The following is a 106,893-nucleotide window of genomic DNA, read 5'->3' as shown; positions in this document are numbered from 1 at the left end:
CCATATATCCGGGAAGAACATAGGGTTTGCTTCAAGGGTGGGGGAAGGTTTGCAAAAAGTTACAGGGTTCTGCGCACTATGAAAGGATTCCACGGACTGGGTGAAGGTTTGCATGAAACTTGACTAACCTGCTACAGTAAGTGTAATATCTGAGTAAAGGAGTTTGATATGGATACTACAGTTCTGCTTTGGTTGGCAGGCTTTGTTCTATTGCTTGTCGGTCTGGGTTTGTTAAAACGATTTACATCCCTCTCTTTTTCTGTTCGGGTCTTCATTGCCATGCTGGCAGGTATGGCCCTGGGATTGGGAGTTTTTGCAGGAGTGAGTGAGGAGACCGGGGGAGAACTACGTCGATGGTTTAGCCTTGTGGGCTACGGGTATGTGGATCTTTTACGGATGCTTATCATTCCCCTGGTGCCCACCAGCATCATTGCCGGGTTCCTGAAGCTTGAAAATACCCGAGAACTCAAACAGCTGGGAACACGAACCCTGGGTCTGTTCCTCATTACAGCGACCATCGCGAGTCTCATTGGTATAATCCTTGCGTCTATCTTGGGAATCGGTGCAGGAGCCGTTACCGAGGGCTTGGCACCCCGGGAGGAAACGAGTATCGGCAGCATTTTTCAACAGTTCCGTAGCTTTATTCCTTCCAATCCGGTGGAGGCAGCGGCGGAAACCAGGTTAATTCCTTTGGTTGTATTCTCAGTCCTCCTGGGGGTAGCTGCGGTGATTGAACAGGGACGGAAACCTGAACGGGTGGCTGCTTTCCGAGAGGTGATCAGCTCGGTTCTTCATGTGGTGATTCGCCTTACCAAGCTCGTAATCAGCCTGACGCCCTTCGGTGTCCTGGGGCTCATGGCATACTGGATGAGCAATACCGGGCTATCAGCGTTACCGGATTTGGGGCTCTTTGTACTGGGGATTGTCATCGCCTGTGCCCTACAGATCGGCCTTGTTTACGGTGGGCTGTTAGGGGGGGTAGCACGGATAAATCCTTGGAGATTTTACCGGGCGGCATCCCCGGCCATGCTGTTGGCCTTTACAAGCCGCTCCAGTGCAGGGACCTTGACCCTAACCATCAACACCATGATTAACCGGCTTAAGGTATCTTCCCGGGTATCAAACTTTGTGGGGCCTATTGGTGCGGTAATGAATATGGATGCCTGCGGTGGGATTTATCCTGCTATGGTTTCGATTTTTGCGGCGAATGCCTTCGGGATTGATCTGAGCCTGATTCAGTATGTTCTGATTGTAGTGGTATCAATCTTAGCCAGTATCGGGAGCGCAGCGGTTCCCATGGGGGCCACTGCGTTCACGGTAATCACCCTCTCCGCGGTTGGACTACCCGTGGAGGCCATCGGGTTGGTTGCCGGGGTAGATTTCCTGGTTGACATGTTCCGAACCGCTACGAACGTGACCGGTGACCTGACAACCTCTGTTATCGTCGGGAATTCCCTCGGGGAGTTCGACCGGGAGGCTTTCAACAGTCAGGTTTTTACCGATTCTTCGGAAGAGCCTCAGACAGCAGAATCACCCTAAAAACCGAAGTATTGTGTCGAAGAACCCTCCCGCACCGGGAGGGTTTTTTTATGCTATCATGGGAGGGTACCTTGTTGCATTGCAAACGGCGATGCGTGCAGCCTTCATGGCCCTGGGTTGGGCTCGGGAGGAGGATACCATGAAACCAGGAGACGTTGAAAATGCATACGAAAATGACACTGAAGGGCGAAATTTCTAAGCTGGGTATCGACCCTGAAGACCGGCTGTTGATCCATTCCTCGATGAAGGCTCTGGGCGAGGTAGAGGGGGGTGCAGACACCGTACTGGATGCGTTTATTGAGTATCTGGCTGCGGGATTGCTCATGTTCCCCACCCATACATGGAAGCAGGTAGGTGAAACCAACCCCGTGTTTGATCCGAAAACCGATGCGTCATGTGTGGGTATTCTGACCAACCTCTTTATGAAGCGGCCAGGGGTGTTCCGGAGTCTGCACCCTACCCATTCGGTGGCTGCCATCGGTCGGGATGCTGAATCCTATACGAAGGGTGAAGAATTAACCCGTACAGCCTGCCCGCGTTCGGGATGTTGGGGGCGCTTGGTGGATATCGAGGCGAAGATTCTGTTTTTAGGCTGTTCTATGAGGAGTAATACCTTGATTCACGGGGTGGAGGAATGGATGGATATTCCCGACCGGCTTTCCCCGGTACCCCAGCCACTGAAGGTTCGGACTGAACACGGCTTGGTTAACTGCCCGCAGTATCGGCATCAGAGCAGATTCGGTGATGTCTCTCAGACCTACGGGAAACTTGAGAAGCCCCTGCTCAATCTGGGAGCGGCTACCGAGGGGTATATCGGGGATGCACGGTGTATTTTGGTTCAGGTGACCCCGATGGTGGATTTTGTACAATTCCTCCTGGAACAGAACCCAAGGTTGTTTCAATCCTACGATTCAGTGCCTGAAGCGGATGTGCGCAGGTGGCGGGAGAGATCTGCAGGACGATACAATCTGACCTAATTACGGGGTTGCAGTGAACGGCCCTGCACAGCAGTACTGGGGTCCCTTGGCAGATCGTCTTGAAGTAGTCCGGTAAGCATGATCCCATGAATAAATACGGGGGTCAGGGGTACTGCACAGTACGGAACAGCTGGATGGGGAAAACACATGGGCTTGACCCATGAAATAGATATATAGTGCGCAAAAGGTTGTAACTTTTCACCTTGGGCACACTACCAGTGGATAAAAAATAAGATGGTTCCGCTATATCTGGGGTAGTTTACAACCTTTTGCGCACTAAGAAATAGATAATGAGGAGAGAAGAATGAACCTAGTGATTGTGTATGATTCAGTATTTGGAAACACCAAGGAACTTGCCCAGACCATGGGGGCTGCTGCTGCCTCCCATTCAACAGTGGTGGTTAAACACCGGGGGGAGGTGACATCCCAGGACATCTCCCAGGCGGATATGGTGGTTGTTGCCTCTCCGACCAGAGCATTTAACCCGACTCCGGAGCTAAAGGAGTTTCTGAAAGATATGGCTCCGGGTAGTCTTACCGGTAAACGGGTGGCTGCCTGGGATACCCGGGTTGATGTGGCTAAGGTTAACTCAAAACTCCTTAGCGGTATGGTTTCCCTATTCGGCTATGCTGCCCCCAAGCTTCTGACCATCCTCAAGAAAAAGGGCGGAACAGCGGCTGCTGAGGCTGAAGGATTTTTTGTCGAAGACAAGGAGGGCCCTGTGATGCCCGGGGAAGCTCAACGGGCAGAAGCGTGGATCAGTACCCTGGTAAAGAGCTCAGGAGAACGATCATGAGTACTATTTCCAGGGGGGATATCAAGCCGGGAACAAGGGTTGGTATCGTCCAAAAGCAGGATCAGCCTACCGGAGCCATAACCGAGGGTGTTGTTCAGGATATCCTAACCAAGTCCTCCAGCCATCCTCATGGTATAAAGGTCCGGTTGAGGGACGGTACTGTAGGGCGAGTGAAGGTATTATTAGATTAGCACCCGGGTTGCCGGGTTGGTACTCAGGCAAATCTCCCTGAGCCTGAAGCCCCTTTGCGTGGGGGGCAGGGATTACTCTCCCTGCCCCCAAGTGACGGCTCCAGGGGTAGACAAGGCGGCCTTTCAGGTATTCAAGTGCTATGGGGCCCGCGCTATAGGACAAGACGGTGTTCCGGTCTGATATTACACCGTCGTGGGCCATGGTGCCCGCGTTATAGGCCCATCACCCCTGGTGACGGTGCGTCGAAGCTATGCTACTATCCTGTTGAGAGAACACGGGTATGAGGAGCTACTCATGTACTAGATGCCGTAACACTGGATGAAACGGCATCAACCCTCAAACTCTTATATAGTGCGCAAAAGGTTGTAAACGACACCCAAAATAGCGGAATAACCACTAATTGCACCCATGGGTGGTGTCGCCAGGATGTACTGTTATAGGCGTTTACGCACTACAAAACTCTTAGGGTTGACCGCCTGGGCAGTTCTGCTGCCCCGGATTTTCCTACCCTGTATACCATACCAAGGAGTACAAGATGGCAGCGCCCAGTAACGGCGAAGATAAAAAAATTATTTACTCAATGTACAAGGTGAGTAAATATCATGGGACCAAACAGGTTCTCAAGGATATAAGTCTGTCCTATTTTTACGGGGCAAAGATCGGGGTGATTGGTCTGAACGGCTCAGGGAAATCTTCTTTGCTAAAGATACTCGCCGGGATTGATGAGGATTTCAACGGGGAGACGAGTGTGAGCCCGGGCTTTACCCTGGGGTATCTTGAGCAGGAGCCCGAACTTGAGTCTGGAAAAACCGTAAAAGAGATCGTGTCCCAGGGGGCTCAGGAGACGGTAGATCTCCTGGCTGAGTTTGATCGGATCAATGAGGCCTTCGGGGATCCGGATGCCGACATGGACGAACTTCTGGAACGCCAGGGGAAGGTTCAGGAACGCCTTGATGCCCTGGATGCCTGGGATCTTGATAGCAGACTGGACCTGGCGATGGATGCCCTGAGGTGCCCCCCTGCCGACCAGGTGGTGGATAGCCTATCGGGGGGTGAACGGCGCAGGGTAGCGCTCTGCCGGTTGCTGCTTAAAAAACCTGATATTCTCCTGCTCGATGAACCGACCAACCATCTGGATGCCGAATCCATTGCGTGGTTGGAACGGCATTTAAAGCAGTATGCCGGAACAATAATTGCAGTAACCCATGATCGATATTTTTTAGATAATGTGGCCGGTTGGATTCTTGAGCTCGATCGTGGCGAGGGTATCCCATGGAAGGGCAATTATTCAAGTTGGCTGAAACAAAAACAGGAACGGCTGCGGTTGGAGGAAAAATCCGAGAGTGAGCGTCAACGGACCCTTGCCAGGGAACTTGAGTGGATTTCCATGAGTCCCAAGGGCCGGCATGCTAAGGCTAAGAGCAGGATTACCAACTACGAAAAGCTCCTTACCCAGGGTGGCCCGGAGCAGCAGCGTGAGCTCAGACTATTTATCCCTCCTGGACCACGACTTGGTGATATTGTAATTGAGGCCAATGGTGTATCCAAGGAGTTCGATGGAAAGCTTCTCTACGATGATCTGAATTTTTCCCTGCCTCCGGGAGGAGTGGTTGGTATCATCGGTCCGAATGGTGCAGGTAAAACAACCCTTTTTAACATGATCACCGGTTCGGTTGAACCGGATAAGGGAGCGTTCCGGGTGGGGGAGACGGTTAGTCTTGCCTATGTGGAGCAGAGCCGGGAACAGCTTGATCCAAAGAAGTCTGTTTGGGAGATGATCAGCGGAGGAAATGATTCCGTCAGCCTTGGAAACCGTAGCGTTAATAGCCGAGCATACGTGAGCTGGTTTAATTTTAACGGTTCAGACCAACAGAAGGCCGTGGGCATACTATCCGGCGGCGAGCGAAACCGGGTGAATTTGGCGATGATGGTTAAAAGCGGCGCCAATGTGATACTCCTGGATGAGCCCACCAATGACTTGGATGTGAATACCATGAGGGCTTTGGAGGAGGCTCTGGATAGTTTTGCTGGTTGTGCCGTGGTTATTAGCCATGACCGTTGGTTTCTGGACCGCATTTGTACCCATATTTTGGCCTTTGAGGGAGAGTCCCAGGTTCGATGGTTTGAGGGTAACTACAGCGAGTATGAAGAAGACCGGCGTAAACGACTAGGCGCTGAGGCAGACCGTCCCCATAGGATCGTTTACCGCAATCTTACCCGGGACTAGGTCCCGGGTCATGCAAGTTCCTTCATGGGGGATACCGGTAGATCCCATCGCAGAGTCGAAGTTATTCCTGTAGCAGGTGATTCCAGGTTAGGCCTTCACCATCCTCGAGGTCCATGGTCAGGCGTTTTCCCAGGACAATATCCATAAATCGCGGATGTATACCCGGGGATAGAGATTTCTCGGTACGAAGTACAGCCACATCTTCCACTCCCAATCGGGAACCGGCCGGAAGGGAGTGCAGGGCATGAATACTTCGGTTTGTTCTCCCGTAGTTATCGCTCTCACTCTTTGCAAGCTCTTTTACCCCTGAACCGAGAATCTGTTGAACCCGTTCGCTTCCATATTCTTCCTCTAAATCAGGGATTATGGCAAAGGGGTCATCTTTGTAGCTGGCAATGAGACTTGCCATGTGAGCGAACTGTTGGGGAACCAGGGCTATGGGATCATCCAAGCCGGAACTCGTTTTGTCCAGGGTTAGGTGTTTTTCTATCAAATGTGCACCCAGGGCGGTTGCCAGAAGGGGAACCAGGACTGGGTCGAGGCTATGATCGCTTACGCCCAGGGGGATGCCAAAAATGCCGTGGAGGGTTCGGAGGACCCGGAGATTGTACTCCGCCTCTGGGGCGGGGTAACTGGTGATGCAATGCAGCAGACTCACTCGGTGGTTCAAGGCTGGATTGAAGGGGTTCACAAACGGTTTTTCTATTTTACCAATATTAGCGTCATCAGGGGCTGGATGGGCTGATTCATCATCCTTTGCAAGGGTATCGATACCTTCACCCTTCTTCGGAAGACGATTCCCGGGGGAATAAGCCCTAGGACTTACTGCGAAAACCTCCAAGGCATCGGCAATATCGCGAAGCCGGCTGACGCCCGTGGACAGTATGGTGGGCAAACCGGTTGCTGCGGCCTCACGCAGCAGCGGCAGGTGGTTTAGCTCAGGACTTGCAATCTTCAGGGCCGGTACGCCCAGGCTTACAAGGTGTTGAAGGCTGCGTGTACCGAAGGGGCTGCAGAGAAATCCTATTTGGTATTGCTCACAGAGCTCCATGAGCCGGGCATAAAAATCTATGGGTTTCTCAAGGTTTTTAAAGGATTTGTACAGATCCGTATTACCTCCGGGCAGCGAAACCGACCCAGTACGGGGGTGAAGGATCTCATCAGCGATAATATACTGAAACTTTGCAACCTGGGCACCGGATTCTTTAGCTGCGGCTACCAGTTCCTCAGCCTTTGACAGATCTCCGCCGTGGCTTGTTCCGATTTCCGCCACAATCAGAGGCAGGGGGTGTCCCGGTATTCTTGGTTCCATAGTTCATCCTCATCCCCGGGGGGACCGCGGTCTGATGCTGTCAAAACCCAGGTATGGAACCAGGGCTTTCGGCATGCTTACAGAGCCGTCTTCGTTCTGGAAATTCTCTAGTATGGAAATGATTGCTCGGCTGATAGCGATGGCGGTGCCGTTAAGCATATGAACAAATCCCTTGCCGCTTTCACCCTTGTAGCGAACGCCGAGTCTACGAGCCTGATAGTCCGTACAATTACTGGTACTGGTGATCTCACCCCAATCCCCAGCTTCCCCTCGTCCCGGCATCCATGCCTCTAAATCATATTTTCGATAGGCAGGAGCACCCAGGTCTCCCGTACAGGTATCCACTACCCGAAAGGGGATATCAAGGCTGGTAAATAACTCTTCTTCGATGGCACGTAGTTTTTCATGAATTTCTGCACTCTGGTGGGGCAGACAGTAGACAAACATCTCTACCTTGGTGAACTGGTGAACCCGGTATAATCCCTTGGAAAACTGCCCGGCGGCTCCAGCCTCCCGACGGAAGCAGTGACTCAGTCCGGCATACATGATCGGCAGGTCCGCCTCCTGAAGCATCTGACCCATGTGGTATCCGCCCAGGGTGATCTCTGCGGTTCCCACAAGACAGGTGCCCGTACCCTCCAAGGCATAGATGTTGCTCTCTTCACCCCGAGGGTTAAAACCAATGCCCTCCAGGACCTCCTCCTTGGCGATGTCCGGGGTGATCACCGGAGTAAACCCCCGCTTTTGAAGGAGATCCATGGCGTAACGCACTAGAGCGAGTTCCAGGAATACTCCTTCATTCTTCAGGTAGTAAAACTTAGATCCGGATACCTGTGCGCCGGTCTCAAAGTCAATGATATCCAGGGATTTCCCTAACTCTACATGGTCCTTGGCCTGAAAAGCGAACTGTCTCGGATCACCCACCCGGAGGATTTCAAGGTTATCCTTATCCTCCTTACCTATGGGAGCATCGGGGTGGGCCATATTGGGAATTTTTCCCAGTTCTAGGGTTAGTAGATTCTCCGTAGCATTAAGTTCGGATTCAAGGGCGGGAATCTTATCCTTGATACTCTTTCCTGCTGCGATCAATTGCTCTCGGGTTTGAGGATCCATGGGACCCTTCATCTTTTTCGCGTGTTCATTCCGTGCCTGGCGCAGCTCATCCAGTTGCTGAATGAGACGGCTCCTTTCGTCGGACAGGGCTACAACCCGGTCTGGATCGGCGCTCATATTACGGTTCGCGATATTTGTTTTCACTTCTTCAAGATGGTCCCGGATGTATTTCAGATCTAACATGCCGGTATGATAGCCGAAAACAACTTAGCTTGGCAACGAATATCCGTCATGGTACTATCCATCCATGGGCATACTCATGGTGTTCTTCCTGATTCTTACCCTACTTGGAATCTGCTACTTGGGTCTGGGATGGTACGTATCCCGGGCAGTAATTAATAAGCCGGGATCTTCCGAAGAGCAGACTCTATCCCACGGTCTTGAAGAAGGGGAGATAACCCCGGCATTCATGGACATGCCCAGGGAAGAGTTCACTGTCCCTTCGCCCTGGGGCTACTCCCTGCGAACCCTGCACATCCATCCGCCGGAGGCCGGCCGGTCTGCTGTCGGAACGGTGATCTTCATCCACGGCATTACCTCGACCTGGCACGGAATGGTAAAGTATATGGGTGATTTTCTCGAACGGGGATGGCAGGTGTATGCCTATAACCAGCGGAACCATTACGGGTCCGGCGGTCGGAATAAAACCTACGGCTTTTTCGAAAAAGGTGATTTAAAAGCCGTGTTAGATGCCGTCGAACTAAGAAACCGTCAGCGGGGTCTCGCTCCGCAGCTTCCCCTGGTCTTGTACGGAGAATCCATGGGTGCTGCTACCATGCTCCAGTACAATCCCCAGGATCCTCGTATTAGGCTTCGGGTCAATGATTGCAGTTTTTCCGATATGACCGAGGTTGTTGCCTTTGGGATGAACCAGGTAGGTATCCCAAAGGGAATACAGCCGTTTCTGGTATTTGCAGGGAGTCTGGTCACCTGGTTGCGCCAGGGGTTTTTCTTCCGCCAAGTTAGTCCGCGGGAGGCCGTCAAGACCATGACGAGCCCGGTTCTTACCCTGCATGGGGAGGATGACGAAACGTCTCCGGTTAGGATGGCCCGGGAACTCCAAGAAGCCATTCAAATCTCCCCGGCAGGGTCCGAAAGCAGGATGGTAACCTTCCCCGGGGCTGGTCACGCGCGATCCATATTAGAGCACCCCGATAGGTATCGGCGGGAGCTCTGGCAGTGGATAGAATCCCATATCGACTAGGGTCTATGCGGCAGATTGGTTTGCCGGATGGATTAATACGGCGAAACTTGTAACCTCCAGGCCAATAACACCCACACTGGCATACCGGTGAATCCATTCACCGCCGGCCTAAGTGGCCCAGGATTCAGCGCCTCATCGGATTGCACCCTCGGCAGGGCCTCCAGAGACGGTTTCGGGTTTACTGTTCGAGTTGGGAGCTCCGTAACGCAGCACGCTCGACGGCATCGACGATGGTGGGGGTAAATCCGCCCTGCTCCAGGGCAAGAATTCCCTCGATGGTGGTTCCTTCGGGGCTGCACACCTTGGTTATTAGTTCCACAGGTTGGGTTTTGGTTTCCCGGATCGTCTGAATAGCCCCCTCCATAACATCTAAGGCTATCTCAAGGCTCGAATCGTAGGGGATGCCAACCTTGGTTCCTCCCAGAGCCATGGCATGAAGATAAGCAAAGGCGAAGGCTATACCGCTTCCGCTGGTTCCGATGATAGCCGGCATCAGCCGCTCAGGTACTTCAACCCCGAGTCCCAGGGAGTTCGCAATCTGATAGCTCAATTCACGAAAAACTTCGCTTGATTTTTCACTGTAACATACTCCCACAACACTGCGTTGAACTTGGGCCGCAAGGCTCGGCATGAATCGTGCAACCTCCTGGGCACCGGTGAGGTCATGAATGTATTGAAGGGTCTTCCCCGCCAAGATAGATATAACGGGGGTGGTGCCTACCACGGGCTTGATATTCTTCGCTAAGGCTTCAAGGTCTTGGGGTTTGATTGCCAGGATTACCACCTGGGCTTCCGTGAAGAGCCGGGAGAGATCACCGGTGCAATCCTCGGCTCCGTAGGTAGTAATCGCGTGTTCCAGCCTTGACTGGTTCTTTTCTGCCACCAATAAGGTTTTTCCACCACCGGATGCTCTTACACCCTTAACCAGAGCCTCTCCCATGTTCCCAAATCCGATAATTCCGAGTTGCTGCATTCCTGTCTCCTTGGTGTTGCTCTGCAGCTGGACGTACCGCGAAGCAGTTCCAGCGTTTCTATTAAAGTATTAAGTAGTGCGCAAAAGGTTGTAAACTACACCAGATATAGTGGCACAGCCCGGGAACCAACCCAGGGATGGTGTCGCCAGGGTGAAAAGTTACAACCTTTTGCGCACTAAATAAGTATTACCTTAAGTATTATCTCCATACCTGGTCAGCGCAAGACCGGGCCAGCCCCACTGTCTGAAAACCTCGAAACCGCAAACGGCCACAGCATTAGACAGGTTCAGGCTTCTGGAATCTGCACGCATCGGAATTCGAATGGCCCTGTTGGCTGCCCGGTCAATAATTTCCATAGGGAGCCCCTTGGTCTCCTTACCAAAAATGAGCCAGGTCATCTCAGGGTAAGAGGGTTCGGTATAATTATGATAACCCTTGGTGGTGAGGCAATATGCCCGGGAAAACCAATCATGGCAACGGTCCTCCTGAGAACTGGAAAAGACCTCCCAGGAAGCATAGGTCTTAACGGATACCTGATCCCAGTAGTCAAGTCCTGCCCGGCGTACAGCCCGTTCATCGACAGAAAATCCCAGAGGTTCAATCAGATGGAGGGTGGCACCGATGGCAGCACAGGTTCGTGCGATATTTCCGGTATTTTGGGGAATTTCAGGCTCGTGGAGGACGATATGGAGTGCGTGTTCTTTCATGGGGTGAGTCGTTCCTTCAGGGCATGGATGAGTTCATTACCCCGTAATCCTGCATGGAGGATCTCTTGCAGATCCCTATTGGGGCTACCATGGGTGTCAACATATTCCTCGTTCAAGAGTTCTGCTGAGCTGATGATAGTGCTTAAGCAGTTGTTCAAATCGTGAAGAATTTGATGTTCCCGGGAGGGCTGTTCAGGATTTTGATTTGTGTTGCTCTGGGACTTCAATCCGCATCTCCCTGGCCTTGTCTAATGCAGTTAACACCTGATCATAGTTTGGTTCCTGGGCAATTTCCGGAACTAATTCAGCATATAAAACCGTGTTACTGTGGTCAAGGATAAATACCGATCGAGCCAACAATCCGGTAAGAGGACCGTCTACTATCTCTAAACCCATAGTTTGTCCGAAGCTTTGATCTCTCATGGATGAAAGGGGGATGATGTTCCGCAGCTTTGACTCATGGAGGTGCCTGGCTAATGCGAAGGGTAGATCGCGGCTGATGGTGAAGACGAGGGCATCTGCAAGTTTGACAGCGTATTGGTCAAACTCTCTGGCACTCGCCGCACACACCCCGGTGTCAATGCTGGGTACAATATTCAAGATCTTATAGGGACTAACGAAGGACTGAAGGGTAACGTCCCGTAGATCGGTGGTGGTCAGTGATAAGGTCGGGAGAATGTATCCGGGCTGTGGTACCGTCCCGGAGGTATGGATTGTTTCACCCTTGAATAGTAATTCCGCCATGGCAGTAAGGTACTGATTTTTATCTTCCGGGGGAAGTACCGAGGCCGCTTGGGGGAGGATTCATGAGGATTCATGAGGATTGCATGCGGATCGCGGGAACAGGGTGGGGTGGCTGACTAACGGAAGAGATGGTCTGGATGTTCGGGAGTATTGTCCTTGAGGGAGATAACCGATGGGATTAGTCGGATGTTTTTCATCACCCGTTCATAGTCTTCGTGGCGTTCGATCTCGATGGTGAAATGACCCTCAAGGGTACCGGTGTTCGTAGGGTCCACCTTTCCTTCCAAGAGATGTCCGTGGTGCTTCTTGATGGCACCTTCAATCTGGCTGAAGAGGTCACTGGTCTTCCTGCTGGTAACCATGAATCGGTGGGTTTTACGAGGCGAAACGGTTTCCCACTCCACCTCAATGGTCCGCTGTTCAATATCTTCTATGGCAGGCAGGTTCTTGCAGTCTTTTTTATGAATGACTATCCCCCTGCCTCTGCTGATGTAACCGATTATGGGGTCGCCTACCTCTGGCTTACAGCAGTTTGCAAACCGAATGAGCATATTGCGATTATTCCCTACCCGCACCCCAACCTTATCCTTATTGAGTATTCTATTGGGTTGACGTTTGAGCTCCTTGAGCTTTGAGGGACGTTGACTCTTTCCCGTCTTGCCTTGATCACCCTGGGGCTCCTGCTCTTTTTCTTTTCGTTTACGGGCAACGATGTTTTGCCCGATGATCAAATCGTCTTCATGATGGTTCAACCACGCCCGGATTTTGCTGCGAGCCCGGCTGGTTTTTACTACCCGGAGCCATTCAACATGGGGGTGTGCATTCGCTTGGGTAAGAACCTCAATAACCTGGGTGTTTTTCAAGGGCTCCTTCAGACTGATGATGGAACCATCGGCCTTGGCTCCTGCGGTACGGTGTCCAACCTCAGTGTGGATATGGTAGGCAAAATCCAAGGCGGTAGCCCCCTTAGGTAGCTGAATTACATCTCCTTTGGGGGTAAAAACATAGATCGAATCTCTGAGCACTTCCCGCTTCATCTCTTCCAGGAATTCCGTGCTGGCAATTCTTGCTCTATTTAGATCACGGAGGCGGTTTATGAATGAGAGGCTGGAAACATCAACCTTATCGGGATTTTTGATCCCTTCTTTGTAGAGCCAGTGGGCAGCTACACCAAATTCTGCGGTTTTATGCATGGTTGTTGTACGGATCTGAATTTCCAATAAACGGCCGTCAAATCCCATCACTGTTGTATGGAGACTTTGGTATTTGTTCTCCTTGGGCATGGCTATGTAGTCTTTGAAGCGGCCTTCTATGGGCATCCATATTCGGTGCACGATACCGAGGGTAATGTAGCATTCATGGATGGTCTCACAGAGTATCCGTAGGCCGAGCATATCGTAGATCTCGTCCAGGCCTTTACCCTTCAGTTTCATCTTTCGATAAATCGAATAAAAGTGCTTTGCCCGGGTTTCGACCTTTATCTCCAGACCTTCCTTGACTGCTTCCTTGTAGATGGATTTTTTAACCCTATCAAGGTACTCTGATCGCTGGGTTCGTTTTTGCGATACGGCCTGTTTTATCTGGTTGTATACCTCAGGTTGAAGGTGTTTCAGACTGAGATCTTCGAGTTCATCCTTCATCCAGCTGATCCCCAACCGGTCGGCCAGGGGAGCGTAGATATCAAGGCATTCTTGGGCTATCGCCTTGCGTCGTTCCGGCCCCTTATGCTCCAGAGTCCGCATATTATGCAATTTGTCAGCCAGTTTAATCAGGATAACCCGTACATCCTTGACCATTGCAAATAGCATCTTTCGTATGGTCTCAGCCTCAACACTGCTTTTATTCTTAGATTTTACAATATCGATTTTTGTTACACCAAAAACCAGAGCCTCAACCTGTTTTCCGAATTCCTGGCGCAGCTGAGAACGCTCCAGGTGGGTATCCTCCAGGGTATCATGCAGCAGGGCCGCGATTATGGTGACTGCGTCCATTTGAAGATCCAAAAGGATTCCTGCAACCTCAATGGGATGTATTACGTAGGGTTCGCCACTCGCACGCATTTGCCCGGAATGCAACTCCTCACTCCGCTGGGCCGCATAGAGTATTTGTTCCTGCTCTTCAGGTGCAAACATATTTAGTCGTTTAGAAAATTCAGCTATTTTGCTTTTTACCATATGGATCCCAAAACCTACCTACCGTGTCCCCCGGGTTATCCGTTCTCTATCGGATAAATCATTACGGATCTTAATGTCGGAAAAACCCGCGGATTGCAGTAACTCAGCTACCGCCTTACACTGGGAAGGCCCAGATTCAATATACAATCTTCCAGAGGGTTTTAGCCAGTCCCGGGCCTGGGCAATCAGAAGGCGGATGCATAACAGTCCGTCATCCCCGGCGGAAAGCGCTAGTTCCGGTTCTTTCCATCCTGCATCCATACATGTTGACCATTCTTGTTGGGTTAAATAGGGGGGATTTGCCGTAATGATATCGAACCGATAGACACCAGGTCCGGAAGGTAGGCCGTTTAAGAGATCGGCTTTGTAGACCCTTCCGTCCACTCCAAGGTTCCGGCGATTGGTTTCAGCCGTTTCTACCGCGGTATCGTCAATGTCGCTGGCGCTGACCAGCCAAGCATTACGGTGATACTTAATCGTCCACGGTATACATCCGGTCCCAGTGCAACAGTCGTGCAGCCTTGGTTGGACTCCCTCGGATGCGTAGAAATCCTCGGGATAGTCCTCAAGCACCCAAGAAACGAGAACCTCCGTTTCTTCTCTGGGAATTAAGACGCCGGGAGCGACATAGTAATCGAGACCAAAAAACTCCTGAGAACCGCGGAGGTAGGCAATGGGTTCTCCAGCGATACGTTTTCGTAGAAGCTCTCGGTAACAGCGGAATGACGAGAACTCAAGGGGGTCCTGTAACCTAGACCATAGATAATCCGGTGAAATGTTCAGCGCCAGGGCCAATAGCACCCGGGACTCCAGGCCTGGATTAAGGTCATTTATCTGGAAGACCCCGTAGGTGTAGGGGTTCGCCCCGGAGAACCCCTTTTCTAAGTACCGTCGACCGATATTGAGAGCTTGGTGGATACGGAGGGGTGTCAATTACCCCTCCTGGCTTTGCAGTGCCTCTTCCCTATCGGTCATCCGTAATGTTTCGATAATTTCCGAGAGATCACCCTGCATAATCTGATCCAAGCGGTACAGGGTCAGGTTTATCCGATGGTCGGTGAGACGGTTCTGGGGGAAGTTATAGGTCCTGATTCGTTCAGACCTGTCCCCCGATCCGATCATACTCTTTCGCTGGGCGGAAAGCTCAGCCTGACGTTTTGATTCTTCCAGCTCGTAGAGGCGGGCCTTTAATACCCGCAGGGCCTTTGCTTTATTTTTATGCTGGCTTTTCTCATCCTGACACGAGACGACCAGACCCGTAGGGATGTGGGTCACTCGCACCGCGGAGTCGGTAGTATTAACACTCTGGCCCCCGGGGCCGCTGGAGCGGAATACATCAATCCGCAGATCTTTTTCCTCAATGGCTATGTCTGTCTCCTCAGCTTCAGGGAGGACAGCAACGGTACAGGCAGAGGTATGGATTCGGCCGCCGCTCTCAGTGGTAGGCACTCGTTGAACCCGGTGTCCTCCGGATTCGTATTTAAGGGTGCCGAAGACATCTTTTCCGGAGATAGAGAGGATTATTTCCTTAAGGCCACCTACCTCGGTTTCGTGGGCAGTCATAACCTCTATTTTCCAAGACATGGTTTCCGCATACCGGGAGTACATTCTGTACAGGTCCCCGGCAAAGAGGCTTGCTTCATCTCCACCGGTTCCCGCCCGTATCTCCATGATGGCATTCTTCCCATCCAGGGGATCCTTAGGAATTAAGAGCAGTCTCAGGTCTGCCTCGAGACCTTCTTTTTTACCCTCCAGGCCGTCCAACTCCTCGCGCGCCATTTCACGGAGTTCAGAATCTTGTTCCTGGAGCATGACCCGGGCATCCTCAATTCCTTGGAGAACTTCTTTATAGGCCGTGTAAGCCTCGACAATCTCTGATAGATGGTTATGTTCCATCATGACTTCTTTATAGCGTTTCGGATCCTTGGGGAGATCAGGATCCATCATCTTCTCTTCTAAGGCCTTAAACCGGCCAGCCATGGTTTCTAATTTTTCAATCATACCTGCATCCTTATGCAATTTGGGGGTTTTTCTTATCCGGTCGGAGGAAGCCGAAGATAGCGCCGCATGCTCCGCCCAGGAGATGGGCAAACTGAGAGATCGAATCCTCAGCGAACACAGAAACGACCTCTTTAACGACGTACAGCAGGACGATAAGGATAAACGTCAGGGGAAGCTCTCCTGCCTTAAAGTTAACCATACCGGCCAGTACAATCATCATGAACACAATTCCGCTGGCCCCTAGCAGTCCGGTGGGCATCACCAGGACATTCAACACACCGGTGATCACCGTTGTTATCCCGATCATGGATAAGAAAATCCATGATCCGTACTTCTCCTCCAGGATCGGGCCAAGGAGCAAGATGAATGCCAAATTTCCTAACAGATGGTCCCAGCCCAGATGGCCGAGAGGGTGGGTAAATAGCCGCAGCCAATCGAGAATGGCTCCCGGGTCCATAACGGCCCCGACGGAGAAAACCCGGGGGATAAGCCCCGGTGCCAAGGTCTGATTTACCACGAGGATGAGGGCGGCACTCAGGGAAAAGGTGAGGGTAACCGGTGCATTGTAGGTAATCCGCATCCCTTAATCCTCCAGGGTAAGACTGACCGGGCAGTGGTCGGAACCGAATACATCCTGATGAATCCGGGCGTCCTTCAGGCGGGGTTTTAAGCCCTCATCAACACAGTGGTAATCAATACGCCATCCGATATTCCTATCCCGGGCTGAAAACCGGTAACTCCACCAGGAATACTGTTTTTCCTCGGTGTTGAATTCCCTGAAGGTATCTACAAACCCAGCCTCAATAAAGGTATCCATCCAGGCCCGTTCCTCGGGGAGGTACCCCGGGTTTTTCTCGTTGGATTTCGGATTCTCCAGGTCAATGGGTTTGTGAGCAACGTTATAATCACCGCAGATAACCACATGCTGACCCTGGGCAACAACCTCGGAAGCCATGGCTTGGAGGGTCTGGCAAAAATCAAGTTTATAATCCAACCGGGCTCCCTCCGCCTGGCTGTTGGGAAAATAACAATTAAACAGGGTAAATCCCGGGTACTCTGCCCGGAGAACCCGCCCTTCAGCATCGAAGCGTTCCACATCCATGGTGTCCACCCTGATCGGTTTCTCCTTTGAGTAGATGCATACCCCGCTGTACCCCTTACGCTGAGCACTCGCCCAGTAGGCCGTGTATCCCTCGGGTTCGGTGAACTCAGGCCCTAGTTGCTCCGGGTGAGCCTTTGTTTCCTGTAGACAAATAATATCGGCATTGGTAGCGTGCAACCATTCAAACAACCCCTTTTTTGCCGCTGCCCGGATACCGTTTACGTTCCAAGAGTATAGTAGCTTCATGGTTGGTAGGATAGCGGAAAACCGAGGAGCATACAATCCTCGTGTAACGGGCTTCTATTCTTGCGGTAGGGATTCTTTCTCAAGGCTTACTCGTTCCCAGGATTCTAGGGTGATTTGAATGTCCCTGGTCACGTCCTCCAGGGCCGTTTGGAGAGCGGAGATTTTTTTTCCATCGGTGTAGTGTTCTGGAATCGCCATCGCATGTTCGATACGGCTCTTTTCCTGCTCCAGTTCTTCCATTTTAGACAGGAGTTCTTCTTCCTGCCTCTCCAACCTGCGTTTTGCAGCCCTGAGCTGCTTTTGATCTCCATGGTCCTTTTTTCCAAGGCTGGTTTGGTCCGGATACGGAGTGGAGGCCGTATTCGTTCCAGGGTTTCCGGAAGAATCCGTGGGAGAGGATTCCTGGGCAATGCGGTACTTGTAGTAAGAATAGTTACCAGGAAAATCCCGGACACGCCGAACCCCCGGTGTAGCCGGGCTCTCTACTTCTATAACCCGATTTGCCAGCTCCTGGATAAAAAAGTGATCATGGCTCACGAAGATGACTGTCCCGCTAAAAGCCTGGAGGGCTTCCAGGAGCACATCTTTGCTGGCCATATCAAGGTGGTTTGTCGGTTCATCCAGCAGCAGGAGATTAGCGGGGGACAGGAGCATTTTTACCAGGGAGACCCTGTTTTTTTCGCCGCCGCTAAGTACGGAGATGGGTTTATAAATATCATCACCTCTGAACAAGAAGGCGCCTAATAACCCCCGGAGCTTGGGGATCATGTCCGTCGGGGCGGCTTCCTCGACCTCCTCGAAAACAGTATTGGTCATGGTCAGCTGGGTTTCAGCCTCCTGGGCGAAATAAGCGGGGAACACCTCGGCTCCATAGTTCATGGTCCCCCCATAGTCCCGATCCTTACCGCTCATAATCCTCATAAGGGTTGATTTTCCCGAACCGTTGCGGCCCACCAGGGCAACCTTCTGACCCCGTAAAAATTCCAGGGAGAGGGAGTCGAAAATCGGGTTGTTTGGGTATTCCTTCCTCAGATCCGTCAAACGAAGGGTAATATCCCCCGACCGGGGCGCCTCAGGAAAGGATACATGGATTCGTTTTAAACCTTCGGGAATCTCTATCCGGTTGATTTTTTCTAGGGATTTAATCCGGCTTTGCACCATGGCAGCCTTACTGGCGTTGTAGCGGAAGCGGGAAATAAAGTCTTCAATCCGCTGGATTTCCTGCTGCTGGCGTTCATAATCCTTTACAAGCTGTTCAAGTTCGGCACTTCGTCGTTTTTCATAGGCTGAATAGGAGCCGCGATAGAGACTGAGGGTCCCCAGGTAAAGCTCGGCTACAGCTTGGACGGTTTGATCCAGAAAGAACCTGTCGTGGCTTACCATGAGGACTGCCCCGGAATAATTTTGCAGATAGGACTGAAGCCATTCCCGTGCCTCTAAATCAAGGTAGTTGGTGGGTTCATCCAGGAGCAACACCTGGGGAGAAGCCAAGAGGATCTTTGCAAGGGCGATCCGCATCTGCCAGCCTCCGGAAAAGGTTTCACAGGGGGCAGTGAAATCACCTGAAGAAAACCCCAAACCCTTGAGGATAATCTCTATTTCACGGTCTCGACGATAGTAGCCTCCCGATTCCAGGAGTTCCTGGAGGTGATGCTGTTCGGTAGTCAATTGTTCCAGGGAGCCTTCGATAGCTGGACGCTGAGACTCCGGGATGCTCAGCAGCTGTTCACCGAGGGTTCCGATCTTCTGACCGACGGCTTCCCATTGGTCATGGAATTCGTGATACGGGGCGAAGGCGGTTTCTGCCTCTTCCCATAGAGTCTTCCCGTGATGAACCAGGCCTGATTGGGGGAGGAAGCCGACCTCTGCATGGGGATCCTTAAATATCGAGCCGCCATTGGGTTCTAAATACCCGCATAGCAGTTTCAGGAGGGTGGACTTTCCACTGCCGTTTGCGCCGCTGAGAGCAATCCGCGACCCCGGGTCCAGGGTGAGGGATACATTTTGCAGAATGTGTCGATCTGCTATCCAATACTGTACTGCGTTTGCCTGGAGCAGGGGCATTTATACTCCCGGAGTCTGGGGGTCAGCCTCGGAGGGCTCTGGAGCCTCCTGAGTCTGGGGTGCCGCGGTCTCAGAGTTCGGTGTATCCAGGGAAACCGGTTGGAGGGGTTCGGGATTTTGGGATGAATTGATCGTGGAGGCTGTAGGTTGGGCAGTCCCGCTAGATCCGGATATGCCAGGGGCAGAAACCTGTCCCGTGGGGCCGCCGAATTCAAAAAACATTATAAGAGGTGAAAGATCACGATTTATCACCACGGGCACCGGCCCAGTGCTGCTGGTGGCGGGCTCCAGGCGAATTCCGGTGTTAATCATCTCAAAGAGGAAGGGTTTGGATCCCCAGACCGGAGAGGTGAGGGTAATAACCCCGGTATATTGGTTCGTAAGGTTCGAACCTAGGTAGGTCGTAAAGGCTATCCTTCCGGTTCCGTCAAAACCCCGCGGAAGGAAATTCGCCCCGAGGCGCTGGTAACCCGTCCAGGTGAACCGGAAGTCTGGAAATAACTGAATGCTTCCGTAATGGGAACTGGTTAGCTGAGTGCCGCGATCCAGAATCATCTGATACTTGGCAATCCGGTCTTCCTGTTCCTCTTGGATTACTTCACCAATATCCTCGGTTATGGCGGTAAAGACCTCGCTTCTAATAGCTCCTGCCTCTTCAAATTCTAGGACAATACGGTCAGGGGTGCTTACGGTAATTTGTAAGGAGCTGCCCTCCGCTTGATAGCGGGCGTAGCGGGGACTGTAGAGGGAGGAGAAGGGGAAGTCGCGTTGGTAGTCCTTCAGACGGATGGTAAAAATCCTTTGTTCAGCATTGGCAAAGAATCCGAATTCAGGTCGAAATAGTTCAAGATTAAATTGGCTGTCTCTGATCATGGGCAGGTAGTACTCGGGGCGCCAGGTTTTCTCGAAAAGCACGGCTTGTAGCGGATCATCGGGATCATACCCCTGGGAGGCAGCGGATTGGCTGGATGCATCAACGGTCTCGGAGGCGTCCACCAGGGTCAAATCATACCCGAAGGTCCATCCTCGTACCCCTGTTTCAGTAAGAACCTCGTACCAATAATCCTCTAATCCGGCAATATTAGTTTGCTCCTGGTGACGGCTGATAATTTTTATCCCCTCGTCCCGGCGCATTCGGTAAACCAAGGGGCTGGTGTTCTGGGCAGTGCTGCGGATGGGCAAACCCTGTCTTCCGGAACGTCCGTAAATGGTGGCGTAGGGGATGAACTGCGCCTGGAAAGCCTGGGCTGCCTCTCTGGTTTCATGTGACTGAATACGCCACCGTGGAACATCCAGCGTAACGGATTCCTCTTCGGTATTCTGGACAATGGTATAGGAATCCAGGATATCCGATTCGGAGGCCAGGGTTACCAAATCCCCGTTCTTCAATCCTTGGGCTGACATCTCTTCATCGGCAAGAAGGACCACACCGTATCCGATGGCGTTAGTACCACATCCAGTGACGGCTAGGAGAAACAGCAACATCATACCCAGACCGGGTAGGGCTGAAACCGGTGCTCTCAGGGGAATCCTGCCTGGGGTGGTGGAGGATTTTTTATGGAAAAAGGATGGTAACAGACGCTCCTTCAAAACTCCGGTTTGAACGAGCCATGGGCCGGACAAATAACAGTAAATCATTTTTTTTACGTGATTTGCTTTCGTCCAATTAATGGGCGTACCAATTGCAAAAGACGTTTTGAATTGGCTTACCAGTGTATTACCGTGCGGTCTGGGGATCATACTCAATAGTTCTCCGATAGGAATTTTCAGATTCGGCAGCGTTATTACTCGAGGGAGTAACAATCCTGTGTGGCATAGTATCCGGTTAGGCGGTTTCTTGCAATATTAGCGAGGCGAGCCAGAATGATGCTGTGCTTCCTGGTCGATAACCGAGCACTAGGGAAGGGATTCGATGAGTCTATGTTCCGGGATGATGATCAGAATTCTACCCTGGGTTAATATCCGGTGATTTTCCGGATTCGAGAGGAGAACCGAGGCACTACGGTTGGGAATAATGATATCGGTATCGTTAATTCCGAATAGTGCGGTGGCTGAAACCCTCAGCGGATTGGCTCCGATACGGTCGCGGAATTGGTCCTCATCAAAATCTGAGGTATACGCAGCTGCTCCCCATCGGGTCAGGTACCCGGGATCCATTTGGTTCGGTTTAAGGAGGGCGGTAAGATCCTCGTCGTACAGATCAAGGAACATTGCAGGCAGTATCTCACTGTACCGCTGTTCTCCCCGGAGGAATTCGCCGTGTACTGCCAGGGGTTCTCCGGCGAAAATAACCAAGCCGGTGTGGGATGCGGGAACCTGGGTTGTGAAGACCCTGGGCAGTGAGGTCGGTACCCGGTGATTTACCAGGAGATCGCTGAGTTTAGGAAAGAGGTTTACCGTGATGGGCAGGGTTACCCGCTGGAGATCCGGACTCAAAATATAGGGCTGAATCGTTGATTCCGCAGCCAGGGCTTCAATATCTCGCAGAAGCTGGGGATTTTCCTTTGCAATCTCCCGTATTCGAGTGGAGGAGTTCACCCGGATTTCCATCATGGCCTGTAGCACGAAGGCTATGCGGTTGTTGGCCATCCGTTGGCTGAGAATGGTAACCGCTGACGCCGGGTTGACCGTCTCTGGCTGGAGTGTACTGGAAACGAAAAGGGTCAGGGTCCCTGTTTGCCAATTAATCTCAGATTCAACCTGGGTTTTCTGGCCGATAGGGGTATTGTCCACGGATCCCGTTTGAGAGAACAGGAGAAGGGAGCTGCCCATGACCAAAAAAAGGATCCTTAGTAACCAGATTATTCGACGGGACGACTTATTCATTTGAGTACATCATCGGTATGAAGTTCCAGAAGGTTTAGAACCGGGATGAAAGCTGAGCATGCTAACCAGGGGTTGGACATACCGCTGCGGGATGGTAAGGGGCTGGAAATCACCCGGGGGCAGTACGCCCTCCAATAGATGGGCATTCCCTAGTTTGAGGATCGATAAGGGGATTCCTGTCGTACCGGAAAGAAATTCTATCCCCGTACCGCCGGGCACGAGAATCTGAGTCCAGTGGAAGGGGGGAGACCAGTCCCGGAGATAGCCGAGACGGCCAAGTTCCTGGGACAGGAGGTATGCACTGAGAATTTTAGGTACATACCGCGCGGCTTGGGGGCTGATAGCCCCGGCTTCCCGAAGTTCCCAGTAATCCCTGATTCCCGTTCGTTCCACAGCACGTGAAATAGCTCCGAGACCTTGGTTATAGGCTGCAAAGGCGAGTAACCAATCCCCGAGAACCCGGTAGTTTTCTTCGAGCTTATTTAACGCAGCCCGGGTGGATTGGACCAAACCGAAGCGTTCATCAATCTGGGAATTCTTATACATCCATGGAGCCATAGAGTTTTCCATGAACTGCCATAGCCCCCGTGCCCCGCTGGAAGACTCAGCCCTTACCAAAAACTCCGATTCCACCATGGCCAAGAAGAAGATTTCGCTGGGCAGATTTCGTTGTTCTATCTCCTGCATAATAAAGCTGCGGAAGGTGTCTCCCCGGGTAAGTACGCTGATAAACCATGATAGCTGGGCGGCTGATTGATAGCCGTTGTATACCGCTTCAATGTCGGGGATGATCCCGTCGACAAAATAGGATCGCGGGGGGTGCATCCGCCCCCAGGGGTCAGGCAGCGGAGAAGGGGTGATCTCTGAGGAACCGTCAACGTTTTGGCCTCGGCCAAGTCGGAAATTACGTGATGCTTCAGGGGGCTGATAGCCAGATGTGTTAAATAGGCTGGGTTGGAACAGCGTATCAAAGGTTATAGGACTCGCCCCGAGATACCCTAGGATTCCTAAAAGAAAGGTTATGCCAAACACTAGTATTTTCATGCTTCTTTCTTCTCGGCGGAACAGCCCGGGTACCTTAGATCGCCTCTCCGAAGTATATTCCTGCCCACTCCCAGCTGCCGTGTACCTGGGGATCTGCAGGATAATCAATTTTCCGGAAATAGAGGAACCACGTAGGAATCCTCGGGCTCCAGCCTCCGGTCCGGAGGTATGCCTCGTTTCCATGGGATGCAAATTCCAACTCCGAGGCATAGGTAATTCGTTTCGCCTGGCTTAGGAATTCTATCAACTCAAAGTCCGGCCGGGCATTAAAATCCTGGCGCTCCTGATACCATGTCATAGCGAAAAAATTCACCTTAGCCTGGTATCTCAGGAGGGACCATCCATTCTTGTAGTAAAGTGCATTCTTAATATTACGTACCAAGGCATCCAAATCCCGGTCGATCCAGGTTTTTGACGAGTGGTAAAAAGCGACTTTCTCTCTGATGAGGTAATGAATCCCCGGTTTTCCCGGGATAACCGTATCTTCAAAGGTTAAAAACTTCTCGTAGGCATCATAGGCCCTGGGGTACTCACCGATTGCCTCAAGGGCTTGGGCCAGCTGAAGATATCGTGCCCCCAGATCGACGGAATCGGGAAATCTATGAATCAGTTGCTGAAGAAACTCCGCAGTGAGCCGCGTATCCTGATCAAGATTAATTGCCCTGAGCAAGCTCACAAAATGAACCGATTGATTTTGCCAGATCACATCGGGATAGTTCCGCAGGATTCGGTAATACATCTGGTAGGCGGATTGGGAATTGCCCCTATCTTCGAAGGAATCGGCGATCCGCCATAGGTAATAGGCGTTGTATGGGTCATCGGGATAATTCGACACCCGGTTATTCAGGAAACTGACCATCTTGGCATGAGATTCCAATTGGGTATACTTGGCGATCTGATCAATAACTACAGCGAGTTCCTCAGGAGTCAGGTCCGGATTCTGCAACTCAGTATAAAACTGGTTGAGCTCTCGGGTTATTTTTACGTCCGAGGACGAGGTACCAGCCGTGGATTTTGATGGTTCCAGGGCAAGACAACCGCCGAGGGTAAGGAGACCGCCAACAAGGAGAATAAAAAATACGTTCCGTCGAGTCATGCAACCACTATAGTATCCCAGGGCGAAGGACTACACAATACCCTGATGACTCGGTATAATTCCGGATATTATGAGAACACCGATAAACTCAGTCCATCGACTCTCCGTGCTCTTGATCCTCGGGGGCTGCGGTCTGCTCCTGGTAACCCTGGGGATTAGCCCGTCCATTCTCGGGTTGTGGCCCTTCATTCCGGGGCTCGGGGGAGTATGGTTCCTCTTTACCGGTTTGGACCGGCGCAGACAGCCGGGAATCAATATGCGCTTGGTTTCCGCCGGATTCTTTTTGGTTTGGGCATCCCTGCTATTCCTCCTGGATTCACTCTTCGGACAACATCTGCCCCTCCGGATGACCTGGCCTTTATTCCTCTTGGGAGCCGGGACCGCGCTTGTTATCATGGCCCGGTCCTTTAAATTTGGAAAACGAATTACCCTGTTACTGCCTGCTTGGTGCCTTGTCCTGCTGGGAGTTATTTTCTTCCTATTTAGCATAGGTATTATTCAGGGTGATTTTACTGCCATCGTTCGGACATGGTGGCCGCTGTTATTCATTCTCTCCGGACTAGCCCTTCTCATTGCTAGTCATGTATCGAATCAACAGCTTAAAAATTCGGGCGTAACCTTACAAAAACCGTCAGCCGGGGATCAAAAAAAAACCTAGAAGCCACAAGTGAACACGGGTGCTGCAGGTGAGAACTTTTTCCGATTCCGCCTGGTCAGGTTATGAAAATTATGGTATATAAGATATATATAATAAGAATTACTAAGGAGAATCGTTATGCAGAAGTATGTATGTGAGGTTTGCGGCTACATTTATGATCCTGCTGAAGGCGATCCGGACAACGGCGTTGAACCAGGAACATCCTTCGAAGCGCTCCCCGAAGACTGGGTTTGTCCCATGTGCGGTGCAGGTAAGGAAGATTTCTCACCTGAAGAATAGAGGCAGAATCATTACCCTTGACCTAGGTACTGGCTTACAGTGAATTCCCTAGGAACGAGAGGTCCTGGGTCTTGGTGATCCACCCTTCTTTTAGAGAAAATTGTAAAAAACCCCGGGGGTTCCCTCGGGGTTTTTTTTGTCTTACCTAGTGCGCAAACGGTTTATGTATCGGGTATCCTTGTAAAAGGCATACCCGTACTCCGCGACCAAGTACCTCAGGAATCCAGCATCATGGCAGCCTGCCTCCGGTAATGATCCTCCAGGACCAAACCGGCCATTGCCTCTACCACCGGGACAATCCTGGGGCAGATACAAGCATCATGTCTCCCTATGGTTCTAATCTCTTTAGGGGAACCCGCCATGTCTACGGTCTTCTGGGGACGGGCGATGCTGGAAGTTGGTTTGACAACAATCCTGAACAGTATTTCTTCTCCGGTGGAGATTCCTCCGATTATGCCCCCGGCGTTGTTCGTTACAAAACCATTCTCATTCATCGCATCGTTGTGTTGACTTCCCCGCATATCCGCAGCGGCGAATCCGGCACCGAATTCTATCCCTTTTACCGCGCCAATGGAGAGCATGGCATGGGACAGTTCGGCATCCAGTTTATCAAAGACCGGTTCTCCCAGTCCTGCCTTGACTCCGGATATCCGACATTCCACAATTCCCCCCATGCTGTCATCCTCTTCCTTTACCTTGCTGATAACCTCCATCATTTTTTCGGCCGCTGCAGCATCACAGGCGCGAAGGGGATTTTTTTCTATTACTGAAGGATCATAATCCCGGCACTCAATTCCGCCAGCCCGCTTGGTGTAGGCGGTGATGGAAACGCCTCGGGCTTCTAATAGTTTCCTGGCAACAGCCCCAGCGGCAACCCTTCCGGCCGTCTCCCGGCCGCTGGCCCTGCCGGACCCGCGCCAATCGCGAAACCCGTACTTTTGGGTGTATGAAAAGTCTGCATGGCCGGGTCGAAACAGGTCTTTAATATCCAGGTATGCCGTAGGCTCAAAGTCCCGATTGTATAAAATCATCAGCATGGGGGTTCCGGTGGTGTGATCCTCAAAAATCCCTGATAGTATCGAGACCTTGTCGGGTTCTGCCCGGGGAGTGGTGATTGAGGACTGCCCCGGCTTCCGCCGATCTAATTGTTGCTGAATTTCTTCAACGGTTATAGGCACTCCCGGTGTGACTCCGTCCAGTACAACACCCACAGCCCCTCCATGGGACTCGCCAAAGGTTGTAATACGAAACACCTGCCCAAAACTATTTCCTGCCATGTATGTACTCCTCCAGGGTGATTAAACACTTTTGTACTATATCGTCAATTGATTCGTCTTTCACCTCAATGATCATATCTGCCAACCTCCGGGCATCTCTGCGACGCCTAGCGTAAATACGAGACCAGCGCTCCCTCGGATCGTCGCCCTCCAAGAAGGCCGGTAGCCCACCATCGCGTATCCGCCCATAAAGCACCTCTTCATCCCCATCGATAAATAAGATACCAGGTTTATACGTGGTAATGGTAGAATGAATTCGGGGATTCGAAAGGGTTCCGCCTCCAAGGCTTAGGAGCTGGAGACCGGCGTCTGGCATCCGATCATCTGCCTGCTCCGATTTTTGCGCTAAAAACCCATGGAGTACCTCGGCTTCCAATGCCTGGAACCCCTCAGCACCGAGGGTACTCACCATGTGCCGGGGAGGGAACACACCGTCCGGTATGGTATCACCCGTCCTTCCAAGGTAGGTTTTGGTTATTACATCATCCAAATCAACCCAGTCGGCCTTGAGCATAGAAGATAATTGCTGACCCACCGAGGTTTTACCAGAGTGTTTTAATCCCCCGAGGAGAATCGAATACGCCGGAGAAAGAAAACGCTGGACTTGGTTTGTCATGAATGATGTACCCTTATTGTCAGATTTCTCGAATTAAAATACGATTTTATCGTATAAAAATCAAGGTTCAGTAAGGGGAGAAGGTTCTGAAATATGGTATCCCTGGGCGTAGTCCACGCCGATGGTGTGCAGGAGATCGAGAACGGGCCGGCTTGATACGAATTCCGCCACTGTCCGCATGCCGAGGTCATGACCGATATTATTGATAGCGGTTACCATGGCGAGGTTCTTCGAGTCGCGATCGATATCCCGCACAAACGAGCCGTCAATTTTTAAGACAGAAACGGGAAGCCGTTTGAGATACCCGAAGGATGAGAATCCATTGCCGAAGTCATCTAATGCAAATTGGATACCCATGTCCCTTGCTTCTGTCATAAACCCAATAACCCTGTCAAAGTTTTGGATTGCACAGGTTTCTGTAATCTCTAGACAAATACTGGTACAGAGATCGGGAAATTTCGAGAGTACCGATAACAAGGTTGTTGCAGTGGCGGTATCCTGGAGGGAATTGCCGCTGAGATTAACACAGTGGATACACCGTTCGGGGTTTTTCTTATGTGTCAGGTATTCCAGGGTTGTGGTAAGTACCCAAAGGTCTATGCTGGGCATAATGTTGTAGCGCTCCGCTGCTCCGATGAATGCCCCGGGACCGATTATCGTATCTTGATTTTCCCGCAGTCGGAGCAGGACCTCCTGCTTTAACGGGAACTCGGGCTTTAAGGGGTTAATGGTCTGGCCGTAGAGAAGGAACCTCTGTTCCTGTAATCCTCGAATAATTCTAGTAACCCATAAGGCCTCACCACGAATCTTCTCACTGCGCTGTTGATTTGCCTGGAAGTACTCAATGGCATTGCCCCCGCGCTGTTTCACCATGCTGCACGCCTCATCAGCAGCTGCCAAAATGCCCTTCGGATCCGGGTTCACATCGTCAAGGCCAACAACACCGATGCTGGGTGTTATAAAAAATTCCTGACCATCCCAGACAAAGGTTTTTGCAATTTCCTGGAGAATGGATTGCTCGAGTGCCTGTTCCCTGGAGGAACACAACAGGGCGAATTCGTCGGAACCGATCCGTGCAGTGTAAGCCTGATACTGCATGCCCAATACTTCAAGGCTAGCAGCAACCTCCCGGAGCAGATGATCTCCGGCGATGTGCCCGCAGACCTCGTTGAGGACTCGAAACTTGTCCAGGTTCACCAGTATTACCTTGGAATTGCTCAGCTCCGAGGGGGCAGGATCCTGGGATAAAATTCCATTGAGAATTTGAATAAAGCTCTGCCGATTAGGCAAGCCGGTGAGGGAATCATGTCGCTGTTGGTACTCTACCGAACGGGTGAGTTCTTTAATTTCTGTCAGGTCCAGAAGGGTGAGAATGATGCCGGATTTTGGTGATACGCCGCCAATGCTTCCCAGCCGGAGGGATACAGTGCGGGTATGTTTTGAACTATCAAAACATACCAGCTCGGGAATAAAATGTGGCAGGGTTAGCGAGTTTGCCACTAATCCTTGAATATCTATGGGCTGGAGGGTTCGTGGGTAAAAAAGCTGAAACTGTTCCTGAACAGGCGTGCCTATGTAATGATCCGGCTCTCCCGGCATGTCCAACATTTCCAAGATTGTGTTGTTTACATACTCAACGAGAAACTGGTTATCTATTAGGACTATACCTTCCTGAGCATTGTTCAGTATTGATTCAATGATCCCGTGTTTTTGCTTTTCTGAAATGGTGCTCTTATGTTTGTAGGCGGCGATTTCCAGGGTGCTTTGAAGTTCTCTATCACGAAATGGTTTTAGGATGTAACCGTAGGGTTCAGCCGCCTTGGCAGCATCTAGGGTTTGTGAATCTGCGAAGGCTGTAAGAAACACCACCGGTAGAAGATGATCTTTCTTTAGAATGCAGGCACATTCAATACCGTTCATTCCTGTACCTAGCATAATATCCATGAGTACAATATCCGGCAAACTTGACTGGGAGTGTTGGAAGGCGGATATAATCTCCTCCCCGGATGAATAGATGCCGACCACCTGATACCCAAGGCGTTCTAGATGACGCTGTAGATCCAAGGCAATTATGCGTTCGTCTTCAACAATAGAAATACGGAGCTTTTCCATGGTTCTCCCACTGTAAATATACAGTTAAGTGTAAGACTCTTAGGATCATTATCAAGGGTGGTATTAGAAAAATTTTCTCAGCTGAGGGGAAGCTATTCTTCCTGGGGGAAAATACCCAGGAAGAATAGGGCGGGCGACTATAATCCGAGGATGGCTTTGGCATGCAGCGGTTCAAGGCGGAACGGAGAGCCCTTGCCCTCAAAAAAGTGGTATTTCTCAATCAGATGGAGACTCATCTCGGTATACACCAAGGTTTTACCGCTGGCTTTGCCATCCACTAAAAGCTCTACCTCGGCGTTCACTTTTCGGAATATTCCGTCCTCAAAGGGAGAGGGGAGATACCCCCGGGCCTCGTCAACCCTGACAATCCATTTATTGTCGATGGTCACCGGTTCTCCCAAGCCTTTACGACCTTCCTCCATGAGGTAGCGCATTCTGGCGGTGAGAATCTCAAAATCCAGATCGAGCTCCTTCATAGTCTCCTCATCATGCTCGATTATATCCAAAAGAGGCCTCCGGTCATCACCGAGGAACCCATCCGCAGTGATTACACCAGCCTGCATATTCTGCTGTGCCTTCTGATATTCGGGTGTCATCTTCATGGAAGCGCCTCCTTATGCGAACTTATCGAAGTAGATCTTGTTCTCATCCATACCGAATTGCCTCATCACGATCATACACGCATCGAGCATTCCCGGGCTACCGCAGAGATAGCCTTCCTTGGTTTTTTCGGTATCGATCTTGGTTTCCAGGTAGGACTTCAGTACTTCGGTTATGAGGCCGGTTTCACCCTTCCAATCGGCATTCTCTTCTGGTTCAGAGAGGGCGGGGATAAAGTGAAAGTTCTTGTACTTCTTCTCCAGGTCGGCGAGCCACTCCAGGTAAAACAAATCCTTGGTGGTTCTGGCCCCGAAGAAGTACCACACCTCCCGGTTTTCGATCTCTCCGGTGTCTACCATGTGAGAGAAAATTGACTTAAAGGGAGCCATTCCCGATCCGCCGGCGACGCAGATCATTTGAGCATCGGTCTTCTGTACCTTGAAATCACCCACCGGAGCCACGACATTGATACTCTGTCCCTCTTGGAGGTGCTCATGCACGTAGGTAGTGACAATTCCCCCGGGGACCAGCCGAATGAGAAATTCGAGGTGGTTTTTATCGTTAGGGTTGGAACTGAAACTGTATGCCCGTTGAGTCCGTTCCTTAATCTTATTATAAGGAGGAACCTCGAACTGGCCGTATTGTCCGGGTTGATACTGCAGGTCGGTTCCTTCAGGAAGTTCTAACAGGACTTCCTTGATGTCGTGGGTCACGTCGGTGATTTTTTTCACCTTTGTGGTGAGCTTTTGAATGTTGAAGAGTTCCTCGGGAATCTCAATCTCCAGGCTCTGCTTGACCTTAACCTGACAGCTGAGCCGGATATTCTCTGCCTGCTCCTCCTTTGTCAGGTACGGGGTTTCCGTCGGGAGGTGGGGGCCTACATCGGATAGAACCTTGACCTTACAAGCTCCGCAGCTTCCACGGCCCCCGCAGGCCGACGGAACAAAAATATCTTGTTCAGCCAGACTTAATAGGAGGGGACTACCGCCTTTGACGTTAAGATCTTTTTTGCCGCTATTAATATCTATCACCACATCTCCGTAGTTGTTCACAATTCTGTCAGTTATAGAGATGAGAGCACCAAGAACAGCACTAATGACGCCGAGTGAAAGGGGTGCTAGAAATAGTGTTGCAATGTTCACCAAATCCTCCTTATTGAACCTGTAGCATGCCGGAGAATCCGATAAATGCCATAGCCATGAATCCAATTGTAATCATGGTGATTCCCGGTCCTTGCAATCCCGCCGGCACCGGTGCCTTATCAACCTTCTTTCGAATCGCAGAAAGGGCCATGATGGCTAACCACCAGCCAAGGCCCGAACCCAGGCTGTATATGACGCTTTGTATGAAGCTGTAATTTCGAATTTCAATGAATAGGGCTACCCCGAGAATCGCGCAGTTAACGGTAATGAGGGGGAGAAATATTCCCAGACTCATATACAGAGCCGGGCTGACCCGGTCGATCACCATCTCGAGAATCTGTACAACCGCGGCGATTACCACGATGAATACGATGTACCTGAGGTATTCTAGTCCGAGGGGTATCAAAATAAAATGGAGCACAGCCCAGTTGGCCATGCCGGTGATAACCAGCACCACCGTTACCGCCATCCCCAGCCCGTTGGATGACTTCATATCCTTTGAGATGGAAATGAAGGAGCACATCCCTAAGAAATTCGCTAACAGGATATTTGATGTAAGAATCGATGCAAAAAATAATGAAAAAGGACTTATTACAGGACTCATTTATCACCTCCGGTCTCTTGTTTCAACATAGTCTCCTTTGCAATCCAGAGTAGAATCCCTACCAGGAAGAAGGCACTCGGCGCCATAACCATAATGGTCCAATTGTATCCTCCGTTTGTAAACTCCATGGGCATTACCCGGAACCCGAATAAGGTTCCAAAGCCCAGCAGCTCCCGAACAAACGCAAGAAGCATGAGCACGGACATGTACCCGAGCCCGCTGGTAAATCCGTCCCAGAAGGATATGAGGGGGGGATTTGATTGGGCGAAGGCCTCCGCCCTTCCCATGATGATACAGTTTGTAATAATCAGTCCGACATAGGGGCCGAGGTTTTTGCTAATTTCCGGAGCGTAGGCCTTAAGCAGGATGTCTACGATGATTACATAAAACGCGATGACAAGGGTTTGTACGATCATCCGGACCTTCCGGGGGATCATTTTCTTGATGATGGAAATAGTAAAACTCGACAGGGCGGTAACAAAGGTAACTCCAATTGTCATGATGAGTGTATTGGTGAGTAGGTTGGTTACCGCCAAGGTGGAACAGATCCCCAATATTTGGATCAATATGGGATTATTCTCCCAAATATTATTCTTTAGGATGGCCTTAGCCTCACTCATGATTTACCTCCCAAAATCTGACGCATTCGGTCGATGGCGCGGTTAATTATTGTGTCCATGCTTTCGCTTGTCCGGGTTGCTCCCGTAATGGCATCCACACCGCTATCGTTTTTATTCGGATCGCCGCTCCCGGTGCCCTGCTTAAAAGACAGCCGGCTCTCTCCCGGAATCTGCTGATTTACGAACTGTTCCTTGAACCAGGATTCATCAATCCGTCCACCCAGGCCCGGGGTTTCGTTGTGAGAAATGATCTCAAGACCGGAGAAGGTTCTCAGGCTGGAATCAAACCCTAACACTAGTTCAATGGTGCCCCAGAGCCCGGAGCCTTGGGTTCTCAAGGCGTAGCGTTCCTGGTTTTCAACTTCTGCACGGTACAGGGTGCTTCCGTCGGATGATCCGTAGGTATCGGTAACATCGGAAACCTGCTGATATTTCTGGATGATGTCCTGGTTATTGCCTACTTCATACTCCATACCAAGGGCGGTGAGAACGGCTTGGTAGTCAGCAACCTTGGCGTTTTCTTCCACGATGGTACGGGTTCCTTCATTGGCGAGGGCCAGAAGGAATACAAATCCGAAGGTTACCAGAAATGAAAATATGATGGTGTATACTAATCCGTTTTTATCCATATCCTCCCTCCTAAGCCTTTGATGCGGTCTTAGCCGGTTTCTTTGCGGCCTTCTTTTTTTGAGCTGGAATAATTTCATCCAGGAGGCTGGCAAAGGTATTGGCTAACAGGATACCGAAGCTCGTTCCCTCGGGAAAACCGGAGAACACACGAATCAGGATGGTTACACTTCCGATGATTACACCATAGATATACTGGCTGATTTTCTTATTCGGGGCGGAAACGGGGTCGGTAGCCATGAAAACGGCAACAAAAAAGAGGCTTCCGCTGAATAAAAACGATAGAATCACCTCAAGATGCTCCACTCCGCTTTTACCCTGAGGGCTCATAGCAGGACTCAGCTGTTCCATGAGGCCTGAGAAATAGAAGATGACCACCAAAATGGTTGCGCTGGTGAGGGTGGATAGAATCATTCGCCAATTAGCAGTCTTGGTGTAGATCAGGTAGATTCCCGCCAGGATAATAAGGAAAATGGAGGATTCTCCCAGGGCGCCGACCCTTCTTCCGAAAAAGAGGTTTAGTAGAGAGTTTTGGTTGAGGTATTCCGTGCCCTGGGGGAGATTTGCTGCCTGGGCACCACGGTATATCTCCAGGGGAGTGGCAGTGGAGACCGCATCAATTTCCATTCCCCGAAGGCCGAGGCTGCCGAGAAGGATATAGCCTAGGATTGTCAGGGCGATTCCCCCAAAGATTGTTCCCTTAACCAGGGCTTTTTTCTCGAAGTTTCGGGTAATTAGTATATATGCGAGGGCGATAATGGCGATGACCATGAGTGCCTCAGGCCAGGAGCTTCCCTGGGTTTGGCTATTGATGCCGAGGGTTCCGAAAGATCCGGGAATCATCCAGGTTGTCTGCATTAGGAGCGGGAAGGAAATATAGGTAAAAATCCGTCCGGTTATGGCGGGGTTGAAGATGTTCCTGCCGAATCCGCCATAAACACCCTTACCCATGACTACAGCGAATACGGTGGCAATTCCTGCAACCCAGAGCGGAACTGCGGGTGGCAGGGACAGGGCAAGCAGGGCAGAGGTGACCAATACAGCCTCGCTGACTTTCTTATTCCGACTTTTTTCCATTATGAATTCCGTCAGGATCCCAAGACCGAAAACAACTGCAGCAACTGCTACTGAACGCCATCCGTAGAGCCATAATGACCATAGGAAAATTGGCACAAGCGAGTACAGTACCCGCCGCATGATGATTTGTTTTTGAAACACAGCGCCTCCTCCACTAGATTAACCTGTTTGTACTATCTTCCAAAGTATAGTCTATGAAAATTGTCTTTGTATATCAAAAAGCCTGGGGGGCTTTGGGTAAGGGTGGCATACAAAGGCTACCCCTTCAAGGCTTGTAAACATTACAAAAGTTGTCATAAACTACTGGGACAGGATACTCTATGTCGAAAAGTTTATCAATATTTTTATAGAGATATAAACAAAATCCATGAAGCAGGTAGTCCAGAACAAACTAGGATGGTGGGATCCAAATAGAGAACGGGACTATGCAAAAAACTTGGTTTGCCCAATTCATCGGATTACCTTATATTTTTAGTAGGTCTTGTGACCAATTTGATTAATTTTTATGCAGTAGATGTGGTTGTCTGGATTAGGAAAGAAAGAGATTTCAAATCAGCTCTTCACAAAACGAAAAAAAAGAGAGTAAAATGCTCAGGAAATATCAAGTCGACCCAACTGAGTTTCTGGAGCCATCCTTGGACGATTCCGGGACGGGTGGGATATCCGGCGGATGGATCAACATGGGGCTGGGGGACATCGATTGGAACCTCAGTATAGAGGAGTTTATTTTTACCAACCTCCACACTCCTGGTCCCCTGCTATTGCTGTACGTAAGTGAACCGGCAGTTGTGATGGGAAAACACCAAAACCCGTGGCAGGAGGCCGATGTCTTGGCTCTGAACAATCTTGGGATTCCCCTACGGCGAAGGAAGAGCGGGGGGGGGACGGTATATCATGATGAGGGAAATCTTAATTATTCCTTTATTATGCCTAAGTCCGGCTTCAGCCAGGGAAGTAATCTGGGACTGTTAGCCTCTGCCGTGGAATCCCTAGGGATTTCAGTGGAGGTTTCCGACCGGGGTGATCTTTTACATGGGGGGAAAAAGTTTAGCGGTAACGCCCTCTGGTATACCCGGGACCGGGTATTACATCACGGGACAGTGTTGGTTCAAGCTGATTTGGACAATCTTCGACGTGCCCTCGGGGGGTTCAGGCGGTCCGGTGAGGCCCAGCTTACAGGGCGTTGGGTTGATTCAGCGCCTTCGCCGGTGGTGAATCTTTCCCAGGTAAAGCAGGAGTTGACTGTCCATCAGGTGGCGGAGGCCATCAGTCAGACTTGGCAGGAGGCTGTGCAAGCCTGGGGCCTCGGGGATGTAACGGCAGGAGTTAAAAGATTCGGTATTGATACTGGGCTTTGGAGGAAGGATAACCGAATATCCACTCTACTGGATGGGTACCGATCCTGGGAGTGGAACTTTGGAAGAACAAAGCCTTTTGAGTGTATTTTTCGGAATTCGCCTCAAACGAGGTTGCATATAGAGGATGGCTGTATTCGGAGCCTGACCCAAACCGAACCCCAGGGTGAGAAAGTCCGTGTTTTCTCACCGGGAATCCGGTTCCAGGGAGAAGTAAAAACAGATCTGTCTTTTCTGGATCCGGTGGGAAGCCGGTGATGGGTTTGGTAAACACAACCGGGTATAGCGGGTCATTGAGACTCAAATAGTGGTAAGGAGGACCCATGGACATCAAACAGATGTTCGGTGAACTGGACAAGATGTTGGACGAAAACAAGGCTGGCGTACTGGCTTGCGTGGACCCCCAGGGGGTTCCCCGGATGCGGTGGATGACAGCCGGAACTGTACGGGGCCAGGATGGTTTTCTCTATTCAGTAACCTTTCCCGATGCAGGGAAGGTACCTGTGCTGCGGGAAAAACCCAAGGCAACGTGGCTTTTTACGGCAAAAAATTACCGACAGGTTATCAGTGTTACTGGGACTATTCAGATTGTGGAGAATCCCAACCTCCTCTCCACGGTTATTGAGGCCCTGGGCCGGAACCTGGAGGCCTTCTGGAAGCTTCATAATGATCCTTCCGAGTTGGTAGTGATTGAGACGGTCATTGAAGAAATCGAAATCTACCATCCTGGAACTGGGGAGAGAGAACGCTCAACTGTAACGGCTTGATATCTGGGAATGGAAGGAGATAGTTTCATGAGTTCACTTAAAAAATATGACAAGGATTTTCTCCATGGCTTATTAAAGGACATGTTGTTAATCCGCCGGTTTGAGGAAAAGGCCGGTCAGATGTACGGACTTAAAAAGATAGGTGGTTTTTGTCACCTGTACAACGGTCAGGAGGGGGTTGCCCTGGGCTCGATCCGGGCCCTGGATTTGACCCGGGATTATGTATTAACGGCGTATCGCGACCATGGACATGCTATTGCCTGCGGGATGGACCCCAAGGGGATTATGGCCGAACTCTATGGGAAGATCACCGGAGTAAGCCGCGGTAAGGGCGGCTCTATGCATATGTTTGACAAAGAACGCCATATGTTCGGGGGAAACGGCATCGTAGGGGCCCAGATTCCTGTGGCAACCGGGGTGGCCTTTAAAAGCGCCTACGAGTATAAGCTAGGAAAAACCAAGGATATGGGGGTGACGCTTTGTTATTTCGGCGACGGTGCCATCCATCAGGGGGCCTTCCACGAGAGTCTAAACCTCGCCGCAGTTTGGAAGCTACCCATAGTGTACATAGTTGAAAATAACCAATTCGGAATGGGAACGGCTGTCAAGCGTGTTTCCGCCGTAGAGGATTTCGCCATCAAGGCTGAGGGTTACGGTCTGGAAGGACGAACTCTGGATGGAATGAACGTATTATCGGTGTATGAGGGCGTCAAAGAGGTAGTGGAGGAATCCAGAAAGACCGGAAAGGCCTATTTACTGGATATTAAAACCTACCGCTATAAGGGACATTCCATGTCCGACCCGGCAAAATACCGTACTAAAGATGAACTCGAGAACTATAAACAACAGGATCCCATAGTTCAGCTGAAGTCTGATTTATTGGAAGCCAAGCTCCTGAAGGAAGAAGAGTTTAAGGAGTATGACAACCAGGTTAAGAAGATTGTGCAGGAGGCTGTAGACTTTGCCGATGAAAGCCCAGAACCGCCTCTCCATACTATGTACGAAGATATCTACGCTGAATAAGGAAGCAGGGAGTTTTTATGGCAGTAATAACTTTTAGAGAAGCATTAAATCAGGCGATGGACGAGGAGATGGCCCGGGATGAGAGTGTGTTTCTCATGGGCGAAGAGGTCGCAGAGTATAACGGTGCCTACAAGGTTTCCAAGGGTTTATTAGATAAATACGGCCCGAACAGGGTATTGGATACCCCAATTGCCGAACTGGGCTTCACAGGCCTCGGGGTTGGCGCCGCTCTTGCGGGGCTGCGACCTATTGTGGAATGGATGACCTTTAATTTCGGTTTGTTAGCTCTGGACCAGTTGGTGAATAACGCCGCCAAGTTTCGACATATGTCCGGCGGCCAGTTGAATGTACCCATGGTTATTCGAGGTCCCAACGGGCCCGCAGAATATCTCAGTTCCCAGCATAGCCAGAGCTTTGCTAGCTACTACACCCACATCCCGGGATTAAAGGTAGTGGCTCCGTCCACCCCCTATGATGGGAAGGGGCTGCTGAAGAGTGCTATACGGGATGACAATCCGGTTATCTTTCTTGAGGCTGAAATGATGTACGGCTTACAAGGCGAGGTGCCTGAGGAAGAATACCTGATTCCCCTGGGGAAGGCCGATACTAAACGCCAGGGTGATGATGTGACCCTCATTACCTTCGGGAAACCAGTGCACATGGTCCTGGAGGCAGCAAAGCAGCTGGAAGAATCGGGAGTGAACGCAGAGGTGGTGGATCTTCGGTCACTAAGACCCCTAGATGAGCAGACAATCTACGAATCGGTGCGGAAAACCAACCGGGCTGTGGTTATCGATGAGGCTTGGCCCATGGCAAGTGTCGGAAGCCACATTGCATACCTGATTAGCAAAAATTGTTTCGATATTCTCGATGCCCAGGTTGAGTTGATTGCGAGCGAGGATGTACCCATGCCCTATAATCACACCATGGAATTGGAAGTGCAGCCCACCCTGGCAAAGATCGTTAATGCAGCTAAACGCGTATTGTATATGGACTAAGGTCCATACAGTAGGAGTATTACCATGGCAGAAAAAATTATGATGATCGCCCTTTCTCCCACCATGGAGGAGGGTACAATACTTTCTTGGAATAAAAAAGTCGGCGATTCCGTCGACACCGGAGATGTCCTGTGTGAGGTTGAAACCGACAAGGCGAGTATGGACTACGAGTCCGCCCAAGAAGGGACGATCCTAAAAATAATCCTGGATGAGGGAAGTTCAGCGAAGGTGGGAGATGCCATAGCCATCATCGGCGAGTCTGGTGAAGATTTTTCCGAGCTCGAGAAAGAGATTGAGGAGGAAAAGAAGGCAGCGTCACAGAAGGGCGCCCAGCCCGACTCAAGTGGGTCATCTGCTCCGGAGTCCTCGGGAGATCAAGATAGCTCCCCCTCCCAGCAGCCCCAATCAGCCTCCAAAGAGCCAGGCGCGCCAGCTACGGCAGGTACCGGAGGTCCTGTAAAATCAAGTCCCTTAGCAAGAACTCTAGCGCGACAAAAAGGCATAGACATCTCCTTGGTGAGCGGAACCGGTCCCGGGGGAAGGATTGTTAAAGAGGATGTAGAAAACTACAAAGGCTCGACAGCTCCAGCAAGAGGTGCCGCAGCCGGTTCTGGAGCCCCCGGTGCCGGATTTGTACCAGCCCAGCCCGCCGGTCAGGACCAGACCATTCCTGTGGCAGGAAAACGCGCGGTGATCGCCAAGCGTCTTGCCGAGAGTAAGTTTAGTGCGCCCCACTATTACATTAAAAACTCCGTGGAGATGGACAATCTCATGGCGGCCCGATCCATCCTTAATAAGGAAGCACCCCAAAAGGTAAGCTTCAACGCCTTTATTATGAAGCTCGCCGCCGAATCCCTTAAACGATACCCAGGGGTGAACGCAAGCTGGCAGGGTGATCATATCCTTCAATTCGGGTCAATCGACATCGGGTTGGCCGTGGATCTTGGCAACGGTCTGATCACCCCCATCGTACGAAATGTTGGGAACAAGGGCATTGTTCAGATAGACGCCGAATTAAAAGAGCTTATCCAAAAAGCCGGTTCAGGCTCCTTGAAACCCGAGGAATACTCCGGGGCTACCTTCACCATTAGTAATTTGGGAAGCTTCGGAGTTGAGGAATTTACCGCCATCATTAACCCTCCCGGGTCGGCTATTCTTGCCCTGGGTGAGGTTAAGAAAACACCTGTTTACGATGAATCAGGGGAGCTGCGGCCTGCCAGCATCATGAAAATGAATCTTAGCTGTGATCACCGGGTCATCGATGGCGCCCTGGGCGGACGGTTCTTGAGCGAGTTAAAGAAGATGATGGAAAACCCTGTCCGGGTTCTGTTTTAGGAGGATTTGAATGTCAGATCAGCAATACGATCTCGTTGTAATAGGATCAGGTCCCGGAGGGTATGTAGCCTCCATACGTGCAAGCCAATTAGGGCTCAGGACCGCAGTCATTGAGAAAGCGGAAACCGGAGGTGTTTGCGGAAACTGGGGGTGTATTCCCTCGAAGGCTTTACTTCATCAGGCGGAGATTTTTCGGGGCATTAAGGACCTGGAATATATGGGAGTTAGCGTTGATACCCAGGGGCTGAACTACGAGAAGATCCAAGCAAAAAGCAGAAAGGCAGCCACCAAGAGCGGCCGCGGCGTTACCGGTCTGTTAAAGAAGAATAAGGTCGATCTCATCCAGGGAACCGCCGCCATCACCGGACCAAAACAGGTAACGGTGGACGGGAAGACGGTATATAAAGCCAAGAATATTCTTATCGCAACGGGCTCCAGCCCCCGGGTTATTCCCGGCTTTGAATTCGATGAGAAGCAGGTTCTATCCTCCACGGGCATTCTCAAACTGACCGAACTACCGAAAAGCCTACTTATTCTCGGAGCCGGTGCCATAGGTATGGAATTTGCCTATGTTATGAATGCCTTCGGTGTTGAGGTGACCATCATCGAAATGATGGATCATATCCTCCCCCTGGAAGATGCTGAGGTTGTAAAGGTTGTCGCAGGTGATTTCAAGAAGTACGGAATCACCATGCTTACATCCACCAAGGCGAATTCTCTGAAGAAAACCACCAAAGGGGTGACCCTGGAGGTGGAGGGCAAGGATGGGAAGAAGCAGGAGCTCTCAGCCGAGAAGATCTTGGTTGCCATTGGTCGCGCTCCTAACAGCGCTGATCTCGGGTTGGAATCCCTGGGAATTAAGACCGAGAAGGGGTTCATAAAGGTAGGTGATTATTACCAGACTGATATTCCTGGAATCTACGCTATCGGAGACGTGATTGCATCGCCTCTTCTCGCTCATGTGGCGAGCAAGGAGGGGGAGATCGCCGTAGAGCACATGGCTGGACACCCACCCCGGGAAAAACGCCTGGATCCGGATCTGATTCCCGGAGCCACATACACCGAACCTGGAGTGGGGAGCTTCGGACCAAGTGAAGAACAGGCCAAAGAACGCGGGTTGACCTTCGAGAGTTATGTGTTCCCCTATGCAGGCGCCGGTAAAACTAATGCTATCGAGAAACCAAATGGGCTTGTGAAGATTCTATTTGATCCGAATACCAAGGAGATTCTTGCCGGGCATGTGGTGGGATATCAAGCTACCGAATTGATCCACGAGATTCTTCTTGCTAAGAAAGCGGAACTATTACCGGAGGATATCGCTACCATGGTGCATGCACATCCGACGATCTCCGAAGCAGTTATGGAGGCCGCACGAGGTGTTGAAGGATGGGCAATCCATATTTAATACCCTTTGGGCAGCTCACGACTGGTGTTGAAGTTAAGGATTAGATAGTGTGCAAAAGGTTGTAACTTTCGATGCTGACGCCACTATCTGTGGTGTGGCCCTTGGATGGAGCTGCTATATCTGGTGCCGTTTACAACCTTTTGCGCACTACATAACGATGATGGTGGGAGGGGGGTGGAGCCTGCAGCGCTCTGCCGCCCTTTCAGTTTCTGGAAATGGGAACTGAGTGAACCATAATGAATATTTCGATTGTTCGGGGTTACCAATAGCATGATGGAAAAGGAAGTACAGGGTCTGCAGCGTAGACTGCGGTCAACCCGAAAAGAAATAACATCCGGGCTCTCTATGGTCCTGCTATTTGGGGTAATGTCGATTGTTTTCGGATCCCGCTTCTGGTTGTTCCCTATGGTTTTTGTTGGCGTTGTTCCGGTTATCCAGGGGATTAGCAGGGTCGGTGGTATTAAGAGCCGCCTCCGGAATTTTGGAGTGGATCCCGAAACTGATGATTCTCCCCGTATTCCCGAGCCGGGATCCCGGGAAGATACCTCCGTACAAGCGAAGATCCTGCGGGCAGCCCAGAACCGCTCGGGCGTTCTAACCCCGGCCATTGCCGCCTTGGAGACCGGGCTGCCTATTGAACGTGTTGATACCGAGCTGCAGGAAATGGCGGGCAAGGGGTATGTATCCATGGAGGTTACCGATACCGGGAGAATTGAATACCATTTTGACGAGTTTAAGCCGCGCTGAACCGTTGCCCTGGGGTACATGGGTGGCCGGCGTTAGAATCTCCAGGAACTTGCTGAACCGTATCGAATAACTGCCGCTTCTTGGTTAGAATAGGGTGTATGAGAAAACGAATAATTGGATTTCGAGCTAGTCTTCAGGGTATGTTGGGGTTCTTTGTTGCCCTGGCTATTGTTGCTTCATTGAAATTTACCAGCAGCTTCATCCAGCCCTTTGTGATAGCCTTGCTTCTTTCCTTCATTCTGAACCCCTTGGTCGAATTTTTCGTAAGAATACATGTGCCGCGCTTTTTGGCTATTATACTAGTTATTGTTATATTGATGGGATTCAGCATTCTTATTGGATTGGTGCTGTTTGAGAGCGTAAACTCTCTTGTTGCTGAATACCCCAAATATCAGGATCGATTCTTTATTGTGGTGGATTTTTTTGTGGAAACCTTCAATCTACCCGGGGATTTTGTAACCCAGTTTGAGATCCCCCGCACCCTAGCGAGCCTCCTGGTGAATGTGAGTAGCGGGTTGTTCGGGTTTCTCGGAAATGTGGCATTAACCCTGGTTTTTCTGTTGTTTATCATGATGGAAAAACCCTTTATAAAAATAAAACTACGCGAGGCCTTGAAACACGAGCGGACCGAGAAAATCGGAAAGATTTTCGCCAATGTCAATCGGCACGTCGGCAGATACCTGCTGATCAAGTTTTTTGTGAGTTTTCTCACCGCCCTGATTGTCTTTACCGTGTTTTCAACCATTGGAGTAGATTTTCCCTTTATCTGGGGACTATTAACCTTCCTTTTTAATTTTATTCCTACCATCGGATCCATCCTGATTTCGGCCATCAGTATTCTCTTTGCCCTCATTCAGTTTTTCCCGGATTGGAATCCGATTATTCTCGCAGGTATCGGCATGATAATCCCCCAGCTGGTTATCGGGAATATTTTGGATCCGAAATTGACGGGTGATAGCCTTAATTTGAGTCCCGTGGTAATCTTGCTTGCTCTTCTGTTGTGGGGGTGGCTCTGGGGAACCAGCGGGCTATTTTTAGCTGTTCCCTTGACTGTTGGTATTAAGATTGCCTTTGAATATATACCGGGTTTAGAGTTTCTCGGAGTGCTGATGGGTACTGGAACCAAACCGGCACCGGTGCTCCTGGACGAGGGACCGCCGAATTCCCACGATGAAGTGAGCGAAGACCATCTAGAATAGGAGTCCCCCATGACTGAGAAAAAACGGATACTCACCGGCGACCGTCCTACAGGACAATTGCATCTTGGCCACTATGTTGGCTCACTGCAGAACAGACTTAAACTCCAAAGCACCTACGAGTGTTACTTCATCATCGCTGATCTGCATATGCTCACCACCAAACCTACCAAGGCGGATATTGAGCAGATCTCGAATAACGCACGGGATATGGCTCTGGATTACCTTGCCTGCGGGATTGATCCGCATAAGTCCGTGATTTATTTGCAATCCGCCGTCCATGAGGTCTATGAACTCAATCTATTCTTTGAAAACCTCGTAACGGTGCCCCGGCTCCAGAGACTTCCCAGCCTAAAGGATATGGTGCGCTCTGCAAACTTGGATGAAATGCCTTTCGGACTATTAGGGTATCCTGTCTTACAGACTGCCGACATCCTTATGCCCAGGGCTCACCTGGTTCCCGTGGGAAAAGATAATGAGGCCCATGTTGAATTGACCAGAGAAATTGCCAGGCGGTTTAATACCCTCTATGATGAGGTATTCCCTGTTCCGGATGTGTTGGTAGGTGACGTCCCGACCCTGGTTGGAACCGATGGCCAGGCAAAGATGTCTAAAAGTCTGGGGAATGCAATTATGCTTTCAGACGATGTAAAGACTGTGGAGAAGAAGGTCCGGGGTATGTTTACTGATCCCAATCGAATTCGGGCTGATGTACCCGGCAGGGTAGAGGGTAATCCGGTGTTCATTTACCACGATATCTTTAATCCCCGGAAAGATGAGGTCGAGGACCTAAAACAACGATACCGGGAAGGAACCGTGGGGGATGTGGAGGTTAAGGAGAAGCTGTCTCGGGCTATTAACCAGTTCCTAGACCCGATTCGTGAAAAACGTGATTATTATGAGTCCCAAAAGGGTTTGGTGGACGAGGTTATTTATGAAGGAACCTTGAAGATGCGAGAGGTGGCATCCCAGACCCTGAGGGATGCAAAAAAAGCCATGGGGCTTACCGGAGCTTGGAACAGGATAAGCAGAAAGGCTGAGGATGCCAGGAAAAAACGGGAGAAGTTAGGCCAGTCATGAGTCTTTCAACTGTCATTTTTGATCTGGACGGCACCCTCATTGACAGCGAAGCCAACTACCACCACAGCGACCAGCAGTTCTTGGAGGCCCGTGGAATTCATCTTCCGGAAGAGCACTGGAAGGATGTTGTGGGGGTAGGGTCCCGGTCGTTTTTGAGAACACTGCAAAGGGATTATGGCTTAACGGGTGATCTAGATGATCTACTTGCTGAAAAAGACAGCTGCTATCTTAAAATCGCCCGGGGCAATACCAGAGCCTTCCCACAGATGCAACTATTTGTTGAAGCCTGCCATTCTCGGGGTATCAAAATGGCAGTAGCAAGCGGTTCTTCCCGGGAGGCTATCGAGAAAACCCTCGGATGGGCCGGGCTGGAACAGTATTTTCCCGTCAGGGTCAGTGCTGATGAGGTGGCCGGGGGAAAACCACAGCCGGATATATTCATTGAGGCTGCCCGGCGGATGGGGGTTGATCCAGGGGAATGCCTGGTAATCGAAGACAGCCAGTACGGCGTTACTGCGGGAAAGGCCGCCGGTATGGTGTGTGCGGCCATACCAACGGTCACTACACCACCCTTGGCTGAAGCCTTTCTCCAGGCAGATATTCTTTTTCCCGGCGGCATGACCGAGTTTACGGCTGAAGGCCTCATACACCAATTAACAGAGAGGTTCCAGTGGAGGATGTAGAGGAGCGCAATACCTCTGGTCATGATTGGAGGGCAGGGTTCCAAAGATTCATATACCGGTTTTACGACCAACGGGGCCGGGACTTTATATGGCGCCGGGACACCAGTCCGTATATTGTGTTCTTGTCTGAATTCATGCTGCAGCAAACCCAGACATCTCGGGTTGAGCAAAAACTACCCGAGTTTTTACGGGTTTTTCCAGACTTTGCTTCTTTGGCTGCCGCACGTTTATCCCAGGTGCTTTCACTTTGGCAGGGAATGGGATACAACCGGCGTGCGGGGTACCTGCATAGATCAGCCCAGGAAGTGGTGCAACGCTACCATGGATTCCTTCCTGAGGATCCTCAGCTGCTGCGCTCCCTTCCGGGAATTGGATCCTATACAAGCAACTCCATCCCTGCCTTCGCCTACAACCGCCCTACGGTTTTCATAGAGACCAATATTCGCCGGGTATACTTACACCATTTTTTTTACGGGCAGCAGGGCGTAGCTGATGGGGAGCTTATGCCTCTAATTGCAGAAACCCTGGATACCCAAAATCCCCGGCGGTGGTACTACGCTCTCATGGATTATGGGGCCTATCTCAGCCGCATTGTTATAAACCCCAACCGCCGCAGCCGCCAGTATACTAAGCAATCCCCCTTCGAGGGATCTGTACGTCAGGTTCGTGGGGCTATTCTCCGAATATTAACCGCCCAAGGACAGGGGGTTTCCCGAGATGAGGTATATACCAGGGTCTATCAAGATCTGGGTTTAGGGGATTCTCCTCCAAGGGATTACGAAACCCGGTTCTTACAAGCAAGCAGCACCTTGATTAATGACGGTCTCATCCTTCAGGATGGGGATGGAACCTACAACATCCCATAATCAACACTGCCAGGAAGGGAGTCAGGCACATGGCTAGGGCCAGGAAAACACTCGCGTTACTGATAAATAATCTGGAGGGGTACTATCTTGAGCCCATCTGGCAAGGGGTTCTCAAAGCCTGTCAGACAAACCGGGTAGATCTGCATGTGTTCGAGGGACGGGTTATCGAGTCTTCGGTCCGCAACGAAGGGCAGCATAATATCGTATACTCCATGAGTGGTTCCGAGCTCTATGACGGCTATATCATTAGCGCTGGAACCCTGGCTCATACCCTTAATCAAGGCGCTTACGAAGGGTTCATGAAACAATTCTCCGGGAGGCCCGTGGTTACCCTACAACGGCCATCCTCTGGGGCGAATTCTATAACCATTGATTCTCATGCATCCTTGAAGGCTCTAACCTTACATCTGATTCTGGACCACCGGAGGAAGAATCTTGTTTACATCGCAGGTCCGGTGGACAACTCGGATAATCAGATCCGGGAACAGGCGGTACGTGATGCCCTCGAATTGGCTCTAGGGCCTGAGACATCCTTGCCGGTGCTTCCCGGGGGCTTCAGAGAGCCTGAGGGGCGGCGGGCGATGGAGAGACTCCTAGAATCCGGCGTGCCCTTTGACGGTATTGTTTTCTTTAATGACAGTCTTGCCCAGGGGGGGATGGCATACTTACTAGAGCACGGCTTCAACCTGCCTCGGGACGTATCAATAATAGGCTTTGATAATATCGCATCCAGTCAGGCCCTGGTTCCCTCCCTTACCACCGCCCATCAACCCCTAGAAGAAATGGGGGCTGAAGCAGTTTCACTCCTGGTAGAAGGCTTCGATAACCCAGGGGCTGAGTCAACCCCCCGGCAGATTGTATTGGATAGCATCCCCGTTTTTCGGCAATCCTGTGGATGTTTAGGATCCTTCTCCAGCCGATCTGTGGTTAATATTCAGGTAATTCAGGATTTCTGGAAAAGACTCCTTTCAGAGGTTGATGATTGTATTTCCAGGGGACGGCGGGAGGACATACCATCCCGGGTATATTCCGCTCTGGCGGAGGAAATCGCTCTGGGCCGGTCGGTCGCTCCATACCAGGATATCGGCCAGGTGATTGCCAAGCGGCTTGATGAACAGCTGCGAAAGGATACAGCCCCTGCTGCCCCTGAAAAGGAAATTAACAACTATGAACTTGGACTCCACGTGCAGATGGTTCACGGGGCTGTAATGACCGCAGGAGAATCCATGGACAAACGGCGGTTTGTTCACCTTGTATCAAATTTCCGCCACGTGATTCTCGAAGAGTTGTATGACCTCAGGATTAAAAGCCTCTTCGAGACCCTCCCCGGGGTGCTTCAGAATCTTGGTATTCAGGGATGCGCCGTTGCCTTTTATGAGACCGGAGTAATCCGGAGCCCGGCCCGTGGGGTCGCAGTTCCGCCGGATCGGGCAGTATGGAAGTTCTGCTATTGGAACGGATCCACCGTCCCCCTGGGATCCGAGGGGCTCACCTTTCCCATGAATAGAATTGTACCCCCCGGGGTAGGTGACCCCTCCGGGAGGATTGCTGGGGAGAGTGAATCCTTGCTTATCCAGCCTCTCTTTCATGGGAATGAGCACTTCGGCATCGTTGTCTTTAGTCTCTCTATGACCGATGATCTGTTATTCGAGGGACTTCGGGCACAGATGAGCTCTGTTATTAAGGGGTCTCAGGTATTCGAAGCCAAGGAGCGAACCGAGCGCCGGCTCCGGGATACTCTGGATGAATTAAAACAAAAGAATCAGGATCTGCGGAGTCTTTCCATTCGGGATGAGCTGACAGGGCTGTATAACAGACGAGGATTTATTGAACTAGGCGAAAGCCACCTGCACCGCGCACAATTATTGGACCAGTGGATTTGCGTGTTTTACATTGATCTTGACGGCCTGAAGGCAATTAATGATCGCTACGGTCATGATGAAGGAGACCGGGCTATTGTGAGCGCCGGCGATCTCTTAACACGGGCGTTTCGTTCCCAGGATATTGTTGCCAGGTACGGAGGTGATGAATTCACCGTATTAACATCCGAAACGGATAGCAAGACAGCCGAGGTGTTGGTTACTCGCCTCAAATCCACCCTGGCTGAATTCAACAACCAAAACAACCTGCCATATCGACTATCCCTGAGTATTGGATTCGTTTCCAGGAGAATGAATTCGCCGGATCACATCGAGTCCTTATTACGTAAGGCTGATTCCCGGATGTATACTGACAAGTCAAAAAACAGCAAATAGCCCATTGCGAAGGTATAGAAGTACAAATTTTCCCTCATCCTCTCGTTGGATTGGTTTCCATAACCAGTGTTCGGTCATCTGAAAGGATAAATGAAAGCTCTTTCATGGCTAAAAATGGAAAAAAAATCTTGCAGGAAAATGAAAGTAATGTTTTTATAGTTGATAGGGGTATAAAACAATGGGGGTACGAATGAAGCCTATCACGTAGCAATTCAATTCACAATCTTAAGATGTTCCAAGGAGCCGCTATCAGGGGATCCTACCAGATAATCATTCCCAAGGATGGTTTTTCCATCACCTGGATGATTAAATCCTGTCGATAGTACTAAGGGTATGTCCGGAACTAAACCGGTTTATTCCCCCCTGAAGAACACTTAAGAACCCCCCAACCCGTATTCCGAGGTATGCAGGCTCAGGTGAGCGGCGTTAGGTCCGTCTGAGGTCTCTCACTGTGTCTGTGTAAACCGGTTTACAATCATGCCGAGAGCCGCGGTGTATCCGCGGAGACAACAATAGGAGGTTTCGAAGATGAAGAAACTGTTTGTCTTAGGGATAAGCATTCTTGCATTGCTGATCGTTTCAGTGGGCTGTGCTAATCCGCTAGTAGGAAGCGACGGGGGAGCCGTGGTGGTTTCTGACCTAGTAGCGGCCGCCGGGGTTGCTAAGGTAGATCTTACCTGGACAGATCCCGAGGTTAGCTTTTCTGGACTGAAGGTAGAGTACTCCGCAGAGGGTGTGGAGACTGTTACTGTCGATGTTGCCAAGGGTGACGGAGCCCTCAGTGTAACGGACTTGACCGCAGGTACTGAATATACTTTCGTGGTAAAAACCGTGGCTGAGAATGGGGTAGTGGCCGCCGAGGGGGCTTCTATTACGGCTACTCCCAAGGGCAGCTTCACTGCTCCCTTTACCCCCGAGGTTATCGGAATCGGAACCCCGGGCGGCTGGGACGGTAACGGTGCTATGACGAAGGTAAGCGAGTACGAGTGGACCTATACCTTCCTCACCGATGGAACCGATCTGGAATTTAAAATACGAAAGCTTGGGAGTTGGGATAATGCCTACACCAATCTTGAGGACACTGAGATTGCTGTTGGTACCGCCTTCGAACTGAGAACCGGGGACGAGCTTCCCAACATGAGCCTTGCTGTGGAAGGTGAAGGACGGATAACCATGACCTTCAAGTTTGAAAACGATGAAGGCGTACCCGAGCTGCTAGTGGAATACGAAGAATCCCAGGTGGCTCCCTTCTCGCCTAAGCTCTCCTTTGTAGGCGGAACCAATGACGGTGAAAGTTACTACATGGGCATGGTCACCCAGAACGAGTGGGAAATAACCATGGACGTAACAGCCGGGGATACGCTGGAATTTGTTATTGGAAATAACGATGACTCCACCCGCTACGGCGATGCGGCCAGCCACTCCCTGGTGAACAATACCGCCTTTGATGCAGCTGCATACGGTGATGGCGAGAGTGGAACCAGCATCACCTACACCGTACCAGCCTCGAACGGCAAGGTGACCATCAGCTATTACTTCGCAGGGCAGGAAGGGGATTCTGATACCCCGGAGATTCTTCTCTCCTATGTTTCACCGGCAAATATCACCTTCCAATTCAGGAACTTTACCGGATTAGCCAACGGTACAGCCGATCTGGTCGGTGATTTCACGGTTAGCGGTTGGACCCATGGCGCCTATACCCTGAACTTCGATGCCTCGGGGAATGCCGATGTGACCGTTTCGGACCAAGAAGGGCTTAACAAGATCCTATTCCGCTTGGTAGTTGGTGGAGGAGATTGGAGTGCACCTGCCGGAGTGGACTACAGTGTGTTAGAGCCTAATGCCTGGAATAATTTAGATGATGATCATTCCTACGACTCTGGTGATTCCAACTGGGGTATCGGGAACGAAGGAGAGGCTAAACCGGATGGCGGCTTTGCATTCGGCTCGGACTACACCGTGACTATTGATGCAGCCGGGGGCGGACGGGCCAGCATGGCCATCGACGGCACCACCGTCTGGGAATAACGAAAACAGGAGTTAATCGATGAAAAAAGCATTACTAATCTTATTCATCATGCTTACGGCCCTGGTGCCAGGGTACACCGAGTCTTCGGTGGGCTTGGAACTACCCGATGAGTATGTACTGGAGTTCCGGTATGAAAATCCGGACGCCCAACAGGTCAATATTGCCGGTCCCTTTCAAGGCTGGGATACTGAAAAGACACCTATGACTCTTGAGGAAGGAGTTTGGGTATACCGCATGGATGTACAGCCCGGGGATACCATCACCTTCAAGTACGTTGTGGACGGTGAATACCTGAGTACCATGGAAGGTCTTGCACCCGCCACCACCGAAGATGGATATGGCGGAAAGAACGGGGTTGTGGCCGTGGCCGATCTGGTTCCCAGCGGTAAAGATGAAGATATCTTCCGCTCCAAGATCACCTTCGGTACCTACACCCAGGTGTACTCCAACACAGAATTCCTGACATCCTCGATTGCCCCGGATGTAGAAGGGAATACCCTCCGGGGACTCGAAACTGATTTCAGTGACCTGGTTACCAAATCATACTGGAAGCTGACTGCAGATATCCTGCCCGGCATCAGTACCTTCTTGGAGATCAAAGCCTTCGATGGCAGTGTGAATCTCTACAAACAGGTTCCGGATGCATCCGCTGATCCCGATAACCTGTTAGACCCCGAGGTAACGGTGGTTGACGGTCTGGAAAACCTTGGCTCTGCGTTCTTTGCACCCTTTCATGCCTTTAACGGCAATGCCCTCCCTGAACTGGGCCATTTCAAGGCCGGACTCAAAACCGGAATTGTAGACCTGTCTACGGGTTATAAGTATGCCAAGAGTGATCAGTCTACCAGGGAACTCCTCTTCAAGACCTTTACCAATGAATCCAGTGCCAATGACGGCTACCTGGAGCTTGCTAACGGCAGCCAGATTCGGGAGCTTGCCGACGGTATTACCCTGGATGTTCTTCTTGGACTAACCAAGCGGGAGGGTGGTCATGGCATGTACAGCTGGATCGATCTCGGTTTGGCCGACTACACCGTATCTCTTCTCTACAACACCCTGGCGAACCGGTTGGATGGAAATCCCCTGCGGTACTACTTCTTTGATGCGAAGCATACCCTGGGGCTGGGGGTAACCGCACCCATCGTTAAGGATATGCTTACCCTTAAATTCGAGGGATTAACTACCATTGATGCTGCTACTGCCTTCGATGCTGCAGAGGGGTTTGTGGTTGGTCTTTCCGGTGATTTTAACGCCGGTGATGTCTTCAAGACCGGATTTTACGCAAAATGGGCCGGAAATAACGTAACAACCCTCTTCGGGGAAAATGATACCCTTTCATCGGGCACCTTCAAGGCTGGAGTTTCTCCCTCCACGAAGCCGGTGGACCTGTTTCAGTTCGGATTGAACTACGATTTGGAGACTGACCATCTGTTCGCGGGGACTCTGGTAAACAAGTTTAATCCCTACCTTAATCTCTACCTTGCTTCAGCTCTGGGCCTTGATGCCACCGTAAACGGCTATGCGAAGATGGAGCTTGCTTCTGAGTTTTCTCTTACTGAAGCGGGCGGTTCCGTTGCAGTGGCTGAGCTTTCCGATAGCATTGCGTCCCTGGGTGCAGGATACGGCTATACTGCGGCCGATGCCCAACCCCACGCGGTGTATGCAAATGCACGGTTGGTTAACCTTGCCTCTGCCCTACCGACCCTAGATTTTGATCTGGGTTGGAAGGGAGACGATATAACCTTCATAACCCGCGCCGGGATAGCCGAAACGGTTCAGACTAGTTTGAGCATGATCGGCCGTTTGGATGAAGGGCAGACCTCTCCCTTCGGTGCCGCTTTGGGGGGTGCAATCACCCTGCCGGAGAGTCTACGGGCCGGGGTTGTGTTCATGCAGCTGGGTTACGATTTTAGTCCCTTCAGTGGTAAGGAAAACGCCGCCGTGGAATTCGAGGATAACTTCGTGAAGAACCTGGGCGGTGAAGGCCGCGGTTTCATGAGCTTCGGCATTGTTTGGAATTTCTAAGGAGACGTACCAATGAAGAAAGCACTTTATTTCATACTGTTAGCGGCTGCTGTCCTTATGCTCGGCAGCTGCGGTAATACCCTGCATAATGCATCCGGGGTATTTATCACCAAGATTACGGCGGTGAACCTGCCGGAAGACGGGACCTATGCCCTGGCTGGGGGATTCTTCGAATCATCCTGGGACAATACAAACCTGGCAACCGCCTCCTCGGATGCGACGGTTACCTGGGAGTTTGAGACCCCCATTGAGGTAAAGCCCGGGAATTCAGAGTTCAAGATCGTCCAGTCTGGAACCTGGAAGTTTGCAGCCCTGGGTACCTTCAAGGATCCCCACGATAACGCCAATGTGTTTGATGCCCAGGACATCACCATGGACGGCGGTAACTGGGAACTTACCTGGGATGCCGAGAAGGATGTGGATGAGGGACTGATGGCAGCGAAACCTGAATAGGCAGCCTACCGTCAGTTCATTCCCGATGCCGGGGGGCTCTCCCGTGTATCGGGAAGGAGGGTTCACGGAATCGTATCTTGATTCCGTGGCCTTTTCTTAGTGGATTAGTCTGCAGTACGGGGCCGAGGGTGCAAACCCAGGGTTTCATGGGGGCAGGCTAATCCCTTAAGATGAGGTATCTGCCTTGGGGGTAGGCCTAGGATTTCCATGGGATCCGCCACCAGCGTTTTAAGCTCGGTGGCGGATCGTTTTTTTTGGGGGGGATACCGGATACAGCTAGATCGCCCGAGCCAACCCCGGAGGGATCCGGGTCCTAGGAGCCCTGGGAATCGGCTTTTTGAATCATGGAGACATGCCAGTGTAAGAGGTACTCCTCCAGGGAGGGGTCCGAGCCCCGGACATCAGCCAACACCCGGAAAACGGGTTCTGTGCCGGATCCCCGCATCCAGATGAATGCCACGGGAATTCCGGTTTCATCCTTGAAGAGAATTTTCAAACCGCCGCGTTGGGAACCGGTGCGGTATTCCGGCCCGAAGCCAACCCGTTCATGGATCCCCTCGTAATTCACCTCCCGCCAGGTAACGACCCCCAGGGTTTTGTTGAACCAGGATTCGTGCTCCGGCCATTCCCTGCGGAATAGTTGTTCGTACCGTTCCTTAAGCAGACTATGTTCCTCCGTCTTGATCCGCAGAATGGCCCGATCCTCATAGGCACTGGTGGTGATGTACTCGGGCAGGGCCTGAAGGACATCCTGAAGGGTGAAGTCAGGGTTGTAGGGCCTCCCGATTCGGTGGCAGTAGATCTCGAAGAGGCCGGAAGGGGAGCCGGCTCCGGGGGAGGAGGCGCTGGTGCTTTTAGGGGAGGCAGAGGCGTTGGAATCACCCTTCATAGTCAGGACCTTGAGAACCGAACAGATGGTATTCAAAGGATCCCGGACGGTTGAGGGATGAGTGATGTTGCCGCCGTTGGAACCTTCGCCAAGGATACGGACCAGGTAGCCCTTTTTCCGGAGGTTCTGCGCCAGGGTTACTACGTTGGCTTCCCCGACCTCCGCACGGAATACCTCCACATCGAAGGCCCGGCAGAGCTCCTCGATCCGCATACTGGTTGGACCGTTAATCGCCACTGCAACCCGCTGGTTTGCCTTGTTTTTTTCATCATAGGTGAGCTGGCCGGTGTACACCAGCCAAGAAAGTTCTGCCATTACCGTCAGGGCAAAGACCTCCTGGGCTTCGATTTGCTGTGCCTTTCCGGTCGAAGCATTGAGGTAGACCAGATTGCCCCGGTCTCCGTCGTTGTCGGGAACGTAACCCAATTGAAAGCTTGAATCCTCTTGATAGGCTTTTTCTAATTCAGCGATACACAGGTCCAGACTGCGGCCTTCGGGTACGATGCGGTGGGTGATCTGCCGGGGGACGCCGTTGACAACCCGGATGGCTACCCCCAGATCTTCCAGGTACTGTCGGTCAATGGTCAGGGTCCGGGCACTGCCGTTCAGTTCCGCCAGGATTCCCACCCGGTTGTTACGGATGCCCTGGTGAAGGTCGGCGATTCGTCCCTGGATGAGTTGAGGATCCGTGGTATCTGCGGCCACCTGGTGGGAGAAATCCCGGTAATATTGGAGGCTGTGGTTTTTGTGGGTATGACTGTCGTGAAGGGTTTTCTCCAGGAGTGAAGGGGAACAGGACTTAAAATGGTCGAAGACGGTTTGAGGAATGTTCGGGTCGGTCCTGAGGCTGGTGAAGAGGGTAATGAGCTCCCGCGCCGAATCCCCGCCCAGAACACTTCCCGATTCAAGTCCAAACTTCACACCGTTGTGGCCGATGGGGTTATGGCTGGCGGAGATGTAACAAAACCCGTCCAGCTGCGGGTTCTGTTTGGTGTAGGCCATGGCCTCGGGTGCAGAAGCGATGAAGAGGTAGTGGACGTGGATACCCAGATCCAGAAACACCCGGAGCATGGCGTCCGATAGTGCCGGTCCGGTGGGCCGGGAGTCCATGGCCAGGGTGATGGTGAGTTGATCGAAGGATTTTTCGGTAGCTGCAGCCAAAATTTGGGCAAAGGCCAGGGCCATGGTGCCGGCGAGAATGCTGGCTTCGGGCTGAATCTCCGGAGATGCATCCTCCTCGTCTCTCGAGGAGGCAAACACCATCCTCCAACCTGAGGCGCTGACAATGAGGGGCTTACTGAAGTCCGATACAGCCTGGAAGACTGGGGGAGACTCGATCAGGGCTGAAAAGCCTTGGGGGTCTCCGATGGGAAGCTGTGAAACTGAATCATATAATGGTGCCATTGGGCGAACTCCTAAAGGTGGGGGTGATTAAAAATGTAATCCGAAACCCAGACCGAAGATGGTCAATTGACTACCCGTCAGGGTCAGATCGTTCAGCGCATAGTGAGTATACACGAGAATCGTTCCAAGTCCAAAGAGGTCGATCCCGATTCCACCGCCGATACTTGTGAGAAGCTGCTTTTGCTGGGTTTCATATCCTCCGTCAATATGGATGAGTGCCACAGGCATGAGACCCGACCAAATGATGGTCGGAAGGTTCAGCCGTAATTCGGTGCTGAAGGCGGTTTTTACATCCCCGGTGAACCGACCGGATTCATATCCTCTCACGGTTCCTCCTAACCCATCCCGGTAGGACAGTCCGCCGAAGCTGGATTCAGCATAGTACGGGACCGATTCCCCGGTGATGAAATCCGTGATGGAGTAGAAACCGGCGTAGACGCTGAAAAGGTTGAAATCAGGCTTCCCGGAGACCAGGGATTCATAAATGGGAAGATAGCATTCAAGTTCCAGGGTGATTCTCCCGAAATCGGCAGCGCCCAGGGAATTCAGGGCTCCGGGAGCATACTCCCCAGTGAGTTCCGCGGCGAAACCGCTTTTCACCTTAGTGACCGGTTTCTCTAGGCTGGCGTCCAGGGCAGCCAGGAGGGAGAAGCTGTGGGTGAGGCTTCGGAGGGATTCGGGCCGGTCTGATTCAAACAGTAGGGCCATGGAGGATTCATCCTGGTAGTTATTGTTGTACCAGCCGCGGTAGTACAGACCAATCTCCAGAAGCTCAGGCAGTAACTCCTGACGCAGTCCCAGGTTCCACTGAAGATTCAGCTGGGAGAAATCTGTATATAGTAGGGCGGGATTGCTGTCCGAAAAATCGTCCTGGGTAACCGGGGTTCCGTCGGGGTGTTGGTAGTAGTGGCTAGTTTGATAGGCGCCGCTCAGACCGAGCCAGATTCCGGTGGTGGTCCCGGGAAACAGGGTGAGTCCCTGATACCCCAAATCAACCTTGGCACCCCAGAGCCGGAGATCCGGTTGGATGACAAAAACAGGATCTGTATCCTGAGAGAATACGGGTGAAAGGGGAAGGATGCTGAGGATCAGCAGGGTGGTTACGATAAAGCCGGATCTGGCAGACGCGGGTTGATTCATGATAATTCCTCCGGGTTGAATTTTATGCGTTAACAGAACCCGGGTCAACAGCTATAATGGTGGACATGGAAGATGGGAATACTCGGCACATGGAAGTGGGGATCTCGGAATATATTACCCTGTTTCGCAGGTTCAGCGACCAAGCGCCGGTTCCCCAGGCCTTGTTGGAGCCCCACGGCGGGGTCATCGCGACAAATCCGGCCTTTCGGCAGGGGATTGAGGGCGGCTCAGGCATAACATCACTGAGGGAGGTTGTACACACCGAAGATTGGGCCGATGTGTTCGAAGCCTTGAAGCAGATTGAGTCAGGGGCCTTGCTCGACCGGCACAGCGTCTGCCGGTACAGGGGTGTTCAGGGGGTATCATGGTGGCGGATCGCTCTGTTCAAGGCCATGGATGGGGTTATTGCTGGTTATTTTGAGGAAATAGGCGACACCATCCGTGAACATCAATCCCTGTTGAAGGCTAAACACCTGGCTGAACAGAGCGCCCAGGCGAAGAGCCTCTTCCTTGCGAACGTATCCCATGAAATACGCACCCCCATTCATACCCTCCTGGGCATGGCTGAACTGCTGGCTGAAACCGCCTTGGATGCCGAACAGGAGGAGTACCTCCAGCAAATCCATTTTTCTGCTGACGCCTTGTTGGGACTAATCAACGATATTCTTGATTTCTCAAAGATCGAGGCTGGCAAGCTGACCATCGAAGAGATTGAATTTGACTTCCATACGGCCATAGAGACGGTTATGGATATGCTCAGTCTCGAGGCTTATAAAAAGGGGTTGGAGCTGATCATTGATATTGATCCGGCCATGCCGCTCTTCGTGGTGAGCGATCCAACCCGATTCCGTCAGGTGCTGATCAACCTGGTGAACAACGCCATCAAGTTCACGAACACCGGATATGTGAAGGCCACGGTACGGGTTTTTGAATTAGATGAGCCCCTGCCGGGAGCGGTGTACGGTGCAGTCCGTTTTGAGGTGAGAATATCCGATACGGGGATAGGAGTGGATCCGGAGAAACGCAGTCAACTGTTCCAATCCTTCAGCCAGCTGGATGCTACGACAACCCGCAGGTTCGGAGGAACCGGACTTGGACTCGCCATTACCAAGAACCTTGTAGAGCTCATGGGTGGTCGGATCGGGGTAGACAGCACACCGGGCCAGGGTTCGGAATTCTGGGTGACCATGGATCTTCCCTGTATCCCCTCTATGCTGCCCCAGGAGCGGTTTAATGCCCTCACGAGCCGGCGGGTTTTAATTTTGGATGATTGCCCGGAGTGCCGACGGGTCATCGGGAAGATGCTTGCCAGCGAGCACATCACCCTCTATGACGCCGAAAACTCCCGGGATGCCGTAAACCTGCTTCGCAGACAGAGGGAGCAGGGAGCCCCCGTGGACATAGTCTTAGTGGATCTGGTTTTGTCGGGTATGGACGGCTGGCAATTCGCCAGTTTGATCCACGGTGACCCGGAATTGGGAGAGACCCGGCTGTTTCTCATGAGCCCCCCGGGGTCTATGGGGGGAGAGGCAAAAATGAAGCTGCTCCGCTGGTTTGACGGATATATCTCCAAGCCGATCAAACAGCGAGACACCCTGGCCATCCTATCCGGTGCCCTGGAGCGGGGTATCTTCCTCGATGAAGGCCAAAATTCGGATGTAAACGGCATGGATACCGAGGAACCCCTGGAGCTTGAAGAACTCGAGGAGGACCGATCTCTACTGGAAAAAGATACTTCCCCCGCCCGGCATTCCGTCTTCATGTCGGTGCTGCTTGCCGAGGATCATCCGGTTAATCAGCGTCTCTTCCAGACTATTATTGAGCGTCTGGGACACCGGGTTCGGACGGCCTCCAACGGTCAGGAGGCGGTGGATTTGGCTAGCCGGGAGGACTTTGACGTGATCTTCATGGACGTTCATATGCCGGTTATGGATGGATATGCTGCAGCGGCTGAGATTCGTCGGTTTTCCACGAGTGTTCCGATCATAGCAGTAACAGCTAATGCATTGCAGGGAGAGTGGGAGAACTGCCGAAAAGCAGGGATGACCGGGTATCTGGCAAAACCCTTCTCTAAGGACCAGGTGGAGGAGGTACTGCGGGAGATATTCGAACCCGATTCTCAGGAACCGGCTCCCGGGTTTTCTTATACGGAAAATCCCCAGGACCCCCCCGGTCCTCCTGACTCCCTAGAACTGAAAGACCCCGGGAATACCCCGAAAAGCGATTCGCAGTACCAGGAGAACAGCGGGTCAGGGCTGCTCGCTCGTATTACTACCCAAAAGCGCTCCACAGAGCCGGGTGCACACCGGGACGGGCGTTCAACCCCCGGGCCCCGGGAGGCGCTGCAGCCCCAGCTCCGGAACCAGGGAGAAGAATTGCGGCACACCGGGGACAGGGACCATGCTACCCAGGTCTTCGATTATAAAAAGGCTCTTGCAACCTTTATGAACCGTCCGGAGATACTCCATGAGGTACTCCAGCATTTTTTAGCGGCCACCCCCCAGCAGATCTACGATCTGGGCCAGTGTATTACCCAAGGAGACCTGAAATGCGGGAAAAATATGAGCCACAGCATCAAGGGAAGCGCGTGGAATCTTGCTGCCATGGGATTGGGGAACGCCGCTTCGCGTCTTGAAGCAGCCTGCGCGGATGGCAACACAGCTCAGGCTCCCTGGATATTTGAACAGTTGCGCCAGGAATGGCAGCATTTTGAAGCTGCGGTCCAGGAGGCTGTGCCAGGTGCTTCGGCCACCTGAGGAAAACCCGCTGCCCGGAAACCTCTCTCAGGGGAGGGGGTCGTATTGTCAGCCGCGAAATCCTAGGGCATACTGCTGCCATGGACCGATTGAATACACCCGAATACCAAAATCAGATAACCCCCGTCCTTCTATCTGGCCCCGAACGCCGGAAAACCCTGGCCATGCACAGCTACCTCTGGAATCCCGGGGTTAAAACAGCCCGGCAGGCCCTGTACAGCCAAAATGCGTTGATCCTCCGCAGCGCCGAGGCCGTTGAGGCTTCTCGGTGCCTGGACTTGGGATGCGGTGTCGGTGGAACCCTGCTGTATCTCTCCGAGACCCTCCAGGCCGCCTATGCAGGTATCTCCAACAGCGGTGTTCAAATACATCTGGGAAGCCAGGAAATTCAGCGTCGGAACAAGCAGCAACAGGTTCGATTATTTCAGGGTGATTTTAACGCTTCTCAATCCTTTAAGCCGTTCCCAAACCAGGACCTGATCTTTGGGGTAGAATCCCTTGGTTATGCCAGTTCCCTGGAGACATTGATTGCCGATGTATCCGGACATCTGCGCCAGGGGGGACGTTTCGTGGTGATTGATGACGTGCTCACCGGGGATGATCAGACGGACAGCGAACTAGTCCGGGTGTGGCAACGCCAGGCCCGGATTCCAGGACTAACCACCCGGGACAACCTCATTTCCCTCTGTGCCCGCAGCGGCCTCGTTTTAGCGGATGAGGATGAGCTAACCCCCTTTCTGAAGGAACCCCTATTCCAGCAGGGGCAGAACGCCCTTACCTATGCTCTGCTTTCCGGGAACTCTGAGCCGCCGGCTCCAGGAGAATTCCGTATGAGCCAACATCTTCGGGGCAGACTACGCCGGGAGGGCAGGCTCGCATATGAACACCTGGTGTTTGTGAAAAGTTGATACCCTCTGTATGACGATCCTCAGCGCACCATACCTTTAGTGGAGACTACCATGACCATAGATCAAAACCAGCAATCCCAGGAATACACCGGTTCCCGGGGCAGAACCTTTCGGGTGGAAATAAAGGCTGAAGCCGCTCTGCCCAGCCGTTTCGGAGACTTCCGGATTATCGGTATATTCGATACCCACAAAGGCGAGGAGCATACCGCCATTGTCCGTGGAACCGTGGATGGGGCCGAGGATGTACCGGTACGGATCCATTCCGAATGTCATACCGGCGACGTATTGGGCAGTTTGCGCTGTGACTGTAGAGATCAGCTTGAGGCTGCACTCCATTACATCGGTCAGCGCGATCGAGGTGCGGTCATCTACATGCGTCAGGAAGGCCGGGGAATCGGCTTGATCAACAAGATCAGAGCGTACACCCTCCAAGATCAGGGCTATGACACCGTGGAGGCCAATGAGAAATTGGGATTCCCTGCGGAGGCCCGGGAATACCAGGGAGCTGCCGCCATTCTGGAGCTTCTGGGAATCCGATCCGTTGCCCTATTAACGAACAACCCGGCAAAAATTGAGGGGCTGCGGGAGGTCGGCATGACTATTACCCGGCGGATCCCCATCGTCATCGAACCCAATGAATTCAACGCTCACTATCTTGCGACGAAAAAAACCCGGATGGGCCATCTCTACTAATGCCGAGGTGAAACGTAAGAAAAGTATGCCCCCTGATGAGGCCCCCAATCGATCTTACCGATAGGGATAGAATACAAAATCCCGAAACTGCCCCGAGGTGTTGCCGTCGTTGTAGGGATTGGGTTCGTTGGCGTTGTTATGGCAGGTAAAGCAGAATTCCTCGTCTAGTATGGTCTCCACCTCGGATTGGTAGTTCTTCACCAGCCAAATCCAGCCCCCCCGCTGCATGGGATGGTCGCGATCCTTAATCATCACCGTAAGCATGGCAGGCTCCTCATCAGCTCCGGGCTGGGCAGATGCATACACCTCTTTAACAATCTGGGTTCCCTGGGGGTAATCATAGAACAACCGGCCGTTGACCTCCTGGGTGGTTACCCCGGATGCGGCCGAACTGATGTATATTTTTCGAAGTCCGCTGCCGTGGCCGGGAATGGTGAAGTCGAGGACGGTATCGGTGGTTTGATTCCAATTCCGGTAGTCCGGGGAAATCAACTGCACCTGCTCACCCTGGGAACATCCCGCAACCAGCAAAATAACCAGGACGAAGATTGCCAGGATGGTGCGTACCTCCGGGGTACCCATCTTCATTCCCTTGTTATGATTCATGGGATGCCTCCCGTTGTTTGAGTTTGTACACCCGAAGGGTCCGACGTTTTCCCTTGACCGATAGTCCCATAGGACCCTCCAGGGAAAACCGGTAGCTTTTTTGGATCAGGGGATTCTTGGTGAGGCAGGATTTCAAGGCTTTCGCGAACTCGGCAGTAACCAGAATTCCACCCCCCTGGGCCGCGCTGCAGAGCCGGGCTGCGATATTCACGTTATCGCCGATAACGGTGAAATCGGCCCTGGCTTCACTGCCCATACGCCCCATGATAACCGCTCCGGTATTCATGCCGACCCCTACCTGGAGTCCGCCGTAGACAGTACCGGAATCCTGAAACTCCTGCTGGATATCTACAGCAGTTTGGGCTGCCCGGCAGCACCCGTCTTCGCCCTCGAAGATTGCAAAGATTTCATCACCCACATACTTATCAATATCGCCGCCGTGGCGGTGGATAATTCCGGTCTGTACCTCCAGGACCTTATTCAGGTTCTCCACCACCGTTTCTGGGGAGTTCGACTCGGAGTAGCTGGTAAATCCCCGGATATCGGTAAACAACAATGTCAGATCCACGGAGATTCCGGTTTTGGAACTGTCCGAGAGGGAGCGGACCGTTGAGCCCGAGACGTACTGGGTGAGTTTAAAGCGCTCTATCAGTCCCTCAATCATGGTATTGATCCGCTGGGCCAGGCCGCCGATCTCATCCTGTTGATGTACCGCCACCCTGGCGGAAAAATCACCGTCGGTAACGGCGGTACACGCCTGGGCTATCTGACGGACCGGCCCGAGGATGATCCTGCCCATAAACCGGGAGAGTCCGAAACCGAGGATAACCACCAGGGCGAAAAAAGCGCCTCCCGAGGCGAATACCGCGGTGCGCTGGAGGGAGACGGTATCCGAAATATCGCTTTTAATCTCTAACACACCCCGGATGGTATGATCAGCCCCGTGACAGACCGTGCACTTGGGGAGATTGATGAGGGGTTTCAACACCCGGAAGTAGGTATTTCCCTCGCTGGATAGAATTTCTGTACTGTCCCGGGGAACGCCGCCCTCACCGAGGGCCTGGGAAAAGAGCCGATCCTCCTGGGGATTAATCGGAAGGGGAGAGGCGACCGCATCCCTGGTCTCAAACCGGGGATTCATGAGGTAGCTGTTCACGGTATTAATGGTCTTATTATCCTGGAAGGCCTGCTCACCGCTGGTTCTGTAGAGCTGAATCATCAGATCCTGATCGACTATGTTGAGCCGCTCGAAGTATCCCTGGGCGAGCAGCGCCTGGCCGGGAAGCATGAGGCTCTCGATGGCTGCATAGATGGTATCTGCCTGGCGGAGGGTATCACGCTGGTTAATATCCTCGATGGTAACTATAAGGGATCCCGCCAGGGCGACGGTGATTCCACCGATTCCGAGGATCATGGTAGCCAGGATCAGGGCGTTCACCTTGAGGGTGATTGGTATAAACCGAGTACGCATAATAAGAATAGTATACAAGATAACTCATAATAATGGTAAAAAAAATCCCCCCTGTCGGGTTGTACCCCGGGGGGATGAGGCCCCTCCTCCATGCAGCCTGGAGTGAAGGGAGATATCGGGGCCTTGTTTAGGACTTCAATGCCTGGGCGATGCGGTCCAGAGCCTGAAGCACCTTCTCCCGGTGGTTGAAGGCGCTGATGCGGATGTACCCCTCACCGCAGCGTCCGAATCCCGAGCCCGGGGTGGTCACCACTCCGGCTTTCTGGAGCAACATGTCGAAGAAGTCCCAGCTATCGCCCCCGGCTTCAACCCAAATATAGGGGCTGTTCTCTCCGCCGGTAACGGGGTACCCCAGACCGGTCATTGCCTCACGGATGAGCCGGGCATTCTCCAGATAATAATCTGACTGGGCATGAATCTGGGCCTGCCCCTGGGGGGTGTAGACGGCCGCGGCGGCCCGTTGGACGGGGTAGCTTAGACCGTTAAACTTGGTGGTCTGCCGACGGTTCCATAGGGCGTGAAGGGAATGGCCTGAACCCGAGTGGTCGTACACGAGACAATCCTTCGGAATGACCGTGTAGGCAGCCCTGGTTCCGGTGAACCCTGCGGTCTTTGAGAAGGAGCGGAATTCTACAGCCATCTCCCGAGCACCGGGGATCTCGTAAATAGACCGGGGAAGCCTTGGATCCCGGATGAACTCAACGTAGGCCGCATCAAAGAGGATCAGCGCCTGGTTGGCTCTGGCGTATTCTACCCATTGGGTGAGCTGTTCTTTAGTGGCGGTTGCACCGGTGGGGTTGTTGGGGAAGCAGAGGTAGATAAGGTCCACCGTTTTTTCCGGGGGAGAGGGGACAAAGCTGTTTTCTTTGGTGGACTCAAGGTACACCAGGCCCTCGTACCGGCCTTTTGAGAAGGTTCCGGTGCGTCCTGCCATGACGTTGGTGTCTACATAGACCGGGTAAACCGGATCGGGTACGGCTATGGTGATATCCTGGGCAAAGAGTTCTTGGAAGTTGCCGGTATCACATTTTGCACCGTCGCTTACGAAGATTTCATCGGCCTGGATATCGCAGTTCCGGGCCTGGAAATCGATCTCCGCAATGGCATTCCGCAGAAACTCGTAACCCTGCTCCGGGCCGTACCCCCGAAAGGTTGCATCATCACCGAGTTCATCCACTCCGGCGTGGAAGGCCTGGACGATCTCGGCTGAGAGGGCATGGGTGACATCCCCGATGCCGAGTTTAATGATGGAAACCGAGGGGTTTGCCGCTTGAAACTCCCCGACTTTTTTGCCTATGGTGGAAAAAAGGTAGGAAGACTGAAGTTTATTGAAGTGTTCGTTCATTCTGATCATGGGGGACATTGTATGGATACCCTTGCTCCGAATCAAGGGTGACCCTCCCGAGTCGGGAGACATTCGAATCACCCTGGAACCGGGATGCGCAGATGTTGTATAATCCCAGTCATGAATTTTACAAACCTTGAACAACAGATACGGCAGATGTTGTCTGCTTCCGAAGCCGATGCCCTGGGACGGGTTGAACAGGTCTGTCGGTTTCTGCACCACCATGTGGAGTACTACAACTGGGTGGGGGTGTATTTTGCCGTTCATAGCCGGAAGGAACTGGTGTTAGGGCCCTTTGTGGGGGAGCCTACTGACCATATCCGCATTCCCTTCGGCCGGGGAATCTGCGGCCAGGCAGTTCAAAGCGAAGAAACGTTTTTGATCCAGGATGTGGCGGCCCAGGACAACTACCTGAGCTGTAGTATTCATGTGAAATCCGAGATCGTTGTGCCGGTATTCCGGGGAGACCGGGTGCTTGCCGAGATTGATATAGACAGCCATGTTCGGGATGCCTTCAGTGAGGATGACCGGTGGTTTTTAGAGAGTGTGGCCCAGATGATTAGCCCCCTGATGCCTGATTACGATCTGGACGATCCTTTTGCTGATGTGGTGATTCCCTACTAGGCTTTGCGGTCTTGGGTGGTGTAGGGGTTTTGGGTGATTTTGGGGAGAGTAGACTGGCCTTTTGAATGGCCTCAGGGTTGAATTTCGAGCGGATTCCCAGAACCGCCTTTTCTACCTGATGCCGGCGGATGTCCATGTCCTCCTGGGCAAAGAGTTCTCCCTGGCCGGCACCGGTGTCCGGTTCTACCTGGGAAAATCCCAACCCAATGAGCCGGATGGCCTGACCGCCCGTCCATCGTTTTTTGAGGAGCGACAGGGCCAGACGGTGGGTCTCCTCCAAGGAGCGGATGGGGTGGTCCAGGGTGGTTTGGGCGGTGCTGGTGGTAAAATCTGCAAACCGTATCTTTAGCTGCAGGACATGGGATCTGGATTGTTCTCCGAGCAGCCGGAACAGGATGCTATGGCTGAGTTCCAGCAGGGTCTGTTCCACCGTGCCTCGATGGGTTATATCCCGGGGATAGGTGTGTTCGTTGCTGATGGAATGGCTCTTGGATTGGCCTTCGTAGATTCCCGGATCTATTCCCCGGAGAACCTGGTAGAGGTACTGACCGGTTGCCTGACCGAAGAGGATTGTCAAACTCTGTTGAGGTATCTGCAGAAGCTGGTCGATGGTTGTGAGGTTTAGATCCGATAGCCGTTGCTGGGTTTTTTTGCCGATACCCCAGAGGTCCCGGATCTCCAGGTTCCGGATAAAATCCTGCTCCTCCCCCGGAGGAACGATGGTGAGTCCATCGGGTTTCTTGTACCCCGATGCCATTTTTGCGATGAGTTTGTTGGTTGCTACGCCAACGGATATTGTCAGCCCCACAGTCTCAAAAACCCGTTTTTTTAGAGCCAGGGCTGATTCTTCTGGGGGACCGAAGAGGCGCTCGGCTCCCTTCATGTCAAGGAAGGCCTCATCAATGGAAACCTGGATGATCCGTGGGGTGAAATCTGCAAATACGGCCATGATCTGCTGAGAGATCTTGCTATAGTAATCCATCCGGGGAATTACATAGATTCCCTGGGGACAGAGCCGGTAGGCGTGGCTAATGGGCATGGCGGAGTGAACGCCGTAGGTGCGTGCCTCGTAGCTACAGGTTGAAACCACCCCTCGGTGGCCCGGAAGGGCTCCAACAATGACCGGTTTTCCAGCATATGCAGGATTGTCCCGTTGTTCCACAGCGGCATAAAACGCGTCCATGTCCAGATGAAACCATGAATCAGGCAGACTCATAGGGGCCCTTCTCGGTAGAGGGTTTGACGGATTTGCAGCTGAACAGGGGGCCCCTCCAGTTCCAGGGGAAGCAGGGGTTCATCCGCCTGAAGACGGAGCTGTAGCTGGGGTTCAGAGTTTTTGGGCAGGGTGATTTCAATGGTTAGATCATCCGGGGGGTTGTCCCCGATAAACAGGTCAACGGTATTCTCCTGACTGTTTATCCGGTAGGGAAAATTGGAGGAGAATACCACCGGACGGAGGGCCGTGACGACCCGGGCATGGATGGAACGGGTTTTTTCCGGCAACGAGAGCTCAGCGGTGTACCGCTGTTGCCCCAGGATCTCAGAGGTTTGGGTTTGCCAGTCTAGTTCCGGAAGGGGGAGCTGGACACGGATAGTCCGGGGTTCAGCGGAACCCAGGGGAAATACCCGGGAACCCAGACTGAGAACGCCTCCCGGCAGGGGAATCGGCTGGCTTATGGTAACCTCTGCGGCCTCATCCTGATACCGGGTGATAGACACACCCAAGCTGGGCGGTTCATGGCGGTAGGGATCGAAGTTTAGGATCAAGGTGATTATCCCGAAGGTGGCCAGGGTGAGGATAAGGGCAGAAATCCGGATTGGAAGCCGGCGTTTTGTTTTTCTTGGATGGGGGAAGAGAAAGTCTAGGCGTATGAGCATGCTCAGGTAGGGAATAAGGGCGAAGGATATGAGCAGATCCGCGAGTATATTGGTTCCAGCTAACAACTCCACCGCCGGAATCGCCCCGAGGCTGAAGAGTTCAATGAGGGATTTTATGAGCCAGAAGGGCGATAGAATGAACCAGATTAGCTTGAACCATTTATTTTTTGAGGTAACAAACATCATGGTACATACCAGAGACCAGAGGAAGTAGTAAATAAAGCTCATATTGAGGATGGCAAAAAATAGTACTACCAGAAACAGACTCACTACGGCTGCTGCGGAATAGAAGCTTCCCCGGTGGCTCAAGGGGGTGTGTTGTACCCCCCGGTAGAACCAGCTAGCCAATCCCAGGGCAGTGGTGATTTTTAGGAGAAAGTAGGCCAGGGGAATGGTACGCCAACCGGTTAAATCACCCTGAAGCCGAAGTACCCCGCTGCTGACCAAGCCTCCGAGAAGAAGCACCACTACGCTGATCCCGAACAAAATGGGCAGGTTCCACCAAGATTTCAGCATCAATCTGCTGTACCGGCGTCTTCGCTGCCGGGAGTACTGGATCCATACCACCAGGGTTGTGAGGATTAAAAGACTCAAACCCAGGTACCGGAGTTCTCCTAGGTAGATGGTTAGGGACCCGAACTGAATGAGCAGATAATGGCGTTCCCAGTGTTCCTGGTAGGGCAGGGTGAATTCCCGGGGCAGATTCTGCAGGCTTTCCGGGAGCAAGGTGAGAAGCCGCCCGGCGGTACCCAGGTCCGTATCCTGGCCGGGTTCGCCCAGGGCTAGGCTAGGGATATCCGCAGCGAGGAGGGTGTCGATAACCGTGGGTTCCGAGAGCCCGGAGCGGTAGAGCTGGGTTTGTACATTGCTGATTTCCGGAGAGAGATTTCCTCCTTTGAGGGAATTGAGGATGTGGTTCACTAACCAACCCGGACTGACTCGTCCCGTGGATCCGTTGGTTATTCTAACGATGTCAGCCATTCCGAAACTGCTTACGTACAGGGCGATTCCGGGATTCAGGGGATCGTAGGAGTTTATGCTATGGTCCAGGCCCTTATCATCGGGCCAGATTTCTCCGAGAAAGCTCAAGGTGATTGGTGAATTGCCCTCCCATGGATGAATGCGGGTAAGGATGAGAACCAGAGCGCTGGAGATACCCAGGGTCCGGGAGGAGGAGTCCTCTAAGGGAATGTAGATGTGAATCGGCGGGTTTGCCGGTGTTTCTGGCCCTTGCTGATACCAGGGGGCGTGGGTTGACGGTGGGGCCGGAGTCTGGGGAGTGTCGGTCCCGAGATCCGTGGGGAGGGGATACGCCCCGCTGGCACCACCGGCACTACTGGAAGCCCCAGCACCAGCCCCGTCAGCACCACCGGAAGCCCCGGCACCACCGGAAGCCCCGGAACTACTGGAAGCCCCGGCACCACCGGAAGCTCCGATGGTCCCCCCGCCCGGGATGGTGATTTCGATATTGGAATAAAAACTATGGTACTGCCCCTGGGCGATAATAGGTATGGATCGGAAGGGAATATTCTCTTCTTCGAGCCAGGTGGTAAGAACATCGTGGTTTCGGGGGGTGTCCAGACCCTGGCGGATGCGATCCTGATCCGCCAGAACCTGTCGGATGGTTTGTTCAGCCGGAGAGGCTACCGGGGTAGCCAGGAGCGGCCCCTCCGGGGTCACCTCGGATTGCCTGGCGCTGTTCAGGGATGATGCTGCTTCAGGGGATCCTTCGGATCTTGTATTGCCAGGCATCGGGAGATTCGTTTCTTGGGCTCCTAGGAACAGGATACCGAATACCAGGAACGAGGACGTTAGGGCGGTAGCTAATAATCGTTTTACCACGGTGGTCCTCATCTCATACTACCCGAATCTATGCCCTGGTGTACTGGAGGGTGTTGCGACGGGTAAATTCTTGGAGGCCTAGGGCAATGAGTTCATCCAATACAGCGGAATACTCCAATCCGCCAGCTTCGCACATCTTAGAGAACATACTGATGTGGGTGAATCCCGGCATGGTGTTGATCTCATTCAGGTAGAGTTCCCCCCGGTCTTCGTGAAAGAAAAAGTCAACCCGGGCAAGTCCCCGGGCCTCGCAGGCCCGGTACGCCCGAACCGCAAGCTCCATAATGCGATGTTGATCCTTTTCCGGGATCCGGGCTGGAATAATCAGGGCTGCGCCGTCAGGATCGATGTATTTTGCCTCGTAGTCGTAGAATTCATGGTGAGGTTCGACTTCGCCGGGTATAAACGCCCTGGGTGCTAGGTTTCCGACCACCGAGCATTCGATCTCCTTAGCGGTTACCGCTTTTTCGATGAGCACCTTGGAGTCGAAGGAGAGGGCGGTTTTCATGGCCGGAGCGAGTTCCTGAAAGGAATGCACCTTGGTGATGCCCACCGAGGAACCTGCCCGGGCCGGTTTAACAAAGAGGGGCACCTGTAGGGCCGCGGTCCATTCCTGCCAGAGCCGCCGGAGGGTTTTTCCCGGGATGTCCCCCCGGGCTTCCTGATGGTCTTCGGGTACGAAACTGCGGAAGGGTACCACGGGGATGCCCTCGTACTGCCAAACCTGTTTGGCCTTTTCCTTGTCCATCCCGAGGGAGCTTCCGAGAACCCCGCTGCCGACATAGGGGACACCGGTCATCTCAAAGAGCCCCTGTACCGTGCCGTCTTCTCCAAAGGTTCCGTGGAGAACCGGAAAAACCATGTCTAGGTCCAACAAGGCGCCGCCGGCTTGAAAACCCTTGGCCGGGACAATGCTAACCTCGGCCCCGGGATGAACCTGGAGATCGGCGCCTTGGAGAACCGCCTGAACCCTGGAATCCTCTTGGAGAAACCAATGGCCTTCCCGGGTTATGCCGCAGAGCAGGGGTGTGTACCTCCGGGGATTTAAATGCCTGAGAACCGAGGCGGCACTCAGACAAGACACTTCATGTTCTCCGGATCGTCCTCCATAAAGTATGAGTACCTTCATATGTTGTGGTGCATCGGGGGTCATGTACCTTCTCCCATTAGTTTCCTGAGAATTCTTCTGGCTACTGCCTCTTCATCCCAGGGGATTTTACCGTCAGCTGTAATTATACTGCTCTCATGGCCTTTGCCAAGGAGCACTACCAAATCCCCGGGCTGGGCGCTGCGGAATGCCTGCTCTATGGCAGCTTCTCTACCGATGATTCGATGGATATGCTGTACCCTGGCTCGGGGATCACGGGTTTGAAGGTCCCGGGCCCCCTGGGCAATCTCATCAATAATGGCCATGGGATCCTCCAGCCGGGGATCCTCATCGGTTAGGAACAGCTCCTCGGCGTATGTACCGGCGATAGCTCCCTGGATGGGCCGTTTTTCGGTATCTCGCTCACCCCCGCTTCCGAATAATGCGAGAAGACGCTTTTCGGTACTCTTCCGAAACAGGGGAAACACGGTCTCAAAACTGCCTGGTGTGTGGGCGTAATCTATGATAACCGAAAAATCCTGGCCCTCATCAACTCGGCGCATCCGGCCCTTCACCCCTTCAAGGTGTTGAACCTCCTCCAGGATTCTACCGATGGGGATCGCCAGGTGGGAATGGACGGCTAATACCGCCGCCATGGTATTCTCCACCATAAACTCACCCGGCAGGGGAATCCAGAGCCGGCGGTCTTGTTGGATTCCAGCCTCCGGGTAAGCCATGGTTACCCAGGACCCCTGGGGCAGGGCCTGGGTAACCCGAGCCTGCAAGGAAAGGGGAAGATCCTGGTTTTCTTCCGGGATGCGGTCGTGGATTCCGTAAAAGAGAATACGCGTTTCCGGATCAGAAAGACCTGCGGCCTCGGCCATGTATCGGGCATGGTGGCTCTGGGCGTTGATGATTCCGCTGCCAGGGCGGTCGGCGGGTTGCGGAGGTTCCGGGGGACGGGAACGGGTTCCCAGAGACCGGAACAGATTGGCTTTATCGTACCGGTACTGCTCGAAGCTTCCGTGAAACTCCAGGTGTTCATGGGAAATGTTTGTGAACACCCCTGTGGTAAAACGGATTCCGTGCAGGCGCCTGGTTTTCTCTGATAGTCCGTGACTGGTGCTTTCAATGACAGCATGGGCGCATCCCTGGGAAACCATGTCATTAAGAAGCGAAAAAATCTCCGGTGATTCAGGGGTTGATTGACGCAGGGGATTTTCCTGGAGCTGCTGGTTTATCCCCATGGCAACGGTAGATATAAAACCGGCCTGTTCTCCCAGGAGGCTGAGAAGTTGGTAAATGAGGGAGACTGTGGTGCTCTTTCCATCGGTCCCGGTTACACCGATGAGGGAAAGGGTATCCTGGGGCCTGCGGTAAAACTCTGCGCTTACCTCCGCCATCGTCCTTCTTACATCCTCAACCTGGATAAACAGCACCGATGACAGTCTCGCCCGGTTAATCTGTGAAGAAAGCTGGTCAAGGAGTTCTGCCTGAGGGCGGTTATGGAAGATGGCTGCAGCACCTGCGTTGATAGCCTGGGGAATGAAGCGGTGACCGTCGGTGTGCACCCCGGGAATTGCAAAAAAGAGAAAACCCGGCTCTACCGTTCGGCTGTCGTAGCTGATTCCGGTAACATGCGGATTGGCCCTGCTGCTGAATACTGCGGAATTGCAGTTCTGGAATAAAGCTGATACCCTCGGAGTGTTCATTTTGCGAAGTGTACCAATTGGCGGTACCTCGCGCAAGCATGAGGAGTAAAGGGATCGGTATCAGTGAAGGCAACCCCGTTAGAATCATCCTACCTCACCAATCAGCTTCCGGCCTACATCGGTAACAAACGCCGGCTGCTGCCCTTTTTGGAAGAGGTGTTTTCCCAGCTACTCTCGGAGCTGCACTCCTCCCGGCCACGTCCTTCTACCCCTGGTTCCGGGAAGCTTCCTCCCCTTCGGTTTCTGGATCCCTTCGCCGGAACCGGATCGGTAGCACGGTTAGCGAAAATGATGGGGATGGCGGTTTATGCCAACGATTGGGAGCCCTACGCGCAGGTTCTCTGCCGGGCATACCTGTACTACGATGCCGATCATAAGGCAGACCACGAACCGGAATTCAGCCGCATCCGGGAACATATTAATCAGTTATACACCCAAGAATCGGGTAAACAATATGCCTCACAGCGTGACCAACCAGGATACATTCAGCGGTGGTTTGCACCCTTTGACACCCAGAATCCCCGGATAGGCAGGGAACGGTTATTCTACACCCAGGAGAACGCCCGGTACCTGGATGCAGCCAGGCAGTATATATTGACCAGGATTCCTGGTAACGACTCCTTGACCCAGGATTTGTTACTCGCACTGCTGCTCTACGAGGCAGCCACCCACGCGAACACCTCGGGGTTATTTAAGGCCTACCACCGGGGATTCGGCGGCCTGGGCAGGGATGCCCTTTCCCGGATCATGTCCCCTATGGAACTGGAGGATCCGGTACTGATCAACCGCCCGGAGACCCGGGGGCTGCACGTGGTTACCGGGGTTGATGCCGTGGCAGCCGCCGAACAGGCTGGCAGGGTAGATATTGCCTACCTGGATCCGCCATATAACATCCACCAGTACGGCTCCAACTACTTCATGCTGAACAGTATCGTCCTCTGGGACCAGCCCCCGGCACCCCTGACCCTGGATGCTCGGGGAGAATTGATTCAGAAGGCGGGGATCCGGGGTGATTGGATCGCTACCCGGTCGGATTACTGTTCACGTCCCCGGGCCTACCAGGCCATGCACCGTCTATTGGAAGCCCTGGACTGCCGGTTCATCGTTCTCAGCTACAATACCGAGGGGGTCATCCCCCAGGATACCCTCCTGGGGCTGCTTTCTCGGTACGGCTCAGTGCAAACCGCCGTTCAGCCCTACACAACCTACCGGGGCGGACGGCAGAGCCCCCGGCGCTCGGTGAACAACCATGAGCTCGTTCTTGTAGTAGACACCCAGGGTAAAACCGGCCGGGTACAGGTGGCAGGCTTGGAGGATCTTGCCCGCCGCAGGAGGGTAGATCGGATTGTACGGGCGGTGTTTGATCCTGAGCAGATCCGTAGCCGCGGTATTGATACCTGGCTGGCTGAGCGGAAGATCATCATGCCGGGACAATGCGCATTTCAGCATCCCCGGATTGCCGCCCAGGTGCTTTTGGAGGACGAAACTGCAGATCCGGTAATCGCGCTGCTCGAGTCCCTCCTGGTGGAAGACTACCGTACCCGGGTCGAACTCATTTTTACGGTTCTCCAGGGTTTCGAAACATCGACGGCTCCCGTGCCAAAATCCCACCAAACGAAACTCCACAAGCTGCTGGTGGCCAGCTTACGGAAGTTTGCCTTCAAGAAATATCGGGAGGACTACCTCTCCTGGTATGACAGGCTTCATGAGGCCTGTGGGTTGTCCCAATCCACTTTGCCTTCTTCAAGGGGATTTCGCGGCTTGGGTGAACGTCTGGAGGCCTTGGATCGAAGGGTGCGCTCCCGGCTCTAGTAGGGACGGGCTGATACCTATGCAGGACGGACCCTGGGGCTCCCAACTCACGGATGTGACAATCCCTCGGTTCACGATCTGACAATCCTTCCCATTCTGGCTTCGATGTAACCATGCCTCCCCCCCAAAAAAAACACCCCCGGGATTCCGGGGGTGCGGTGATGATCTATCTGTTTTAGATCCTATCTTCCTTGAGGGCTATCCAGGTACTGGAAATAATCCAGCTCGGTGGAGAGCACCTTCTCAAAGCCGGGGATGGTCCGCCGGTAACTTTCGATACTCCGCCAGAAGTTAAAGAACCCTGTATTCTGACTGTAGGATTGGGAGTAAATCTGAGCCGCCTGGGCATCAGCGCTACCCTTGATTTCCTCAGCCTGGCGATAGGCCTCGGACAGGATACTCCGCTTTTGGTTTTCCAGTTCCCCTAACAGTCGCTGTTTCTGACCTTCGCCCAAGGCGCGGTAAAACTGGGCGATACGATTCCGTTCGGTAATCATCCGTTCGTACACCGATTCCGTCAGGTCGTCGCTGTACCGGATTTGCCGGATAACCACGTCGATGAGCTCGATGCCGAAGTCGTCAACGGTGGCTTGGGCTGCTTCCAGCATGCGGTTGGAGAGGGCGAGCCGGCCTATTTCTACAGTCTTTTGGGTCTCATCCTCGCTTATTAGGTCAAGGTTTTCCTCAATCTCTGCCTCGTCAATATCCTGTCCAGTGGACTGGGTTATTTCATCAATGACGGTTACTTCGTTGATGATATTGGAGTTTCTAACAGCCTCCTCAATGCTGTTTCTAGAAATTATTGTTCGTACAGCACTGTCAATGATCCCATCCAGACGGTTTGCGGCAGCATTCATGGTATTGATGGTGGTGTAGAATTTTCGTGGATCCTCAATCCGCCAGCGAGCTGTGGTATCAACCCATATGAATTGCTGCTCAGCAGTGGGCATACGCTTTGCATCCCCATCCCAGGATAAAATTTTCGCTGAGTAGGTAACCACATTATCTATAAAGGGCGTCTTGAATTTAAGCCCCGCTTCGGTCTCAACATCAACGATACGACCGAGTCTTACTACAACAGCTTGCTCACCCTCATGAACAATATAAAAGGGACCGGCTAATAATATGATTACTACCAGGACCACAAGTACGCCAAGAACTATAAGTGTCTTTTTCATTGGACGCCTCCCTGGTTATTGAGGTTGAAGAGAGGTAGAACATTATCCAGATTTCGGTCTATGAGCCGAATTCCCTCCTGGCCGGAGAAGACCTCTTCCATTGCTTCGTAATACAAGCGATCCCGGGTGGTTTCCGGATCATCCTCATACTCTTCCAGAACGGCATTAAAACGCGCCACATCCCCCTGCGCCCGGTTGATACGTTCGGTTGCGTACCCCTGGGCAATCTGAATTTCCTGTTGAGCCTGGCCTCGTGCTCTGGGGATTTCCCGGTTAATGGCCTCTCTTCCCTCGTTTATCAACCGGTTCATATCCTGGATTGCTTTGTTCACATCTTCAAACGCGTCCTGGACCCGGCCAACGGGTGGCACAATATTTTGCAGTCTAACAGCGGTGACATTCACGCCTAAACCGTAATTTTCGAAATACTGATTCAATAAATCCTGACTCCCGATTTCAATTTCTTCCCGGGAGCTACCTAAAATATTGAGAATGGCTCTGTCGCCTACCAACTGATTCAAGACCGATTGGCTGATATCCCGGATAGTACGCTCCTGATCCTCCAGGTTGAATAACCATTGATAGGGGTCAGATATCCGGTACTGGATGATCCATTCTACATCCACGATATTTAGGTCACCCGTCAACATTATAGATTCTTCAACGAAGTCCCTGGAAGTTGATACCCCTGTGGTTCTGCGGAATCCGAATTCCATATTCTTAATGATCTGGGTCTCCACATTGAGATTTTTTTCCAATCCCAGGGGCCACTTCCACTGAAGCCCCGGTCCGACGGTTCGGTTGTATCTTCCCAAGCGTAGTACCACAGCCTCTTCAGTCTGGTCGACGACAAAAAAACTTGTCATTGCGACGCCCGCTATCAGGACGACTACAATTACCAGAATGATTAGTTTGGGGCTGATTTTCGGCATACCCTGGGGAAACATGTTTTTGACGTTATCCGACATGATTCCTCCTATTCCTTATACCAACATACCTACCGGACACCCCGTCGTCAAGAAACCCGGTTTGACATGGCAGGCGGTTGGACTTCTCTGTAGTATACACCCTCGGGTGAGGAATATTCGAAATCATCTGACCACCCGGTAAAAAGGGAAGCCAGGGACTCGGGCAAAACCTCCTGAAGCTTGACAGGGGGTTGGGGGGCAGGTAATGTACCTGGATATGAAGAAACGATTGGTTACCTCCGCCTTACCCTATGTGAATAATATTCCCCACCTGGGGAACCTCATTCAAGTGCTTTCCGCTGATGTATTTGCCCGGTACTGCCGGCAAATGGGTTATGAAACCCTTTATGTCTGCGGGACCGATGAATATGGAACCGCCACCGAGACCAAGGCCCGGGAGGAGGGTGTAAGCCCCAGGGAGCTTTGCGACCGCTACCATACCGTTCACCGGGATATTTATTCCTGGTTCAACATCCAGTTTGATCATTTTGGCAGGACGAGTACAGAATACCAGACCCGGATCGTCCAGGATATATTCTCCAAGGTGTATCAGGCAGGGTATATCAACCAACACACCATTAAACAGCTGTACTCCGAAGCCTCGGATATGTTCCTGGCAGACCGGTATGTCCGGGGAACCTGCCCCCACTGCGGATATCAGGATGCCCGGGGCGACCAGTGTGAGGATTGTGGGAAATTGCTGGACCCTTCGGAGCTCATCGAGCCCAAGAGCATCTTGGATAACACCACCCCGGTTCTCCGGGAGACGACCCATTTGTACCTGGATCTTCCCAAGGTGCTGCCCCTCTTACAAGAATGGATGGGCAAGGCCTCCGTGGAGGGACAGTGGGCACGGAACGCAATTCAAATGACCCAGGCATGGATCCGCGACGGATTAAAGGAGCGGGCCATTACCCGGGATCTAAAATGGGGAATTCCAGTACCCTTGGAGGGATTTGAGGATAAGGTCTTCTATGTATGGTTTGACGCCCCCATCGGGTACGTGTCAATTACCGCAGAGTTGACCGATCAGTGGCAGCAGTGGTGGAAGAACCCCAAGGAGGTGGAGCTCTTTCAATTCATAGGGAAGGATAACATCCCCTTTCATACGGTTATTTTCCCCTCTAGCCTGCTGGCCACCGGGGAAGAATGGACCATGCTTCATCACATGTCCAGCTCCGAATATCTGAACTACGAAAGCGGAAAATTCTCCAAGAGCAAGGGAATCGGGGTGTTTGGGAACGATGTCCAGGATACCGGTATTCCCGCAGATGTATGGCGGTTTTATATCTTCTACAACCGTCCCGAAACCAGCGACTATGTATTTACCTGGAAAGATTTCCAGGACAAGGTAAACAAGGAACTGATCGGTAACCTGGCAAACCTGGTAAATAGGACCCTGAGTTTTCAAAAGCGGTTCTTCGGAGGTCAGGTTGATTCTGTAGATTTGGATGATCCGGAAAACCGCAAGTTCTGGGATACCATTAAGAGCCATAAGGAGACCATCGAGAAGCATCTGGAGTGGGCGGAGCTCCGGGACGGTCTGCGGGCTATTTTCGATCTTGCGGACTTCGGGAACAAGGTGTTCCAGGAGAATGAGCCCTGGAAGCTGCGTACTAACGATCCTGACCGCGCCCGGCGTATCATGGCGAACCTGGTGTACTTGGTTCGGGATCTGGCAATCTTCATCCGGCCCTATTTGCCGGAGACAAGCCAGCGGATCAGCGGATTCCTGGGATGCCCCACCGAGGATTGGCACGAGGCCGGTCTGCCCCGGGGTATCACCCTTCTGGGGGAGGCGGAGATCCTCTTTAAGCAGCTGGATGACGATCAGATCTCCGGGTTACGCGAGCGCTTCAGCGGTTCCCAGGCTGAGCGGGCTGCCCGGGACGCCAAGACTGCTGAGAAGTCCTCCCATGCCCCAGGGGATGCAGTGGCATTACAATCACCTAAGAATAAAAAAAAGCAGAAGGGAAAACCCATGACAGATTCTACAGACACCCAGGAGCAGCCGAAGAAGTTAACCAAGGCGGAGAAGATTGCCCTGGAGGATAAGGACCTGACCCTGGATCAGCGCTTCACCAAGCGTGTTGACCTCAGAGTGGCGGTGATAACCGGAGTTGAGCAGCATCCGGAAGCGGACAAGCTGTACATCGAGACCCTGGATGACGGCAGCGGCCAGGAACGGACCATTGTATCCGGTCTGGTTCCCCACTACACCGTGGATGAGCTTCTGGGGAAGCATATCATCCTGGTTTCTAATCTGAAGGCTGCCAAACTCCGGGGGGTTAAGAGCCACGGAATGCTGTTGGCTGCCAGCCGTCCCGAGGGTGAGGGCGAGGTAGTGAGTGTTATCGAGGCACCCTGGGCGGAGCCGGGCACCCGGGTTGTGGTTTCCACCCAGGACGGGGAGCCCGGGGATGAGCTTACCCAGATAGATATTGATACCTTTTTCGATATTCCCCTGGAGGCCCGGGACGGTGTGGTAACCGTAGGGGGCAAGGGACTCGCAGCTGCTGGCAGGACCCTAGCATCTCCGGTGGTTCCCCAGGGAAGAATAGGATAAGGATGCCAGTATACGGGTTGCGGTCCAGATTATCGGATACCTTTGGAGGTTGGAGGGGAATTATCCCCGGGATTGAAGAGCAGTATCGTTGGTTTTCCCGGTGGGCATGCCTGGAGGTATTTCTTTGCGCCGGGGACGATGCCGGAATAGGCGCCGGAATCTCCGAAGAGGGCTCGGGAATAGGCCCCGGATCATCTGTAGACGGCTCTGTGAGGGGGCCTGGCGTCCCCGGGGGAGGCTCGGTGAGAAAAGCCGGAGCCCCCGGAGAGGGTGATGAGCCCGGTGCCTGCCCGGATTCGTTCTCAGGTCCGAACCTGCTTCAGAGTCCCCTATGGGCCCGGCACAAGGGCCGGTTCGGGTGGTCAAGCCGGTTTCTGGTATGCCGGTGGGGCTGCGGGGTGGAGCATTCTCTTCTCGTCCTGGTCCGGTCCATGCCCGGGGGAATCAGCATCGGTTACGTTCCCCATGGTCCCGCGTGGTCGGATATTCAAGGGATTATTGCTACCTACAGGAAATATCTCGAGTACCAGCCAGAGGAGGCGGACCCTGAGGCCCCAGGCAGCGGTTCTGAGGATTCCGATACCCTGGCAGTCCGAGAGTCGGAGATGGGTCCCGGAGGGCGGAAAGAACCGGATCCATCGGGCCAGGCAGCCGGAGAGACTGAAGCAGAATTTCCACGGTGGATAGGCCTGGAGCTGCGAGAGCTGTTAGCCAGTGAATCCGATATCGGCTCGTTCATTCTGAGAGATCTGGGTCGGGCGATCCGGTCCCTGCTGCCCCGGGGGTGTATGGCCCTGCGATTCGATCCGGATTGGCCCGTTCGTCTGGCCTGGGGAAAGGGCGACGATGAAAAGGCGGTATGCCCCGGCCTGGTAAAGGGTGAGGCCGATATCCAGCCCCCCCAGACGATCATCCTCAATCTGGAGGAGGATGAAGATACCATCATTGCCCGGATGAAGACCAAACACCGCTACAATATCCGTCTTTCCCGGCGCAAGGGGGTAGTGGTTCGCCGGACTTCTGCAAAAAAAGATCTGGAAACCTGGTATGAACTATACCGGGAAACTGCCCTGCGGGACGGGATCACCATCCATAGCAGGGACTACTATACCCAACTATTCGAGCTGTTCTCCGAGGCACCCGGCACCGGGGGTATCCAGCACCCGGGTAGGGGATCGGTCCCTGGGCATCCCGAGGCGCCCGGCACCGGGGGTATCCAGCGCCCAGGTAGGGGATCGGCCCCTGGGCATCCCGAGGCACCCGGCACCGGGGATTCTTCCGGGAATACCGGGACCGAACCACCGGAAGGCAAAAACCCGGGTATCGCCCTGTATCTTGCTGAGCATGAGGGTGATGTGCTGGCGGGCATTATTGTGGTGTTCTGGAACCGGAGGGCCACCTACCTGTATGGAGCAAGCAGCAATCTGAAGCGGAATCTTATGCCTGCCTACGCCCTGCAATGGCGGGCGATTCAGGATGCAAAGGCGGCAGGATGCGATGAGTACGACCTCTTCGGGATACCTCCGAGTCCGGACCCAGAACATCCCATGTACGGTCTCTACCAGTTTAAAACCGGATTCAAAGGGGAGATGGTGGTGTATCCCGGAACCTGGGACCGGGTGTACCGGCCGGTGGTGTATGCCCTCTACCGGTGGGCGGAGGTATTACGAACCAGGATGGTCCGGCTTCGCAAAAAGCGATAACGGGATTGTTCGAACAGCGGAAGCTATCAGGTGAGCCCAGGGTGCGCCGATTTTGCAATGATAGCAAAACAGTAACTCATTTCAAATAAATGAGATACATTTTTTTGCCGGCGTGTAGCTCGTGTAAAAAGGGTATGTTGAATGCAGTGCGCAAAAGGTTGTAAACGACACCAGATATAGTGGAGTAGCCAGTAAGTCCACCCATGGGTGGTGTTGCCGGGATGTAATGTTACAACCTTTTGCGAACTATGTATGTTGAACGAGCCTCAAGGTATTGGAATATCCCGGGAGGATATTGATTTTTGACCTGGCCTAGCCTAGGATATCCTTGTTGTGAAATATAAAAATACAAGTACGCGGGAACTACCGAAAAAGGTCGACAGAATTCGGGATAATGTAATTGTCTTAACAGTGTTTCTGGTTCTCATTCTTGCAGGATCATTGGGTCTCTTGTTTGTTGCTGTGGGAATTCAAGACCGTTCCCTGGCCATACGCCAAGATGTGAGGGACATCAATGCCCTGGTGGTCCGCCTGTCCTCCTTCGAACAGGCCGGGGAGTATAACCAGGAGTACTACCGTTTTATCGATGAAATTCGCGACTTCCAATGCAGCGCCATACGTGGGTTTTCCAATCCCTTGGAGACCATGGGTATACCAACCTTTGAACAGGCAAGAACCGCCCTGCGCACCTGGGCAACGGCCTTAAACGATCAGCTCTATAGTAGAAACCAGCAGGGAATTTTAGCTGCGGTTATTATTCTGATATTCCTTGGCGGAATGACCATCATCCTTTGGATGAGAATTCAAGGGGAATACCGGGATCAGATTCGCTTTCTGGGTCGGTTGAAGGGGTCTTTGGAGTCCCTGAAAAATGCGGCCCAGTTTAAAGAGTTCAAAAACGGCAGTATCGCACCCCTGAAGGATCAACCGAAACCGGTTTGGGCCGAAGAACGGCTGCTGGATGATGGGGTGGGGCGGATTTTCCAAGAGATGGAACTCAATTCCAGCCTTATTGATTCGGGATACAATGCGAAAAACCTTGATGAACTACTGGAATCGTTGCAGGTAGCCATCGCCCAATGGGTCCCCTGCGGCCGCCTCGCACTGGCATTTGTGGATACTTCGGGTAGTATTGTTGCGGAGAACGCCGTCTCCATCCTGGGGCCGCCCCTTCTGAATGCCGGGTTCACCCAGTCTCTCCAAGAAACCTCGTTATCGGAACTGGTCACCACCCAGAAACCTCGGATCATTAACGATCTCATTCAGCGCCAAGAGGAATTTCCCAGTCCCGCCACCGAGCTTATTATTCAGGAAGGATACCGCTCGAGCCTGACCCTGCCCCTGGTTTTCAACTCCCGCTGCGTAGGATTTGTATTCATTAATGCAGATAAACCCGGAGCCTATACCCAGGAGCATGTCGCCCTGGTTCAGCGCTTTTTTGTGATTATTAAAAACTATGTGTACCATCACTACATCGTCCAACTCATCCTGGCCCAAACCGCCGGTGCCTTTGTGAGGACCATGGAGAAGAAGGACGATGAAACCAGTGCCCACATAATACGGATGAGCAACTATTCCCATGTTCTTGCCAAGGGATTAAACGAGCACACCCGCCGGGGTACAATTAAAACCGGATATGAAGTAACCCAACGCAAGGTCCGGGAAATTTTCTGGTTCGCACCCCTTCACGATTTGGGGAAGATTGGGATACCCGATGCAGTCCTCTTCAAGCAGGGCGGATTTACCCCTGAGGAACGCCGGATAATGGAAACCCACGTCCCTATGGGTACTGCCATTCTGCAGGAACTCAATACAAATCTTGGACAGTACCTATCCCAGCATTTTTTGACTACCGCGGTGGAAATCATTGAAACCCATCACGAACGCTGGGACGGATCCGGGTACCCCAATAAGCTCAAGGAATCTGCCATACCCCTGGCCGGCCGAATTGTGGCCATAGCTGATGTGTTCGACGCACTGACCAGCGAACGCCCCTACAAAGATGCCTGGCCACTGGAGAAAGCCTACCAATTTATAGAATCCCAGAAGGGATTACATTTTGATCCCTTCTTGGTGGATCAGTTCTTGGAAAACCGCCCGGCCATAGAAGAGATTTACTACCAGCACCGCGGATAGATGCTATACTTCTTCGAAGCGAGGCAGGAGAAGACCTGTAGTTCCGTGGGAGGAGTATGAACCATCGCTACCCATGATCTTAAATCCCGGAGAACCACCGGGGCCCTCCCTTTCCCGGGCTGGTCCTAGGCTATTCCTCCCAGGATGCAGCTGTACGAACAGATCCGAGTTAATCAGGACTAGGTAGACAACCCGCCGGGGGCGGGAGTGAGAAAAGGGGTATTTGTATGATGGGTGTAAGAAGCAAACCTTCAGGGATCAGGAGCGTCCTGGTATTAACCGTTCTTATGGTAATTACCATCCTTGGCTGCGGGGGCGAGGATCCTGGTTCCGGAATGTCTGGCGGCGGTGATGATCCGACAACCCGGGGTTCCGGGCTGGAACCGCTTTCCGATCTCCATCCTTCCTCAGAAGGCGCCTGGAGCTCTTGGGGATTTGTCGAGGGCGGTATAACCTATTATGACGGACCGTCGGGTACTGCTGGGGCAGATACGGCCCTGGGAGATATCCATGAGCTCCCCGGCCCCCTTACGATCCTGGATTGGGGACCCGTGGGGGAGATTCCCGCCGAAAACCGCCGACCCCGCATATTTTTGACCTTCAGCCATCCCATGATCAGTCTGGGGAAGCTGGGTGAGGTCATGACCAGCAGCGATGTAATGATCATTGATCCTCCGATCCCGGGAGTGTATCGATGGTACGGGTCACGGACCATTACCTTCCAACCCGATGCTCCCCTCCAGGGCCAGCAGCCCATGGAAATCAGGGTGAACCCCCGGGCCGTCAGTCTGGGAGGAACCGCCCTGGATAGCGGCAGCGAAGAATTCTCCTTCCAGATATTCAAAGAGCGGCTTTCCATTGCGGCCGCCTACCCGGGGAATCCGGGCCAGACGATCGACCCCGAGCAGATCCCCATGGATCAGCGGACATTCACCCTCCTATTCAACGGACCCATCGACCCGGTACATATTCAATCTTTTTTACAGGTGGATTTTGATGCCCCTGGCACCCGCCAAATCTCCTTCTCCACCAAACACCCCACCCTGGAGCAGGTCGGCGGGGATGAGAATCTCCGCAGCCGGAGTATCTTGGTCACCTTGGAGGAAGATCTTCCAGAAAATTCTCCCGTCAGCATTACCCTGCAGACCGGAGCCACCGCCTTCCCAGAGTACATGCCAACCCTGGAAGATCAGGTGTTCATGTTTCATAGCCTTACACCCTTCGCATACCAGGAGCATAAGGCCCAGAGCTACGCCTTCCCGAAGAGCGAAGACGGGGACAGCAACCCGATTTTTATTGAGTTCACCCACGATATAGATCGGGAATCGGTGGATGGCCGCATCAAGGTGGATCTGGAAGTCCAGGATCTGGCGGAGCATACCCAGGTATTTCGAAACATGATCCGGCTGAATAATCTCCCGGTGGAATATGAATCCACCTACCGGATCACCCTTGATGCCGGGATACGGGATGTTTACGGCCGGACGCTGGGTGAGGAACAGCAGCTCACCGTGGAGATACCCCGGGCTGCCCGGTTCTATTATTTCCCGGATCGTGGGGTGCGCATGTTGGAGGCACAGTTTGCACCGAAAATCATCTTCGAACATCAGAACATGGAATCCGGTCTCTGGAGGATCGGCCCCATTTCTAGTCCTTTCAATGTATTTACCGAAGACAGTCTTGAACCCTACGATTTTTCCGAGATTCCCGAAAACACCCGGTGGTTCGATGTAAAAGACCTCACTCCCTACCTCAATGAATCCGGCACCGGATGGGTGGGGGTCAGCTGGAACTTTGCCGAGCCCCAAAACGGCAAACGGCCCCGGTGGGCGAAAAACGACCTGACCATCCAGGTTACGGATCTGGGACTGACCCTACGCTATGCCTATAATCAGGCCCTGGTCTGGGTTCGGAGCCTTACCGACAACCAGCCGGTAAGTGGTGCAGAGGTATCCCTCATCAATTCAAATCGGAATAACAATTTTGGAAATGTCTCCACCACCGATCAGAACGGATTGGCGGTTATCCCCCTGGAGGCTGGGGAATTCAGCCGGCGTTACACCGATCGATACGGCAGAGAAGACATCATTGTCAGGGTGGAAAAAGACCAGGATCGGGTGGAGTTTAAACCCAACAACAGTCACAATCTTTGGGCACAGGGAATCCGGAGCACAGTGAGTCCCCAGGACGCCGAAGACAATACCAGGGCAACCTTCCTCTTCAGCGATCGAGGACTGTACAAGCCCGGGGAAACCCTGACATTCCGGGGAATCGACCGGGATCAGATTCTGGGAACCTACCATGCCTATCAGGGCGGCTACAGCCTGAAACTGGTGTCCAGCGATTGGCGGGTCCAGACGCCGCTGTACAGCAGTCAAGGACGAACCACGAAAAACGGGGGGTTCTACGGCACTGCGCTCATCGATGAGGATATAGAACCCGGCCTCTACTACCTCGAGTATTCCAGAAGCGGATCGGGAACCTATGACCGGGAGCGTGTACCCATTCAGATTGCGTTTTTCCGCAGAGCCGCCTTTCAGGTGGAGGTGAGCCCCCCGGCACTAGAGGTGATTGTGGGAGATAAGGCGGGATTCGGGATCAGCGCCGACCTGCTTTCCGGGGGAGCCATGGCCGGGGCCGGGTACAGCTTCGATATTACCCGTACACCGGTGATGTACTATCCCCCGGGTAACCGGTGGGATGGCTATGTATTCGGGCCCCAGGATGGATTCACCGGGGGTGGTGTCGTCCGGCACGGAAGCGGCAATCTGGACGGAGCGGGCAGGGCGGTGGAGGAGGTTGTAACCTCGTCCCAAGGCGCCGCCCCCGGCATGGCCCTTCAATACCGGTTAGAAGCCAGGGTTCAGGACGCGGCGAGCCAGGAGTTGGCCGGACGGGAGAGTTTTGTTGCCCATCCCGCCTCGGTGTATGCGGCCCTGGGGCTCAAGGGGCGTTCAGCCAGCTACTGGGGCGGATATTTTATCCAGGCCGGTGAAACCTTGGAAATAGAATCAGCCCTTGTGACCCCCGACGGCGAGGTGGCTGTCGATTTCCCGGGTGATGATGATTCCTTTACCCTGGAGGTTTCCCGAATCTCCTGGAAGATGGTACAGCAGCAGGGGGTAAACGGCAGACTCAATACCCGGTACGAGCGGAAAGAAGAGGTGGTGGATAGCAGGTCCATGAACTTCTCCCGGGGCCAGGGGCATCTATCCCTGAAGCTGGAGGACTCGGGAAGCTACATGATAAGCCTCCGGGGAAGAGATTCTCAGAGCAGGCCGGTATTAACCCAGATGAGTCTCTATGTATCCGGGGCAACCTACACCCGTTGGTGGGGGAATGACGCCCAGGCAATTCAGCTGCTTCCCGACCGGCAGGAGTACCATGTGGGTGATACAGCCCGAGTTTTTCTTCAAACACCCCTGCCCCAGGGCACCTACCTCATGACCCTGGAACGGGAGGGTATCCAGGAACATTCCTTCATTACCCTCCAGGGAAGCCAGCAGGTCCTGGAAATCCCTATTACCGAAGCCCACCTGCCGGTTATCTACCTCACCATCAGCAGCACAAGCCAGCGCCAGGAGACCCCGAAGAGTTATTTTGAACCCGACCTGGGTAAGCCCAAGGGGTATTTCGGAGCCGTTGCCCTGTTTGTAAATCCAGAACCCCGGCGGTTTGATATCGAAATCAATCCCAGCCAGCCGAGTTACCAACCGGGAGAGCAGGCGGAAATCGAGTTGCTGGTGCGTAAGAATGGTGAGCCTCTGGCCGGTGCCGAGGTAACCCTCATGGCGGTTGACCGGGGAGTGGTGGATCTCATTGATTACCGGGTACCGGATCCGGTGGCTTTCTTTTACGACCCCTCTCGGTTCCCCCTGGGCGGACGCGGTGCAGACTCCCGGTCTATTCTCATGGATCCGGTTACCTATGAGGTGAAGAATCTCCAGGGGGGCGACTCCGGGGATGATAAGCTCGAAGAACGGAAGGATTTCCGCCCAACTGCCTTCTTCGAGCCCTACCTGGTCAGCGACAGCCAAGGAAGGATCCGGGTTTCCTTCGATCTCCCGGACAGCCTGACCACCTACCGCCTTACCGCGGTGGGGGTGAAGGATGATACCTTTGCGCTCAGGGAGGACGAGGTCCTGGTTACCAATCCGGTTACCATGCGGGCAAGCCTGCCCCGGCTTCTTCGGGAGCGGGACACCGCAAGAACCGGTGTGGTAGTGACCAATCTAACCGGGGAGGTCCAAGAGATCACCGTGGATCTATCCCTGGAGGGGAATAGTATTGCCCTGGATTCCCCCGACGGGGTTACCGCCGCCCTGGCAGCCGGAGAATCCCGGGAATTCTCATACCAGGTTGCAGCTATGGCTGAAGGAACCTCGGACCTTATCTTCACCCTGGAAGCGGTTTCGATGAACGCCCAGAACCCCGGCAACCCCGCCGACGGCGATTCCAGTGCATCCCAGCCCAAGGGCTTTCAGGATCGATTGCGAACCACTCTCAGGGTTGAACGGCCCCTTACCCCGGAAACCGTGAGTGTCTTCGGCAGCCTTCAGGGCCAGGCATCCGAGGCTGTTGCCCTGCCCAGCAATGCGGCCCGAGGGTTCGGGGAGTTCCGTCTTCAGGTTCACGGCACCCGGCTTTACCAGATTTCAAAGGCCGTGGCCGACTTGGACGGGCTCTGGCATCAGAATGTCTCGTCCCGGGTGCTGAGCATGACGCCCTCTCTGGTCTTGGGTCAGGGGTTGGAATCCCTAACGGGAAGAACACCCAAGTCGGCGGAGCAGATTCAGCGCTTCCTCCGGGACTTGAAGGTTTCTCAACACCAGGACGGGGGATTCGTGGAGTTTGTTGACCACATCCACCGGTACGAAACCAGCAGCATTACAACCACCTTACGTGTTGCATCGTTCCTATCCGAGGCGGCCCTGAGGGGGTATGACCTCGAAACCCTGTCCCAGAACCTGCCAAAATTAGTGAATCGTCTGGACAGCTATGTTCAGGATGAGGACAATTCACCTTCCTTCCGCGCCCACGCCCTGTACTGCCGCTCGGTTCTCCATGAGCCTGATGTATCCTCCGCCCAGAATCTGCTCGGCCTGGGCGACGAGTTGGGGATGGACGGTCTCGGATTTATTGCCCTTTCGGTTCTTCAGGGTGATTCCAATGCCGGTTCCTCAGACATCGCCAATACGGCGTACCGGCGCATGATGAACTTCGTTACCATCAGCCCCCGGGGGGCAGACTTCCGTGAAACCTACGAATCCCGAAGTTATTTCGACGCTCCGGCCCGGCGGTTGGGTCTGCTCTACCGGCTTATTCAATACCTGGGTACCGGCGCCGATCATCTGGACCGCATCGCCCACACCATGGTTCAGGAGGTTGGCAGCGGACAGTGGCGATCCAGAGAGGACCTACTGTGGGTGCTCACAACCCTGGCACCCCGGCCCCAACTCTCCCCTGAAGATGAGGTCCAGGAAGGGCAGGGTACCAGCACCGCCCGGATCACTGCGGAAATCGGTGAAATCACCCTCCTGGAAGATCAAGAACTCTCCCTCCTGGATCCGCCCTTGGAGAAGAAATACGATCTGTTTGAGGGGCCTCTGGGAGAGGTTCCCAGGAACACCCTGCTTCCCCTAAACTTGTATTCTCAGGAGGATGATCCTCCGGTTCATTATGCAGCAACCCTCACCTATGCACTGCCCGATGAGGTTATTCCGCCCAGGGATGAGGGCATCGGGGTGAGCGCCTGGGTTGAAGATCTCGATGGAACCCCGGTGGACTGGAAGGATCTGGTCCGGGGCAAGACCTACCGGTTGAATACCACCCTGGAGACTACCAGCCGCTACTACAATCTGGCCCTGCGGATTCCGTTGCCCAGCGGGGCAGAGGTCCTGGACAGCAGCCTTACCACCACCGGGGAATATGCTGCCGACGGGGGAGTCGATACCCGGGAGTGGACCAGGGAAACCGCCTACGGAGACAGCCAAACCTACACCGAAGAAGGCTACATGGGACTTGGCGCTGGAGGTTGGTGGCGATATGCCATCCAGCCGGTAAAACGGATCTACGATGGAGAGGTGCATTTCTATTTCGGCTCGGTCTACGAGGGCAGCCAGACGGTAGGGTTCCTATTCCGGGCCGTTACACCGGGAATCTATCCTACCGCACCCATTCAGGCCGAACTCATGGACGAACCCGAGGTGTTCGGAAGAACCGGCGGGGTTCTGACGGTGATACAGTAGGACGGGCGGAGCTCCCTGTATGGATGGATTGTCTCCCAGACGGATAGTTCAGAGGGCGGTGATTGCCGTCATTGTCATCGCCGGTCTCTGGTTGGGTGCACGCTTTCAGCCTTTTCCGGAGGTGCAGGAATTTCTAAATCAGCCCCTCACCAGGGTATTCCTGGATAATCGGGGCGGAGTACTGTACCGCGACCATTTGACGGATGGTACCGAGCGGGAATGGACCGACCTGAATGAGATTCCCCGGGGAGTCATCCGGGCCTTTCTGGCTGGGGAGGATAGCCGGTACTATCTGCATCCCGGGGTAGACCCTGCCTCCATGCTGCGGGCCGCGCTTCAGAACCTGGGCGCCGGCTCGGTGGTGAGCGGTGCCAGTACAATCACCATGCAGCTGGCCCGATTGATCACCCCCCACCGGGGAGGGATACGCGGGAAGCTGACCGAGGCTTGGAACGCCCTCCGCTTGGAGACCCGTTTTTCGAAGGATGAGATCCTCGAGCTGTATCTAAACAGGGTTCCCTTCGGCCGGGGTGCCGAGGGCGTCACCAGCGCGGCGCGGAAGTACTTCGGGGTCTCTATAGACAGCATGAGTCCCGCCCGGGCTGTGGTCCTATCCATCCTCCCCAGATCCCCCAGCGCCTACGATCCCCGGGAGAATCCCCTTGCCCTGCTGGAGGCTGCTGGGCGGGTTGCCGAAGGAATGACTCCGCCCATCTCGCATCAGGCCCTGGCCCGGGCCGTGGAGGATAGCCGCAGGGCGCTACCCGTACCCAGAGACTTCTCGGCACCCCACCTGTCTATCCGCTTAGCTCAGGACCTGCCGCGACAGGCGGGAGGAGAGCCTGCAGACCGGAGCCGGATCCGGACCACCATTGATCCGGATATTCAGGGGGCGGCCCGGGGACTGTTTTCCCAGGCCCTCTACAAGGCCCGGGAGAGTCGGATTCATAACGGTGCGGTACTGGTGGTTCATAACCAGACCGGGGAGGTGCGGGCCTATGTGGGAAGCGGCGATTTTTTTGATGACGAGCATGCCGGCCAGATAGACGGGGTCAGGATCCGGCGTCAACCGGGTTCAACCCTAAAACCCTTCCTCTATGCCATGGCCATGGAGGAGGGGTATACGGCAGCCAGTATTCTTCCGGACATTCCCCTGGAACTTGGCGGAGCGGAGGTGTACATCCCCCTCAATTTCGATAATTCCTATTCAGGGCCCGTACGGCTTCGGGAGGCTCTGGCATCCAGCCTGAATGTACCGGCGGTCTGGACGGTCAGTAGACTCGGCGTTCAGAATTTCGCTTCGTTTCTCCAGAACCTCGGGATGGACATCGAAGATCAGCGGGAAGGTCTGGGCACCGGTATCGCCCTGGGAAATGTGGAGGTAACCCTGGAGGAGCTCACCAGGGCCTACACCAGCTTCACAAACCAGGGATCACCCCGGAATCTTCGGTATCTGCTGCCTTCCGAGGGGAAATCCTATTCAAACCCTGTGGCGGCCACCGGAATTTCCGGTTTGAACCATTCCGCCACGGGCATCCTCCAGAATGGTTCCCCGTCTCCGATTTCACCTGAGGCGGCGGGAATTATCCGGGATATCCTCTCTGATTCAGGTGCCAGGACCCGAGGATTCGGGGATTACCAACTGCTGAAAACCAAAGTACCTAGTTTTTTCAAAACAGGTACGGCAAACCAGTTCACAAATATCTGGGCGGTGGGTGCCAGCCCGGAGTATACCGTGGGCGTATGGATGGGGAATGTGCATGGTCAGACCGTTCAGGGTACCACCGGATCGAGCCTCCCGGCCTGGGTTGCTGTGGAAATCCTGGAAGCTTTTACCCCCCCGGGCACTCAATTCCCCGAGCCGCCGAACACCCGGCAGGTCTGGGTCTCGGCTATCAGCGGCATGGCCGTAGCTCCCTCCCACCCCTTCGCAATCTCCGAACTAGTTCCCCTCGGCGTAACCCCGCCTCAAGACAACTGGCATCGTGAGGATGGCAGTATCGTCTATCCGCCGGAATTCCAGCCCTGGGCCCTGGATGCCCTCGATCTTTCTGCCCAAACCTGGCAGTCCCCCGGCCAGGAGTCGTGGGCCCGGATCCTGCAACCCCTGGATGGAGCCCAGTTTTTTGATGATCCCTACCTGCGGCTAAGCGGCAGCCAATCTATTGGTGTACGGGCTATCGGTACTACCCCTGAGGCTGTGTTATACCACAATACCAGAGAGGTAGCCCGGGGGGCCCTTCCCCTGGCGACAATCATTACTCCCCATGGGGGATCAAATATCCTCAAACTGGTTTCACCGGGTGATGGGACGGTTCTCCACGGGGTTGTATTTTACCTGGGACGGGAAGGGTCGGATTCCAGAACGGACAGGGAGTGAATGATGCCGTGCCCCATGGCACGGATGATCTTCGGCCAGTGGGAATACACCAGGCATTGTTGATTAATCTCAACCTCAATCCCGGTGTACCAGCCATCCCTGTGACTCTTACGGAGCCAGGTCGGCAGGCCGTCTTGGATGCCAAGGTAGGGATAGTTTCTCCGAATCTCCAACCCTGGAGGACCCAGGGGTTGGTTTCCCAGGAAATCGATAATCCGGGTTACAAAAAGACGCTCGGAATTGCGCCGTGGATCGTAGAGAAATCCGAGGTCAGCACTTCGTTTGACCCCCTCCAGTTCCGGGGTGAAGCTATGGATGGCCAAATGTAGGGTAGGGATGGATTTGGAACCGGCGGTTGTTATCTGATCAGATACCGCCTGACGATAGGGTCGGTGGTAGGTCCGGATTAGATCGTTTTGTTCCTCAAGGTTGAGGATCCGGGATACTTCGGGGTGAAATACCGTTTTACTGCCCTCACGGCGGTTTAAATCCCCGCATAACCGGGAGAAATCACCCCGAAAAATCACGGGGTCTATGAACGAATCCGATTCCTTCAGAATTTCGACCAGGGCCGTGAGGGTTTCCCATGCCCCGGGGTCCCAACCCCGGTGCCCCGCCAGATCCGTAAAAAATCTCTTGGATAACCTGGACCGCTTGGCCTGTACCTCCCGGGGCAGGGCGTTGGAGGCATGTTCGCAGGTCAGGATTAGCTGGAGTCTGTTCATTAGGATTTGAAACCCCGGGTAGCGGAGCGTGGCCGAAGAATAAGAATACTTGCGTCGTAGGTAACAACCCCCAGGAGGATGGCGTTGATCAGTCGGGTGGAGTCCACGGTGTAATAATTGTCTCGGCTGATGGGGTTCTCCCGGTAGGGATCTGCGACCTTCACATGGCCATCCTCAGTCAAACCGGAGAGCACCACAAAATGCCCCATAGGAGTTCCCCGGATATCATCGTAGACCGATTTATTGTGATGACCCGTGTACTCCCTGGGGCAGTTGTACAGGTAGGTGGCTGAGAGACCGGTCAAAATGGGAATGCCCTGGCTCAGGTACCTCTTCAGGAGCTGGGGGCTCAGGGTTTCCCAGAGCAGTTTTCCTCCGGCCTGGAGGAACTGCATATACGCTTTACCGGCCTCTGCGAGCTTTTTACCCGACTTAGCTTCGAGTTGGCTTTGCAGCTTGGTGATGATCCCTTGGGTTTCCAGTCCTGCCCAGGTCGGATCCAGGAGCCGGAGATTGTAAGAGATAAGTTCGGCTTCGAACCCCCGGGCAAGGGCATCGATTCCCAGCATGACAGCCAAGGTTCCTCCCTCCCGCAGCTGGGGGATCTGGGGAATGAGATCCTTGAGTGCCATGGTATATCCCCAATGGGTGTAGACGGCGTGCAGACTGGTGGGGCCGCAGGTGACGTCATCGGGTTGGGGAAGTATTTCCAGGTGAATCATAGCCTAAGTATATACAAATACGGCCCATGTCGGGAGGTAATTTTAACTCCCGGCATGGGCCTGTTTTTTACATGATACACCGGCGTATACAGTCCGCCGGGGATTTACTGTCTACACAGCCTGATCCTTCCCGTAGAAGGCGTTGAGATACATAGCCTTGATCTCCTTGATCAGGGGGTACCGGGGGTTCGCGCCGGTGCATTGATCATCGAAGGCCTGTTCTGCCAACTCATCCACCTTCTCCAGGAATTCCTGTTCATCAATACCGTAGGCGCGGATGCTGTGGGGAAGATCAAGTTTCGCCTTTAATGCCTCGATCTCCTTTACGAGGGCCTCCACTGCAGCATCCTGGAGGCTTGGATCATCCATGGCGGACATGGGTGCCAACCCCAGATATCCGGCAATTCGGGCATACCGGCTCCGCGCCGAGGGGTATTCGTACTGGGGAAAGGCCGCTTGTTTGGTGGGATTCTCCGTGGCATTGAACCGAATGGTCTGATTGATAATCAGAGCATTAGCAACACCGTGGGGAATGCCAAAGGCCGCCCCGAGTTTATGGGCCATGGAGTGACAAACCCCTAAAAAGGCGTTGGCAAAGGCCATCCCTGCCATGGCTGCTGCGTTATGCACCTTCTCACGTGCCTTTTTATCGGTTTTCCCGTTCCGGTAACTGCTGGGAAGATACTTAAAGAGTACCCGCAGACTTTCCAGGGCGATTCCGTTGGTGTAGTCCGTGCTCATCACCGAAACGATGGCCTCAATGGCATGGGTGACCGCATCAATCCCGCTGGCGGCGGTTAACCCCTTGGGCATCTCCATTACGAGGCTGGAGTCTATAATGGCCATGGTTGGGGTGAGGGCATAGTCGGCAATGGGATACTTCAGCCCTGTTTTATCATCGGTCACAACGCTGAAGGGGGTCACCTCCGAACCGGTTCCGCTGGTGGTCGGTACGGCGACCATGATCGCCTTTTTACCCATGTCGGGGAACTGATAGATACGTTTTTCGATATCCATAAAGCGGAGGGCCAGCCCTTCGAAGGTTACCTCGGGGTGCTCATAGAGAAGCCACATGATCTTCGCCGCATCCATGGGGGAACCGCCGCCAAATCCCACAATGACATCCGGAGCGAAGGCCCGGAGGTTCTCCAAACCGGCATTTATCGTCGAAAGGGTGGGATCGGGCTTAACCTGGTGGAATACCTGGAAGTCTATCCCGAGCTCATCCAGGGTATCGGTAACCTTGGTAACATACCCGTTATTGAATAGAAAGCTATCCGTTACGATGAACACCCGCTTTTTATCCTTAAGATCCCCCAGGGCTACCGGAAGACATCCGAACTTGTGATAGATCTTGGGCGGCACCTTAAACCACATCATATTTTCCCTCCGTTCTGCGACAGTTTTAATATTCAGCAGGTGCTTAACCCCGACATTTTCACTCACGGCATTACCACCCCAACTCCCGCATCCCAGGGTTAAACTCGGGGCGAGCTTAAAGTTGTAGAGGTCGCCGATCGCCCCCTGGGAGCTCGGCATATTCACGAGAACCCGGCCGGTTTTCATGACCTCGCCAAAACGGGTGATGCGGCCGCTGTTAACCGGATCGGTGTACAGCACCGATGTATGGCCGAATCCCCCGAAACGCACCAGCTCATGGGCCTTGGATAATCCGTCCTCAAAATGCTCGCATCGGTAGAGAGCCAAAACCGGAGAGAGCTTTTCATATGCGTAGGGTTCGTTTTCATTGATATCCTGGGCCTCTCCAATCAGCACCTTTGCCGTTTCAGGAACGGATATTCCCGCCAATGCGGCAATGGCATGGGCCGGCTGACCAACGATCTCGGGGTTTATGGTTTTTCCGGATTTTCCTTCCTTGAGAATCACCTCGCCAACCGCCTTGGCTTCCTCGGCATTCAGAACATAGGCCCCCCGTCGGGCAAACTCTTCCCGAACCTCCTCATACACCCCATCATGGGCGATTACAGATTGCTCGCTGGCACAGATGACTCCGTTATCGAAGGTTTTGGATAATAGGATGGAGTTCACTGCCTGTTTCACATCAGCGGTTTCATCAATGAGGGCGGGGGTATTACCTGCCCCGACACCGATGGCCGGCTTTCCGCTGGAATAGGCCGCCTTTACCATCCCCGGTCCGCCGGTAGCTAAAATCAGAGCAATGTCCCCATGGGTCATGAGCATATTGCTCAACTCCAGGCTGGGTTCGTCGATCCAGCCTATGAGGTCCTCCGGAGCACCGGCGGCAATAGCGGCATCCCGTACTATGCGTGCAGCCTGGGTGGTGCAGCCCTTGGCCCGGGGATGGGGGGATATAATGACCGCGTTTCTGGTTTTCAGGGCGATCAGGGTTTTAAAGATGGCCGTGGAGGTCGGGTTGGTCGTCGGAATAATCGCACAGATAATACCTACCGGCTCAGCGATCTTTTGAATGCCGAAGGCATGATCAGACTCGATTACCCCGCAGGTTTTTAGGTCTTTGTATTGGTTAAAGATGTACTCCGAGGCGAAGTGATTCTTAATCACCTTATCCTCGAGAATTCCCATGCCGGTTTCCGCCACCGCGGCCTTTGCCAGGGGAATACGCTCCGCATTGGCTGTGATGGCAGCTCTGCGGAAGATTTCATCAACCCGGTCTTGAGAGAATGTGGCGTACAATGCCTGGGCTTTTTTTACCCGGTAAATCAGATCCTCCAGAGCCTTGGGGGTGTCGATACACTCCTTCCGGGATTGTTTCGGATCCTGGGTTTCTTCGGTACGAACATCGGGCTTATTCGGTACAGCCTCTTGTTTTTTGGCCATGGTGCTCCTCCTAGGGTCATTGGTCTGGTATAATAGATAAATATATATCTATAAAACAAGGACTTTATATCAGGATCAGAAAAATAGGTCAATAGATATAGATAAAAAAATACACAAATAAAGAACCTAGGATTGTATAAACGCCGTGTCCGGTGATATCCCGCGAACTAGCGGAACAATCCGGGTTTCTCCCAAGGGTGGGGCGGCTGGCGTAAAAAAAAATGCGCCCGTTTACCCATGCGTAAACCCGAAGCCGGCACACTGTTCCAACCGGGGAAAACAGATTATTCTTAGAAGCTACCCGCTAGTTTGACAGAACGGCTTCCCATTAGCGGATGTAAGGGTGATAATACATTCACCCTGAAAAAATGGCGGAGCAACCGGCACCCCGGACCCCTGAATACTTCCCCAAGGGAGAGCATCGGAGCCCGGGCCACGCATACTATTTCCGCACTATGGAGGATTCCCATGAAACCTAAACACCGAATGAGTAATCTGAGCTGGGTAGGTCTGCTGACCTTAGCTACCCTGGCCTTGGTTTTCCTGATGTCCTGTTCGGCGGGTGACAAACCCAGCCAGGATTCGGAAAGCAGAACGGCAGCAAAACCCCTGGTGGTGGCGATGGAGCTGCAATTCCCCCCCTTCGAAATGACCGATGAACAGGGAACACCCCGGGGAATTAGTGTCGAAATGGCCAAGGCCCTGGGTGAGTTTCTCGGCCGACCCGTAGAAATCCAAAACACCGCCTGGGTCGGATTGATTCCCAGTCTTCAAAGCGGCGGGGCAGATGTAGTGATCAGCTCCATGACCGTCACCGAGGAACGCCGCCAGGTCGTTGATTTTTCCATCCCCTATGCCCAATCCGGTCTGACCCTTCTGCTTTCCGCCCAATCTCCGGCGCAAAACTTCTCGGATCTGAACAAGCCGGGGAGGGTGGTGGCTGTTAAATCCGGAACCACCGGGGCAATCGTGGCCCAGGAAAAGCTGCTCCAAGCCGATATCCGCATCTTTGAGGATGTCGCGGCCTGTGTCCTGGAGGTTGTGCAGGGCAAGGCTGATGCATTTATCTACGATGCCCTGACCGTGTATGAAAGCCATAAGAACAATCCCGCTACGACCCGGCTCAATATCCAAAGCATTCCCGACACCTTCGGTTACTGGGCTGCTGCCCTTAAAAAGGGTAACGACACCTTGTTAGCCCAGGTGAATGATTTTATCCGGGAGTATCGCTCTCAAGGGGGATTTGAACGTCTGGGGGACGAATACCTGGGTTCTGTTAAAGCGGTGTTCGAGGAGCAGGATGTACCCTTCTTCTTTGACATCCAGGAATAGCGGGGCGGACCATGGCATATCGTGAACTCCTGATCCTTCCCGAGGATGGTGAAACCGTCAGTCCAGCGGCCTGGTTCCTCAATACCCTGGCGGTGCTCGGAGCCATCGCTCTGGTCATGACCTTCGCCCTCTCAGGATTTGCCTACCAGTTCCATTGGGATAGTATTTGGCGGTACCGCCTCAATTTTATCCAGGGCTTCGGTATGACCATGGTCATGTCCAGCGTGAGCCTGATTCTCAGCCTGGTCATCGGCATTGTATTCGGGCTTATGCAGTCCAGCCGGATTATTCTGCTCCGCGCCCTGGCGAAGGTGTACGTGGAGGTAATCCGGGGCACCCCCCTACTGGTACAGATCCTGGTTTTTTACTACCTCATTGCCAGCGCCTTCGGCATCTCAGAGCGGTATACCCTGGGAATTCTAATTATGAGCCTCTTCTCCGGGGCCTACATGGCGGAGATCATCCGGGGTGGGATCAACAGCATCGGCAGAAGTCAGATCGAATCAGCCCGGAGCATCGGTTTGACCCGGTTCCAAATCTACCGCTACATCATTGCCCCCCAGGTCATCACCCGAATACTCCCCGCTCTGGCTGGCCAGCTTGCAAGCCTCATCAAGGATTCGAGTCTTCTATCAGTTATCTCAATCCGGGAGTTCACCATGGCTGCCAGGGAGGTGAATGCCAGCACCTTTGCAACCCTGGAGAGCTACATTCCCCTGGCCGTGGGGTATCTGCTGCTGACCCTTCCCATCTCGGTGATCAGCAGGACCCTCGAAAAACGCCTAGGGTTTGAATCCTAGGCCTTGGGTAGTGCGCAAAAGATTGTACTTTTTTACCCGGGGGACACCACCCCTGGGTTGGTGTTCTGGTTGTTCCCCTATATCTGGCGTAGTTTACATTCTTTTGTGCACTATCTAAGCGTTGAGGTCTGGGACATCGGGAAAATAGGTAGCCAAGAGTTTGCGGAAGTAGCCGGGTATCTCAGCGGTCAGCTCCAGTTCTTCCGGGTAGAATTCGGGAATCCTCAAGCGGACCGACCTGGCGTGGAGGATGTGGCGGATCACCGGTTTCGTTTCCCCCCCATGATCCCAGGTAAGATCGGTCCGCCCTCCGTATAACCCGTCTCCGACCAAGGGATAGCCCAGGAATGCTGCATGCGCCCGAACCTGATGCATCTGGCCCCTGCTGAGTTCAGCGGAAACCAGGGCGATGCTTCGGGCGGTATTACGGGCGAGCACCCGGAATTCCGTTTGTGCGGATCGTTTGCCGCCGGCTGCTTCCGGGCGTTTCGAACCTGCAGGGGGTCCATCCTCGGATACCCCGTCGGCGGTACAATCCGGCACGACCCGTACCCGTTTCCCTCCCGGGGTGTGTATCGGGGCTGAGCACCCCAGGGAATCCCATTCCGGGCAACCGCAGACCAACAGCAAGTATTTCTTGCGGCTCTCGGTTCTCACAGCCCTGGCAAGGACCGGGAATTCCCGGGGATCCCGGGCCAGGAGAACCAGCCCGCTGGTATAGGTGTCTATCCTGTTGAGCAGTCCTGCCTCCAGGGGCACCGGCCAGCCTGCTCGGGGATGCTCGGGAATCAGGGAGAGTATTCGGTTAATGAGGGTATTCTGTTGTCCTGGGTGATTTGCATGGCAGGCCAGCCCCCGGGGTTTATTTACGCTGACGAGGTGAGTATCCATCCAGATCGGAATATCTTCCTTCGGGAGGGGCGGGCGGGCCGTCAGAACCGGAAATCCCCGGTCATCAATCCCGGCCTTCTCCAGATCAATCCAGATCCGGGTGGGGGATGTAATCCTGCTGCCTTTGGACAGTACGGTTCCGGATTTCCCGAGGCCGGAGGATTCATTCCTGACCATACCCCGCTGGCACAACCTGCCTGCCTGCCTCTTTGACAGCCCCGGTAACCGGTGGGACAGTACCTCATCCAGACGTGAACCGACGGTTTCCAGGGGCTCCAACACGTAGAACATGACAATTACTATACCAGAGCCCTGGGAACATGGTATAGATGGAGCATGAAACAGCCCTTGTACATCCAGAGTCCCGGTAATCCCCGGATTAAGGAGCTCATCCGGTTGCAGAATCATCGCCGCCGGCGCCAGGCAGGCCTCATGCTGGTAGAGGGCCTCAGCGAATTAGCCCTGGCTTGGGCCTCCGGCCTGGAAGCCCACACGGTCTTCATCTGTCCGCAGCTCTTAAAATCACCCCAAAATCCCGACTATGCAGCGGAACAGCATCTCCTGGGGCTGGTAGAACAGGGGCAAGCCGAGGTTGTACATCTTTCTCCCGAGGCAATGAAGAAGGCAAGTTACCGCGACCATCCCGATGCATGGCTCTGCCTTGCTAGGGCACCGTCCTTGGAACTCCAGGGCCTGGCTCTGCCCAGGAGCCAACCGGCCCTGCTCATTATTGCCGAGGATTTGGAAAAACCCGGCAATCTCGGCGCCATACTCCGCAGTATCGATGCTGCCGGCGGCCATGGACTGATTTCCGCCCAAGGCAGAACGGACCTATTGAACCCCAACGTGGTACGCTCCAGTAAGGGCTGCCTGTTTCAGATACCCTCAGCAGAGGCATCGAACCGAGAAACCCTAAGCTTCTGCCGAACCCATGGGATACGGGTGTTTGCCGCCGTACCGGAGGCCCGAACAGGTTACTGGGACACCGACCTTTCCGGTCCCAGCGCCATTGTGGTGGGGGCAGAGAAAGAAGGTCTCTCGGATTTCTGGAAGCAGGAGGCCGATGAGCTCATCACCATTCCTATGTTGGGCCGAGTAAACAGTCTCAACGTTGCCCAGGCTGCCACCCTCATGCTCTACGAGGCTGTGCGGCAACGCCGGGATCCCCGGGCATACCAATCGGAGAACCCCGGGCGTCTGTGAAGGTCCAGGCTCCCCACGGCCCGCCGCCGTCTTCATGCCCCCCGAAGGTGCCTCCAGAGCCTCGGGCGCACGGAACCACCAGGGGCCGCTGGAACCCCGGGCGTCTGTAACCGTGCAGGTACCTCTAGAGCCCCGGGTGCCCATGAAAGTCTAGGTGCTTCCGAGACCTCCGACCTCCATACAATTTCCCAGTCTCCCGCACAATCCCACGGCCCGCAGCCGTCTTCATGCCCCCGAAGGTGCATCCGGAGCTCCGGGCACCCGTAACCACCCGGGGGCCTCTGGAATCCCGGCACTAATCCAAGGTAATGTATTTCTTTCCGTAATGCTCCACCACGAAATCAACATCCTTATCGCCCCGGCCGGATAGATTCACCAGAATGGACGTCTCCCGGCCCAGTTCCCGAGCTAATTTTGCCGCGTACGCCAGGGCGTGGCTGCTCTCCAAGGCGGGAATAATCCCCTCCCGGCGTGAAAGCTGGAAAAAAGCGTCCACAGCCTCCAGATCGTTGATGGCATGGTACTGCACCCTGCCCAGATCCTTCAGAAAACTATGCTCGGGACCCACCCCGGGATAATCCAGACCGCTGGCGATGGAATACACCTCCTCGGGCTGACCCTGCTCATCCTGGAGCAGATAACATTTGAACCCGTGAATAACCCCGGGTTTTCCCAGGGTAAGGGTAGCCGCGTGCTCCCCCCGCTCATAACTTCGGCCAGCCGGCTCGACTCCGTACATCGCCACTCCGGGATCGTTCAAAAAGGCGGTAAACAATCCGATGGCATTGGAACCGCCGCCGACACAAGCCACCAGGGCATCGGGCAGCCGCCCCGTCATCTCCATCATCTGCCCCCGGGCCTCCCGTCCGACCACGGACTGAAAATCCCGCACCATCATGGGGAAGGGATGGGGTCCCACCACCGAACCGATGGCGTACATCTGGGAATCCGTATCCTTGAGGTAGGCCTCGAAGGCCGCATCCACCGCCTCCTTCAAGGTCTTCCGGCCATGGGTAGCAGGAATCACCCGGGCACCGAGAATCTTCATCCTCACAACGTTGGGATGCTCCTTGGCAATATCCACCTCTCCCATATAAATATCACATTCTAGTCCCATCAAGGCCGCAGCCGTCGCCAGGGCGACCCCATGCTGTCCGGCTCCGGTTTCGGCGATCAGCTTCCGTTTTCCGAGCTTTTTGGCAAGCAGGGCCTCACCAAGACAGTGATTAATCTTATGCGCCCCGGTATGATTTAAATCCTCGCGCTTCAGGAAAATCTCCGCCCCCCCCAGATGCTCGGACAGGTTCCGGGCATGAAAAATGGGGCTCGGCCGGCCCACAAAATGGGTATACAGGGTCTGCAGCTCCTCAATAAACGCCGGATCCCTTCGAATCTCCTCATATGCCTGGGAAATCTCGTCCATCACCGCTTTCAGCTGCGGCGGAATTATGCTCCCTCCGTAATCTCCGAAGTTTCCCTGGGCATCGGGAACCTCAGGGTAGGGTACAAAGGTTTTGGTTTCTGACATGGTTTTTTCTCCTTTAGGGTGATTCGAATGCCTGCCCATCCCCCACCGATGGTCAAACCGGTGCATGGCGTGGACCTCGGAGTTCACCCCGGTGTTTCTGTATACAGTAACGTTTTCCGGATACAGTATCACGCCTACCGAAAAAGAGCAAATTGTTTTCTTTTTCTCCACCGGGTATACTACCAGGTATGAAAACCCCGCCTGCTCAATCCCGGCCCCCCCTGGGTCGAACCGCCAGCCTATCCGCCCTGCTACTCATTCCGGCGCTGATACTCTTTATAGCCGGTTGTCAAACCGCTCCCCCGGCTCCCCCGGAGGCCTCACCGGAACAAACCGGCCCCTCAGGAGACTCCTCGGAGCAGCAGGACCTCGTTCCGGGAACCGATCTGGGCCCCACAGATCAACAAACCCGGGAACACCTTTCCTCCATATTTAAACCCAGCGAACCCCCGGTACTTAGATTCGATCCCCAGGAGAGCCGAATCCACCTGATATTCTCCGGCAAACCCCGGGAGGACCTGGCAGACAGGGAATCCCCCCTCACCGAGAGCGATCTATTTTGGGAATACGATATTACCCAGGAATTTCAGGGGGTCCGGTTTTCCCTCCAGCAGGTGGGCAGATCCCTGGCCTACCATGATCCCCGGGATGGCATCAGCATCATTCCCTATCCCATCCCCGATCCCCCGGTTCAAGGAAGCTTCATTTCCGGGTACCTTCCCGACCAACCCCTCTCCATGGACATCCGTCTCCGGGTTGCCCCCTTTACCGACGAGCAGGGACGGCCCTATCCGGCACTCATGTCCTGGAACCTCCAGAACATCACCATGGAAACCCTGGAAGACCCCGCAGATCCGGCCTCCCCAGGACAATCCCCCGAGCACACAACCGAGCAATCACCAAAGACCGGCGCCGGATCTCCCTCCCATCCGGGGGTGCCGGCCATGATCCTGCCCGATTCCCAGGCGCTCCGGGACCTCCGGGATTTTCCCGACCTCCTGCCCCGGGAGGGGGCTGAAGAGATTCCGCGGAGTCGTCTTTCTCTAAATCCGCCCCGGATACTTGAACCCCGGCAGACCGTAACCCTGGCCCAGTTGCGGTCGGAGTTTCAGCAGCTTCCCCAGGAAATCCCGCCATCCTTCACCCTGCCGGGAATCCGGGACGGGGTGTTCCCCTACGAGATGCGGCTTCAGGATGCCACCGGTGCCTTTCCGCCCCGTACTGCCCATCGGACCATCTTCATTTCCCAGAGCCACAGCACCCAGTACGGCCGGGGACTATCCCTGCCACCCCGGGCTTCCGTTTTGCCTGAAACCCGATTGGTATCCCTCCCCGTGTTGGGTGCCCGGAGCTATAAGCTCTTCGCCTCCCCGGTGGATCAGGTAAACCGGGGCCAGGACGGTTCCCCGGCAGCCTCGGACCCTAATCTCCCGCTTCAGGAGTCTGGAATTCGGGAGGTGCCCCCGGTGCAAACCTCCCCGGTACCGGAGTTTCTCCTTCCCTTCGATGCCCGGGCCCGGGAGTATCAGGTGGTGTTTGCCGCCGAAACCGACGGGCAGGCCCTGTTGGAGATTCCCATAACCCTGGAGCCCCTGGAAACTCCGCCCCGGCTGGTCGAGGTTGCGACCCCGGATTTTACCGGCCAGGTCTTCGCCCGGGAGATGACCGCTGCAACCGCCGCTGCCCTGTTGAACAACCTGCACCGCCAGGGCTTTATCCGGCGCAGTGCATCCAATTCCACCCTCTTTGAAGAAGGCCGGAACGGCGGCAGTATTCTCGGTCTCTCCCTCCTGGACTACGGGCGGCAGTTCAGCCTTGAGTTCTCCGGGGATTTCTCCGCCCCTCCCGGAAGGGAGGATCACCCCGCGGTGGGCATAAGTTTTACCGGCGCCCGTCTCTTGAGCTGGGCGTACAGCATGCTCGCTGATCCGGCCGGATTGATGCAGCAATTCCCCCGTACCTGGTGGGATCCCCTGGCGTACCTGGCGCAGTCCGATTCTCAGGACCCCCTTCCCGGGGTATTCCGGCTTCCCTCCCAGGTGGAATGGTCGGCCGTCTCTCAAACGCCCCGGGGATTCAGCCCGAACCAGGAATCAGCCAACTATTTCCGCAGCTTTGATCCCTTTGAAGATCCCAATCCCCCCTTTCAACGGAACGGCGGACCCACCAGCCCCGTGGGGTTTTTCCCGGCGGACACCATCTTCGGCCTCTACGACACCCGGGGGAATGTGTGGGAATGGGCGAGGGACCTGGTTACCCAGGAGGACCGCCCGGATTTATTCCGCGGTCCGGTCTCCCGGCAACCCCGGTACCGCCGGGTACTCGGCGGCGCATGGAATACCCCCCTGGAGGAATACGGTCCCCGGGGAACCCTGGTTCCCCTGGGATGGTTCGGGGAGGATTCAACGAGCTACAGCATCGGGTTGCGCCTATTCTCCGCCGGGGATCCCATCGGGCAGTCCGAGGGCGGGGAAGCATCAGAATCCCCCTAACCCAAGAATGAAAGCCCTTCGCCGGGATGGGTTAATTCGAGGAATTAAAAAAACTTGCCCCCGGGGCTTCCTTTCATTATTTTGCTTCATTACAATTGACGCTTTCCCCTAGGGCTATCTGGCTATGGCATGCGGGGCTATTTTCACAGAGAAGGTAATAAACCATGAAAAACAATGAACACATTGATGCACCCCAGGATGGGGCTGGAGCCGCTGAACAGTCAGGCTCATCCGGTGAACCGTCCCGGGGCCGGAAGGATAATACCCATCAACTTGGAACCCTGGGGGTGGGGAAGCTGCTACTGCGGTTCTCGGTTCCCGCCATTGTGGGGATGATGGTCCAGTCCCTGTATAATGTGGTGGATCGGATATTCATCGGAAACGGTGTTGGTGCCCTGGGCCTTGCCGGAGCGACGGTGAGTTTTCCCTTTATGCTCATTTTTATGGCCTTCGGTATGCTCATCGGGTTGGGCGGCAATGCCCTGCTTTCCATTTCCCTCGGGGAGGGGAAGCGGGACTATGCGGGGAAGGTGCTGAACAACTCCTTCGTATTGATTGTCATTATCTCCGCGGCGTTGACGGTCCTCGGTCTCGCCTTCCTCGAGCCGCTCCTACGCTTCGCCGGCGCGAGCGAGACCATCTTGCCCTACGCCGGGGATTATATGCGGGTTATTCTCTACGGCGTGGTTTTTAACGGGATCGGCTTCGGGATGAACAACTTCATCCGGGGCGAGGGGAATCCCAAGATGGCTATGGCGACCATGCTCATCGGGGCGGTCTTGAATATCATCCTGGATCCCCTGTTTATTTTTGTGTTTAACATGGGGATTGGGGGTGCCGCGTGGGCGACGGTGATCAGCCAGACCATTGCAGGGCTCTGGGTTCTGCGGTACTTCCTCTCCAAGGACAGTCTATTGGGTCTGAAGCTTTCGGCGATGCGTTTGGACCGCCAGGTGATTCTACGGATTCTCGCCCTTGGCTCTGCTCCCTTCGCCATGCAGATTGCAGCCAGCGCCTTGAACACCATCCTGAATAACCAGCTGCAACAGTACGGGGGTGATTTAGCCATTTCTGCCATGGGCATTATTTATTCCGTAGCCATGCTGATTCTCATGCCCATCTTCGGCCTGAACCAGGGTGCCCAGCCCATCATCGGCTATAACTTCGGCGCCCGGAAAAACAAGCGGGTGGTACGCACCGCAGAGCTGGCCATCTTCGTTGCTACCGCCATAACGACCCTGGGCTGGATCGTCACCCGGGTGTTCCCCGAGCAGATTATCCAGGCCTTCTCCCAGGGGAATCCTGAATTGGTGCAGATCGGCTCATCCGCCATGGGCTTGTTCTTCGTTATGTTCCCCCTCATTGGCTTCCAGATCGTCGCGGGGAATTTCTTCCAGGCTATCGGGAAACCCAAGCATGCCATGCTCCTGAGCCTCAGCAGACAGGTGCTGTTCTTAATCCCCCTGCTGTTTATCCTGCCCGGCTTCTTCGGCCTGAAGGGAGTATTCGGCGCAAGCCCCACCGCGGATTTCCTATCCTCGGTGGTGACCGCCCTGTTCTTTTTCCTGGAACTCCGGCGGCTGAAACGAGACACCTCGGGTCATCCCGATGTAGCTGTAGCAGCGGCGATGCCTGAATAGGGCCAGAGCTGATCAGAGTCCATGGGGATAGCCAGGGCTTATGATGAGGGTATGCTTTGGTTAGGCAGCCGATGTTTTTCCGGCTTCGCTTTTTTTGGGAGGCTGCCAAGGGCAATTAATCCCGGGGAGGCTTGAAGGTTCTGGGAAAGCCTGGGTGGTTACTGCTCCAGATATGGTGGCGCTGTCGGGGGGCCGGTATGGTGGCGTCTGGAGTATGATGCCGTCTGGAGTATGATGCCGTCTGGAGTATGATGCCGTCTGGAGTATGATGCCGTCTGGAGTATGATGCCGTCTGGAGTATGATGCCGTCTGGAGTATGATGCCGTCTGGAGTATGATGCCGTCTGGGGGCTGGTCTTCGGTGGGGTGGTTTAGGGGTGCCCTTGTTGTAGGATTAATTTTGCGGGTAAGCCCTTAAAATTGTCATGTAAACATACTTGACAGTTTCTAAGCCCTCGGGTAATGTACACAACGTAATGAGCATTCCCCTGTAGCTCAGTCGGTAGAGCGGGTGGCTGTTAACCACTAGGTCGGCAGTTCGAGTCTGTCCGGGGGAGCGAGTTACTTCCTTACAATGAAAGGATTTACAAAGGCCGTGTCACAGGACAGGGCCTTTTTTTGTGCCCTAGTGCATGAGACGCATTCCGCCGGAAGTGATGAGCTGATCTACACAGTAGGAAGTATGTACTCCTGGGGAGAGGACATGGGGCGAATACTATCCACCCAGCGAATTATTGAAGGTAGCGAGCAGATAGAAAGAACGAAATTTTCAACATCTATGTTCCTGTTGATAAGTAAGAATTTTCCTTATGGTATTTAGAAAAATTTGCTTGCAATCCAGGCAGTCCATTTTATAATTCTCTTAGAGGTTTTGTTAATATGGACGTAAGTGATTATAAGAAGCAATTCGAAGCATTGCCTACCCCTATATTACAACAGCGTGAGACAGAAATTGACCAGCTCCTTCCTGAAGCCCAACAAGCCTTGAAAGAGGTTCTTACCCAGCGTTTAGTTGGCGAAGTCCAGGAAGAAAACGCATCTACGGAGGCAGATAAACCTGAGGACTCATTCTTAGCAGGCCTTCTATGGGTGTTAGGAGTTCTGACGATAGTAGGGGGATTCTTCGGTGGTGTGCTGGTGATGGTGGAAGAGAGTATTATGGCCTGGGAATTTGGATTGATATTTGGGGTTGGAGTAATGCTCGGCGGCCTTGCCCAGGGGGTGATTATGATGGGGTTGAGCAAGATTTTGAAGAATCAAATAGGGGTAAGAAAGTAGGTTTCTGTATTGTCCGTGAACATATACTACATTGCGGGAAAACCGAATAGTGGAATGTTATGTTCACAAAATCGGGAGGTGGAGTGATGGATCGAATAACAAAAGGTATGCTAGAAGAATTCGTAAAAGAGAATTCACTTTCCAATTTCGATGAAGCGACAGCTTTCGAGCATTTCACAGGAGCGCTATTAGTTGCCGAACATTACTCGGAGTCATTTTCAAGTGATGATATTCATATTGGTGCTGGAGGTGATACAGGAATAGATTCGATTGCAATCCTAATCAACGGCGCACTAATCACTGATATTGAGGAGATTGATGAATTACTCCGTGTGAACGGGTATTTAGATGTGTCATTCATCTTCGTTCAGTCTGAAAGAAGTCAGAATTTTGATATGCAGAAACTGGGCCATTTTGGTTTCGGTGTAAGTGACTTATTTTCCGAAAGACCTACTTTACCGCATAATGAAAAAATTGAATTGAAATTTCAGATTGCAAATGAGCTCTTTTCCAAGAGTAGCAAATTTAAGCGAGGTAATCCCAAAATATTTTTATATTACATCACAACAGGAAAGTGGGGAGAAGACACAAATCTTAATTCCAGACGAGAAAGTGTAATCACAGAGTTATCGGATCTTTCCCTTTTCAGTGATGTGAAATTTGAGTGCAAAGGGGCTAAAGAACTTCACTCTTTATATAGAAATTCAAAAAATGCCATACAGAGAGAGATTATTTTTCCCAATAAAACTGCATTGCCTGATCTATCCGGGGTTGAACAGGCATATATTGGGTATCTGGATGCAACCGAATATCTAAAGCTAATACAAAATGAGAATAAAGAAATAATTTCATCGTTGTTTTATGACAATGTAAGGCATTGGCAAGCTTGGAATCCAGTTAATAAGGAAATTCGTGCAACGATTGAAGATAGCTCCAAAAAGGAATATTTTCCATTACTCAACAATGGAGTAACAATCGTTGCGAAAGCACTAACTCCAACTGGTAATAAACTCACCATCGAAGACTATCAGATTGTTAATGGCTGCCAGACTAGTCATGTACTACATGAGCTAAACGATTCTTTAGATAATACCATCCATGTACCAGTTCGAATCATTGCAACAAAAGAACCGGAAATAAAGAATTCAATTATTAAAGCAACAAATCGTCAGACAGAAGTGAGTGATGATCAACTGATAGCCTTATCTGATTTCCCAAGAAAATTGGAAGACTTCTTTCCTTCTTACGATAAAAAGAATCCTTTGTTTTATGAGAGAAGATCAAAACAGTATGACCCCATTTCAGGGATTGAAAAAGTGAGAATTATTACTATGCCAAATATGATTCGAGCTTTTGCTGCAATTTTCTTAGAACTACCCCATTCCACAACTAGAAATTATGCATCCCTGCTCAAAATGCTTGGTGAGCAAATTTTCAATGATGAACACAGATTAGAGATGTATTATTTCTCAGCTCTTGCATATTATAGAATTGAATTTTTATTTAGATCACAAGCAATTGAGCCGAAGCTGAAGCCTGCTAGATTTCATATCCTTCTTGCTGTTCGATTGATTATGAACAAAAGCCAATTGCCGCGAAAAAATTCCCGAGAAATGGAGCGGTATTGTTTGCCGCTAATCAAGGATCTTTCTGATGAGACTAAATATAAACGGTATTTCAATGCGGCAGTTCAAAAAGTCGAAAGCGTCGCTGCCGGAAACTTTCATCGTGATAATATCAGAACAGAAGCTTTCACTACAAATTTAATTAATGAAATTGGAACATAACAATGCCTTCGAGACGGATTTCTGCTTTGGCAAGGAATTTTGCTCAGGCTTCGCCTGGCAAAATCCGCGCCAAGCCTTCACTTCGTTCAGGCCGCAGAAACCGCTCAAGGCGTCGTTATAAAGAGCCGGGTAATGTAATTTTGCAATGCGTTTCCGATAGTCC

General features: G+C 53.2%; 82 protein-coding genes and 1 tRNA gene. 41 read left to right on the top strand and 42 right to left on the bottom strand.

Going from position 1 to position 106,893, the window contains the following annotated elements:
- Window positions 1–168 precede the first annotated feature (168 nt).
- The 5 genes from DC28_RS05190 (at window position 169) to ettA (ending at window position 5,731) form a co-directional block, all read left to right on the top strand.
- Window positions 169–1,539: a dicarboxylate/amino acid:cation symporter gene (locus DC28_RS05190; RefSeq protein WP_037546549.1), complete on the top strand. Its 1,371-nt coding sequence runs from the start codon at window positions 169–171 to the stop codon at window positions 1,537–1,539.
- A gap of 161 nt (window positions 1,540–1,700) precedes the next feature.
- Window positions 1,701–2,516 carry an AAC(3) family N-acetyltransferase gene (locus DC28_RS05185; RefSeq protein WP_037546548.1) on the top strand — a complete coding sequence of 272 codons (816 nt, stop codon included), beginning with the start codon at window positions 1,701–1,703 and terminating at the stop codon, window positions 2,514–2,516.
- 304 nt (window positions 2,517–2,820) lie between these two features.
- Entirely contained in the window at window positions 2,821–3,312 is a 492-nt protein-coding gene (locus DC28_RS05180; protein ID WP_037546547.1) for a flavodoxin family protein, read from the top strand.
- The gene (locus tag DC28_RS05175; protein ID WP_037546546.1) at window positions 3,309–3,503 is read left to right on the top strand and encodes a YwbE family protein; all 195 of its coding nucleotides are present in this window, start codon (window positions 3,309–3,311) and stop codon (window positions 3,501–3,503) included. Before DC28_RS05180 ends, DC28_RS05175 begins: the two co-directional genes overlap by 4 nt.
- Window positions 3,504–4,039: 536 nt before the next feature.
- Window positions 4,040–5,731, top strand: a complete 1,692-nt coding sequence (gene ettA / locus DC28_RS05170; RefSeq protein WP_037546544.1) for an energy-dependent translational throttle protein EttA — start codon at window positions 4,040–4,042, stop codon at window positions 5,729–5,731.
- A 61-nt stretch (window positions 5,732–5,792) separates the two neighbouring features.
- On the opposite strand, the gene DC28_RS05165 is transcribed toward ettA, so the two are convergent.
- Window positions 5,793–7,043 (bottom strand): N-acetylneuraminate synthase family protein, encoded by a 1,251-nt coding sequence (locus DC28_RS05165; protein WP_037546543.1) that lies wholly within the window; start codon window positions 7,041–7,043, stop codon window positions 5,793–5,795.
- A gap of 9 nt (window positions 7,044–7,052) precedes the next feature.
- A complete protein-coding gene (gene serS / locus DC28_RS05160; RefSeq protein ID WP_037546542.1) occupies window positions 7,053–8,339 on the bottom strand; it encodes a serine--tRNA ligase in 1,287 nt (428 codons plus the stop codon).
- Window positions 8,340–8,403: 64 nt separating this feature from the next.
- Between serS and DC28_RS05155 the strand changes: the two genes are divergently transcribed.
- A complete protein-coding gene (locus DC28_RS05155; protein ID WP_081941970.1) occupies window positions 8,404–9,360 on the top strand; it encodes an alpha/beta hydrolase in 957 nt (318 codons plus the stop codon).
- Between the two features lie 178 nt (window positions 9,361–9,538).
- Here DC28_RS05155 and proC read toward each other — a convergent pair whose 3' ends face one another.
- The 14 genes from proC to DC28_RS16400 all read right to left on the bottom strand — a co-directional run bounded on the left by proC (window position 9,539) and on the right by DC28_RS16400 (window position 24,338).
- Window positions 9,539–10,333 (bottom strand): pyrroline-5-carboxylate reductase, encoded by a 795-nt coding sequence (gene proC, locus DC28_RS05150; protein ID WP_037546539.1) that lies wholly within the window; start codon window positions 10,331–10,333, stop codon window positions 9,539–9,541.
- A 192-nt stretch (window positions 10,334–10,525) separates the two neighbouring features.
- Window positions 10,526–11,041, bottom strand: coding sequence for a tRNA (cytidine(34)-2'-O)-methyltransferase (locus DC28_RS05145; protein ID WP_037546537.1), 516 nt, complete (start codon window positions 11,039–11,041; stop codon window positions 10,526–10,528).
- Window positions 11,038–11,268 (bottom strand): hypothetical protein, encoded by a 231-nt coding sequence (locus DC28_RS05140; RefSeq protein ID WP_037546536.1) that lies wholly within the window; start codon window positions 11,266–11,268, stop codon window positions 11,038–11,040. Before DC28_RS05140 ends, DC28_RS05145 begins: the two co-directional genes overlap by 4 nt.
- Window positions 11,234–11,785: a thiol peroxidase gene (gene tpx / locus DC28_RS05135; RefSeq protein WP_052078482.1), complete on the bottom strand. Its 552-nt coding sequence runs from the start codon at window positions 11,783–11,785 to the stop codon at window positions 11,234–11,236. The genes DC28_RS05140 and tpx overlap by 35 nt, the downstream gene beginning before the upstream one ends.
- 116 nt (window positions 11,786–11,901) lie before the next feature.
- The gene (locus tag DC28_RS05130) at window positions 11,902–13,917 is read right to left on the bottom strand and encodes a RelA/SpoT family protein (RefSeq protein WP_238565770.1); all 2,016 of its coding nucleotides are present in this window, start codon (window positions 13,915–13,917) and stop codon (window positions 11,902–11,904) included.
- Window positions 13,918–13,977: 60 nt separating this feature from the next.
- Window positions 13,978–14,892 (bottom strand): peptide chain release factor N(5)-glutamine methyltransferase, encoded by a 915-nt coding sequence (prmC, locus tag DC28_RS05125; RefSeq protein ID WP_052078480.1) that lies wholly within the window; start codon window positions 14,890–14,892, stop codon window positions 13,978–13,980.
- Window positions 14,893–15,960: a peptide chain release factor 1 gene (prfA, locus tag DC28_RS05120; RefSeq protein WP_037546534.1), complete on the bottom strand. Its 1,068-nt coding sequence runs from the start codon at window positions 15,958–15,960 to the stop codon at window positions 14,893–14,895.
- A gap of 10 nt (window positions 15,961–15,970) precedes the next feature.
- Window positions 15,971–16,540, bottom strand: coding sequence for a rhomboid family intramembrane serine protease (locus DC28_RS05115; protein ID WP_037546531.1), 570 nt, complete (start codon window positions 16,538–16,540; stop codon window positions 15,971–15,973).
- A 3-nt stretch (window positions 16,541–16,543) separates the two neighbouring features.
- Window positions 16,544–17,308 (bottom strand): exodeoxyribonuclease III, encoded by a 765-nt coding sequence (locus DC28_RS05110; protein ID WP_037546529.1) that lies wholly within the window; start codon window positions 17,306–17,308, stop codon window positions 16,544–16,546.
- A 54-nt stretch (window positions 17,309–17,362) separates the two neighbouring features.
- Window positions 17,363–19,372 (bottom strand): ABC-F family ATP-binding cassette domain-containing protein, encoded by a 2,010-nt coding sequence (locus DC28_RS05105; protein ID WP_037546527.1) that lies wholly within the window; start codon window positions 19,370–19,372, stop codon window positions 17,363–17,365.
- Window positions 19,373–21,010: an SH3 domain-containing protein gene (locus DC28_RS05100; RefSeq protein ID WP_162180192.1), complete on the bottom strand. Its 1,638-nt coding sequence runs from the start codon at window positions 21,008–21,010 to the stop codon at window positions 19,373–19,375. It abuts the gene before it with no gap.
- A gap of 258 nt (window positions 21,011–21,268) precedes the next feature.
- On the bottom strand, window positions 21,269–22,198 hold the full coding sequence (locus tag DC28_RS05095; RefSeq protein WP_156104588.1) for a hypothetical protein: 930 nt from the start codon (window positions 22,196–22,198) through the stop codon (window positions 21,269–21,271).
- Between the two features lie 9 nt (window positions 22,199–22,207).
- Window positions 22,208–23,242: a lytic transglycosylase domain-containing protein gene (locus DC28_RS05090; RefSeq protein ID WP_162180191.1), complete on the bottom strand. Its 1,035-nt coding sequence runs from the start codon at window positions 23,240–23,242 to the stop codon at window positions 22,208–22,210.
- Window positions 23,243–23,276: 34 nt separating this feature from the next.
- On the bottom strand, window positions 23,277–24,338 hold the full coding sequence (locus DC28_RS16400) for a tetratricopeptide repeat protein (protein WP_052078478.1): 1,062 nt from the start codon (window positions 24,336–24,338) through the stop codon (window positions 23,277–23,279).
- Between the two features lie 70 nt (window positions 24,339–24,408).
- Here DC28_RS16400 and DC28_RS15290 point away from each other — a divergent pair, with 70 nt between their 5' ends.
- Together DC28_RS15290 and rd are read left to right on the top strand one after the other, a co-directional pair.
- On the top strand, window positions 24,409–24,996 hold the full coding sequence (locus tag DC28_RS15290) for a hypothetical protein (RefSeq protein ID WP_156104587.1): 588 nt from the start codon (window positions 24,409–24,411) through the stop codon (window positions 24,994–24,996).
- A 117-nt stretch (window positions 24,997–25,113) separates the two neighbouring features.
- On the top strand, window positions 25,114–25,275 hold the full coding sequence (rd, locus tag DC28_RS05075) for a rubredoxin (RefSeq protein WP_081941968.1): 162 nt from the start codon (window positions 25,114–25,116) through the stop codon (window positions 25,273–25,275).
- A gap of 215 nt (window positions 25,276–25,490) precedes the next feature.
- On the opposite strand, the gene aroC is transcribed toward rd, so the two are convergent.
- The 9 genes from aroC to DC28_RS05030 form a co-directional block, all read right to left on the bottom strand.
- Window positions 25,491–26,552: a chorismate synthase gene (aroC, locus tag DC28_RS05070; protein WP_037546520.1), complete on the bottom strand. Its 1,062-nt coding sequence runs from the start codon at window positions 26,550–26,552 to the stop codon at window positions 25,491–25,493.
- Window positions 26,539–27,168 carry a shikimate kinase gene (locus DC28_RS05065; RefSeq protein WP_037546518.1) on the bottom strand — a complete coding sequence of 210 codons (630 nt, stop codon included), beginning with the start codon at window positions 27,166–27,168 and terminating at the stop codon, window positions 26,539–26,541. The genes aroC and DC28_RS05065 overlap by 14 nt, the downstream gene beginning before the upstream one ends.
- Window positions 27,169–27,228: 60 nt before the next feature.
- Window positions 27,229–29,280: a two-component system response regulator gene (locus DC28_RS15285; protein WP_052078476.1), complete on the bottom strand. Its 2,052-nt coding sequence runs from the start codon at window positions 29,278–29,280 to the stop codon at window positions 27,229–27,231.
- A 137-nt stretch (window positions 29,281–29,417) separates the two neighbouring features.
- Window positions 29,418–29,882, bottom strand: coding sequence for a hypothetical protein (locus tag DC28_RS05055; protein ID WP_037546515.1), 465 nt, complete (start codon window positions 29,880–29,882; stop codon window positions 29,418–29,420).
- 12 nt (window positions 29,883–29,894) lie between these two features.
- Window positions 29,895–31,022 carry an NADH:ubiquinone reductase (Na(+)-transporting) subunit F gene (locus DC28_RS05050; RefSeq protein ID WP_238565769.1) on the bottom strand — a complete coding sequence of 376 codons (1,128 nt, stop codon included), beginning with the start codon at window positions 31,020–31,022 and terminating at the stop codon, window positions 29,895–29,897.
- A gap of 10 nt (window positions 31,023–31,032) precedes the next feature.
- Window positions 31,033–31,626 (bottom strand): Rnf-Nqr domain containing protein, encoded by a 594-nt coding sequence (locus DC28_RS05045; protein ID WP_037546513.1) that lies wholly within the window; start codon window positions 31,624–31,626, stop codon window positions 31,033–31,035.
- Window positions 31,623–32,246 carry an NADH:ubiquinone reductase (Na(+)-transporting) subunit D gene (locus DC28_RS05040; RefSeq protein ID WP_193382275.1) on the bottom strand — a complete coding sequence of 208 codons (624 nt, stop codon included), beginning with the start codon at window positions 32,244–32,246 and terminating at the stop codon, window positions 31,623–31,625. The genes DC28_RS05045 and DC28_RS05040 overlap by 4 nt, the downstream gene beginning before the upstream one ends.
- A complete protein-coding gene (locus DC28_RS05035; protein ID WP_037546511.1) occupies window positions 32,243–32,875 on the bottom strand; it encodes an FMN-binding protein in 633 nt (210 codons plus the stop codon). The genes DC28_RS05040 and DC28_RS05035 overlap by 4 nt, the downstream gene beginning before the upstream one ends.
- Window positions 32,876–32,885: 10 nt before the next feature.
- Complete coding sequence (locus DC28_RS05030) at window positions 32,886–34,091, bottom strand: RnfABCDGE type electron transport complex subunit D (protein WP_052078475.1); 1,206 nt, start codon at window positions 34,089–34,091, stop codon at window positions 32,886–32,888.
- A 446-nt stretch (window positions 34,092–34,537) separates the two neighbouring features.
- Here DC28_RS05030 and DC28_RS05025 point away from each other — a divergent pair, with 446 nt between their 5' ends.
- The 15 genes from DC28_RS05025 (at window position 34,538) to DC28_RS04955 (ending at window position 52,167) form a co-directional block, all read left to right on the top strand.
- Entirely contained in the window at window positions 34,538–35,563 is a 1,026-nt protein-coding gene (locus DC28_RS05025) for a lipoate--protein ligase family protein (protein WP_037546510.1), read from the top strand.
- A gap of 65 nt (window positions 35,564–35,628) precedes the next feature.
- Window positions 35,629–36,072 carry a pyridoxamine 5'-phosphate oxidase family protein gene (locus DC28_RS05020; RefSeq protein WP_037546509.1) on the top strand — a complete coding sequence of 148 codons (444 nt, stop codon included), beginning with the start codon at window positions 35,629–35,631 and terminating at the stop codon, window positions 36,070–36,072.
- A 27-nt stretch (window positions 36,073–36,099) separates the two neighbouring features.
- Entirely contained in the window at window positions 36,100–37,095 is a 996-nt protein-coding gene (pdhA, locus tag DC28_RS05015) for a pyruvate dehydrogenase (acetyl-transferring) E1 component subunit alpha (RefSeq protein WP_037546508.1), read from the top strand.
- A gap of 17 nt (window positions 37,096–37,112) precedes the next feature.
- The gene (locus DC28_RS05010; protein WP_037546507.1) at window positions 37,113–38,093 is read left to right on the top strand and encodes a pyruvate dehydrogenase complex E1 component subunit beta; all 981 of its coding nucleotides are present in this window, start codon (window positions 37,113–37,115) and stop codon (window positions 38,091–38,093) included.
- Window positions 38,094–38,117: 24 nt separating this feature from the next.
- The gene (locus DC28_RS05005; protein WP_037546505.1) at window positions 38,118–39,428 is read left to right on the top strand and encodes a pyruvate dehydrogenase complex dihydrolipoamide acetyltransferase; all 1,311 of its coding nucleotides are present in this window, start codon (window positions 38,118–38,120) and stop codon (window positions 39,426–39,428) included.
- Window positions 39,429–39,438: 10 nt separating this feature from the next.
- Complete coding sequence (gene lpdA, locus DC28_RS05000) at window positions 39,439–40,833, top strand: dihydrolipoyl dehydrogenase (RefSeq protein WP_037546504.1); 1,395 nt, start codon at window positions 39,439–39,441, stop codon at window positions 40,831–40,833.
- A 273-nt stretch (window positions 40,834–41,106) separates the two neighbouring features.
- Window positions 41,107–41,580, top strand: a complete 474-nt coding sequence (locus DC28_RS04995; RefSeq protein WP_156104586.1) for a hypothetical protein — start codon at window positions 41,107–41,109, stop codon at window positions 41,578–41,580.
- A gap of 98 nt (window positions 41,581–41,678) precedes the next feature.
- On the top strand, window positions 41,679–42,779 hold the full coding sequence (locus tag DC28_RS04990; RefSeq protein WP_081941966.1) for an AI-2E family transporter: 1,101 nt from the start codon (window positions 41,679–41,681) through the stop codon (window positions 42,777–42,779).
- 9 nt (window positions 42,780–42,788) lie between these two features.
- Window positions 42,789–43,856 carry a tryptophan--tRNA ligase gene (gene trpS, locus DC28_RS04985; protein WP_037546503.1) on the top strand — a complete coding sequence of 356 codons (1,068 nt, stop codon included), beginning with the start codon at window positions 42,789–42,791 and terminating at the stop codon, window positions 43,854–43,856.
- Window positions 43,853–44,539 (top strand): HAD family hydrolase, encoded by a 687-nt coding sequence (locus DC28_RS04980; RefSeq protein ID WP_037546502.1) that lies wholly within the window; start codon window positions 43,853–43,855, stop codon window positions 44,537–44,539. Before trpS ends, DC28_RS04980 begins: the two co-directional genes overlap by 4 nt.
- A gap of 116 nt (window positions 44,540–44,655) precedes the next feature.
- On the top strand, window positions 44,656–45,405 hold the full coding sequence (locus DC28_RS04975; protein WP_238565771.1) for an HhH-GPD family protein: 750 nt from the start codon (window positions 44,656–44,658) through the stop codon (window positions 45,403–45,405).
- A gap of 29 nt (window positions 45,406–45,434) precedes the next feature.
- The gene (locus DC28_RS15280; protein WP_052078471.1) at window positions 45,435–47,660 is read left to right on the top strand and encodes a diguanylate cyclase; all 2,226 of its coding nucleotides are present in this window, start codon (window positions 45,435–45,437) and stop codon (window positions 47,658–47,660) included.
- A 528-nt stretch (window positions 47,661–48,188) separates the two neighbouring features.
- Entirely contained in the window at window positions 48,189–49,688 is a 1,500-nt protein-coding gene (locus DC28_RS04965; RefSeq protein ID WP_037546501.1) for a fibronectin type III domain-containing protein, read from the top strand.
- Window positions 49,689–49,707: 19 nt separating this feature from the next.
- Window positions 49,708–51,714, top strand: coding sequence for a hypothetical protein (locus DC28_RS04960; RefSeq protein WP_037546500.1), 2,007 nt, complete (start codon window positions 49,708–49,710; stop codon window positions 51,712–51,714).
- Between the two features lie 12 nt (window positions 51,715–51,726).
- Window positions 51,727–52,167 (top strand): hypothetical protein, encoded by a 441-nt coding sequence (locus tag DC28_RS04955; protein ID WP_037546499.1) that lies wholly within the window; start codon window positions 51,727–51,729, stop codon window positions 52,165–52,167.
- 313 nt (window positions 52,168–52,480) lie between these two features.
- Here DC28_RS04955 and DC28_RS04950 read toward each other — a convergent pair whose 3' ends face one another.
- On the bottom strand, window positions 52,481–54,460 hold the full coding sequence (locus tag DC28_RS04950) for a phosphohexomutase domain-containing protein (protein WP_052078470.1): 1,980 nt from the start codon (window positions 54,458–54,460) through the stop codon (window positions 52,481–52,483).
- Window positions 54,461–54,487: 27 nt separating this feature from the next.
- The gene (locus DC28_RS04945) at window positions 54,488–55,600 is read right to left on the bottom strand and encodes a BamA/TamA family outer membrane protein (protein WP_037546498.1); all 1,113 of its coding nucleotides are present in this window, start codon (window positions 55,598–55,600) and stop codon (window positions 54,488–54,490) included.
- A gap of 65 nt (window positions 55,601–55,665) precedes the next feature.
- Between DC28_RS04945 and DC28_RS15275 the strand changes: the two genes are divergently transcribed.
- The 3 genes from DC28_RS15275 (at window position 55,666) to ribA (ending at window position 59,957) form a co-directional block, all read left to right on the top strand.
- Window positions 55,666–58,356 (top strand): hybrid sensor histidine kinase/response regulator, encoded by a 2,691-nt coding sequence (locus DC28_RS15275; RefSeq protein WP_162180190.1) that lies wholly within the window; start codon window positions 55,666–55,668, stop codon window positions 58,354–58,356.
- A gap of 80 nt (window positions 58,357–58,436) precedes the next feature.
- Window positions 58,437–59,264: an SAM-dependent methyltransferase gene (locus tag DC28_RS04935; protein ID WP_037546496.1), complete on the top strand. Its 828-nt coding sequence runs from the start codon at window positions 58,437–58,439 to the stop codon at window positions 59,262–59,264.
- Window positions 59,265–59,315: 51 nt separating this feature from the next.
- Window positions 59,316–59,957 carry a GTP cyclohydrolase II gene (gene ribA, locus DC28_RS04930; protein WP_081941964.1) on the top strand — a complete coding sequence of 214 codons (642 nt, stop codon included), beginning with the start codon at window positions 59,316–59,318 and terminating at the stop codon, window positions 59,955–59,957.
- A 54-nt stretch (window positions 59,958–60,011) separates the two neighbouring features.
- Here the strand turns inward: ribA and DC28_RS04925 are convergent, their stop codons facing one another.
- From DC28_RS04925 to DC28_RS04915, 3 genes are all read right to left on the bottom strand, one after another.
- Complete coding sequence (locus DC28_RS04925; RefSeq protein WP_052078468.1) at window positions 60,012–60,563, bottom strand: cytochrome P460 family protein; 552 nt, start codon at window positions 60,561–60,563, stop codon at window positions 60,012–60,014.
- Window positions 60,553–62,034 (bottom strand): adenylate/guanylate cyclase domain-containing protein, encoded by a 1,482-nt coding sequence (locus DC28_RS04920; protein ID WP_037546494.1) that lies wholly within the window; start codon window positions 62,032–62,034, stop codon window positions 60,553–60,555. Before DC28_RS04920 ends, DC28_RS04925 begins: the two co-directional genes overlap by 11 nt.
- Window positions 62,035–62,161: 127 nt before the next feature.
- Entirely contained in the window at window positions 62,162–63,388 is a 1,227-nt protein-coding gene (locus tag DC28_RS04915) for an LL-diaminopimelate aminotransferase (RefSeq protein ID WP_037546569.1), read from the bottom strand.
- A 111-nt stretch (window positions 63,389–63,499) separates the two neighbouring features.
- Here DC28_RS04915 and DC28_RS04910 point away from each other — a divergent pair, with 111 nt between their 5' ends.
- Entirely contained in the window at window positions 63,500–64,003 is a 504-nt protein-coding gene (locus tag DC28_RS04910; RefSeq protein ID WP_052078467.1) for a GAF domain-containing protein, read from the top strand.
- Here the strand turns inward: DC28_RS04910 and dinB are convergent.
- Genes dinB through DC28_RS04890 form a run of 4 tightly spaced genes read right to left on the bottom strand, consistent with a single transcriptional unit; the run spans window position 63,939 to window position 70,522 of the window.
- On the bottom strand, window positions 63,939–65,219 hold the full coding sequence (gene dinB / locus DC28_RS04905; RefSeq protein ID WP_063135614.1) for a DNA polymerase IV: 1,281 nt from the start codon (window positions 65,217–65,219) through the stop codon (window positions 63,939–63,941). The genes DC28_RS04910 and dinB overlap by 65 nt on opposite strands.
- The gene (locus DC28_RS04900; protein WP_156104585.1) at window positions 65,216–67,723 is read right to left on the bottom strand and encodes a hypothetical protein; all 2,508 of its coding nucleotides are present in this window, start codon (window positions 67,721–67,723) and stop codon (window positions 65,216–65,218) included. Before DC28_RS04900 ends, dinB begins: the two co-directional genes overlap by 4 nt.
- A gap of 28 nt (window positions 67,724–67,751) precedes the next feature.
- A complete protein-coding gene (locus tag DC28_RS04895; RefSeq protein ID WP_238565768.1) occupies window positions 67,752–68,876 on the bottom strand; it encodes a D-alanine--D-alanine ligase family protein in 1,125 nt (374 codons plus the stop codon).
- Window positions 68,873–70,522: a UDP-N-acetylmuramoyl-L-alanyl-D-glutamate--2,6-diaminopimelate ligase gene (locus DC28_RS04890; RefSeq protein ID WP_037546490.1), complete on the bottom strand. Its 1,650-nt coding sequence runs from the start codon at window positions 70,520–70,522 to the stop codon at window positions 68,873–68,875. The genes DC28_RS04895 and DC28_RS04890 overlap by 4 nt, the downstream gene beginning before the upstream one ends.
- Window positions 70,523–70,585: 63 nt before the next feature.
- Between DC28_RS04890 and DC28_RS04885 the strand changes: the two genes are divergently transcribed.
- Window positions 70,586–72,334 carry a DNA adenine methylase gene (locus DC28_RS04885; RefSeq protein ID WP_052078466.1) on the top strand — a complete coding sequence of 583 codons (1,749 nt, stop codon included), beginning with the start codon at window positions 70,586–70,588 and terminating at the stop codon, window positions 72,332–72,334.
- A 182-nt stretch (window positions 72,335–72,516) separates the two neighbouring features.
- Here DC28_RS04885 and hflC read toward each other — a convergent pair whose 3' ends face one another.
- Entirely contained in the window at window positions 72,517–73,512 is a 996-nt protein-coding gene (gene hflC, locus DC28_RS04880; RefSeq protein ID WP_037546488.1) for a protease modulator HflC, read from the bottom strand.
- On the bottom strand, window positions 73,509–74,480 hold the full coding sequence (gene hflK, locus DC28_RS04875; protein WP_037546487.1) for an FtsH protease activity modulator HflK: 972 nt from the start codon (window positions 74,478–74,480) through the stop codon (window positions 73,509–73,511). Before hflK ends, hflC begins: the two co-directional genes overlap by 4 nt.
- 217 nt (window positions 74,481–74,697) lie before the next feature.
- Between hflK and metG the strand changes: the two genes are divergently transcribed.
- From metG to pbpC, 5 genes are all read left to right on the top strand, one after another.
- Complete coding sequence (gene metG, locus DC28_RS04870) at window positions 74,698–77,046, top strand: methionine--tRNA ligase (protein ID WP_037546560.1); 2,349 nt, start codon at window positions 74,698–74,700, stop codon at window positions 77,044–77,046.
- Window positions 77,047–77,063: 17 nt separating this feature from the next.
- On the top strand, window positions 77,064–78,749 hold the full coding sequence (locus DC28_RS16690) for a lipid II:glycine glycyltransferase FemX (RefSeq protein ID WP_238565767.1): 1,686 nt from the start codon (window positions 77,064–77,066) through the stop codon (window positions 78,747–78,749).
- 333 nt (window positions 78,750–79,082) lie between these two features.
- Entirely contained in the window at window positions 79,083–80,885 is a 1,803-nt protein-coding gene (locus DC28_RS04860) for an HD domain-containing phosphohydrolase (RefSeq protein ID WP_037546486.1), read from the top strand.
- Window positions 80,886–81,112: 227 nt separating this feature from the next.
- On the top strand, window positions 81,113–87,133 hold the full coding sequence (locus tag DC28_RS04855; protein ID WP_037546484.1) for an alpha-2-macroglobulin family protein: 6,021 nt from the start codon (window positions 81,113–81,115) through the stop codon (window positions 87,131–87,133).
- A gap of 19 nt (window positions 87,134–87,152) precedes the next feature.
- Entirely contained in the window at window positions 87,153–89,513 is a 2,361-nt protein-coding gene (gene pbpC / locus DC28_RS04850) for a penicillin-binding protein 1C (RefSeq protein ID WP_052078464.1), read from the top strand.
- On the opposite strand, the gene DC28_RS04845 is transcribed toward pbpC, so the two are convergent.
- The 3 genes from DC28_RS04845 to adhE all read right to left on the bottom strand — a co-directional run bounded on the left by DC28_RS04845 (window position 89,468) and on the right by adhE (window position 93,780).
- Window positions 89,468–90,238, bottom strand: coding sequence for an N-formylglutamate amidohydrolase (locus DC28_RS04845; protein WP_052078463.1), 771 nt, complete (start codon window positions 90,236–90,238; stop codon window positions 89,468–89,470). The genes pbpC and DC28_RS04845 overlap by 46 nt on opposite strands.
- The gene (locus tag DC28_RS04840; protein ID WP_037546482.1) at window positions 90,238–90,960 is read right to left on the bottom strand and encodes a cysteine peptidase family C39 domain-containing protein; all 723 of its coding nucleotides are present in this window, start codon (window positions 90,958–90,960) and stop codon (window positions 90,238–90,240) included. The genes DC28_RS04845 and DC28_RS04840 overlap by 1 nt, the downstream gene beginning before the upstream one ends.
- A gap of 111 nt (window positions 90,961–91,071) precedes the next feature.
- Window positions 91,072–93,780 (bottom strand): bifunctional acetaldehyde-CoA/alcohol dehydrogenase, encoded by a 2,709-nt coding sequence (gene adhE, locus DC28_RS04835; RefSeq protein ID WP_081941957.1) that lies wholly within the window; start codon window positions 93,778–93,780, stop codon window positions 91,072–91,074.
- 468 nt (window positions 93,781–94,248) lie between these two features.
- Here adhE and DC28_RS04830 point away from each other — a divergent pair, with 468 nt between their 5' ends.
- Both DC28_RS04830 and DC28_RS04825 read left to right on the top strand, forming a co-directional pair.
- Window positions 94,249–95,112 (top strand): transporter substrate-binding domain-containing protein, encoded by an 864-nt coding sequence (locus DC28_RS04830; protein ID WP_156104584.1) that lies wholly within the window; start codon window positions 94,249–94,251, stop codon window positions 95,110–95,112.
- Window positions 95,113–95,123: 11 nt separating this feature from the next.
- Window positions 95,124–95,912 carry an amino acid ABC transporter permease gene (locus DC28_RS04825; RefSeq protein WP_037546480.1) on the top strand — a complete coding sequence of 263 codons (789 nt, stop codon included), beginning with the start codon at window positions 95,124–95,126 and terminating at the stop codon, window positions 95,910–95,912.
- A gap of 114 nt (window positions 95,913–96,026) precedes the next feature.
- Here DC28_RS04825 and DC28_RS04820 read toward each other — a convergent pair whose 3' ends face one another.
- A complete protein-coding gene (locus tag DC28_RS04820) occupies window positions 96,027–97,094 on the bottom strand; it encodes an RluA family pseudouridine synthase (protein ID WP_037546478.1) in 1,068 nt (355 codons plus the stop codon).
- A gap of 45 nt (window positions 97,095–97,139) precedes the next feature.
- On the opposite strand from DC28_RS04820, the gene DC28_RS04815 reads away from it, so the two are divergent.
- Window positions 97,140–98,006: a TrmH family RNA methyltransferase gene (locus DC28_RS04815; RefSeq protein ID WP_052078462.1), complete on the top strand. Its 867-nt coding sequence runs from the start codon at window positions 97,140–97,142 to the stop codon at window positions 98,004–98,006.
- Window positions 98,007–98,301: 295 nt separating this feature from the next.
- Here DC28_RS04815 and trpB read toward each other — a convergent pair whose 3' ends face one another.
- Window positions 98,302–99,534, bottom strand: a complete 1,233-nt coding sequence (trpB, locus tag DC28_RS04810; protein WP_037546477.1) for a tryptophan synthase subunit beta — start codon at window positions 99,532–99,534, stop codon at window positions 98,302–98,304.
- A 188-nt stretch (window positions 99,535–99,722) separates the two neighbouring features.
- Between trpB and DC28_RS04805 the strand changes: the two genes are divergently transcribed.
- The 5 genes from DC28_RS04805 to DC28_RS04780 all read left to right on the top strand — a co-directional run bounded on the left by DC28_RS04805 (window position 99,723) and on the right by DC28_RS04780 (window position 106,730).
- The gene (locus tag DC28_RS04805) at window positions 99,723–102,026 is read left to right on the top strand and encodes a formylglycine-generating enzyme family protein (protein ID WP_037546475.1); all 2,304 of its coding nucleotides are present in this window, start codon (window positions 99,723–99,725) and stop codon (window positions 102,024–102,026) included.
- Between the two features lie 164 nt (window positions 102,027–102,190).
- Window positions 102,191–103,666, top strand: coding sequence for an MATE family efflux transporter (locus DC28_RS04800; protein WP_081941953.1), 1,476 nt, complete (start codon window positions 102,191–102,193; stop codon window positions 103,664–103,666).
- Between the two features lie 483 nt (window positions 103,667–104,149).
- Window positions 104,150–104,222 (top strand) — tRNA-Asn (locus DC28_RS04795).
- Between the two features lie 322 nt (window positions 104,223–104,544).
- Window positions 104,545–104,943 carry a hypothetical protein gene (locus DC28_RS04785; RefSeq protein WP_037546471.1) on the top strand — a complete coding sequence of 133 codons (399 nt, stop codon included), beginning with the start codon at window positions 104,545–104,547 and terminating at the stop codon, window positions 104,941–104,943.
- A gap of 86 nt (window positions 104,944–105,029) precedes the next feature.
- Complete coding sequence (locus tag DC28_RS04780) at window positions 105,030–106,730, top strand: AIPR family protein (protein ID WP_037546469.1); 1,701 nt, start codon at window positions 105,030–105,032, stop codon at window positions 106,728–106,730.
- Here the strand turns inward: DC28_RS04780 and DC28_RS16685 are convergent.
- On the bottom strand, window positions 106,707–106,893 hold a 187-nt coding region (locus tag DC28_RS16685; RefSeq protein WP_238565766.1), incomplete at its 5' end, for a hypothetical protein. The two genes, DC28_RS04780 and DC28_RS16685, sit on opposite strands and share 24 nt — an antisense overlap.

The sequence above is a fragment of the Spirochaeta lutea genome (assembly GCF_000758165.1).
Classification (GTDB): domain Bacteria; phylum Spirochaetota; class Spirochaetia; order DSM-27196; family Salinispiraceae; genus Spirochaeta_D; species Spirochaeta_D lutea.
The sequence above is the reverse complement of the archived record's forward strand: the minus strand, read 5'-3'. Positions and strand labels throughout refer to the sequence as shown.

What these genes read in the sequence shown, in the direction of transcription:
- DC28_RS04995 (WP_156104586.1), top strand. Translation starts at nt 41,107, where the DNA reads ATGGAAAAGGAAGTACAGGGTCTGCAGCGTAGACTGCGGTCAACCCGA.
- DC28_RS04895 (WP_238565768.1), bottom strand. Translation starts at nt 68,876, where the DNA reads ATGACCCCCGATGCACCACAACATATGAAGGTACTCATACTTTATGGA.
- hflC (WP_037546488.1), bottom strand. Translation starts at nt 73,512, where the DNA reads ATGAAAAAGACACTTATAGTTCTTGGCGTACTTGTGGTCCTGGTAGTA.
- DC28_RS04815 (WP_052078462.1), top strand. Translation starts at nt 97,140, where the DNA reads ATGAAACAGCCCTTGTACATCCAGAGTCCCGGTAATCCCCGGATTAAG.
- DC28_RS04960 (WP_037546500.1), top strand. Translation starts at nt 49,708, where the DNA reads ATGAAAAAAGCATTACTAATCTTATTCATCATGCTTACGGCCCTGGTG.
- DC28_RS05105 (WP_037546527.1), bottom strand. Translation starts at nt 19,372, where the DNA reads ATGCCCCTGCTCCAGGCAAACGCAGTACAGTATTGGATAGCAGATCGA.
- DC28_RS04955 (WP_037546499.1), top strand. Translation starts at nt 51,727, where the DNA reads ATGAAGAAAGCACTTTATTTCATACTGTTAGCGGCTGCTGTCCTTATG.
- hflK (WP_037546487.1), bottom strand. Translation starts at nt 74,480, where the DNA reads ATGTCGGATAACGTCAAAAACATGTTTCCCCAGGGTATGCCGAAAATC.
- DC28_RS15280 (WP_052078471.1), top strand. Translation starts at nt 45,435, where the DNA reads ATGGCTAGGGCCAGGAAAACACTCGCGTTACTGATAAATAATCTGGAG.
- DC28_RS05165 (WP_037546543.1), bottom strand. Translation starts at nt 7,043, where the DNA reads ATGGAACCAAGAATACCGGGACACCCCCTGCCTCTGATTGTGGCGGAA.
- tpx (WP_052078482.1), bottom strand. Translation starts at nt 11,785, where the DNA reads ATGGCGGAATTACTATTCAAGGGTGAAACAATCCATACCTCCGGGACG.
- DC28_RS04780 (WP_037546469.1), top strand. Translation starts at nt 105,030, where the DNA reads ATGGATCGAATAACAAAAGGTATGCTAGAAGAATTCGTAAAAGAGAAT.
- DC28_RS04950 (WP_052078470.1), bottom strand. Translation starts at nt 54,460, where the DNA reads ATGGCACCATTATATGATTCAGTTTCACAGCTTCCCATCGGAGACCCC.
- DC28_RS04980 (WP_037546502.1), top strand. Translation starts at nt 43,853, where the DNA reads ATGAGTCTTTCAACTGTCATTTTTGATCTGGACGGCACCCTCATTGAC.
- ettA (WP_037546544.1), top strand. Translation starts at nt 4,040, where the DNA reads ATGGCAGCGCCCAGTAACGGCGAAGATAAAAAAATTATTTACTCAATG.
- rd (WP_081941968.1), top strand. Translation starts at nt 25,114, where the DNA reads ATGCAGAAGTATGTATGTGAGGTTTGCGGCTACATTTATGATCCTGCT.
- DC28_RS05130 (WP_238565770.1), bottom strand. Translation starts at nt 13,917, where the DNA reads ATGTTTGCACCTGAAGAGCAGGAACAAATACTCTATGCGGCCCAGCGG.
- DC28_RS15285 (WP_052078476.1), bottom strand. Translation starts at nt 29,280, where the DNA reads ATGGAAAAGCTCCGTATTTCTATTGTTGAAGACGAACGCATAATTGCC.
- DC28_RS04925 (WP_052078468.1), bottom strand. Translation starts at nt 60,563, where the DNA reads ATGAATCATAACAAGGGAATGAAGATGGGTACCCCGGAGGTACGCACC.
- DC28_RS05025 (WP_037546510.1), top strand. Translation starts at nt 34,538, where the DNA reads ATGCTCAGGAAATATCAAGTCGACCCAACTGAGTTTCTGGAGCCATCC.
- DC28_RS05185 (WP_037546548.1), top strand. Translation starts at nt 1,701, where the DNA reads ATGCATACGAAAATGACACTGAAGGGCGAAATTTCTAAGCTGGGTATC.
- trpS (WP_037546503.1), top strand. Translation starts at nt 42,789, where the DNA reads ATGACTGAGAAAAAACGGATACTCACCGGCGACCGTCCTACAGGACAA.
- DC28_RS04800 (WP_081941953.1), top strand. Translation starts at nt 102,191, where the DNA reads ATGAAAAACAATGAACACATTGATGCACCCCAGGATGGGGCTGGAGCC.
- trpB (WP_037546477.1), bottom strand. Translation starts at nt 99,534, where the DNA reads ATGTCAGAAACCAAAACCTTTGTACCCTACCCTGAGGTTCCCGATGCC.
- DC28_RS05020 (WP_037546509.1), top strand. Translation starts at nt 35,629, where the DNA reads ATGGACATCAAACAGATGTTCGGTGAACTGGACAAGATGTTGGACGAA.
- pdhA (WP_037546508.1), top strand. Translation starts at nt 36,100, where the DNA reads ATGAGTTCACTTAAAAAATATGACAAGGATTTTCTCCATGGCTTATTA.
- pbpC (WP_052078464.1), top strand. Translation starts at nt 87,153, where the DNA reads ATGGATGGATTGTCTCCCAGACGGATAGTTCAGAGGGCGGTGATTGCC.
- DC28_RS04945 (WP_037546498.1), bottom strand. Translation starts at nt 55,600, where the DNA reads ATGAATCAACCCGCGTCTGCCAGATCCGGCTTTATCGTAACCACCCTG.
- DC28_RS04840 (WP_037546482.1), bottom strand. Translation starts at nt 90,960, where the DNA reads ATGATTCACCTGGAAATACTTCCCCAACCCGATGACGTCACCTGCGGC.
- DC28_RS04845 (WP_052078463.1), bottom strand. Translation starts at nt 90,238, where the DNA reads ATGAACAGACTCCAGCTAATCCTGACCTGCGAACATGCCTCCAACGCC.
- DC28_RS05065 (WP_037546518.1), bottom strand. Translation starts at nt 27,168, where the DNA reads ATGACAAACCAAGTCCAGCGTTTTCTTTCTCCGGCGTATTCGATTCTC.
- DC28_RS04910 (WP_052078467.1), top strand. Translation starts at nt 63,500, where the DNA reads ATGAATTTTACAAACCTTGAACAACAGATACGGCAGATGTTGTCTGCT.
- DC28_RS05040 (WP_193382275.1), bottom strand. Translation starts at nt 32,246, where the DNA reads ATGAGTGAGGCTAAGGCCATCCTAAAGAATAATATTTGGGAGAATAAT.
- DC28_RS04990 (WP_081941966.1), top strand. Translation starts at nt 41,679, where the DNA reads ATGAGAAAACGAATAATTGGATTTCGAGCTAGTCTTCAGGGTATGTTG.
- DC28_RS05035 (WP_037546511.1), bottom strand. Translation starts at nt 32,875, where the DNA reads ATGGATAAAAACGGATTAGTATACACCATCATATTTTCATTTCTGGTA.
- DC28_RS05190 (WP_037546549.1), top strand. Translation starts at nt 169, where the DNA reads ATGGATACTACAGTTCTGCTTTGGTTGGCAGGCTTTGTTCTATTGCTT.
- proC (WP_037546539.1), bottom strand. Translation starts at nt 10,333, where the DNA reads ATGCAGCAACTCGGAATTATCGGATTTGGGAACATGGGAGAGGCTCTG.
- DC28_RS05010 (WP_037546507.1), top strand. Translation starts at nt 37,113, where the DNA reads ATGGCAGTAATAACTTTTAGAGAAGCATTAAATCAGGCGATGGACGAG.
- DC28_RS05155 (WP_081941970.1), top strand. Translation starts at nt 8,404, where the DNA reads ATGGGCATACTCATGGTGTTCTTCCTGATTCTTACCCTACTTGGAATC.
- aroC (WP_037546520.1), bottom strand. Translation starts at nt 26,552, where the DNA reads ATGGCAGGAAATAGTTTTGGGCAGGTGTTTCGTATTACAACCTTTGGC.
- DC28_RS05055 (WP_037546515.1), bottom strand. Translation starts at nt 29,882, where the DNA reads ATGAAGATGACACCCGAATATCAGAAGGCACAGCAGAATATGCAGGCT.
- DC28_RS04920 (WP_037546494.1), bottom strand. Translation starts at nt 62,034, where the DNA reads ATGCGTACTCGGTTTATACCAATCACCCTCAAGGTGAACGCCCTGATC.
- DC28_RS16400 (WP_052078478.1), bottom strand. Translation starts at nt 24,338, where the DNA reads ATGACTCGACGGAACGTATTTTTTATTCTCCTTGTTGGCGGTCTCCTT.
- DC28_RS04805 (WP_037546475.1), top strand. Translation starts at nt 99,723, where the DNA reads ATGAAAACCCCGCCTGCTCAATCCCGGCCCCCCCTGGGTCGAACCGCC.
- metG (WP_037546560.1), top strand. Translation starts at nt 74,698, where the DNA reads ATGAAGAAACGATTGGTTACCTCCGCCTTACCCTATGTGAATAATATT.
- DC28_RS05090 (WP_162180191.1), bottom strand. Translation starts at nt 23,242, where the DNA reads ATGAAAATACTAGTGTTTGGCATAACCTTTCTTTTAGGAATCCTAGGG.
- ribA (WP_081941964.1), top strand. Translation starts at nt 59,316, where the DNA reads ATGACCATAGATCAAAACCAGCAATCCCAGGAATACACCGGTTCCCGG.
- DC28_RS04830 (WP_156104584.1), top strand. Translation starts at nt 94,249, where the DNA reads ATGAAACCTAAACACCGAATGAGTAATCTGAGCTGGGTAGGTCTGCTG.
- DC28_RS04855 (WP_037546484.1), top strand. Translation starts at nt 81,113, where the DNA reads ATGATGGGTGTAAGAAGCAAACCTTCAGGGATCAGGAGCGTCCTGGTA.
- dinB (WP_063135614.1), bottom strand. Translation starts at nt 65,219, where the DNA reads ATGAGTCTGCCTGATTCATGGTTTCATCTGGACATGGACGCGTTTTAT.
- DC28_RS04890 (WP_037546490.1), bottom strand. Translation starts at nt 70,522, where the DNA reads ATGAACACTCCGAGGGTATCAGCTTTATTCCAGAACTGCAATTCCGCA.
- DC28_RS05110 (WP_037546529.1), bottom strand. Translation starts at nt 17,308, where the DNA reads ATGAAGCTACTATACTCTTGGAACGTAAACGGTATCCGGGCAGCGGCA.
- prfA (WP_037546534.1), bottom strand. Translation starts at nt 15,960, where the DNA reads ATGATTGAAAAATTAGAAACCATGGCTGGCCGGTTTAAGGCCTTAGAA.
- DC28_RS05100 (WP_162180192.1), bottom strand. Translation starts at nt 21,010, where the DNA reads ATGATTTACTGTTATTTGTCCGGCCCATGGCTCGTTCAAACCGGAGTT.
- DC28_RS05045 (WP_037546513.1), bottom strand. Translation starts at nt 31,626, where the DNA reads ATGAGTCCTGTAATAAGTCCTTTTTCATTATTTTTTGCATCGATTCTT.
- adhE (WP_081941957.1), bottom strand. Translation starts at nt 93,780, where the DNA reads ATGGCCAAAAAACAAGAGGCTGTACCGAATAAGCCCGATGTTCGTACC.
- DC28_RS05095 (WP_156104588.1), bottom strand. Translation starts at nt 22,198, where the DNA reads ATGAATAAGTCGTCCCGTCGAATAATCTGGTTACTAAGGATCCTTTTT.
- DC28_RS05180 (WP_037546547.1), top strand. Translation starts at nt 2,821, where the DNA reads ATGAACCTAGTGATTGTGTATGATTCAGTATTTGGAAACACCAAGGAA.
- DC28_RS04820 (WP_037546478.1), bottom strand. Translation starts at nt 97,094, where the DNA reads ATGTTCTACGTGTTGGAGCCCCTGGAAACCGTCGGTTCACGTCTGGAT.
- DC28_RS04915 (WP_037546569.1), bottom strand. Translation starts at nt 63,388, where the DNA reads ATGATCAGAATGAACGAACACTTCAATAAACTTCAGTCTTCCTACCTT.
- lpdA (WP_037546504.1), top strand. Translation starts at nt 39,439, where the DNA reads ATGTCAGATCAGCAATACGATCTCGTTGTAATAGGATCAGGTCCCGGA.
- DC28_RS05145 (WP_037546537.1), bottom strand. Translation starts at nt 11,041, where the DNA reads ATGAAAGAACACGCACTCCATATCGTCCTCCACGAGCCTGAAATTCCC.
- DC28_RS04965 (WP_037546501.1), top strand. Translation starts at nt 48,189, where the DNA reads ATGAAGAAACTGTTTGTCTTAGGGATAAGCATTCTTGCATTGCTGATC.
- DC28_RS04825 (WP_037546480.1), top strand. Translation starts at nt 95,124, where the DNA reads ATGGCATATCGTGAACTCCTGATCCTTCCCGAGGATGGTGAAACCGTC.
- DC28_RS04935 (WP_037546496.1), top strand. Translation starts at nt 58,437, where the DNA reads ATGGACCGATTGAATACACCCGAATACCAAAATCAGATAACCCCCGTC.
- DC28_RS05175 (WP_037546546.1), top strand. Translation starts at nt 3,309, where the DNA reads ATGAGTACTATTTCCAGGGGGGATATCAAGCCGGGAACAAGGGTTGGT.
- DC28_RS15275 (WP_162180190.1), top strand. Translation starts at nt 55,666, where the DNA reads ATGGAAGATGGGAATACTCGGCACATGGAAGTGGGGATCTCGGAATAT.
- DC28_RS04785 (WP_037546471.1), top strand. Translation starts at nt 104,545, where the DNA reads ATGGACGTAAGTGATTATAAGAAGCAATTCGAAGCATTGCCTACCCCT.
- DC28_RS05115 (WP_037546531.1), bottom strand. Translation starts at nt 16,540, where the DNA reads ATGCGGATTACCTACAATGCACCGGTTACCCTCACCTTTTCCCTGAGT.
- serS (WP_037546542.1), bottom strand. Translation starts at nt 8,339, where the DNA reads ATGTTAGATCTGAAATACATCCGGGACCATCTTGAAGAAGTGAAAACA.
- DC28_RS15290 (WP_156104587.1), top strand. Translation starts at nt 24,409, where the DNA reads ATGAGAACACCGATAAACTCAGTCCATCGACTCTCCGTGCTCTTGATC.
- DC28_RS05005 (WP_037546505.1), top strand. Translation starts at nt 38,118, where the DNA reads ATGGCAGAAAAAATTATGATGATCGCCCTTTCTCCCACCATGGAGGAG.